The sequence below is a fragment of the Actinoplanes sp. SE50/110 genome, assembly GCF_900119315.1.
Classification (GTDB): domain Bacteria; phylum Actinomycetota; class Actinomycetes; order Mycobacteriales; family Micromonosporaceae; genus Actinoplanes.
Genome location: NZ_LT827010.1, coordinates 7,915,026 through 8,030,368, shown reverse-complemented (window position 1 = coordinate 8,030,368; position 115,343 = coordinate 7,915,026). Strand labels below are relative to the sequence as shown.

Here is a 115,343-nt window from a genome sequence, read left to right as displayed (position 1 = left end):
CAGCCGCAGCAGCCCCCGGCCGCCCCACGCGTTGATCTGCGTCTCCACCCCGAGCTTGTCGGCGATGTGCCCGCGCAACGCGTGCGCCTCGGGAAAGGTGGTGGCCACCCCGGCCGGCAGCGGCACGATCCGCATCGAGACCCCGGGTCCGCCCGGCTCCGGCAGATCCGCCGGCGCATGACCGAGGGCCGCACCGACCACCCGCTGGCCGTACGCCGCGAGCGCCGCATTGTGCTCCCGGACGACTTCCGGGCCCAGCGTGCGCATCGCGAAGATCCCGGCCGGCGCCGCCAGCCACGGGGTGTAGTCGATCGTCCCCTGGAACTCGACCGACAGCGGGAAACCCTGATCCTGCTCCCAGGAGACGACCAGCGGATCGATCCGCCGCCGCCAGTCCGGCGACACCGCCAGCAGCGACGTGCCGCGCGGCGCCCAACCCCACTTGTGCAGATTCCCCACCCAGAAATCGGCGCCGATCTCCTCCACCCGCACCGGCAGCATGCCCGGCACGTGCGCGCCGTCGACCATCACCGGGATGCCCTGCGCCCGGGCCGCGGCGACGACCTCCCGCACCGGCATCAGCGTGGCCGTCGCCGAGGTCACCTGGTCGATGATCAGCAGCCGGGTGCGTCCCGGCCGCAGCGCCGCCCGCACCCGGGACAGGACCTCCGGCCCGCTCGCGCCGAACGGCACCGCGATCGTCCGGGTCGTCGCCCCGGTCCGCCGGCACTCCCGGCGCACCGCCATCGTCACCGCACCGTAGGCGTGGTCGGTGAGCAGCACCTCGTCCGATTCCTTCAACCGGACCGACTGCAGCACCAGGCTGACCGCGGTGGTGGTGTTCGAGGTGAGCGCGCTGCCCTCCGGGTCGGCGCCGAGGAAAGCGGCCAGATGCCGTCGGGTGTGGATGATCCGGTCCAGCAGGCCCGGGCCGAAGAATCGCATCGGGTTCAGATCCATCTCGTCCCGCAGGCGCTGCTGGGCGCGCTGCACGGTGATCGGCAACGCGCCGAACGACCCGTGGTTGAGATAGGACACCGCCGGATCCAGCGAGAACAGCAACCGCGCCCCGGCAATGGGCTGCGGTGGATCTTCGGCGCTCATGCCTGCGATCGTACGGCTTGGTTACATCCGCCTCCTCAGGACAGTGGCCTGCGGTCGTCCCTCGCGTGGGTCTGGTTTTCGTCGGCCTGGCTCGCGTGCGTGCTGCCGACGGTGGGTTGCCGGTCTCAGGCGCGGGGGTGTGCCTGGTTGAACGCGGCGCGCAGACGTTCGGTGGAGACGTGGGTGTAGATCTGCGTGCTCGCCAGCGAACTGTGCCCGAGCAGTTCCTGCACGGCCCGTAGATCGGCGCCACCGTCCAACAGGTGGGTGGCGGCGGAATGACGCAGATCGTGTGGCTTGGTGTGCGGCAGTCCGGCACGCCGCGCCGCCCCGGCGACGATCCGCCGGACGACGGTGGGCTGCAGACGGCCACCCTTCAAGCCGAGGAACAGCGCGTCGGCGGCGAGCGACCTCCCGGCACGGCGGCCGGTTCGGGCGGGGTTCCGGGCGGGACCGCGTACCGCAAGCCGATGATCACCTGCACCGGCGGCGGCCTGGCCGTCGCCCACCGCCGCAAGCACCGGCCGGCCTAGACGCAACCACGCGGCGAGGGCGTCGCGAGCGGGATGACCGTAGGGGACCGCCCGCTCCTTGCCGCCCTTGCCGAAGACCCGGACGACCTGGCGGTTGTGATCGATGTCGGTCTGATCGAGGTCGCAGAGTTCGCTCACCCGGATCCCGGTGGCATAGAGCAGCTCCAGCACCGCCCGATCCCGGATCGCGACGACATCGCCACCCGCTCTGTCCGCCTCCGTCTCGCCTCTGTCCGCCTCCGTCTCGCCCGCCTCCTGCCCGCTCCCGTCCGGCCCGGTGGCGTCCGCCGCGCTCGCACCTGCCGTATTCGGTTCTCGGCCGGTGCCGGAACCGGGTGGGAGACTGGGCGCGGTGACGAGGGCCACGGCCTGGTCGGCGCGGAGCACGTGCGGCAGGTCGCGGTGGGTGCGAGGACTGGCCAGGCCCGAGCCGGCGTCGGCCGGCGCCAGCCCGATGCGATGCGCCCAGCCGGTGAAGGTGCGGACCGCAGCGGCCCGGCGCGCCTGTGAAGTACGCGCCGCGCCCTCGTCCAACCGCGCCGCCAGCCAGCCGCGCAGCACCGCGATGCCCAGGTCGCCGACCGCCGAACACCCCTGCTCGGCCGCGTGGGCGAGCAACGAGACGACATCCCCGAGATAGGCCCGCACCGTGTGCGCCGACCGGTCCTCGACGACCGCCAGATGATGCCCGAACCGATCCACCGCCTCCCGCAGCGCCGGCGGCAACGCTTCGTGCATCTCGGTCACCCGTTTGGCCCGAGGCCGTCGTCGATAGGCGTCCACGGCGTCCAGTGTGCCGTGTTTTCTTGTCATACCCCGCCCTTAGCTTCAGTCCATGGCGCTTCCAAGGGCGACGACGAACGGGGCGGTGGTGCGGTGCGCGGCATCGTCGGCGGTCGAGATGAGCGGGTTCGCGCTGGTGGTCGGCTGCGGGGCGCGTTCGAGGGCGGCGGCGAGCGGACCGGGGTGGGCGGTTCGGTTCGTGGTGGGCAGGGGTGAGGGGGATGGATCAGGACCGGGTCAGTTGGACGCGGTCGGCGGGATGCACTGTCTCGGTGCCGTCCGCGCTTGTCACGACCAGGACCGGGACGCCTTCGCCCAAGCGGTGTTTGCGTCGCTCGGCGTCGGTCGGCATCCGCGCCCCGGCGCGCTCGCCCCGGGCCAGCGTGACCAGTTGGACCGGCTCGGGCACCCGGACGAACGTCCCCCGCGGCCGATCCACCGTGACGAGCCCCTCGGTCCGCAGCTGCCCGATCGCCTGGCGCACCGTCGTCCGGCTGATCCCGTAATCCTGAGCAAGGCGCAGCTCACTGGGCAGCGGCTCCCCGGGGCCCAGCTCCCCGGACGTGATCCGATCCCGCAGCAGGTCAGCAAGCTGCCGAAACACCGCACGGTCCGCCGAATGATCGATCATGGCAATTATTTTACGTGACCACGATGCTCCATCCCGTTGTACCTACAGAACAATATAACTATGATGGTGATGTCGCACCGGAAAGGCCAGTCCGAACCGGTCGGCAGAGCGGGCGGCGGTTTTGCCAGGCCGGCCTCACGGGGCTGCTGGGCGCGACCCCGCCCGCTCGCCCATCGACCCTGCCGCCTCAAATTCGGTCCCGATCCGCGACCCAGCTCCAGCTCCAGCTCCAGCTCCAGCTCCAGCTCCAGCTCCAGCTCCAGCTGCCGAGCTGCCCCTGCCCCTGCCCCTGCCCCTGCCCCTGCCCCTGCCCCTGCCCCTGCCGGGCTATGGGCTGCAGCGGACTACCGGCGTCAGTAGGCGGTCAGCGGGCTGCGGTCTAGCAGGTGACAGTGGGCTGCGGCGCTGTGGGCGGGCTGCGGCTGCCGGTGGGCTGTGGGCGGGCAATGGGCTGCGGCGTTGCGGGTGGCCAGTGGTCGACAGTGGGCTGCGGCGCTATGGGCGGACGGGGAGCAGTGGGCGGCCGGTGCGTTGTGGGTGGCGCTGCGGGCAACTGCTCTTTGTTTCCAGAACCGGGCCTGCGGGCGCGCTGGGGCAGGGTATTCCTGGCGGGCGCCCGGGACCCTGGCCGGCAGTGACCAGGAGCCCCGGGCGGTCTGGCGTCACGGTGCGGGCGGGTCTGTCCATGCCCAGCCGAGGAAGCGCTGGTACAGGTTCAGCGGCGGCGCGCCGTCGATGATCATGTCTTCCAGCGCGTCGTACATCTGGGCGGACAGGTATATCCGTAGCAGTGACGGAAACGCGCGGTATTCGTGCAGCAGCGTTCCCCGGGCGGTCGAGCAGGGCCATGGCCGCCCGCAGGCCCGGCAGTTCCATTCAGGCCGTTCGCTCACATGGTCGATGTCCTGCGCGGTCGTCAACAGCGTCCCCCGATTTCTGCCCGACCTGCTATGCGGCACGCAGCGCGCCTGGTGGCAGTGCCTCTCATCTCCGATGTTCGGGTTCAGAAGTGAATGCTCAGCGGCCACCTCGCCGGCGATGCATGTGGTTCTTGAACGGGTCGTTGCACACCGTGCGGTACCGCTGCCCGGGCGTCAGGTTTCCGGCGCGGCCCACGTTCGCCTCCGGGTGCCGTGGGCGCGGTTGTGGCACCGCCGCGCGTCCGACCGCGACCGACGGCTGCCCCTCGTCAATGTCGGTTTGTCGGTCGTCGGTGCGGACTTGCTGGTCGGCGGCGTGCACCCGGTCGTCCGGATGGCGTTGCCAGACCTCGGGAGCGACGACGTCGGGAAAACGCGCACGAACGGCGTCGCTGTGGAAGCAGGCGCGGCGACGAGTGGGGCCTTCGGCCAGGTGATGGCCGCCGGAGCCGCCTGTCAGGTGGTGCGAGCCGGAACCGTCGGCCAGGTGATGTCCGCCGGAGCCGTCTGTCGGATGGTGCCCGCCGGGGCCGCCGGATGCGGTGGGAGTAGCCGGGTGGTCGGGACGGCGGGGGATGGATGGGCTGCTCCGGCTTGCGTGGCCGTCCGCGGGAGCGGGATGGCCGGTCAGCGGGCTGCTCCGGCTCGCGTGATCATCTGCCGGAGCAGGGTGGTGGGTCACCGGGCGGCGAAGCTCGTCGCAGGGCCGACGCTGCCGGGGCGCCGCCGCAAGGTGGGGCTTTTGTCGGTCGGGTGGGACATTGTCGAATTTTGCAGGCTCGGGGCGGCTCGGGGTGGAGGTCCGTAACGGGAAGGGTGGGACCGGGGGCGGCACCAGGCGATCGATGCACGGTGCGGGTAGGCCGCAGCGGCACCGACGCCACATGGTGCGCCAGTCACGGCGATGACGTGGGGAAACGGGAACCTGTCCACTTGTCGTGCGACGTCTAGTCATGGCGACGATCGTACTGGCTTGACGACTACCTGTCTCCGGACAAGATGCTGAACGCCTAATTGTCCCGCGCCTACGGTCGATCATGTGGGAGTGAAGCCGATCCGCCTCATGGGCGCACACGAGATTCGCATCCGCCTGGGTGGCGTGAGCCGTCAGCGGGCGTACCAGATCACCAGCCGTGCGGACTTTCCGAAGGCGGTCGCGGATCTGGCTCAGGGCAAAGTCTGGCTGACCGAGGATGTCGAGGCGTGGATGAAGGTTCATCGCCGTGACCTGGATGAATCCGAAGACTGATCGTCTCCGCGCCGTCCGGATCGAGGCGGTCGCCGGGGCGCCCGCCGATCCGGATCGGCGGACACCGGCTGCCTCGCCGGACCGCCGACCTGCCCGGATCTTTTGCGGGTAAGTGGTGGTGGGAGGCGGGATCGGAGCCGCCGAAGTCCACCGTGGACGGCGGTGCCCGCGCGGAGGAAACCGGCATAACGTCCGCCGGAACCGGTGTGCATTCCGTCGATCGAGTGGGTGAGTCCACGTGACTACCCGCCCCTCGTCGCCAGCGTGATGCCCGCCTCGGTCCGGACCACCAGGCCGGCGGCTTCGAGCAGGGACAGGCGTCGCAGCACGGTGCGTACATCCAGCCGGGCCTCCGCCGAGATCTCCTCCGGGGTCGCCGCCCGGCGGCGTGGCAGCGCCTCCAGGATGAGCGCCGACTCCTCGTCCAGCCGGTCCCGGACGCGTTCCCGGCCGCGTGGCGCGGGCTCCAGGAACTCGCCGATCCGGCCGACCTCTTCCAGCACATCGGCGGCGCAGGTGACCAACCGTGCCTGCGGGTTGCCGCGCAACAGTTCGTGGCAGCCGACCGACATGGTCGAGGTCACCGGGCCGGGAACGACCATCGCCGGCCGGTCCAGCGCGATCACCCGGCTCATCGTCTGTGTCGCGCCGCTGCGGGCCGCGGCCTCGACCACCACGGTCCCGGCGGTGGCCGCGGCGATGACCCGGTTCCGGATCAGGAACCGGTGACGCAGCGGATCGGAACCCGGCGGCCACTCACTGACCAGCAGCCCGTGCGCGGCGATCCGGGTGAACGTCGTCGTGTTGGACAGCGGGTAGGGCCGATCCACCCCGCAGGCCAGCACCGCCACGGTGACGCCCCCGGCGGCGAGCGTGCCCTGATGGGCGGCCAGGTCGATGCCGACCGCACCGCCGGACACCACGGTCCACCCCTGTTCGGCGAGACCGTACGCCAGGTCGGCGGCCACATGGACGCCGTAACCCGTCGAAGCCCGCGCCCCGACGACGGCGACCGAGCGTTCCAGCGTCGCGCCGAGCGGTGGCGCCCCGCGCACCCAGAAGCAGAGCGGCGGCCGGGTGTCCCGATTGATCCGGCCCCGAGACTCCATCTCCAGCGTCGCCAGCGCGTCGACCCGGGCCGGCCACTCCGGATCGGCCGGCACGACCAGCCGCGCACCGATCCGCGCGGCCGCTTCGACATTCTCCTCCGCGATCTGCCGGGCGTCACCGGCCCCGCACCGCGCGGCAACCGCCGACCGCAGCGACGTGTCGGGAATGTCCCCAGCCAGCAGCCGCTCCAGCACGACCGGCGCCCCGGCCTGCTGAACCATCTCCCAGACCACCCGGTTCCCCGGCTCCGCCAGCCAGGTCAGCGCCGCCCGCGCCACCCGGTCCGACTCACTCCCCGGCCCGCTCATGCCGACTGCTCCCGGATTGCGAGGTTCTCCCCGGTCCGCAGTTGCAAGGCCTCGGACACGTCATCGGTTGACGGCCGACCGCGCCCGTCGAGATCGGCAACTGTCCAGGCCAAACGAAGGACTCGATCAAAGCCGCGCGCCGAAACTGTGCCGCGGTCAAGCGCCTTTCTCAACACGGCGGTGTCCCGTGCCGGCAACAGCCATGGCTGTCGCCGGAGGGCCGGTCCTGGTACTTCGGCGTTCACTGTCCAGCCGTCGCCCGCCCACCGTTCTGCCGCCGCATTCCGGGCGCGAAGGACTCGTTCCGCGATGGTCTCCGACGACTCGACCGGGGATTCCTGGGTGACCAACTGCGCTGCCCGCATCGGTAGGAGGTCAACTTTGATGTCCACCCGGTCCAGCAGTGGTCCGGAAAGTCGCCCTAGATAGCGACGCCGGATCTGTGGGCTACAGGTACAGCGCTGGTCGGTGGTGGCGCACGGGCAGGGGTTGGCGGCGAGGACCAGCTGGACCTGGGCCGGGTATTCGGTGGTGCCGCGGGCCCGGGCCAGGATCACCCGGCCGCTCTCCAGCGGCTGGCGCAGCGCCTGCAGGGTGGCCCGGGCTATCTCCGGGGCCTCGTCGAGGAAGAGCACGCCGCGGTGGGCCAGGGACAGCGCGCCGGGGCGGGCCAGGCCGCTGCCGCCGCCGATCAGGGACGCCATGCTGGAGCTGTGGTGCGGGGACTGGTAGGGCGGGCGGCGGATCAGGCCGCTGTCCGGGGGGAGCACGCCGGCGATCGACTGCAGGGCGGTGACCTCCAGGGCGGCCTCGTCGCCGAGGGCGGGCAGCAGGGACGGCAGGCGTTCGGCGAGCATCGTCTTGCCGGCGCCGGGTGGGCCGAACAGGGCCAGGTGGTGGCCACCGGCGGCGGCGATCTCCAGGGCGTAGCGGCCGAGCTGCTGGCCCGCGACATCGGCCAGGTCGGGGCCGGTGCGGGCCGGGGGCGGGGACTCCGGGGGTGGTTCGAGCAGGCGGCCGGTGCCGCGGACGAAGTCGACCAGGCGGCGCAGCGAGTCGACGGCGCGGACGGTGACGCCGGGCACCACGGTGGCCTCGCGGGCGTTGCCGAGCGGCACGATCACCTTGGTGATGCCGGCCTGGGCGGCGGCCGCGACCATCGGCAGCACGCCCCGGACCGGGCGGACCGCGCCGTCGAGGCCGAGTTCGCCGAGCAGCACCACCCGGTCCAGCGGGCCGGGTGGCAGCTCGCCGGCACCGGCCAGCAGGGCGGCGGCGATGGCCAGATCGAAGCCGCTGCCGTGTTTGGGCAGGGCGGCCGGCAGCAGGTTGACGGTGATCCGGCGGTTGGGCCACTCGCAGCCGCTGTTCACCACGGCGGCGCGAACCCGGTCGCGGGCCTCGTGCAGCGCGGTGTCGGGCAGGCCGGTCAGGACGACGGCGGGCAGGCCGAGGGAGAGGTCGGCCTCGACCTCGACGAGGCGGCCGGCGACGCCGATCAGGCCGACGCAGAGCACCCGGGCGTAGCTCATCAGAACGCCGCCCTCAGGTGGGTGACGCGGGTGGCGCCGCGCCGCTGCGGGCACACCTCCACCACGTCGAAGCGGATCTGCCGGGCGTGCTCGCCGGACTCGGCCAGCCAGCGCCCGGCGAGCTGGCGCAGTTTGCGTACCTTGCGCGGGTGGACCGCGGCGGCGGGTGGCCCGAAGGTGGCGGTGCGGCGGGTCTTCACCTCGCAGAACACCAGGGTGTCGCCGTCCCGCAGGATCAGGTCGACCTCGCCGTCGGCGCACCGCCAGTTGCGGAAGAGCACCTCCAGCCCGTGTTTCTGCAGATACCGGGCGGCGAGCCGTTCGCCGTACGCCCCGATCGCCTGTCGCTGAGTCGTCATGCCGCGGACGGTGACAGAGTTCGCGGTACCGTCGCGGACGGCCTGTGGACGGCGGGGAAGTGTGGATTACGGCACGCTCACCGCCGCGGTGTGATAAGCACCGCCGTCCGCGGCCCGGCTGGCGGTGGCCTGAGAAAAATCGGCTTGGCGTATGCTGGTCCCCGGCGACCGCCCACGCGGTCGACCTCGCGCGCCCTCCGGCGGTTCCGAGCGCTGTTCCTAGCGCCGGCCGGCGGCGGCGGCCCTCCCTGGTCCCGATGATCTTCGGGTCACCACTGCGGCCACCGACCGGGCGCCAGGACACCCACCGCCGGTGGGTGTGACAACCAGGGAAGATCAGGGAGCACCACCATGGCCGTAGTGACCATGCGTCAGCTGCTGGAGAGCGGTGTCCACTTCGGGCACCAGACCCGGCGCTGGAACCCGAAGATGAAGCGCTTCATCTTCACCGAGCGCAACGGTATCTACATCATCGACCTGCGCCAGACCCTCGACTACATCGAGAAGGCCTACGCGTACGTGCGGGACACCGTCGCGGAGGGTGGCCACATCCTCTTCGTCGGCACCAAGAAGCAGGCGCAGGAGGCCATCGCCGAGCAGGCGACGCGGGTCGGCCAGCCGTACGTGAACCACCGTTGGCTCGGCGGCATGCTGACCAACTTCCAGACCGTGTACAAGCGCCTTCAGCGGATGAAGGAGCTCGAGGCCCTGGGTGACCTGAGCGGCACCGCCGCCGGCTACACCAAGAAGGAGACCCTCCAGCTCTCCCGCGAGAAGGAGAAGCTCACCAAGACCCTCGGTGGTCTGCGTGACATGACCAAGGTGCCGTCGGCGATCTGGGTCGTGGACACCAAGAAGGAGCACATCGCGGTCGACGAGGCCCGGAAGCTCAACATCCCGGTCATCGCGGTGCTGGACACCAACTGTGACCCGGACGAGGTCGACTTCCCGATCCCGGGCAACGACGACGCGATCCGCTCGGCCGAGCTGCTGACCAAGGTCATCGCCGCGGCGGTCGCCGACGGTCTGATCGCCCGGTCCGGCCGCCACCGCGGTGACGCCGACACCAAGCCGGAGGCCGGCACCGTCGCGGCCGGCGAGCCGCTGCCGGAGTGGGAGCGGGACCTGTACGAGGGTGGCGACAAGAAGGCCGCCGAGGCCGCCACCGAGCCGGCCGCTGCTGAGCCGGCCGCCGCCGAGCCGGCCGCTGCCGAGCCGGTTGTCGCCGCCGTCCCCGCCGAGTAAGTCAACCGACACGCTTCCGGCCGCCGCCGTTCGCGCGGCGGCGGCCGATTTCCCGACTGACATCGAGAGAAGAGTCATGGCTAACTACACCGCCGCGGACGTGAAGAAGCTCCGCGAACTCACCGGTGCCGGCATGATGGACTGCAAGAAGGCGCTCGAGGAGTCCGAGGGCGACTTCGACAAGGCCGTCGAGTTCCTGCGCATCAAGGGCGCGAAGGACGTCGGCAAGCGGGCCAGCCGCACCGCGGCGAACGGCATCGTCAGCCACGCGGGCAAGGCTCTGCTCGAGCTGAACTGCGAGACCGACTTCGTCGCCAAGACCCCGGACTTCGTCGCGCTGGGTCAGCGTCTGGTCGAGTTCGGCGAGCAGAACAAGGTGGCGGACGCCGCCGCGCTGCTGGCCGCCACGATCGAGGACGGCAAGACCGTCGCCGATCTGATTCAGGACTACGCCGCGAAGATCGGTGAGAAGATCGTCCTGAACCGCTTCGTGATCCTCGACGGCACCGTCGCGGTCTACCTGCACCGCAAGGCGCAGGACCTGCCGCCGCAGGTCGGCGTCCTCGTGCAGTACACCGGCAAGGACGACGAGGCGGCCGATTCGGACGCCCGCGGCATCGGCATGCAGATCACCGCGATGCGGCCGAAGTACCTGACCCGCGAGGAGGTCCCGGCCGAGGTCGTCGAGTCGGAGCGCCGGATCGCCGAGCAGACCGCTCGCGAGGAGGGCAAGCCGGAGCAGGCGATCTCCAAGATCGTCGACGGCCGGGTGAACTCCTTCTTCAAGGACTTCGTCCTGCTGGAGCAGGCTTCGGTCGTCGACAACAAGAAGACGGTCAAGCAGATCGCCACCGAGGCCGGTATCGAGCTCACCCGGTTCGTCCGGTACGAGGTCGGCCAGGAGTAAGGCTCCGTAACGTCATGGCACGGGAGGTCGGGTACGCGATTGAGCGTCCGGCCTCCCGGTCGCATAAGGTCTCCTGCAGAAAGTGAAGGGAAGGCGGGTCTCATGACGATGGTGACCGAGCAGTCCGCCACGGTCGACGAGAACCCGCCGGCCATGCGGCCGCGCCGGGTCGTTTTGAAGCTGTCCGGTGAGGTGTTCGGCGGCGGCGCGGTCGGCGTCGACCCCGACGTCGTGCAGGCGCTGGCCAAGCAGATCGCCACGGTGAACCGGCGCGGCATCCAGGTGGCCGTGGTGGTCGGCGGTGGCAATTTCTTCCGCGGCGCCGAGCTGCAGAAGCGCGGCATGGACCGCAACCGCGCCGACTACATGGGCATGCTGGGCACGGTGATGAACTGCCTGGCCCTCCAGGACTTCCTGGAGAAGGAGGGCATCGAGACCCGGGTCCAGACGGCCATCCACATGGCCCAGGTCGCCGAGCCGTACATCCCGCTGCGCGCCATCCGGCACCTGGAGAAGGGCCGTGTCGTGATCTTCGGCGCCGGCGCCGGCATGCCGTACTTCTCCACCGACACGGTGACCGCCCAGCGCGCGCTGGAGATCCACGCCGACATGGTGCTGATGAGCAAGAACGGCGTCGACGGGGTGTACACCGCCGATCCCCGGATCGATCCGGACGCCCGCAAGCTGGAGAACATCACCTTCCAGGAGATCCTGCAGCGCGGGCTGCGGGTGGCCGACCAGGCCGCGTTCAGCCTGTGCGAGGAGAACAAACTTCCGATGCTGGTCTTCGGCGCCGACGGCGACGACACCATCGTGCGCGCGTGCGCCGGCGAGAAGATCGGCACGCTGATCACCGCCTGAGGCGCGCGAAGCACCCTGTGAACCAGCGGCCGACCCCGACATCCCGCACCACCGAAGACAGCAAGGAGGCGTGAAGAGCCGGTGATCGAGGAAATCCTCTTCGAGGCAGAAGAGAAGATGGACAGCGCGGTCGAGCACGCCAAGGAGGAGTTCGCCGCCATCCGGACCGGCCGGGCCACCCCGGCGATGTTCTCGAAGATCCTGGTGGACTACTACGGCGCGCCCACGCCGGTGACCCAGATGGCCTCGGTCGGCGTCCCGGAGCCGCGGATGGTCATCGTCAAGCCGTACGACAACACGCAGCTCGGCCCGATCGAGCGCGCCATCCGTGACTCGGACCTCGGGGTCAACCCCAACAACGAGGGCACCCAGCTGCGCATCCACCTGCCGCAGATGACCGAGGAGCGCCGCCGCGACATGATCAAGGTGGCCCGCGGCAAGGCCGAGGAGGGCCGGGTGGCGATCCGCAACGTGCGCCGCAAGGCCAAGGAGCAGATCGACAAGCTGGTCAAGGACGGCGAGACCGGCGAGGATGAGGGCCGTCGCGCCGAGAAGGAGCTCGACGACACCACGCACCGGTACGTCTCGGTCGTCGACGAACTGGTCAAACACAAGGAAGCCGAGCTGCTCGAAGTCTGATGTCCTACCTCGATCCGCGTGCCGGGCAGAATTCCGGCGACACCTACGCCGAGCCGGCGTACCAGAATCCCGCCTGGCACGCGGACGAGCGGGCGCCCGACCCGATGAACCACGCGGACGAGAAGGCGCCCGACCCGATGAACAGTGACGACGAGTCCCGGCGCGGGCCCGGCAAGCGCCGGGCCGGCCGGGGGCGCAAGCCGGAGGGCAAGAGCCGCGCCGGTCGCAATCTGCCGGCCGCGATCGCGGTCGGCCTGAGCCTGGGCCTGGTCGTCCTGGCCTCGTTGCTGGTCTGGTCGCCGGCCCTGCTCGGCGTGGTGGTCCTGGCCGCCGGCGTCGGGGTCTGGGAGACCAGCCGCGCCCTGTCGGTGACCGGTGCCCGGCCGCCGGTGATCCCGCTGATCGCCGGCACCGCCGTGATGACCGGCCTGGCGTGGTACGAGGGCGCCGACGCGCTCACCGTGGGACTGGTCGTCACGATCGGCGCCGCGGTGCTGTGGCGCCTGGCCGACGGTGTCGCGGCTGTCCGGCGGGACTTCACCTCGATCGTCCTGATCGCCGTCTACGTGCCGTTCCTGCTGAGCTTCGCGGCGATGCTGGTCCGCCCGGAGGACGACGGCCAGTGGCGGGTGCTGGCCACCGTGGTCGCCGTGGTGCTCTCCGACACGGGTGGTTACGCCGCCGGCGTCTTCCTCGGCAAGCACCCGATGGCCCCGAAGATCAGCCCGAAGAAGTCCTGGGAGGGCTTCGCCGGTTCGATCACCGCGTCGGCGATCGGCAGCGGCGCCCTGCTGTTCTTCCTGATGCACGTCCCGGTGTACTACGGCCTGCTGTTCGGCGCGGTGCTGTCGGTGGTGGCGGTGCTGGGCGACCTGGCCGAGTCGATGCTCAAGCGTGACCTCGGCATTAAGGACATGAGCAACCTGCTGCCCGGCCATGGCGGACTGATGGACCGGCTGGACTCCATCCTCTTCGCGGTGCCCACGGCCTACCTGCTCTTCGCGATCATCGCGCCGAACTAGCCATGGGCGACCTACCCGTGACGCGTGGGAGACTGGAGACGCCATGACGATTCTTCCGGTCATCCCGATCAGCCCCGACCAGCCTGACGCGGTCACCACCCGCCGCCGCCCCAGCATGCCGCCGCGCCATCTCGCCGACCTCGACCTCGCCGCCCGCAAGAGCGCGATGGCCGACCTCGGCGAGCCGGCCTTCCGGGCCAAGCAGCTCTCCACCCACTACTTCGGCCGCCTGGTGCGTGACGCCGCCGCGATGACCGACCTGCCGTCGGCCACCCGGGACAAGCTCACCGCCAGCCTGCTGCCCACGCTGCTGCACCCGGTCCGCGAGCAGGCCTGCGACGACGGCGCCACCCGCAAGACGCTGTGGCGCCTGCACGACGGTTCGCTGGTGGAGAGCGTGCTGATGGGTTATCCCGACCGGGTCACCGCCTGCGTGTCGAGCCAGGCCGGCTGTGGCATGGCCTGCCCGTTCTGCGCCACCGGCCAGCAGGGTCTGACCCGCAACCTGTCGGTGGCCGAGATCGTCGACCAGGTGGTCTATCTTGCCGGGGTGGCCGCCTCGGGCGCGGTGACCGGCTCGCCGCCCCGGCTGTCCCGGGTTGTTTTCATGGGGATGGGTGAGCCGTTGGCCAACTATCCCCGGGTGATCGAGGCGGTCCGCCGCCTGACGGCCCCCGCTCCGGAGGGGCTCGGGCTCTCACAACGGCACATCACCGTGTCGACGGTGGGTTTGGTGCCCGCAATGCGCCGGTTGATCGCCGAACAGCTCTCCGTGACTCTTGCGCTGTCACTGCATGCCCCCGATGATGATCTGCGCGATGAGCTTGTGCCCGTCAACCAGCGTTGGAAGGTGGCCGAGGTGCTCGATGCCGCGTTTGATTACGCGGCGCAGACCGGTCGCCGGGTCTCCATCGAGTACGCCCTGATCCGGGACGTAAACGATCAACCCTGGCGTGCCGACCTGCTTGGCCGCCTACTGCACGGCAAGCTGGCCCATGTGAATCTCATCCCGCTCAACCCCACCCCGGGCAGCAAGTGGGATGCCAGCCCGAAACCGGTCGAACGGGAGTTCGTCCGGCGGCTGCGGGAGGCCGGCGTGGCGGCCACGGTGCGCGACACCCGGGGCCGCGAGATCGACGGCGCCTGTGGTCAGCTGGCCGCCGGGGAGTTGACGCAGGCGGGCGCAGTGGGCGTCGCAGCCGACGCGGAGGTGGCACAGTGACTGGGCGGACGTCCCAGCGAGCGGAGTGGGAGACGTTGTGACGAGTCAGGGACAGCGTTTCCGGCGGCGCGCACTGCGCCGGGGCTACAAGGTCGACGAGGTCGACGCCTTCCTGGACCGGGTCGAGGCGACCCTCGCCGGTGAGCAGGTCGGCCCGCCGGTCGGCGCCCAGGAGGTGCACGACGTCGTCTTCCGGGTGCGCTTCGGCGGCTACGACGAGTGGCAGGTGGACCTGCACCTCGACCGGGTGGAGCGGCAGCTCGCCGAGTTCGAGGAGCGGGGCGGCCGCCCGGTCGACCCGATGCGTGACTCGATGCGCAGTGGCCTGACCGCCGACCGCACCGGCGGCTTCGACCGCGGTGAGATGGACCGCACCGGCGGTTTCGACCGGACCGGTGGCTTCGACCGGGCCGGCGCGGCCGGTCAGCCTTCGGGTCCGCCGGCGATGTCCGGTCCCCCGTCCCGCAACGGTGGCATGGCCGGTGCGGGCATGGGCGGGCCGGGGCCGAACGGTCCGCAGTTCGGTGGTCCCGGTGGCCCGGGTGGCCCCGGTATGGGCCAGCAGCAGTACGGCAACCCCGGGATGAACGCCGGCATGGCGCAGACCGAGCGGCTGCCCGCCCCGATCCGCGACGACCGGATGATGCCGCCGCCGATGGGTGGCCAGCAGCTGCCGCAGCGCCCGCAGATGCAGCAACCCGACCCGTATGGCGGCCGTTACGACGAGCCGACCTCCTACGGCGGTCAGCCGCAGCTGCCGCAGCGCGGCGCCCCGCAGGGCTATGACCAGGGCGGCTACGACGAGCCGACCTCGTATGCCGGTTTCGAGCCGGGCCGGCACGGCCGCACCGACATGACCGCCGAGATCCGGATGCCGGACCGGGACCCGCGGGGTGGCTACGGCGGCCCGCCGATGCCGCCCGGCCCGCCGATGGGTGGCGGCCCGATGCAGCAGCCTCCGGCCGGGATGCCGGGTTCGCCGATGTCGGGTGCCCCGATGAGCGGCCCACCCGGCGGGTACGGACAGCCGCAGCAGCCGCAGCTCGGCCCGCCGATCGGCGAGCCGGGTGGCGAGCTGTACCGCGTCGACCAGTTGCGCCGCACGTTCCAGCCGCGACGGTTCGGCAGCGGTTACGACCCGATGCAGGTGGACCGGCTGTTCGAGGGCATCCTGCAGGCGATGACCGGGCGGGGCCCGATGCCGGTGAACGTGGGCGAGCTGGACATGCTGCAGTTCGGCCTGGTACCCAACGGCTACTTCGAGGCCGAGGTCGACGCCGCACTGCGCGAGGTCAAGGACATCCTGACCCGGCACCGGTGAAAGAACCGCCCGGCGCCGGTGAAAGAACGGCCCGGCGCCGGTGAAAGAACGGCCTGGCACCGGCGAGAGCACGAGCCGGCACAGTAAAAGCAGGTAAAAGAAGGCGATAACGAGCGAGGGCCCTGACAAAGGGCCCTCGCGCCGTTCACGGAACGTCAGTCGTTGGCGCGCAGACCGGTCTTGCGCAGCACCGCGTCGCCGATCACGGCGAGGATGAGCAGCACCGCGATCACGACGAGCCACACCTTCTCGGTGTTGCCCTCCTGGTTGCCCCAGAAGTACATCAGCAGCACCACGGCCGAGATGATCGCGCCCCGCTGGGCGCGCCGGCGGTTGGTCGGCTTCAGCTGGTCCGGAGCGTAGACGTCCTCGTGTTCTTCCAACGCCGACACGTCGGTCCTCCTCGTCGATGACTGAGCTCGATGATCTGAGCGTCGCCCACAGTCTGTCACGGGGTCGCCGGGCGGAACCCGGCAACCCGGCTGTACTTTCGATGCGGTCACACACCCGCCGAGCAGAGGAGCGACAAGTGCGGATCACGGGCACCGGCCATGCGAGCATGCGGATCGACACGGCCGCGGGCAGCATTCTGTGCGATCCGTGGGTGAATCCGGCGTACTTCGCCTCTTGGTTCCCGTTTCCGGACAACTCGCAGCTGGACTGGGAGACGCTGGGCGACTGCGACTACCTGTACATCTCGCACCTGCACCGGGACCATTTCGACGCCGAGCACCTGAAGCGGTTCGTCAGCAAGAAGGCGACCGTCCTGCTCCCGGAGTACCCGACCAGCCAGCTCGAGGACGAGCTGCGGGCGCTCGGGTTCACCAGCTTCCTGCGGACGAAGTCGGACGAGGTGCACGAGCTCGACGGCGGCCTCAAGGTGATGATCCAGGCGCTGATCAGCCCGACCGACGGCCCGATCGGCGACTCCTCGCTCTGGGTGGAGTACGACGGCGTCCGGGTGTTGAACCAGAACGACGCCCGCCCCACCGACCTGGTCCGGTTCACCGAGCTGGGCCACGTGCACGCGCACATGCTGCAGTTCTCCGGCGCGATCTGGTATCCGATGGTCTACGAGCTGCCGGAGAACGCGAAGACCGCGTTCGGCAAGCAGAAGCGGGAGCGCCAGTTCGACCGGACCTGGCGCTACATCGACGACCTGAAGGCCGATCACGTCTTCCCGATCGCCGGCCCGCCGTGCTTCCTCGACGACACGCTGTGGCAGTTCAACGACATCCACGGCGACGAGGGCAACATCTTCCCCGACCAGGCGGTCTTCCTGGAGGAGTACGCGAAGGTCGGCGGCACCAACGGCATCGTCCTGCTGCCCGGCAGCGTCAGCGAGATCACCGCGACCGGCACGGCGACCACCGAGCACCCGGTTCCGGTCGACGAGTTCTTCGCGAACAAGACCGCCCACCTGGAGGAGATGCGGGCCCGCAAGGCCCCGATCATCGAGGCGGAGAAGGCGTCCTGGCGGCACCCGGAGATCGACGTCCTGGGCGCGATGAAGAAGCGGATCGAGCCGCTGCTCGAGGAGTCGCTCTACATGGCGAACGGGGTCGGCGGCCCGGTCCGGTTCGACCTGACCGACTCGTTCGGCCCGGACGGCGAGGTGGTCGAGTCGATCGTCGTCGACTTCCCCGGCAAGCAGGTCCGGCAGTACGCCGACGAGAAGGTCCGGTATCGCTTCAAGACCGGCCGCGCGCTCATCGAGCACCTGATCCACATCGACGAGGGCGACTGGGTCAACTCGCTGTTCCTGTCCTGCCGCTTCTCCGCGGCCCGGATCGGGCAGTACAACGAATTCGTCTACGCGTTCTTCAAGTGCCTCTCCGAGGAGCGCCTGCAGTACGCCGAGGGCTGGTACGACGAGCACGAGAAGGCGGTCGACGCCGAGGACATCCAGTTCGGCGACTGGACCGTGCAGCGCCGCTGCCCGCATCTCAAGGCCGACCTGTCCCGCTTCGGCATCGTCGAGGGTGACGTGCTCACCTGCCAGCTGCACGGCTGGAAGTTCGACCTGCCCAGCGGCCGCTGCCTGACCGGCGTCGGCCACAAGATCCGGGCGCACAAAACCCAGGATCAATAACAGGATCGGCGGTACGACGTGGGCTCCGCCGCCACGGCAACGGTGCTCACGTCGTACCCCCGCAATCGGCTATTGAAGGTCTTGGAGCAGACGCACAGCGGCGTTGTGGCCGGCGGCGCCGATCACACTGCCCGCCGGGTGGGTGCCGGCCGAGCCGGCGTAAAGGCCGTCGACGCCGGTGAAATACGGCATGCGCCGGTCGAAGGCGACAGTGTTGTCGAGGTGGTGGATGTGCCCGCCGGTGATCCCGAAGTGCTGCTCGATGCCCGGTGGGGTGAGCGGGAACACGTCGGCGACCAGGTCGGACGTGCCCGGCGCGTACCGGTCGCAGATCGCCAGCAGGCGATCGATGTAGCCGGGCAGCTCGGCCTCCCAGGACGATCCGGCCGGCTGGAACGGCACCGACTGGACGAAAAGCGCGGACGAATGGTGTCCCGCCTCGTCCCGCAGCGACGGGTCGACCGTGGTGTGCACGTACCACTCGATGGTCGGCTCGTCGGGCAGGCGACCGGCCTGCACCTGCGCCCACATGTCCCGCAGCGCGGCCATCGGCGAGTCGCCGGCGCCGGGCAGCAGGTGGATCGTGGAGCCGAACGGCGACGGCGCGCCCTCCGGCAGGCAGCTGAACCGCGGCAGGTCCCGCAGCGCGAGGTTGACCTTGAGCGTGGTGCCCGGCCGGCGCACCGACTCCAGGTGCTCGACCAGCGGGGCCGGTAGCGTGCCGGCCGGGACCAGCGACATCAGCCGGTACGGGTCGCAGCTGCCGAGGACGGCCCGGGCGCGGACCTCGCGCCCGTCGGCGAGGACCACCCCGCTGGCCGCACCGCCGTCGATCGTCACCGAGGTCACCGCGGCGTCGGTGAACAGCCGGGCGCCGGCCGCCCGGGCCGCGTCGGCGAAGACCCGGGCGACGGTGCCCATGCCCCCCTCGGCGATCATCCAGGTGCTGTCCGCGCCCGGGAGCCGGCACATGTTGTGCACCAGGAAGTTGTGCCCGGTCCCGGGGTCGTCCGGGCCGGCGGTGAGACCGGACAGGCCGTCGGTCACCGCGTACATGCTGGTCAGCAATTCGCTCTTGAAGCCGAATCGGGCCAGGTAGTCGGCGACCGAGCCGCGGACCAGGTCGAGGAAGGTGCTCTGCAGCTGCGGGCGGATGTGCCGGTCGGCGATCTGCTCGACGCTGCCCGGCTCCTCCAGCCAGGACGGCGCCAGGTCGGCGCGCAGCGCGGCGATCTCCACCGCCATCGCCTCGTCGGCGGCCGCGTCGCGGGGCGAGAAGAACGTCTCCAGCTGCTGCCGGGTGGCGTCCCGGTCGCGGCCGAACAGCAGGTGCGGCGAGCCGGCCGGGCCCGGGGTGGGCAGGAAGTAGTGCGGGTCGCGGCGCAGCATCGGGATGTCGACGTCGAGCTTGCGCAGCAGCTCGGGCGGCATCAGGCCGAGAAGGTACGAACCGGTGGACTGGCCGAGGCCGGGCACGCGGGGGAACGGGTGCTCGGTGCGGGTCGCGCCGCCGAGCACCCCGGCCGCCTCGAGCACGACGACGTCGAGCCCGGCGCGGGCCAGCAGGATCGCCGAGACCAGGCCGTTGTGACCGGATCCGATGATCACCACGTCGGCGCGGTCGGGAATGGGGGTCATGCCGAGCGACGGTACCTCGCTCAGGTGACGTCCGCCCTCGGTGATTCGTCCGTTAAATGTGGCTTGACGGCGTGCGTTGCCGCGAATCCGACAAGAACGATCGTGTGGAACACGTAGAGCCACAGGCCGACCGCGACCGTCCCGCCGATCGCGTCGAACCCTCCGAACGGCGTGCCCAGATTCAGCGGCAGCGAGCAGAACAGCACGAACCCGTGCAGGAACCCGGACAGGTTCGCGGCCGTGAACGAGCCGATCAGGACGGTCGGCAGCCACGGCGGGCGGCCCGGCGCGACGTACCGGAAGACCCAGACCACCACCGGCGTCAACAGCAGCCAGACGGCGAGGAAGGAGAGCACCACGCCGAGCACCGACCACCAGCCCCCGCGCACCCACAACGCGCTGGTGATCGGCAGCGCCAGGAAGAGTCCCAGCAGCAGCGCCGGCGTGGCGGCCAGCAGGGGCAGCCAGAGCAGGCGGCCGCGCCAGCCGACCAGCGACTCACCGGTGTGCCGGTAGATCGAGACGAACGCGCGGCGCAGGCCCTCGCCGTACAGGGTGGCCGGCAGCAGGCTGGCCAGTGCCAGCATCGGGGTCAGGTGCAGCCCGGCGTCGATCAGGGCGGCCAACGCCCGCGGCGCGCCGATCTCGCCGGGCAGGGCGGCGATGGTCCGGCCGGTCAGCCGCCGGATCCGGTCGGCGCCGGCGATCAGGCTGGTCAGCCAGATCCCGAGCAGCGCGATCGGGACCACCGCGATGCCGCTGTAGAAGGTGACCGCGGCGGCGTGCAGCGCGAGGTCGCGCCCCCGCAGCAGCCGGAAGGAAGGCACCTTGATCCGCACACCAAGCCAACTACCCAGCCGCGCCCCCGAATCCACCGTCCGGGGTTGTCCACAGGCGGGTGGACGAGGCACGCGACGGTAGGCTGAGCCCGGCAGAATGCCTCCCGGAGGTGGATCCATGGCCATGCCCGCGCCTGAGCAGTCATTCGACATCCTCGGCAAGCTGAACCAGCCCTGGACCGCCCAGATGGCCGTTGACCTGCTGCCCGAGGCCAACGGTCCCAAGGTCGAAGTCTTTCGCGGGAGCGTGGTGGTGACCCCTCATGCCCGATATGACCACCAGGATGTCCAGCTCGAGCTGGCCTACCGGATGAAACAGGCCGCTCGGAAAGCCGGATTGTGGGTCTACGCCGAGGTCAACATCGTCTCCGGAGACGACCTGTTCATCCCGGACCTGGTGGTACTGCGCCGATCCGGGGGTGGGAAGACCACCATGCCGATCGCGGAGGCGGTTCTCCTCGGCGAGATCGTGTCGACCGGGAACCGGCGAAAAGACGTGGTCGACCGCCCGCGGGAGTACGCGGCCGCCGGGGTGCCCTACTTTTTGCGCATCGACTTCCGGAATCGGGTGCCGGCACTGGTCCTGCACGAGCTGGCCGACGGGGAGTATCAACCGGTGGCGGCGGCCGCCGCGGGCGGCACCTTCGAGATGCGCGAGCCGTTCCCGTTCGCCGTCGATCCGGAGGAGTTGCTCGGCGAGCAGGACTGAGTGCAGGTGCCGGGCAGCCATCCGGGAAGATGGCGGCATGCGTGAGCTTGTGCTGCTGGGGTCGACCGGGTCCATCGGCACCCAGGCCATCGATATCGTCCGGCGCAACCCGGAGCTGTTCCGGGTGGTCGCGATCGGGGCCGGGGGTGGCAACGTCGCGTTGCTCGCGGCGCAGGCGCTGGAGCTGGGCGTCGAGGTGGTCGGGGTGGCCCGGGCCTCGGTCGTGCAGGATCTGCAGCTGGCCTTCTACGCCGAGGCGCAGAAGCGTGGCTGGTCGTCCGGCGACTTCAAACTGCCGAAGATCGTGGCCGGGCCGGACGCGATGACCGAGCTGGCCCGCTGGCCGTGTGACGTCGTTCTCAACGGGGTGGTCGGCAGCCTCGGCCTGGCGCCGACCCTGGCCGCTCTGGAGTCCGGGCGGATCCTTGCGCTGGCCAACAAGGAGTCGCTGGTCGCCGGCGGCCCGCTGGTCCGGCGGATCGCCAAGGACGGGCAGATCGTCCCGGTCGACTCGGAGCATTCGGCGCTGGCCCAGTGCCTGCGCGGCGGGCGGGCCGCGGAGGTGCGCCGGCTGGTGCTGACCGCCAGCGGGGGAGCCTTCCGCGGGCGGCGGCGCGCGGAGCTGACGAACGTCACCCCCGAGGAGGCGCTCAAGCACCCGACCTGGGACATGGGGCCGGTCGTCACGATCAACTCGGCGACCATGGTGAACAAGGCGCTGGAAGTGATCGAGGCGCACGAGCTGTTCGGCGTGCCGTACGACGACATCGCGGTGATGGTGCACCCGCAGTCGGTGCTGCATTCGCTGGTCGAGTTCACCGACGGCTCGACGCTGGCCCAGGCCAGCCCGCCGGACATGCGGCTGCCGATCGCGCTGGCGCTGGCCTGGCCGGACCGGGTGCCGGGGGCGGCCGCCGCGGTGGACTGGACGCTGGCGCACAACTGGGAGCTGCGACCGCTGGACGACGAGGCGTTCCCGGCGGTCGAGCTGGCCAAGGCGGCCGGCCGGTACGGTCGCTGCCGTCCGGCGATCTTCAACGCCGCCAACGAGGAGTGTGTGGCCGCTTTCGCCGCCGGTCGGCTACCTTTCTTGGGCATCGTCGACACCCTGGAACGGGTGCTCGCGGCGGCCCCGGATTTCGCGGAGCCGAGTACCGTCGATGACGTGCTGGCCGCAGAATCCTGGGCGCGTGCCCAGGCACAGCGGACGATCGCGACTGTGGCTGAAGGAGCCTGATGCTGTTCTGGCTGGGTTGTGCGGCCTTCGCGCTGACCATCCTGATCTCGGTGAGCCTGCACGAGCTGGGTCACATGATCACCGGGAAGCGCTTCGGCATGAAGGTGACTCAGTATTTCGTCGGGTTCGGGCCGACGATCTTCTCGTTCAAGGTCGGTGAGACGGAGTACGGCCTGAAGGCCATCCCGCTCGGCGGCTTCTGCAAGATCGTCGGGATGACCCCGCAGGACGACGACGTCGCGCCGGAGGACCAGCACCGCGCGATGTGGCGGTTCCCGGTCTGGAAGCGGACGATCGTGATGTCCGCCGGCTCGATTACCCACTTCCTGCTGGCCCTGGCCGGCGCCTGGTTCATGGCCTTCTTCGTCGGCCTGCCCAACATCCACCTCCCGCAGACCCGTGCCGAGCAGCGCTCCTGGCCGGCCTACATCCAGGTCGGCGACTGCCTGCCGGTGCAGACCGAGCTCAAGAAGCTGGACGCCGCGGCGCAGAAGGCGGCGGCGAGCGCCAAGTGCGAGCCGGGCGTCAACGGCGCGATCGTCGCACCGGCCAAGGCCGCCGGCCTGCAGGACCTGGACCGGATCACCAAGGTCGGCAACACTCCGGTGGCCAACTACGGCCAGCTCACCGACGCGATCCGGGCCTCCACGGCCGGCCCGACCGTCTTCGAGTACGTGCGGGACGGCAAGCCGGCCAGCACCAAGGTCAACCTGATCAGCGACGAGCGCGCGCCGATCGAGGATCCGAAGGGCAAGGTCACCCTGGTCTCGGTCGCCGGCCTGGACTGGGACACCGACCAGCCGTTGGTCAACCACTACACCGCGGCCGGCGCGTTCCGCGGCTCCGGTGAGTACTCGTGGTATCTGGTCGAGGGCTCGTTCAAGGCGATGGCCAAGATCCCGCAGAAGATTCCGGCGCTGTGGCACTCGATCACCGGCGACGAGCGTGACCCGGACACCCCGATCAGCGTGATCGGCGCCAGCCGCCTCGGCGGCGAGGCGATCGAGAAGGGGGTGCCCGAGGTCTTCTGGCAGATCTTCATCTCGCTGAACGTCTTCATCGGTCTGTTCAACCTGCTGCCCCTGCTCCCGCTGGACGGTGGTCACATCGCCATCGCGTGGTACGAACGGGTGCGCTCCTGGCTCTACCAGCGACTCCGGCGACCCGATCCGGGGCGTGTCGACTACTACAAGCTGATGCCGCTGACCTATGCGGTCATCCTGATCGGTGGCGCGTTCACGCTGCTGACCGCGACCGCCGACATCATCAACCCGATTACGATCTTCAAGTGAGTGAGTCTCCAGTGACCGCGATCAGTCTCGGAATGCCGGCCGTCCCCCCGCCGCCGCTGGCCCCGCGCCGCCAGAGCCGGCAGATCAACGTCGGAGGAGTCCTGGTCGGCGGGGGCGCCCCGGTCAGCGTCCAGTCGATGACCACCACCCTCACCTCCGACGTCAACGCGACCCTGCAGCAGATCGCCGAGCTGACCGCGGCCGGCTGCCAGATCGTCCGGGTCGCCGTGCCGTCCCAGGACGACGTCGAGGCGCTGCCGGCGATCGCCAAGAAGTCGCAGATCCCGGTGATCGCCGACATCCACTTCCAGCCCAAGTACGTGTTCGCCGCGATCGACGCGGGCTGCGCGGCGGTCCGGGTCAATCCGGGCAACATCCGCCAGTTCGACGACAAGGTCAAGGAGATCGCCCGGGCCGCGTCCGACGCCGGCGTGCCGATCCGGATCGGGGTCAACGCCGGCTCGCTCGACAAGCGGCTTCTCGAGAAATACGGCAAGGCCACCGCCGAGGCGCTGGTGGAGTCGGCGCTCTGGGAGTGCTCGCTGTTCGAGGAGCACGGTTTCCGGGACATCAAGATCTCGGTCAAACACAACGATCCGGTCGTGATGATCCGCGCCTACCGTCAGCTCGCCGAGCAGTGCGACTACCCGCTGCACCTGGGCGTGACCGAGGCCGGGCCGGCCTTCCAGGGCACGATCAAGTCGGCGGTGGCGTTCGGCGCGCTGCTCGCCGAGGGGATCGGCGACACCATCCGGGTCTCGCTGTCCGCGCCGCCGGTCGAGGAGATCAAGGTCGGGCAGCAGATCCTGGAGTCGCTCGGCCTGCGCGAACGCGGCCTGGAGATCGTCTCCTGCCCGTCCTGCGGGCGGGCCCAGGTCGACGTCTACACGCTGGCCGAGCAGGTGACCGCGGCGCTCGACGGGTTCCCGGTGCCGCTGCGAGTGGCCGTGATGGGCTGCGTCGTGAACGGGCCCGGGGAGGCTCGCGAGGCCGACCTCGGGGTCGCCTCCGGCAACGGCAAGGGGCAGATCTTCGTCAAGGGCAAGGTGATCAAGACGGTGCCGGAGGCGGTGATCGTCGAGACGCTGGTCGAGGAGGCGCTGCGGCTCGCCGACGAGATGGGCGCGGAGCTGCCCGACGAGCTGCGCGAGCTGCTGCCCGGTCCCACGGTCACCGTGCACTAGTCGTACACGCTGGAAAGCCCGGGTTTCTCACGAAGCCCGGGCTTTCGGCTGTCTCAGAACAACACGGTGGCGAAGGCGCCGGCCGAGGTGAAGCCGCAGCGGTGGTAGACCTGACGGGCGGCGGTGTTGTAGTCGTTCACATACAGGCTGACCGTGGGCGCGACCCGGCGCAGCGCGTCGTCGACCACCGCGGCCATCGCCGCGGTCGCGATCCCGCGCCCCCGATACTCCGGATGCACCCAGACACCCTGCACCTGCGTGGTGCGCCGGGTGATGATGGCCAGCTCGGCCTTGAAGATCACCTGGTCGCCGATGAACCGGGCGTAGGCCCGCCGGCCCTTGACCAGCTCGGCGATCCGCCGCCGGTAGCCCCGGCCGCCGTCGTCCTGCAGCGGTGAGACCCCGACCTCCTCCGTGTACATCGCCACGGCGGCCGGGAACAGCTGATCCACCTCGCCCGGCCGGACCAGACGCACCTCCGGGTCGGCCGGCACCTCCGGCGCGCGGTCGGTGACCAGGAGCGGCTGGTGGGGCCGCACGTCCCGGGCCCGCCCCCAGTGCACGCTCAGCCGATCCCACAGGTCGAGGACCGCCTCGGCCCGCCCGATGATCGACGAGCAGATCCGCGGCTCGGTGCTGAGCAGGTCGGCGAACGCCGCCACGGCCGGCGCGGTCGCGCCCACCGGCACCAGGTGCGCGCCCGACCAGATGATCGACTCGACGCGATGGGCCGGCTCATAGCCGTAGATGCGCCCGTCGGACCGCCACCAGTTCAGCCCGTGTGTGGCGACCCGCTCGGCGATCTGGGCACCCGCATAGGGGTCGGCGTCCAGAATCCGCTCGACCGACACGCGCTCGGGCTCACCGAGCTGGCGAATGGGCACCGTCAACACAGCTACCACATTGCCAGATCCACACACCTTGACACGCATGGCAACCCCATGAGTTCGGAAACCCTTGCGGCCGACACGTTGCCGATATATCGTCTAACTATCGACAACAGAACGGAGAAGGTCATGAGGTTCATGCACGAGGGACACGAGCGGCACCACGGACACGGGCGTCGCATGCGCGGCTTCGGCTTCCCGCCCGGATTCCCCTTCGGCCCCGGCGGTCCCGGCGGCTTCGGTCCGGGCGGCCCCTTCGGCCCCGGCGGCCCGGGCGGCGACTTCGGTGGCCGCGGCGGCCGGCGCGGTGGCCGCGGCCGGGTCAACGTCCGCCCCGCCGTCCTGGCGCTGCTCCTCGAGCGGCCCATGCACGGCTACGAGATGATCCAGGAGCTGGACGCCCGCACCAACGGTCTGTGGCGGCCCAGCCCCGGCAGCATCTACCCCACCCTGCAGCTGCTCGAGGACGAGGGCCTGATCGAGGCCACCGCCGACGGCGGCCGCAAGAGCTACCGGCTCACCGAGGACGGCCGGCCCGAGGCCGAGACCGCGGCACAGAACCCGCCGTGGGCCCGCTTCGGCGACGACACCCTCAACCAGGTCCAGGACTTCCGCGACGCGGCGGTCGGGATCTTCGGGGCGCTGAAGCAGGTGGGCTTCTCGGGGACGCCGGAGCAGCGGCAGAAGGCGCTCGAGGTGCTCAACGAGACGCGCCGCAAGCTGTACGCCATCCTCGCCGACAGCGAGTGAACGGGCACCCGCATCAGTGGCGGGTCGTCGACGGCCGGACGGTGGCTGGTCCGGATCCGCCGTGATGGAGCGCATCCCTCGGGGTGCGCTCCTTTGCTTGGGTACGCGGATCGCACCGTTGCCGCGCCGTGCCGTTGCCGTGCCGTGGGGTGATGGCGGCTGGTGCTTCGTGCGTATGGGTGCCCTGGTCGCTCAGGCCGGTCGGCCGCGCATTGCCTGCCCCGTCGGCCGCGCATGGCCGGCTCGCCGCGTCTGGTCCGCCCGCCGGCCCCGCAAGGCGTGCTCGCCGCGCATGGCCCGCCCGCCGGCCGCGCATGACCGGTCCGCCGTGCATGACCCACCCACCCAGGGGGCCTCCGTCCCGGACCATTATCGTCCGAAACCGTCAGCCTCGCCTGAGGCCTGTGGATAACGTCAGTCGAATTCGGTCACGCCCAGCAGCCGGCCGAGTGCTGACCTGCCGGTCGGTGTGACGCGGACCGCTCGCCCGGACCCGATGCGGGTGAGCCAGCCGTGGGCCAGGAAGGTTCGGCAGATCCGGGCGCCGGCCAGACCGCCGAGGTGGGGGCGGCGTTCGGTCCAGTCGAGGCAGGCGCGGGCCAGCGGGCGGCGGTTGGCCAACAGGTCGGCGGGAGTCAGATCCGCGTTCGCGCGGAGCCAGGTCAGCCCGCTGTCGGTGATCGCGAACCCGGTGTCCTGGTCGAGCAGGCCGGCGCTGGTCAGGGCGTCGGTGAGGGTGACGCCGAGGCGCCCGGCGAGGTGGTCGTAGCACGTGCGGCCCCGGCGCAGGGCGGCGTCGGCGGTGGCGGCCCGCAGGGTGCGGACCGGCGGAGGGCCGGGCTGGAGGCGGGCGGTGAGATCTTCCAGCAGGACGGCCACTGCGGGGTCGGCGAGCCGGACGTAGCGGTGGCGACCCTGGCGGGCCTCGGTGAGCAGGCCACCGGCGATCAGGCGGTCCAGGTGCTCGGTGGCGGTGGAGCGGGCCACACCGGCGTGGGTGGCCAATTCGCCGGCGGTCCAGGCGCGGCCGTCGAGCAGGGCCAGGCACATCGCCGCCCGGGTGCGGTCGGCCAGCAGCGCGGCGAACGCGGCCAGATCCGAGGCGTCAATCATGCGCCCATTGTCGGACCGCGTCACTTCGGCACCTGCCGAACCGTCACCGCCGACGGCCCGCACCCGGATCGTCGGCGCGGGGGCACGCCCGGCTGGTCGGCGGCGGCTCGCACCCGGCTGGTCGGCGCTGGCGGCCGCGACCGGACCGTTGGCGCTGGCGACCGGACCGTTGGCGCCGGGGGTCCCCACCGGAATCGTCGGCGGCGGCCCGCACCCGGATCGTCAGGACTAACGGCCCAGTGCCGCGATCAACTCGGTCAGGGCCGGGAAACCGCCGCGCTCCAGCTCCGGCGTCGGCAGCAGCGCCATCACCGGGACGGTGATGCCGGCCTCCGCATATGCCTGGACCCGGGCCCGCACCTCGTCCGGCGCCCCGTGCACGATCAGCTCGTCGACCAGCGCATCCGGGATCGCGGCCAGTGCGCCCTTGCGGTCACCGGCCGCCCACGCCTGCCACATCGGCTCCAGGATTTCGGCGCGGCCCAGCCAGCGGTGGAAAGCGGCATAGGCCGGGACGGTCAGATACGACGTGATCAGGCGGCGGCCGAGGGTGCGCGCGTAGCCGGCGTCGGTGGTCGGCACCACGAAGATCCGGGCGGCGACCGCGAAGTCGGGCCCGGCCTCTTTCGTCTCGGCCAGGGCGGTGTGCACGTCGGCGGCCGACAGCCAGTTGAGGATCACCCCGTCGGCCTCGGCGGCGGCCAGGTGCAGCATCTGCGGGCGCAGGGCGGCCAGCAGGATCTGCGGCGGGACGGCCGGCGGGCGTTCCAGCCGGAAGCGCTTGACGGTGAAGGTGGGGTAGGCCTCGTCGACCAGGTCACCGGTCAGGGCGGCGCGCAGGAAACGGAGGGTGTCGCGGCTGCGGGCGAACGGCTGGACGAAGTCGGCGGCGTTCCAGTCGCCGGCGACGACCGGGGAGGACGCGCCGATGCCGAGCTGGAAGCGGCCGGGGGCGGTCTCGGCGAGGGCGGCCGCGGTCATCGCGAGCAGGCCGGGGCCGCGGGTGTAGACCGGGGCGATGGCGGTGCCCAGGCGCAGCCGCGGCTCCCAGGCGGCGGCAAGGGTGAGCGGGGTGAACGCATCGGTGCCGGCGACCTCGGAGGACCAGGCGTCGGTGAATCCGGCGTCGGCCAGTGCCGTGAAAACGGCGGCGTGGTCGGGCAGCGGAACGCCGCCGAGCGGAACGGTCATGCCCCATCGCATCGACATGCCCTCGATCCTGCCGTCCGGACCGTCGTGATGTCCACCACCTGTGGATATCCCACAGCCGGGACGGGGGTATGTTTTTGAACTGACCAGTCAGTTTAATTGAGGAGTCGTCATGGCGGTGCTCAGCGCGGCCGGCGCCGGGATCCGGCACCATCGGCGCTGGCTCGTGCGCGACCTGGACCTGGTGGTCGAGCCGGGCGAGACGGTCGCGGTCGTCGGCCCGCCCGGCAGCGGACGGACCAGCACGCTGCTGGCGCTCGCCGGTCGGTTGCGGTTGTCGGCGGGCACGGTCTCTTTGGGCGGTACGTCGTCAGTCGGCCATGTGCCCGGTGTCAACGAACCCGAACCCGCTCTCACGGTCCTGGAGCACGTGCACGAGCGGCTGGCCCTGCTCGGCCGCAGACGGCGCGAGGCCACGGCGGTGAACCTGCACGGACTGGAGCCGGATCGGCGCGGGCGGGAGCTCACGCCGTACCAGAGGCAGGTTCTGGGGTTGGTTCTGGCCCTGATGGCGAAGCCCGCGGTGATCGCTCTCGACGACATCGAGAGCGGGCTGGACGCGGGGGAGCGGGCGCGGCTGTGGGAGCTGATCGGCTCGCTGACGGCCGCGGGGATCGCGATCGTCTTCACCGCGCGTGAGGTCGACCCCGCCGCGGTCTCCCAAGTGGTGCGGGTGGGGCACCCGGAATCGCCTCAGGAACCGGAAGCGCCGAAGGAACCGAAGGAACCGGAAGCGCCGAAGGAACCGGAAGCGCCGAAGGAACCGGAAGCGCCGAAGGAACCGGAAGCGCCGAAGGAACCGGAAGCGCCGAAGGAACCGAAGGGACCGGAAGCGCCGGAAGCACCGAAGGAACCGGAAGTGCCGAAGAAGCCGGAAACACCGAAGGAACCGGAAGAGCCGGAATCACCGGAAGAACCGGATGAACCAGTGAAGGCCGAAGAACCGGAGACGCCGGAAACAGCAGGAAAGCCGGAAGAGGCGGAGAGGAAAGCGAAATGATCTCGCTGGCCGGAATGGAGTTCCGCCGTTTCACCCGCAGCAAGCTGACCGCCGCCGCCCTCGCTGTCCTCGCCGTCGTCCCCCTGCTCTACGGCGCCCTCTACCTCTACGCCTTCTGGGACCCGTACGGCCACCTCAGCCACATCCCCGCCGCCCTGGTCGTCGAGGACCAGCCGGCCCAGGACCAGAAGGGCAACCCGGTCCACGTCGGTCAGGACCTGGCCCAGAAGCTGATCAACCGCAAGGTCTTCGACTGGCACGTGGTCGACGCCGCCACCGCCGACGCCGGGCTCAAATCCGGTAAGTACCAGATCGAGCTCCGCATCCCCGCCGACTTCTCCGGCACCCTCGCGGACGCGCCGAATGCGAAGACCGACCCGGAGAACGCGCGGCTCAGCGCGGTCAGCGACGATTCCACCAACTACCTTTCCGGCGTTTTCGCCCGCACCGCCTTCGATGAGGTCCGGGCGGCCGTCAGCGCCGGCGCCTCGGCGAAGTACTACGACCAGATGCTGATCGGTTTCACCGATCTGAAGGAGCAGACCGAGAAGGCCGCCGACGGTGCCGACAAGATCACCGACGGGGCCGGTCAGCTGCACGGCGGCGCCGCGAAGGAGGCGGCCGGCGTCGACAAGGCGCATGCCGGCGCCGGGCAGATCGCCGGCAAGCTGACCACCGCGGGCCAGGGCGCCGACCAGCTCGCCGACGGCCTGCGCCAGCTGGAGGCGGGTGCCGGCCAGCTGGCGTCGGGCACCGCGCAGGCGGCCGGTGGCGGCCGCCGGTTGGCCAACGCGGTGGACGGCGTCGCGGACCGGGCGGAGCCGATCCTGCGCGCGAACGCGGGAAGCATCGAGCACGCCGCGACGCTGGTCGCGAACGGCGCCGATCTGCTCGCCGCGAATGTCGGCGCGATCGACACCGCGGCCGACCGGGCCGTGCGCGACGCCAAGGAGCTGCGCGCCTACCTGGACACGGTCCCGTCCAGCGCGTACGCGAAACACCTGGCCGATCGCCTGGTCGCGGACGCCCGGCGGATTCAGCGCAAGGTGCACGCCGCCGACCTCGCCGGGCTGCGCGCCCAGCTGCGGGAGGTCGCGAAGACCGCCCGCGCGGTCGCCGCCGCCGCGCCGCACCTGGCCGACGACGTGGCCAAGGCCCGCTCCCAGGTGGATCAGCTGGCCAACGGTCTGGACCGGCTGGCCACCGGTGCCAAGCAGCTCAAGTCCGGCACCGCGCAGGCCGCCGACGGCGCCACCCGGCTCCGGAACGGCGTGTACCGCCTGGCCAGCGGGGCCCGCCAGCTCGACACCGGTCTGGCCAAGCTGTCCGACGGCGGGCACAAGATCGCCGACGGGCTCGCCGACCTGCAGAACGGCGCCGGTGAGCTGGCCGGCAAGCTCGCCGACGGGGCGGGGCAGATCCCGTCGTACGACGATGCCGCGAAGCGGTCGGGCATTCTGGCCGATCCGGTGTCGCTGGACCGGGCGGTGCGCAACCCGGCCGGCACCTACGGCGTCGGTTTCGCGCCGTACTTCCTGGCCCTGGCCCTCTGGGTGGGCGCGATGATCAACTACATGCTGCTGCGGCCGCTGAACCGCCGTTATCTGGTCTCCGGCGCGCCCGCACCCCGGGTGGCGCTGGCCGGACTGCTGCCCGGCGTGCTGATGGGCATCATTCAAACGATCATCCTGTACGTCGTCGTGCACTTCCGTCTCGGGCTGTCCCCGGTCCACCCGTGGCTGACCCTGGGCCTGCTGGCCGGCACCGCGACCGTCTTCGCCGCCCTGATGCAGCTGATCGGCGCCGCCCTCGGCGCCCCCGGCCGGATCATCGCGCTGGCCCTGCTGATGCTGCAGCTCACGTCGTCCGGCGGCACCTACCCGGTGCAGACCTCGCCCGGCTTCTTCCAGGGCATCCACCCGCTGCTGCCGATGACGTACGTGGTGGACGCGGTGCGGCACGCCGTCGACGGCGGCGAGACCGGCCCGATCGTGCACGGCTCGCTGGTCCTCGCCGGGTTCGGCGTGGTGGCGTACCTGCTCACCGTGCTGGTCGCGACCCGCAAACGCCGGATGCGCGTCGCCGACCTGCACCCCGAGCTGGTCCTCTAACCTGATGCCGTGGCGATGGACGGACGCAGTCGCCGGCGTGGGGACACCCGGCAGAAGCTGTACGAGGCCGCGGTGGAGCTGATCGCCGAGAAGGGTTTCTCGGAGACCACCGTGGACGACATCGCGCTGCGGGCGAACGTCGCCAAGGGCACCGTCTACTACAACTTCAAGTCCAAGACCGACCTGTTCGAGGAGCTGCTGCGGCACGGCGTCGGGCTGCTCACCGACGAGTTCCGCGCGGCGGTCGTGGGCCTGCCACCCCGGGAGGCGGTGCGGGCCCTGGTCCGGGCCCAACTGGCGTACATCAAGAAGTATCGCGCCTTCGCCCAGCTCCTCGTCTCCGAGATGTGGCGGACCAACCGTGAGTGGCAGCAGACCCTGATCCTGCTGCGGGAGCAGGCGATCGGCGTGATCGCCGAGTCGGTGCAGGCCGGCGTCGACGCCGGCGACCTCCCGGCCGACCTGGACGTCCGGGTCGCCTCGGCCGCCCTGTTCGGCGTCGGCCTGGTGGTCGCGGTCGACTGGCTGGTCTTCCAGCCGGAGCGCCCGATCGAGGACGTCGAGGCGTCGATGCTGGCGATCGTCCGCCGCGTCGCCTGACCCCGGGCCGCTGCATCCGGCGGGCGTCCGGTTTTCGTAGGACTGTCAGGGCCAGGACACGGCCGGCTCGCTGCCGCAGACTTGGCGACGTGCAAGCGTGGGAGTTCGGCCGGATGCTGCGCCGCTGGCGTGACCGCGTCACCCCGGAGGTCGCCGGGGTGCCCGCCGGCCGCCGCCGGCGCGCCGCGGGTCTGCGCCGTGAGGAGCTGGCCACCCTGGCCGGCATCTCCACCGACTACCTGACCCGCCTGGAGCAGGGCCGCGCCACCGCCCCGTCCGCCCAGGTCGTCGAGTCCCTGGCCCGGGCCCTGCGGCTACCCACCCCGGAACGCGACCTGCTGCACCAGCTGGCCGGCCACGCCGCCCCCGGCCACGACGTCGTCCCCACCCGGATCACCGCCAGCGTCCAGCGCCTCCTCGACCGCCTGGCGCACACCCCGGTCGCCGTCCACGACGCCACCTGGACCCTGCTGGTGGCCAACGCCCCCTACAACGCCCTGATGGGCGACACCACCACCTGGCACGGCCGGCACCGCAACGCCGTGTGGCGCAGCCTCGCCGGCACCCCCACCCGGGTCGTGTACTCCCCGCGCGAGAGAGCCGACCACGAGGCCCGCATGGTCGCCGAACTGAGTCTGACCGCCTCCCGCTACCCCGCCGACCACACCCTGCGCCGCCTGCTCCACGACCTGGCCACGGAGTTTCCGCGCTTCACCGAGCTGTGGGAGTCCACCACCGCGCCGCCACCCAGCGACCCGGCCAAACGCAAGATCGTCGACCACCCGGCGGCCGGCCGCATCACCCTGGACTGCGACACCCTGCTGGTCGCCACCGATGACCTGCGCATCACCGTCTACACCGCCGAGCCCGCGACCGACGACGCCGACCGCCTCGCGCTCGCCATCGTCCTCGGCATCCAGCCGTTCACCCCCTGACGGGTCGCTGCCGGAGTGACGCTTTCGGCGGGTCGCCGGCCGGGTGAAACAACGCCTCAGGGATTGACGGGGCTTGCGTTGCCGCAGGTCAGTCTGACGTTTGGCTAAAAAATCTACAGCGGCGACTCTAGAAATCCGGCGGCGACGGGCTTATCTTTGATCCGTCGGCCACGGTCGGCAACGCAACTGGCACAGACGCTGAGTTGGCTAAGGAGGACGAGATACCGCAGCAACGCGTCATCACCACGTCCCCGACCCGACAAGAGGTGATCGCAGCCGATGCCCATCACTCCGGTCGACTGCTAGCGGCACGCAGCCGGTCGACCACATTCGCCGGACGAGAGAGCCGGCACCAGAATTGAAAAGCCAGGGCCCCGGTTACCCGCCGGGGCCCTGGACTCTGTGCATGAGGGGACCATGCCCAGCAGGATTTCGGATGACGCCGACCTCCCGGCGTACACGATGGGCCGGGCCGCCGAACTGATCGGCGTGACGCAGGCCTTCCTCCGCAGTCTCGACGGCACCGGCTTGATCGAACCGGAACGGTCGGCCGGCGGCCACCGCCGTTACTCCCGTCACCAGCTCGCCCTGGCCGGCCGGGTCCGGATCCTGCTGGACGAGGGTCTCCCGCTGACCGCCGCGGTCCGGATCGTCACCCTGGAGGATCGCCTGGACGCCGCCCATCAGCGGATCCGGGACCTGGGCGGCACGCTCACCGCGGGCGAGGACGCCTCGATCCCGATGCAGACCCGGGGCGCCGGCCCGAGCCGTGCCGACGAGGGCGGGGCGGGGGCCGGGGAGATGCGAGCGCGACAGGACGTGTAATCGTCTCTGCATGCCATCGTGGAACGTCGAGGAGTGGCGGCGGCCCGGACCGACCGCGCAGCAGCGCCGCAACGACCTGCTGACCGGGCTGGGGGCCACCGGGCTCGCCGTGATCAGCCTGTTCCTGCTGCGCAGCACCGGCTACTTCGAGAGTGACCGGGCGCCGGCGATCCCCGAGGAGGTCTTCTGGGCGGTGGCCACGACGGTGCCGCTGGTCTGGCGGCGGCGGTTCCCGGACGCGGTGGCGGTCGTCATCTCGGTGTTCTTCATCGCCGGGCAGATCCGGTTCTCGCAGGAGCAGATGATCGTCAACTACGCGCTGTTCGCGGCGATCTACACGCTCGGTGCCTGGGGGCGCAACCGGCAGCGTGCCCGGATGATCCGGCTCGGGATCGTGGCGGTGATGTTCGCCTGGCTGACCCTGTCGTTCGTGCTGTACCACGACGCCGTGTCCGCGACGATGACCGACAAGGGCTCGGGTGAGCTGTCGAAACTCTGGTCGGCGATCTTCATCAGCTACCTGCAGAACATCGTCTACTTCGGGTTCACCTACCTGATGGGCAACGCCGCCTGGCGCTCCGTCTGGCGTCAGCACCAGCTGGCCGAGCAGGCCGAGGAGTTGCGCGCGGCGCAGGCGGCGGCGGCCGGGCGGGCGGTGCTGGACGAGCGGGTGCGGATCGCCCGGGAGCTGCACGACGTGGTCGCGCACCACGTGTCGGTGATGGGCATCCAGGCGTCGGCCTGCCGCCGGGCGCTGGACCGGGATCCGGCCCGGGCGGTCACCGCGCTGACCGCGGTCGAGGACGGCGCGCGGACCGCGGTCGACGAGCTGCGCCGGATGCTCGGCGCGCTGCGCGCCACCGGCCCGGCGACACGGGAGTCGCCGGGCGCCGGGCTCGACCGGGTCGAGGAGATCGTCGAGCGCGCACGGGAGGCGGGCCTCCAGGTCGATTTCGGGATCTTCGGTACACCGGTGCCACTGCCCGATTCCCTGTCGCAGGCCGCCTACCGGATCGTGCAGGAGTCGGTGACCAATACGCTCAAGCACGCGGGGGCGTCCGGGCTGGACATCCGGATCCGGTATCTGGCCGGGGAGTTGGAGCTGGACGTGGCCGACGACGGGCACGGCGGCGGGGGACGGGCCGGCAGCGGGATGGGACTGATCGGGATGCGGGAACGGGTCGCGGTGCACGACGGCACCCTGGAGTGCGGCCGGCGTACCGGCGGCGGCTACCGGGTCCGCGCCCGGCTGCCGTACGCCCCGGCGGCCGTGGAGAGTGCCGCGTGAGCATCCGGGTCCTCCTCGCGGACGACCATCGGCTGGTCCGCTCCGGCTTCCGGGTCATCCTCGAGATGGAGGACGACATCACCGTGGTCGGTGAGGCCGCCGACGGGGCCACGGCGGTGGAGCTGGCACTGCGGCTGCGTCCCGACGTCGTCCTGATGGATGTGGAGATGCCGGTGATGGACGGCCTGGAGGCGACCCGGCGGATCGCGGCGCAGAGCGGCCCGTCGGTGTTGATCCTCACCACGTTCGACTCCGACGACTACCTGTTCGCCGCACTGCAGGCCGGGGCCAGCGGATTCCTGCTGAAGAACGGCACCCCGGAGGCGCTGACCGAGGCGGTGCGGGTGCTCGCCGCCGGTGACGCGCTGCTCGCCCCGGCGGTGACCCGGCGGGTGATCGCCGAGTTCAGCGCGCCCCGGCAGCGGTCCCCCGAGCCGGGGGTACGCCTCGGCGAGCTGACGCCGCGCGAGCACGAGGTGCTGGTCGAGCTGGCCGGTGGGGCCACCAACGCGGAGATCGCCGCCGCCCTGCACCTCGGGGAGACCACCGTGAAGACCCATGTCAGCCGGGTTCTGATGAAACTGGGCGCGCGCGATCGTACGCAGGCTGTGGTCATGGCGTACGAGATGGGCGTGGTGCGTCCGTCGCGAGAATGACCCGCGGCGGTCCTTCCCGGGCCGGACGCCGCAGGCGGCCGGAAAGCCTAGCGTCTCTCGCATGAACCCCGAACTGAGCGTCGACGCGGTCGACCGGTCGTTCGGTGAGCGGCAGGTCCTCAAGGATGTGACGTTCACCGTGGCGGCCGGGCGGCTCACCGGATTCGTCGGTGCCAACGGCGCCGGCAAGACCACCACCATGCGGATCATCCTCGGCGTTCTGGCCGCCGACGCGGGCACGGTGAGCTGGCGCGGCGAGCCGGTCGGCCGGGAGATCCGCCAGCGGTTCGGGTACATGCCGGAGGAGCGCGGCCTCTACCCGAAGATGAGCGTCCTGGAACAGGTCGTCTACCTGGGCCGGCTGCACGGGCTGGGCGCGGCCGAGGCCCGCCGCCGCACGCTCGCTCTACTGGAACGCCTGGAGCTGGCCGAACGGGCCGACGACCACGTGCAGAAACTGTCGCTGGGCAACCAGCAGCGGGCGCAGATCGCCGCCGCCCTGGTGCACGATCCGGAACTGCTGGTGCTCGACGAGCCGTTCTCCGGCCTCGACCCGATCGCCGTCGACACCGTGGTCGGGGTGCTGCGGGAACGGGCCGCCGCCGGCGCCGCGGTGCTGTTCTCCAGCCACCAGCTCGACGTCGTCGAGCGCCTCTGCGACGACCTGGTGATCATCGCGGACGGCACGATCCGCGCCACCGGCGACCGGACCGGCCTGCGCGAGCAGTACGCACTGCCGCGGTACCGCATCGAGGTGGCCGGCGACGCCGGCTGGCTGCGCGACCAGTCCGGCGTCACCCTGATCGACCTGGACGGCCGGCACGCCACCTTCGACCTGGCGGTCGGGCTCGACGACCAGGTGGTGCTGCGCGCCGCCCTGGACCGCGGTCCGGTGCACGCGTTCGGTCCGGTCCGCCCCACCCTCGCCGAGATCTTCCGAGAGGTCATCCAGTGACGACATTCGAGGCCGCCAAACTCGTCGCCGCCCGCGAGGTCCGGGTCAAGCTGCGCGACAAGGCCTTCCTCTTCAGCACCGTGCTGTTCCTGCTCATCGTGGTCGCCTCGATCGTGCTGCCGACCCTGCTCGACGGGGGCGCCACCAAGGTCGCCGTGACCGACACCGCGACCGTGGCGACCCTGCAGAAGAGCGGTTTCGAGGTACGGGTCGTCGCCGACACGCCCGCCGCGGAAGCCCTGATCCGCTCCGGTGACGTCGACGCGGCCGTGCTGCCCGGCCCGGTGGTGGTCGCCGAGCAGGACCGTCCGGACGACGTGATCGCGGCGCTGAGCACCGAGCCGCAGACCCGCTACCTGGAGCACAGCGACATCGCCCCGGCCCTGAAGATCCTGGTGCCGATCGCGTTCGCGATGCTGTTCTTCTTCACCTCGTTCACCTTCGGCATGCAGATCGCGCAGAGCGTCGTCGAGGAGAAACAGACCCGCATCGTCGAGATCCTGGTGTCCAGCGTCCCCACCCGCGCCCTGCTTGCCGGCAAGGTCTTCGCCCTGACCGTGCTCGCCTTCGCCCAGGTCGGCCTGCTGGCCCTGGTCGCGATGATCGGGATGACCGCCACGGACGCCGCCCCCGGCCTGCTCAACGCCATGATCCCGGCGATCGGTTGGTTCCTGCCGTTCTTCGTGCTCGGCTTCGTCATGCTGGCCGCGCTCTGGGCCGGGGTCGGCGCCCTCGCCTCCCGGCAGGAGGAGCTGGCCAGCACCACGGTGCCGGTGCAGATGCTGGTGCTGATCCCGTTCTTCCTGGCCCTCAGCGTCCCGCACGACGGCATCCTGATGAAGATCCTGTCGTACGTGCCGTTCTCCGCCCCGATCGCGATGCCGATCCGCCTGTTCGACGGCACGGCCGCCGGGTGGGAGCCGATCGTCGCCGTCGTCCTGCTGGCCGCGACCGCGCTGGGTCTGCTCGGGGTGGGTGCGCGGGTGTACTCCCGCTCGCTGCTGCGCACCCAGGTCCGCACCCCGCTGATGGCCGCCCTGCGCCGGTCCTGACGGCGTCCGGAACCGGGGGCGGACGCCGGGGATGTGCCGCGGATAGGCTGCCCGGGCAGGTGAAGATCCAACGGGGGAAATATGGAAATGTGGCTTGCCCGCAACGGCAGGAGGTCGCTGCTGCTCAGTGCCGTCCTGGTGGCCTGCGCCGTGGCGGCCGCCCCGGCCGCTCCGGCCGCGGCGACTCCGGCGGCCGTGCCGAGCGGCGTGCTGTTCGACGACTTCCACTACCGGGATGCCGGGGATCCGGCGCTGGCCGTCCACGGCTGGGATGTCCGGACCGGGGCCGGCGGGCCCGGTGTCGCCGGGACCTGGTCGGCGGACGCGGTGAGTTTCCCGGCGGATGACTCGGCACGCGGCGGGCAGGCGATGCGGCTGCGGGCCGGCACCGACGGCACCGTCGGGGGAACGACGCAGGCGCAGGTGAACACGGTGCGGAGCAAGTTCTACTCGGGGACCTTCGCCGCGCGGGTCTTCCTGACCGACGCGCCGGTCTCGGGTGCCGATGTCGATCGGCCGGTGCAGGCTTTCTACGCCATCTCACCGGCGGCGGATGCGCACTACAGCGAGCTCGATCACGAATATCTGCCGAACGGAGGCTGGGGAACCACCGGGCCGCGGCACTTCACCACCGCGTGGCACGATCCCGATCCGGCGGTCGAGGACCGGGTCTCCACCAACCAGGCGGGGTCGCTGGCCGGCGCCTGGCATACGCTCGTGATGACCGTCGAGAACGGCACGGCAGACTTCTTCGTGGACGACCGGAAGCTGCTCAGCACCGGGTCGCCGTACTCGCCGCGCGAGCCGATGATGATCAACTTCAACGAGTGGTTCGCCGAGTCGGTGGCCGGTGCCGGGGCGACCCGCTCCTGGGACATGAAGGTCAACTGGGTCTACTACAACAGGGCCGGAGCGCAGAGCCCGGCGCAGGTGGCGGCGGCCGTCGACGGCTACTACGCGAGCGGCACCGACTTCGTCGACACCGTCGCGGCCGGGACCGTGGCGCACGACTACAACGGTGACGGGATCAGCGACATTTCGCTGCTCTACGACTACGGGGCCACCCAGGCGGCCGGCTGCCCGGTCAGCCCGTCGCGGGACACCGCGATGTTCGACCTGTCCGGCCGGGCTGACCGCAGCGGCGGGCTGACCGGCCTGGCCACCCAGTGGCGGGGCCCGTGCCAACCGGTCCTGCCGCGGTTCACCACGTCCGGTGACTTCACCGGAGACGGCAGGAGCGACGTGGCGGCGTTCTACGACTACGGCAGCGCGGGCACGTCCTGCCCGGGTGTCGACCGGGTGGCGGTGCTGGTGTGGCCGGCCGACCCGGCGGGCACCGGCGCGCTGCTGGAGCCGGTCACCGCGTGGGCGAGTTCCTGCTTCGGGTCCCGGACCGCGTTCTTCGAACCCGGTGACTTCAACGGGGACGGCAAGAGCGATCTGGCATTGCTGTACGACCACGGCGCCGGCAACCTGCGGATGCTGACGCTCAGCGCCAAGGCCGACGGGAGCGGCACCTTCGACGGCGCGGTGGTCCGGTGGGAGGCGACCGACTGGGGGACCGGGGTCAAGTTCGTCACCGCCGGTGACCTCAACGGGGACGGCAAGAGCGACCTCGCCCTGTTCTACGACTACGGCACGGCGGGGGCCACCTGTGGCGGGAACTCGCACCAGGCGGTCTTCGTCATGACCGCGGACGGCGCGGGTTCCGGCGCGCTGAGCACGCCGATGAAGGGCTGGGAGAGCACCTGCTTCGGTGGCGGCACGTCGTCGGTGAAGGCCGGCGACTTCAACGGGGACGGACGCAGCGACCTCGGCCTGCTGTACGACTACGGTGCCGGCCACGTCAAGCTGCTCACCATCGCCTCGGGCCCGGGCGGGCTGCAGGGTCTGGCCGCCCGGTGGGAGAGCACCCGCTGGGGCACCGGCACGAAATTCGTGACCACCGGCGACTACAACGGGGACGGCAAGAGTGACGTCGCCTTGCTCTACGACTGCGGGACGGCCGGGGCGACCTGCACCGGTGCCGCCCACCAGATCGTCTACGTGCTGACCGCGGACGGGTACGGCACCGGCGGTTTCCCGGAGGTGGCGAAGCGGTGGGAGAGCACCAGTTTCGGGGCGGGCACCCGATTCGTCAGCTGAGCACCGCGTACCCGGGCAGTCGACGACGCTGACCACGGCGGAGCGGGAGTGGGGCGGCGGTGCGGGGCGGGCGCTGCGCGGCCGGAAGGCCGCGTGCGGGTGAGAGAGGTGACCGCGCCCCGCACCGCCGCAGGGAGGTTGTCGAACAACCCGGGCGAAACGGTCCCTGCCGAGGGGTCCGGTTGCTGCCCTGTCGCCGTCAAGGTTCGCACCGCAACATGGCGCGCGGCAACGCAATTAACGCTGATCATTGACGGCCGTAACACAGCGGAGCGATCATCACCGAAACCCGTGGCTCAGGTCACACCTTTTCGGCGTAGGGAGCTCGCGCAATGAGCACTGAACCGGCCGTTAGCAGCAGCGACGAGGAACGACTCGCGCAACTCGGATACAAGCAGGAACTTCATCGCCGGTTGTCCGGCTTCTCCAACTTCGCGGTCTCCTTCTCGATCATCTCCATCCTGGCCGGTGCGATCACGTCCTATGTGATCGCGATGAACGCCGGCGGACCGTTCGCGATCACCATCGGCTGGCTGCTCGTCGGCGGGATGGTCACCCTGGTGGCGATGGCGATGGCCGAGGTCTGCTCGGCGTATCCGACGGCCGGCGCGCTGTACTGGTGGGCGGCGGCGCTGGCCAAGCGGAACAAGGCCGCGTGGGCCTGGTTCATCGGGTGGTTCAACTTCCTCGGCGAGGTCGCGGTGACCGCGGCGATCGACTTCGGGGCGGCGATCACCACGGCGGCGTTCCTGAGCCTGACCTTCGACATGGCGGTGACGCCCGGGCGGACCTTCCTGATCTTCCTGGTCATCATCGTGGCGCACGGTCTGCTCAACACGTTCGGGGTGAACCTGGTGCGGGTGCTCTCCGATGTGAGCGCCTGGTGGCACCTGATCGGCGTGGCGGTGATCGTGGTGCTGCTGGCCGTGCTGCCGGATCACCACAAGCCGGTCTCCGAGGTGTTCTTCGAGGTGAAGAACGCGACCGGGTTCGGCTTCGGCGCAGCGACGGTGTACGCCGTCCTGATCGGACTGTTGATGGCGCAGTACACCTACACGGGGTACGACGCGTCCGCGCACGTGGCCGAGGAGACGCACGACGCGGCCAACGCGGCGCCGCGCGGGATCGTGATGTCGGTGGTGGTCTCGGTGATCGCCGGGTTCGTGCTGCTGTTCGCGATCACCTGGTCGATCCAGGACTACGACGCCGAGGCGGCGACCTCGCTCCAGTTGCCGCCGGCGCAGATCTTCATCGACGCGGCCGGCCACAACGTCGGCACCTTCCTGCTGTTCATCTGCATGGTGGCGCAGTGGTTCTGCGGGATGGCGTCGGTGACCGCCAACTCCCGGATGTCGTACGCGTTCGCCCGCGACGGCGCGCTGCCCGGCTCGCGGCTGTGGAAGCAGGTCAACCCGCGCACCGGCACGCCGACCAACTCGATCTGGCTGTGCGTGACCATCTCGACGATCCTGGTGCTGCCGTCGCTGTGGAACACCACGGCGTACGCGGCGGCCACCTCGATCGCGGTGATCGGCCTGTACATCGCGTACGTCGGCCCGGTCTTCCTGCGCCGCCGCAACCCGGACTTCCGGGCCGGCCCGTGGCACCTGGGGAAGTGGAGCTCCCTGGTCGGCTGGATCTCGATCGTCTGGGTGGCGATCATCTGCGTGCTGTTCGTGCTGCCGACCGCCGGCCCGATCACGGCGAAGAACTTCAACTACACGATCGTCGCGGTGGCGATCGTCGTCGGCGGCGCGACCGTCTGGTGGTTCGCGAGCGCCCGGCACTGGTTCACCGGTCCGCGCTCCAACCTGCTGGAGGCGGCGGCGCACGGCGAGCAGACCATGCCGACGGCCAACGACTGATAGGACTGATCCATGGATCTCGAGGACCTGGACGTAGCGGTCGGCAACGGTTCGATCGACACCGTCCTGCTGGCGCTCACCGACATGCAGGGGCGACTGCAGGGCAAGCGGTTGCACGGGCGGTACTTCATCGACGAGGTGGCCGGCGCGGGTAGTGAGGGCTGCAACTATCTGCTCGCGGTGGACGTCGACATGAACACCGTCGACGGCTATGAGATGTCCTCCTGGTCCACCGGCTACGGCGATTTCGTGATGCGGCCGGACTTCGGCACGCTGCGCAGGGTGCCGTGGCAGCCGGGCACCGCACTGGTGCTGGCCGACCTGTTCGACACCGCGGGACAGCCGGTGGCACCGTCCCCGCGGCAGATCCTGCGCCGCCAGCTGGACCGGCTGGCGGCGCACGGGCTCACCGCGTACGCCGGGACGGAGCTGGAGTTCGTCCTCTACCGGGACAGCTATGAGCAGGCGTTCGACAGGCACTACCGGAACCTGACCCCGGCCAACCAGTACAATGTGGACTACTCGTTGCTGGGTACCGCGCGGGTGGAACCGCTGCTCCGCAGGATTCGCAACGAGATGTACGGCGCGGGCCTGCTCCCGGAGAGCGCCAAGGGCGAGTGCAACTTCGGGCAGCACGAGATCGCATTCCGGTACGCCGACGCGCTGACCGCCGCGGACAACCACGTCGTCTACAAGAACGGGGCCAAGGAGATCGCCGCCCAGGAGGGGATGGCGCTGACCTTCATGGCCAAGCCGAACGAGCGGGAGGGCAACTCCTGCCACATCCACTTCTCGCTGCGCGGCCGGGACGACCGGTCGGCGATGCTGGGCGACGGGCCGGCGCACCTGAGCGTGACCGGGCAGCGGGCGCTGGCCGGGCTGCTCGCCACGATGCGCGAGTTCAGCCTGCTGTTCGCGCCGAACATCAACTCGTACAAGCGCTATCAGCCGGGCTCGTTCGCGCCGACCGCGCTGCGCTGGGGCGTGGACAACCGGACGTGCGCGCTGCGGATCGCCGGCCACGGTCAGGGCATGCGGGTGGAGAACCGGGTGCCGGGCGGCGACGTGAACCCGTACCTCGCGATCGCCGCGCTGGTGGCCGGCGCGGTGCACGGCATCGAGAACGAGCTGCCGCTGGAGGACGAGTTCGCCGGCAACGCCTACCGGGACGACACCGCCGGGCGGGTGCCGGGCACGCTGCGCGAGGCCACCGAGCTCTGGGCGGGCAGCGCGGTGGCGGAAAGCGCGTTCGGGGCGGATGTGGTCGCCCACTACGCCAACATGGGCCGGGTGGAGCTGGCCGCTTTCGACGCCGCGGTGACCGACTGGGAACTGCGTCGTGGATTCGAACGCCTCTAAGTGTGAGGATCTTGACGTGGGCACAACTGACGTGATCAACCCGGCGGACGGGCGGGTCTTCACGACCGTACCGTCGCTGGACCTGACCGGGACCGACGCGGCGATCGAGCGGGCCCGCAAGGCCTTCGGGAGCTGGCGCGCGGTCGCGCCCGGGGACCGGGCGCGGCTGCTGCGCCGCTTCGCGACGGTGGTCGACGACCACCTCGAAGAGCTGGCGCAACTGGAGGTGCGCAACGCCGGCCACACCATCGGCAACGCCCGCTGGGAGGCCGGCAACGTCCGCGACGTGCTGCACTACTACGCCGGGGCCCCGGAGCGACTCGCCGGGCGGCAGATCCCGGTCGCCGGCGGGGTGGACGTGACCTTCCACGAGCCGCTCGGCGTGGTCGGCATCATCGTGCCTTGGAACTTCCCGATGCCGATCGCCGGCTGGGGCTTCGCGCCCGCGCTGGCGGCCGGCAACACGGTGGTGCTCAAACCGGCCGAGCTGACCCCGCTGACCGCGATCCGGCTCGGCGAGCTGGCCCTCGAAGCCGGCCTGCCGGAAGGGGTCTTCCAGGTGCTGCCCGGCAAGGGCAGCGTGGTGGGGCAGCGGTTCGTCACCCACCCGGCGGTCCGCAAGGTCTGCTTCACCGGGTCCACCGCGGTCGGCAAATCGATCATGGCGGGCTGTGCCGAACAGGTGAAACGGGTGACGCTGGAGCTGGGCGGCAAGAGTGCCAACGTGATCTTCGCGGATGCGGATCTGGACAAGGCGGCCGCGGCCGCACCCGGGGCGGTCTTCGACAACGCGGGGCAGGATTGCTGCGCCCGGTCGCGGTTGCTGGTCGAGGCTTCGGTGTACGACCGGTTCCTCGCCCTGCTGGAGCCGGCCGTCCAGAAATTCCGGGTGTTGGACCCTGCTGACGAGAAGTCGGAGATGGGCCCGTTGATCTCGTCCGGCCAGCGGGACGTGGTCGCGTCCTATGTCGACGGCGCGGAGGTGGCGTTCCGCGGCAGCGCCGCATTCACCGACGGCTGGTGGTTCCCGCCGACCGTGCTGCTCGCCTCCTCCGCGGCGGACCGGCACTGGCGGGAGGAGATCTTCGGCCCGGTGGTCAGCGTGCTGCCGTTCCGGGACGAGGCCGAGGCGATCCGTCTGGCCAACGACACCGAGTACGGCCTGTCCGGCTCGATCTGGACCCGCGACGTCGGCCGCGCGCTGCGGGTCTCCCGCGCCGTCGAGACCGGCGCGCTCAGCGTCAACAGCAACTCGTCGGTGCGGTACTGGACGCCGTTCGGCGGGATGAAGCAGTCCGGTCTGGGCCGCGAGCTGGGCCCGGACGCGCTGCTGTCGTTCACCGATGTCAAAAACGTGTTCCTGGCTACGGGAGATTAAGTGGAGCGTTTGCAGGACCGGGTCGCCGTGATCACCGGCGCCGGCAGTGGAATCGGTCTGGCCACCGCGCGGCGCTTCGCCGCCGAGGGCGCCAAGGTCGTCGCGGTGGACATCTCGCAGGAGGCCGGCAAGGCGGTCGCGCAGGAGGTCGGCGGCGAGTTCGTGGCCTGCGACGTCAGTGATGAGGGGCAGGTCAGGGCACTCTTCGACGGGGTGGCCGAGCGGCACGGGCGGGTCGACATCGCCTTCAACAACGCCGGCATCTCGCCGCCCGACGACGACTCGATCCTGGTCACCGGGCTCGACGCGTGGGAGCGGGTGCTCAAGGTCAACACGACCAGCGTGTTCTTCTGCTGCAAGTACGCGATCCCGTACATGCAGCGGCAGGGCAAGGGCTCGATCATCAACACCGCGTCCTTCGTGGCGCTGCTCGGGGCGGCGACCTCGCAGATCGCGTACACCGCCAGCAAGGGCGGTGTGCTGGCGATGACCCGGGAATTGGGCGTGCAGTTCGCCCGGGAGGGCATCCGGATCAACGCGCTCTGCCCCGGCCCGGTGGCCACCCCGCTGCTCATGGAGTTGTTCGCCAAGGATCCGGAGCGGGCCGCCCGCCGCCTGGTGCACGTGCCGATGGGCCGGTTCGCCGAGCCGGCCGAGATCGCCGCCGCGGTGGCCTTCCTGGCCAGTGACGACGCCTCGTTCATGACCGCGTCGCAGTTCGTCGTCGACGGCGGCATCACCGGTGCGTATGTAACCCCGCTGTGAACGTTTAGTCACCCCCGAGGCCGGGAAGGGATCTCTTCACAGGGGTCGAATCCCTGCTCAGGCGGGTCTTGGTCCCCGTCTGGGATAGGACAGAGGGGCCCGTGGCGCGGCACCGTTGATTTCGGTGCCGCGCCCCCTGTCCAGGCGACCGGACCGGCGGGCGGTGGCTACGGTGGTGCGATGCGTCCGATCATCGGCATAACGACGTACGTGATGCCCGCCTCCTGGGGTGTCTGGCGTGACCTCCCCACCGCTCTGGTTCCCTACGACTACGCCGCCGCGGTCACCCAGGCCGGCGGCCGGGCGGTGCTGCTGCCCCCGGACGACATGGACGCCGAGGTGCTGCGGGTGCTGGACGGTCTGCTGCTGGCCGGCGGCCCGGACATCGACCCCGCGCTGTACGGCGAGCGGCCCGGCCCGCACACCGTCACCCATCCCGACCGGGACGCCGGCGAGCTGACCCTGCTGCGCGCCGCGCTCGAGGCCGACCTGCCGGTGCTCGGCGTCTGCCGCGGCATGCAGCTGCTGGTCGCCGCGCACGGCGGCAGCCTGCACCAGCACCTGCCGGACGTGCTCGGCCACGAGCGGCACCGGGTGGCCCCCGGCGAGTACAGCGAGCACGACGCGGTCTTCGTCCCCGGCAGCCGGATCGCCGGGTTGATGGGCGAGGACGTGACCATCAACTGCTTCCACCATCAGGGCGTCGCCGACGCCGGGAAGCTCACCGTCACCGGACGGGCCGAGGACGGCCTGCCCGAGGCGGTCGAGGACCCGGAGCGGCGATTCCTGCTCGGCGTGCAGTGGCACCCCGAGGTGAGCCGGGACCGCCGGCTCTTCGGCGCGCTGGTGACGGCCGCCGCCGAACGGAGTTGAGGAGGGCACCATCCCCATGCGCAGACCGCTGATCGGCCTCACCGCATACGCCCAGCACGTGCAGTACGGCCGGAACGAGCTGATGGCCGGCATGCTCCCGATGACGTACGTGCGGGCCGTGCACGCCACCGGCGGGCGGGCGGTGCTGATCACTCCCGACGACCCCGGCACCGACGTGCTGGAATCGCTCGACGGCATCGTCTTCACCGGCGGCGCCGACGTGGACCCGGCGCACTACGGCGCCGCGCCACACCCGGAGACCGAGGTGGACGCGGTCCGGGACGCCGCCGAGATCATGCTGATGCGTGCGGTGCTCGACGCCGACCTGCCGGTGCTCGGCGTCTGCCGGGGCCACCAGGTGATGGCGGTCGCCACCGGCGGCTCGCTGCACCAGCACCTCCCCGATCTGATCGGGCACGACCGGCACCGCGGCGCGGTCGGCACCGACCCGCTGGCCGCCGGGGCCGGCGACTACGGCCGGCACGACGTGGTCACCGCGGACGGGTCCCGCGCCCACGACCTGTTCGGCCGGCAGACCACCGTGAACTCGTTCCACCACCAGGCGGTGGCCGACCCCGGCGAGTTCGTGGCGACCGGCTGGTGCCCGGACGACCGGGTGGTGGAGATCCTGGAACATCCCGGGCGCAGCTTCGCGATGGGCGTGCAGTGGCACCCCGAGCGCACCACCGACCTGCGGGTCTTCGCGGCGCTCACCCGGGCCGCGCTGATCAGCCGGGAGATCGCCGCGGCCTCGGTGTAGCGGCGGTCACGTCCCCACCCGGCCGCCCGCCGGGTCCGGCTGCCGGCCCGGTGTTAACGTGCCAGCGGGCCGGCTTTCCCCGGCGACCCCACCTCACGGGAGGCATCGATGGGCGTCCTGCCCGCCCGGCTGCGCGTCGCCTTCGAGCGCGGCGGCGAGATGGGCCGGCGGATGGCCGAGCTGGACTGGTCCGCCTCCCCGGCCGGGGATCCCGCGAGGTGGCCGGACGAGCTGGTCGGCGCGGTGGTGACGATGCTCGCCTCGCGCACCCAGATCCTGATCGCCTGGGGCCCGCAGCACACCGTCCTCTACAACGACGCGTACGCCGCCATCGCCGGTGGCAAGCATCCGGCGTACCTGGGCCGGCCGGGCCGGGACATGTGGGCCGAGACGTGGGACACGGTGCAGCGGCTGATCCGCCGGGTGCATGAGAGCGACGAGGCGTTCTACGCCGACGACCACCCGTTCCTGATCGAGCGGCACGGCTTCCTGGAGCAGACCTACTTCGACGTGTCGTTCGACCCGATCCGGTCCGCCGACGGCTCGGTCGGCGGAATCATGTGCATCGTCGCCGAGACCACCGGCCGGGTGCTCGGCGAGCGCCGGGTGCGGATCCTCGGCGCGCTCGGCCGCCGGCTGGCCGACCTGGCCGTGCCGGCCGCGCTGGCCGCCGAGGCGGTGGCCGCGCTCCGGGTCGGCTCGCTCGACGTGCCCTACGCCGAGGTGGTGCTCGACGCGGCCGGCGCGCACCCGGCGATCCGGGACGTGATCACCACCGGCCGGCCCGGCCGGGTGCCGCTGGCCGAGCTGGCCGACGTCGCGCCCGACGCCGCCGACGAGGCCCTGGTGCTGCCGATCGGGGTGGGCGCCGACACGGTCGGGGCGCTGGTCGCCGGGGTCAACCGGCACCTGCGCCTGGACGACGGCTACCGGGACTTCCTGACCCTGGCCGCTGCGGCGATCGCCCGGGCGGTGGCCGGCGCGCGGGCCGTCTACGCGGCCGCGGACACCGACGACGTGCTGGCCGCGCCGTTCGCCACCGGGCAGGTGACCGACCGGGTGCGGGCCGGCCTGGAGTTCGGCCGGGTGCGCCGGGCGACGGTCAACGGGCTGCGCGGGCTGGTCGACGCCGCGGTCGCGCTGAGCTCGGTGACCGGTATCGCCGAGGTGCTCGACGTGGCGGCCCGGCACGTGCAGGCGATGACCGCGGCCGGCCGGGTGGTGGTCTGCGTCCCGGACGCCCGGGCCGAGCGGGACGGCGGTGCCGAGGCGGACGCCGAGCCGGACGTGCTGGTGCCGCTGCCGGACACCGCGGGGGTGCAGCTCGGCGAGCTGCGGGTCTGGTCCGGCGCGGACGGGCCGGTGCCGCCGGTCGTGTTGACCCAGCTGGCCCGCCTGATCGGTCTGCGGCTGGCCAACGCCCGGCTGTACGAGACCGAGCACCGGATCGCCCGCACCCTGCAGCACAGCCTGCTGCCGCAGTCGCTGCCCCGGGTGCCGGGCGCGGTGGTGGCCAGCCGGTACGTGGCGGGCAGCAGCGAGGCCCGGGTCGGCGGCGACTGGTACGACGTGATCGCCGACCCGGACGGCGGGCTGTGCCTGGTGATCGGCGACGTGGTCGGCAAGGGCGTGCAGGCCGCGGCCGCGATGGGCCAGCTGCGGAACGCGCTGCGGGCGTACCTGCTGGAGGGTTTCGACTGCGGCGCCGCACTGAGCCGGCTCAACCGGCTGGTGGACACGCTCGGCCGGCGGCAGTTCGCCACGGTGTTCTGCCTGCGCTTCGACCCGATCACCCGGGTGGCCCGGTATTCCGCGGCCGGTCATCCGTCGCCGATCCGGGTGACCGGCGGCGAACTCGGCTCGTTCCTGTACCGCACCGCGCTCGGCCCGCCGATCGGAGCGCTGCGCGAGGTCGCCTACCCGGCGCACGAGGTGCGGCTGGCGCTCGGCGACCGGCTGCTGCTCTACACCGACGGGCTGGTCGAGGACCGGCGGCAGGGCATCGACGCCGGCCTGGCCGAGCTGACCGCGGATGTGGCCAGGCCGGCCGAGCACATCGAGGACCTGCTGGACACGCTGCTGGCCAAGGCCGCCCGGCAGGTCCGCCGGGACGACATCGCGCTGATCGCGCTGCAGGTCACCGAGCCGACCGAGTTCGTGATGCGGCTGCCGGCCGACCCGACCCGGCTCAGTGTGCTGCGCCAGCGCCTGGAGGACTTCCTGACCGCGCACGCGGTGCCGGACGCCGACCAGTTCGACCTGACCGTGGCGGTCTCCGAGGCGGCGGCGAACGCGATCGAGCACCCGGTCGAGCCGGCCGAGCCGGTGATCACCGTGGAGGCCTCGATGCAGCCGGACGCGATCGTGGTGATCGTGCGGGACACCGGTCAGTGGCGGCCGGCCACCGACGCGGGTTTCCGCGGGCGTGGGCTGGCCCTGATCGGCGCCCTGACCGAGCTGTCCGTGCACCGGTCGCCGGCCGGGACCGCGGTGACCCTGCGGCGGCCGCTGACCGCGGCCTGACGGTCAGTGCGACCTGAGCCAGGGCTGGCCGCCCAGGCCGGAGATGTCGAGCACCCGGCGCACCCGCTCGGAGGGGATCACCTCGAGCGTTTCCGGATACCGCTCGGCGAGCCGGATCAGGGTGTGGATGGCGGCCGAGTCGAAGAAGGTGACCGCCCGCAGGTCGATGGTGGCGCCGGTGATCCGCTCCGGGGTGGCGGTCTCGAACAGGGCGCCCGCGGTGGACATGTCGACCTCGCCGGTCACGGTGACGACCACCCGATCACCGTCGACCGCGCCGGTCGCCGTGAAAGTCGGGTCCTGCCCCTCTTGATCCACCGATACACGATTTCACAGCGGGTCGCCGAGCGGCAAGGACGGGACCGATGGTGGCTCCGAACGGCGGATAGGCTGTGATTCATGACCGTACGTGCACCGCTCGTGCCGGGCAAGCAGTCGCGTGAGCGATCGGTCCCGGCCACCATCGTCCGCCCCGAATACGTCGGCAAGAAACGGCCCGCGCCGTGGCACGGCTCGCACGTGCAGACCCCGGAGACCATCGAGAGGATGCGGGTCGCCGGCCGGATCGCCGCGCAGGCCACCCAGCTCGCCGGCGAGCACTGCAAGCCGGGGGTGACCACCGACGAGATCGACCGGGTGGTGCACGAGTTCATCCTCGACCACGGGGCGTACCCGTCCACCCTGGGCTACAAGGGTTTCCCCAAGTCCTGCTGCACCTCGCTGAACGAGGTGATCTGCCACGGCATCCCGGACTCCACCGTGCTGGAGGACGGCGACATCATCAACGTCGACGTCACGGCGTACCTGAACGGCGTGCACGGCGACACCGACGCCACGTTCTGCGTCGGAGAGGTCGATGAGGAGGCCCGGCTGCTGGTCGAGCGCACCCACGAGGCGATGATGCGGGGGATCAGGGCGGTCGCGCCGGGACGGCAGATCAACGCGATCGGGCGGGTGATCGAGGCGTACGCGCGCCGGTTCGGCTACGGCGTGGTGCGCGACTTCACCGGTCACGGGATCGGCGAGACGTTCCACTCCGGGCTGTACGTGCCGCACTACGACAAGCCCGACCTGACCGTCGTGATGGAGCCGGGGATGACCTTCACCATCGAGCCGATGATCACCCTCGGCACCCATGAGTACGAGATCTGGGCGGACGGCTGGACGGTCGTCACCAAGGACCGCAGGTGGACCGCGCAGTTCGAGCACACGCTGGTGGTGACCGAGGACGGCGTCGAGATCCTCACCCTGCCGTGACCCCGGTGATCGAGCACCACCACGCCGACGTCTCCGGCGGCTGGCTGCGGGCCGCGACCTTCGGCGCGATGGACGGCCTGGTGACCAACATCGCGCTGATCGCCGGGGTCGGCGGTGCCCAGGTGAGCCGGCACGCGCTGATCCTCACCGGGGTGGCCGGTCTGGTCGCCGGCGCGATCTCGATGGGCATCGGGGAGTACACGAGCGTCCGCACCCAGAACGAGCAGATCGCCGCCGAGCTCGGCAAGGAGCTGCACGAGCTGCGGGTCAACCCGGACGGCGAGGCCGACGAGCTGGTCGCGATGTGGGTGGCCCGCGGTCTGCCGGCCGGCCTGGCCCGGCAGGTCGCCGACGTGCTCAAGCGGAACCCGGACCAGGCGTTGCGGGTGCATGCCCAGGAGGAGCTGGGCGTGGTGCCGGACGAGCTGCCCAGCCCGTGGACGGCGGCCGGCTCGTCGTTCGTCTGTTTCTCGGTGGGCGCGGTGATCCCGCTCCTCACGCTGCTGATGGGGTACGACAACCTGTGGGCCGCCCTGGCCGTCGGCGGGCTCGGCCTGTTCGCGGCGGGCGCGGTGGTGTCCCGGCTGACCCTGCGGGCCTGGTGGCTCGGCGGCCTGCGGCAGCTCGTGCTGGGCGCGGTGGCGGCCGGACTGACGTACCTCATCGGGTCGTTGATCGGGGTCTAGCGGGCACCGCTAGTCGAAGAGCGCGCCCAGGGTGCCGTCCACCGGGCGGCCCCGGGCGGCCAGCTCCTCGGCCTGGTATTTGAGGATCGCCCCGAGCTCCTGCATGTCGGCGGCGGCCACCCCGGTGCGCCGCACCGCGTCCGCGGCGTTGCGGAACCAGGTGTGGGTGAGGAAGCCGGCGACCAGCGCGGCGTTCACCCGGGCCTGGGCGATCAGCACCAACGCGGCGTCGGTGTCGTACCACTGGGTGAGCCGGACCGCCCGCTGCCGTGCCCCGTTCGCGATCGCCCAGTTGTGCCGGGCCAGCTGGGCGTACTCCGCCGGGCGGGCCTCGGCAAGCAGGTTCTGGTGCGCCTCGCGCAGCTCCCGGAAACACCCGCGCGGGTCGTGCAGCGGCATCGTGGTCAGGTACCGGTCGGCCAGCAGCGGCCAGCGCGGGGTCAGCTGCCGGGCCTGGGCGATCGCCTCGTCGGCGGCGAGCACCGCCAGGTCGACCGGCACGCCGTCGACCTTGCGCAGCGCCGGCCGCGGCCCGGTCCGCGGGCGATAGGTCACCACGATCAGGTTGACGTCGCTGGTCTCGGTGTCGTCCGCGTGGGCCACCGAGCCGCGCACGCCGATCGCCAGCACCTCGGCCGGCCAACGACGTTGGATCGCGTCGCAGAGCCGGAGGGCGAGCGAACCGCGGGGCGAGGTGGTGTCGATCTCGTCGAGCACCACCCCATTCTGGTCGTTCAGGCGCCCGGGCGACCCGGAAAGATCAGGGTCAGCGGGGTGACCTGGGCGAACTTGCGCCACCGGGTGGCACGGATCGCCGAGGCGGTCAAAGCGGACAGCGCGGTGGTGCGCTGGGTGTTCTCGGTCACCGGCAGTACCGGGCGCCAGGCCTGGGCGACCCCGTCCTCGATCTGGACGGCCAGTTTCAGCGCGGCGGCCCGGTCGGTGACCGGGAACGGCAGCTGATAGCCCGCCGGGGTCGGCGCGGCGCCGGCCTGCAACCCGGCCAGCTGCTCGACCAGGTCGTCGCGGCGCACCCGGTGCTCCTGCTCGGCGGCCCGGGCCTGGTCCTGCTCGGCGCCGGGCGGCAGGTGCACGCCGATCACCCCGTACGCCCAGATCGCCGCCTGCTCGGCGGCGAGCGCGGCGGCCAGTTCATCTTTCACGTTCGAGAAACTAGCGCAGAGCCTCGGCGTGGGTGGCTCGCGCGGCGGCGATCGAGCCGATCAGCGCCGCCCGGCCGGCCGGGGCGCTCTGGCACGCGGCGACCGCGGTCTTCTGCGCGGCGAGTTCCGCCCTGCGCAGGCCGGCCACGGTGCCGTCGACGATGGACGCGCCCGGGGCGGCGCCGGGCGCGGTGACCCCGATCACCCGGGCCAGCTCGGCGGCGTGCGCCCGGTGCGCCTGGGCGATCGGGGTGAGCGTGGCGCTCAGCGACTGCTGGGCCAGGATCACCCGGTCGTACGTCGCGGCCAGGGTGACCGCCTCGTCCAGCACCGGCTGCAGCGGGTCCGGCCCCTTCGGCGGCTCGGGGTCGTCACCGAACAGACCGCAACCGCTGAGCGTGACCGTCCCGGCCAGAACGCCGCCCGCGGCGAGCACCCGCCGCCGGGTGGGATCCGCATCACCTATCCGCACCGGATCAGTCAACACCATCGCCTTCGCGGGTGAAGTCCCGGGCCGCTGACCTGCGGTTCACGTGTTTCCGGTGCGGCGCTGCGCCGCCCGCGCGCCGGGCGCGTTAGGCTCTGCGTCAGCCGCGGGGCCACCGACTGCCCGGCGGCATATAGTCGTTGCAGCGTAAATTCGCGCTGATGCAGCGTGAACGCGAGTGAGAGGTCGAGCCCGATGACGCAGCGTGGTCGCGCCGGGGCCCGGCCCGGCGGCCGCCCGAGCAGCCGCTCGGATTCCCGGAGTGCCCCCGCCCTGCCGCGCGTCGACCTGACCGCGGCTCGCGCCCGGCTGCGCGAGGTGGTCGAGCCGGTGGTCGCCAAGGCGGGCTACGACCTGGAGGACCTGACCGTGTCCCGGGCCGGGCGCCGGTTCGTGGTCCGGGTGCTGATCGACGCCGACGGCGGGATCGGCCTGGACGATGTGGCGGTCGTCTCCCGGGAGATCTCCGAGGCCCTGGATGCCGCGGATGAGCGGGGCGGCGAGGTCCTGGCGGGGGAGTATCAACTGGAGGTCGGCTCGCCCGGGGTGGACCGGCCGCTGACCGAGCCCCGGCACTGGCGGCGCAACGCCGGCCGGCTGGTCGCCGTCAACGGGCTGACCGGCCGGGTGCTGAGCACCGACGACGACGGCGTGACCCTCGACGTGGACGGCGCCGAGCGCAGGGTGGCCTGGGCCGACCTGGGTGCGGGCAAGGTCCAGATCGAGTTCAAGCGCCTGGACGAGGCCGAGTTCGGCGACGAGGACGACGCCGACGACGAAGATGAAGACGAAGGGGAGGGCGAGGAGTGAACATCGACCTCGCGGCGCTGCGCGCCCTGGAGCGCGAGCGGGAGATCCCGTTCGAGACGATCCTCGCGGCGATCGAGACCGCGCTGCTGACCGCGTACCGGCACACCGAGGGCGCGGAGAGCCACGCCCGGGTGGAGATCGACCGCAGGTCCGGCGTCGCCTCGGTGCTGGCGCAGGAGACCGACGCGGACGGCACGGTGGTCCGGGAGTGGGACGACACCCCGCACGACTTCGGCCGGATCGCCGCGATGACCGCCAAGCAGGTGATCCTGCAGCGGCTCCGGGAGGCCACCGACGAGCAGCACTTCGGTGAGTACGCGGGGCGCGACGGCGACCTGGTCACCGGCGTGGTGCAGGCCGACGCGGCGCGTGCCGAGAAGGGCATCGTGATCGTCGATCTGGGCAAGCTGGAGGCGGTGCTGCCGCAGTCCGAGCAGGTCCCCGGCGAGTCCTACGAGCACGGATCCCGGATCCGCTGCATCGTGGTGCACGTGGCCAAGGGCTTCCGCGGCCCGCAGATCACCCTGTCCCGCTCGCACCCCGCCCTGGTGAAGAAGTTGTTCGCCCTCGAGGTGCCGGAGATCGCGGACGGGACCGTGGAGATCGCCGCGATCGCGCGTGAGTCCGGTCACCGTACGAAGATCGCGGTCCGGTCCACCGTCCAGGGTGTGAACGCCAAGGGCGCCTGCATCGGTCCGATGGGCCAGCGGGTCCGCGCGGTGATGAGCGAGCTGCACGGTGAGAAGATCGACATCATCGACTGGTCCGACGACCCGGCGCAGTTCGTCGGGAACGCGCTGTCGCCGGCCAAGGCGCTGCGCGTCGAGGTGGTCGACGCGGCCACCCGGACGGCCAGGGTGACCGTGCCCGATTTCCAGTTGTCCCTGGCGATCGGCCGGGAGGGACAGAACGCTCGGCTCGCCGCCCGGCTCACCGGGTGGCGCATCGACATCCGTCCGGACAACGAACCCGCCACAGTCGCGGACCGTGATGCGGCCGAGGCGGGGAACTGACCGGATACGCGGTCGCCGCGATCGAGGGGTAGACTTGTCCTCGGTCGGCCCGACGCGAACCTGCGTCGGTTGCCGTAAACGCGCGCCGGCCGCTTCATTGCTGCGGTTCGTCGCGGTCGGATCCGGGGAAGACCTCCGGCTTCTGCCCGATCCAAGCCGCCGACTGCCGGGCCGGGGAGCGCACCTGCATCCCGATCCGGCCTGCTTCGAGCAGGCGGAGCGACGTCGAGCCTTCGGGCGGGCGTTGCGACTCACCGGTGTTGCTGATGCCGGATTGCTTGCCGAGCACATCCGCACGGTCTCCGTGCCGTGCGGAACCACCGATGACGAGGCGTTCTCGCCCCGTCACGACCCAGCAAGGTAGGACGACCCAGATGAGCACTCGATGAAGTCCCTGAAATGACCAGGCTTCTAGTGCACGAGTGAGGTCGTTGCGGGTACTGCTCGCACGACCTCGAGATGAGGAGTGCAGTGCCAGGCAAGGCCCGCGTTCACGAGCTCGCCAAAGAGCTCGGGGTCGACAGCAAGACCGTTCTCGCCACCCTGAAGGACATGGGCGAGTTCGTTAAGTCCGCATCGAGCACCGTCGAGGCCCCGGTGGCCCGGCGGCTCCGTGGCGCCCTCGAGGCGGGCGGCGCGCTCCCGGCGGCTCCGGCCGCCCCGGCCGCGTCCACCCCCGCCCCGTCCGGTGGCGCCCCCAGCCCGTCCGCGTCGCCGCGTCCCGGCCCGCCGGCGGTCCGTCCGCAGCCTCCGCGCCGTCCCGGGCCCACGCCCGGCCCCGGCTCGTCGGCTGCCCCGACTTCACCGGCCCCGTCGCCCGGGCAGTTCGCCCGGCCGAAGCCGGTGCCCGGCCGTCCCGGGCCCACGCCCGGTCCGGTCAGCAAGCCGGCCAGCGCGCACGACATCGAGGTGGCGGCCGCTGAGGCACGCGCCCAGGCGCTGAAGGCCGAGCAGGAGGCCGCCGTCAAGGCGGCGCAGGCCGCTCAGGCGGCACGCAGCCGGGATGCCGAGCGCCGCGAGACCGAGCGTCGCAACAACCCGCAGGCTCCGGCGGCTCCGGCCGAGGGTGGCCCGCGTGGTCCGCGTCCCGGCCCCGGCGGCATGGCTCCGCGTCCGGGTTCCCCGGCCGCCGGCCGTGCCGGTGGCAACCAGGGTGCTCCCGGCGGTCCCCGTCCGGGTCCGGCCGGTGGCGCTCCGCGCCCGCCGGCGCGTGGTCCCGGTAACAACCCGTTCGGCGTCTCCGGCAACACGGGCGGTCCCCGTCCGTCGCCGGCCTCGATGCCGCGTCCCAACCAGCCCGGCATGCCGCCGCGGCCGAGCCCGGCGTCGATGCCGCCGCGGCCCAGCCCCGCGTCCATGCCGTCGCAGCGTCCCGCCGGTCCCGGCGGCGGCCGTGGCGGTCCGGGTGGCGGCGCCGGTCGTCCCGGTGGTCCGGGTGCCGGTCGTGGCGGTCCCGGTGGCGGTGGCGGCGGTTTCCGTCCCGGTGGCGGCGGCGGTGGCGGTGGCTTCCGCGGCGGTCCCGGTGGCGGCGGCGGTGGCGGTTTCCGTCCCGGTGGTGGCGGCGGCGCCGGTGGCGGTTTCCGTCCCGGTGGCGGTGGCCCCGGTGGCGGTGGCGGCGGCCCGGTCGGCGCGGGTGCTCCGGGTCGTCCCGGTGGCGCCGGTGGCCGTGGTCGTGGCGGTGGCGCGGCGGGTGCCTTCGGGCGTCCCGGCGGCCGGCCGACGCGTGGCCGGAAGTCGAAGAAGCAGCGGCGTCAGGAGTTCGACAACCTGTCGGCTCCGCAGATGAGCTCGGGTGCTCCGCGCGGTCAGGGTCAGGAGATCCGGCTGTCGCGTGGCGCCTCGCTGTCCGACTTCGCCGACAAGATCAACGCGAACCCGGGCTCGCTCGTCCAGGAGATGTTCAACCTGGGCGAGATGGTCACGGCGACGCAGTCGGTCTCCGACGACACGCTGCTGCTGCTCGGTGAGCACCTCGGCTTCGACGTCAAGATCGTCAGCCCCGAGGACGAGGACCGTGAGCTGCTCGCGCAGTTCAACATCAACCTCGACGCCGAGGTGGCGGAGGACCGTCTGGTCACCCGTCCCCCGGTGGTGACGGTGATGGGTCACGTCGACCACGGTAAGACGAAGCTGCTCGACGCGATCCGCAAGACCAACGTGGTCGCCGGCGAGGCGGGTGGCATCACCCAGCACATCGGCGCCTACCAGGTCGTCGTCCCCCACCAGGGGGAGGAGCGGGCGATCACCTTCATCGACACCCCGGGTCACGAGGCGTTCACCGCCATGCGTGCCCGTGGTGCCCAGGTCACCGACATCGTCATCCTCGTGGTGGCGGCGGACGACGGCGTGATGCCGCAGACGGTCGAGGCGCTCAACCACGCCAAGGCCGCCGAGGTGCCGATCGTGGTCGCGGTGAACAAGGTCGACAAGCCGGACGCCAACCCGGACAAGGTCCGGCAGCAGCTGACCGACTACGGCCTGCTCGCCGAGGAGTACGGCGGCGACACGATGTTCGTCAACGTCGCGGCCAAGCCCGGCATCGGCATCGACGACCTGCTCGAGGCGATCCTGCTGACCGCCGACGCGTCGCTGGAGCTGACCGCTCCGATCGACGGGCCGGCGCAGGGTGTCGCGGTCGAGGCGCACCTGGACAAGGGCCGCGGCGCCGTCGCGACCGTCCTGGTGCAGAAGGGCACGCTGCGGGCCGGCGACTCGATCGTGGCGGGTGGCGCGCACGGCCGCGTCCGCGCCATGCTCGACGAGAACGGTCAGCAGGTCGCCGAGGCCGGTCCGGCCCGTCCGGTGCTGGTCCTGGGTCTGACGTCGGTGCCCAGCGCCGGCGACACGTTCCTGGCCGCCGAGGACGACCGCACGGTCCGGCAGATCGCCGAGCAGCGGCAGGCTCGCCGCCGCGCGGCCGCCTTCGCCAACTCCGGCGCCAAGGCCACGCTCGAGACGCTCATGGCTCAGCTCAAGGAGGGCGAGAAGACCTCGCTCACGCTGGTCATCAAGGGCGACAGCTCGGGCTCGGTCGAGGCTCTCGAGGACGCGCTGTTCAAGATCGAGATTCCGGACGAGATTCAGCTCAAGGTCATCCACCGCGGCGTCGGTGCGATCACCGAGAGCGACGTCAACCTGGCGTCGGCCTCGTCGGAGCAGACCGCGACGATCATCGGCTTCAATGTCCGGGCCTCCAACAAGGTCAAGGAGATGGCCGACCGCGCCGGCGTGGAGATCCGCTACTACAGCGTGATCTACCAGGCCATCGAGGAGATCGAGGCGGCGCTCAAGGGCCTGCTCAAACCGGAGTACGAAGAGGTCGAGCTGGGCACGGCGGAGATCCGCGAGGTCTTCCGTTCGTCCAAGATCGGTCTGATCGCCGGCTGTCTGGTCCGGTCCGGGCTCCTCCGCCGCAACGCCAAGGCGCGTATCCTGCGCGACGGCACCGTGGTGGGCGAGAACGTCACGATCAGCTCGCTCAAGCGGTTCAAGGACGACGCGACCGAGGTCCGCGAGGGCTTCGAGTGTGGTCTGACCCTGCAGGGCTTCGGCACGCCGCAGATCGGCGACGTGATCGAGACCTACGAGATGCGGGAGAAGCCGCGGGCCTGATCCCCGGCTGAGGTTTCCCCGACGGTCCCGGTGCGCTGCGCACCGGGACCGTCGCTTTGCCGGTACGCCGAGGGCCGCCCCTTGTCCTCCGGCGCCACCCGGGCTGGGAGAATCGGGGCATGTCCCGTTACGCCATGCTGCTCGCCCCGTCCGCCAACCGCGTCTACGCCGACCAGGCGTCCCGCATGTCCCAGGCGGAGCTGGCCGCGTTCACCCCGGTGCTGTCCAGTGCGCCGGCGGAGATCGGGGTGACCGGCATCGGCGGGGTGGAGTACGTGACGTTCACCGCCGAGCTGACCCCGCGGGACGTCGCCCACCTGTCCAACCTCTCCTCGGCGTACGCGCTGTTCGAGCTGGTCGGCGACGACCTGCTGCGGCCGGTCACGCTGACCCCGCTGGCCCGGTACGACAGCGACCTGATCACCATCCCGAAATACGCCGGGAAGACCAACGAGCAGTTCACCAAGCTGGTGCTGAACCTCACGCTGCTCGCCTCCGCCTCCGCGACCAAGATGCTGGACGGGCACCTCACCGTGCTGGACCCGCTGTGCGGCCGCGGCACCACGCTCAACCAGGCGCTGATGTACGGATACGACGCGATCGGCGTGGAGATCGACGGCAAGGACGTCGAGGCGTACAAGCTGTTCCTGCAGACCTGGCTCAAGCGCAAGCGGCTCAAGCACACCGCCGACCTGGTGCCGATGCGCCGGCAGGGCCGCCGGGCCGCGCGCCGGCTGGAGGTCACGATGGCGGCCAGCAGGGACGACCACAAGGCCGGCGCGGTGCAGAAACTGACCGTGCTGCACGCCGACACCACCGCGCTGGACGGGCTGATCCGGGGCAACGTGGCCGACGTGCTGGTGGCCGACCTGCCCTACGGGGTGGCGCACGGGTCGTACGACGACGCCGGCGGCATCTCCCGCCGCCCGCTGGACCTGCTGGAGCGCGCCGTGCCGGAGTGGCTGCCGCTGCTGCGTGCCGGTGGCGCGGTCGGCCTGTCCTGGAACACCAAGGTGGCCAAGCGGGAGCTCGCCGAGGACATCCTGACCGCCGCCGGGCTGGAGATCGTCGAGCACGCTGATCTGGCGCACCGGGTCGATCAGGGCATCGAGCGCGACGTGCTGATCGCCCGCCGGCGCTGACCGGGGAAAAGGGGCTGACCAGCAGCGCGATGGGGCGTAGCCTGGCTCGCTGATGTATACCGAGACCGCAGTCTTCGACATGCTCCTGCCCGGTGACGCGCAATCGCTGAAGCAGAAGCGCAGCTACGTCCGCCCGATCATCGCGATGCTCAAGAAATTCGAGGTCAGCGTCGCCGAGGTGGGCTTCCACGACCTGCACGGCCGGGCCCAGATCGGGGTGGCCGTGGTCGCCCCCGACCCGGCGCAGGCGCGCGCCGTCATCGACACCTGCGAGCACCAGGTGGCCGGCCGGCCGGAGATCGAGCTCCTATCGGTCAAACGTCGCCTCTACGGTGACGACGACTGAAAACCGCATGGTGGGCGGGCGGCCCCACCTGGGTACGCTTCAGCAGTTGGGCGGGGGCAACGGTGACCCGCGGTGTTACACAGTCGGAGGTGGGCGAGATGTCGGATCCGGCCAAGACGCGGCGGCACGCGGAGCGTGTTCGTGAGCTGGTGGCCTCACTGGTGCGGGAGATCAAGGATCCCCGTCTCGGCATGGTGACGGTCACGGACGCCCGGATCACCGGTGACCTCCGGGAGGCGACCGTTTTCTACACCGTGCTCGGCGACGTCACCGAGCAGGCCGCCACGGCGGCCGCGCTGGAGAGTGCCAAGGGCATGCTGCGCAGCCGGGTCGGGCATGCGCTGGGGCTGCGGCACTCGCCGAGCCTGGCGTTCAAGCTCGACAACGTGCAGGACAACGTGAAGGAGATCGACGACCTGCTGGCCGCGGCCCGGCACCGCGACGAGGAGGTGCAGCGGCTGGCGGCCGGCAAGAAGTATGCCGGCGACCCCGACCCGTACAAGGCCGACGAGCCGGCCGAGGACGACGAGGACGAGACCGAGCGGGTGGGTGCCCGCGAGGACCTCGGGTGACGCTGCCGTCAGGGCCCGCCGCCGAGCAGTGGGAGGCCGCGGTCGCCGCGGTCCGTGCGCTCGGCGGCGACGCGGCGATCCAGTTGATCTGCCACGTGAGCCCGGACGGGGACGCGCTCGGCAGCATGCTCGGGTTCGCGCTGGCGCTGCGCCGGCTCGGGCACACCCGGGTCCGGGCCACCTTCCCGGGCGAGTTCCGGGTGCCCACGCCGTACACCCGGTTGCCGGGCATCGAGATGCTGGTGCCGGAGCCGGAGGCCTACCATGACCCGGAGCTCTTCCTGGTCTTCGACGTGGCCGCCGAGTCGCGGCTGGGCGGCCTGGCCGCCCGGGTCGCGGCGGCGCCGGTCAGCGTGGTCCTCGACCACCACGCGTCGAACCCGGGATTCGGCACGATCCGCCTGATCGACCCGTGCGCGGCGGCCACCTCGGTGCTCGCCGAGGAGCTGGTCACCCGGCTCGGGGTGCCGCTGGACGCGGAGATCGCCGAGTGCTTCTACGTGGCGCTGGCCACCGACACCGGGTCGTTCAGGTTCGAGGCGACCACGGTGGCGGTGCACGAGCTGGCCGCCCGGCTGATCGCGACCGGCCTGCGCCCCGGCGAGATCTCCCGGCGGATCTTCGACACCCGGCCGTTCGGTGCCGTGAAACTGGCCGGTGAGGTGCTCGGACGGGCGGTGCTGGAACCGTCCGCGGCCGGCGGGCGGGGGCTCGTCTGGACCTACGCCACGCTGGCCGACCTGGACCGGCACGAACAACCGCCATACGTGCTCGACACGTTGATCGACCCGGTCCGGTCGGTGGCCGAGGCCGACGTGACGCTGCTGGTGAAACAGGTGGCGGAGAATGAGTGGGCGGTGTCGCTGCGCAGCAAGGGCGCGGTCGACGTGAGCCGTCTGGCGATCTCCCAGGGTGGCGGCGGTCACCGCCTGGCCGCCGGTTTCACCGGTTATGGGGGGCCTGGTGACGTGGTGGACACCGTGCGTCGGCTACTTGACGAATTTCTGGATTGACGCTGTTCGTCCAGCTCATAGGGGGTCACCCGAAGGGGTGGCCCCTTTCTTTTCGTCTCGGATCCCGGGATCCCGCCGTGGTGTGGCTGACTGAACGTTAGTTTGAGTGCTGAACGGTGATTTGGTTTTGCGCGGCTGACACCTCCGCCTCCCGCGAGACCGCGAGCCGCCCGTGGCCACCGCCCCGGGTCGCGTCACCCCGCCAGGAGTCCGGCGACCCCGGACCGGCCCATGTGACGCCCCGCTCGACCGCTTCCGGGCGCACGTCGTGCGCCCCCACCACGCCGTGGAAGGAAACACTCCGATGGCTGCCAAGCCCAAGCCCCAGCCCTCCGAAGACGCCCGTGAGCAGGCCCGCAGGGCCCTGCAGACCTCGCTCGACACGCGCCAGTAGGGGTTCGTCGGGCCACTAGGGGTAAGGTTCAATACCCTGTTGTAGGCCTTACCGCCGGGCGGGCATCATGGGTAACCATGAGCCCGCCTGCCCAGCACCGCACCGGTTCCCGCCAGATCGCCAGCCTCGCCCTGCCGGCGCTCGTGGTGCTGGCCGCCGAACCGCTGTACGTGCTGGTCGACACGGCCGTCGTCGGCCACCTGGGACGCGCGCCGCTCAGCGCCGTCGCCGTCGGCGGCACCGTGATGTCGGTCGCCGTCTGGTTCGGCACCCTGATGGCGTACGGGACGACCGGCCGCGCCGCCCGCCGCTTCGGCGCCGGCGACCGCCCCGCCGCCGTCGCCGAAGGGGTCCAGGCCTCCTGGATGGCCCTCGGCTTCGGCCTCGTGCTCAGCATCCTCGGGGTGACCCTGGCCGGGCCGGTCACCCACGCCCTGGCCGGCAATCCGGCCACCGCCGACGCTGCGGCCGGCTGGCTGCGGATCGCCGCCCTCGGCGTTCCCGGGCTGCTGCTCGCCGCCGCCGGCAACGGATGGATGCGCGGCGTCCAGGACACCCGACGGCCACTGATCATCGTGCTCGGGGCGAACGTGCTCTCCGCCGTCCTCTGTCCACTGCTGGTGTTCCCGCTCGGCCTCGGCCTGACCGGATCGGCGATCGCCAACGTCACCGCGCAGTCGGTCGGGGGTGGACTGTTCCTGCTCGCCCTGATCCGCGAGACCCGGCACCTGCGGCCCATCCCGGCGGTGATCATCAAGCAGGTGGTGCTCGGGCGGGACCTGCTCATCCGCGGAGCCGCCTTCCAGGCCTGCTTCCTGTCCGCGACCGCGGTCGCCTCCCGATTCGGGGTCGCCGCGGTCGGGGCGCACCAGATCGCGTTGCAACTCTGGTTCTTCGCCGCCCTCGCCCTGGACGCGGTCGCCATCGCCGCGCAGTCACTGGTCGGGGCGGCACTCGGCGCCGGCGACGCGGACCAGGCCCGGGACATCGCGCGGCGGGTCACCATCGCCGGAGGCATCGCGGCCGTCGGGTTCGCCGTCCTGGCGGGCGCCGGATCGTCGGTGATCCCCGGATGGTTCACCCGGGACCCGTCGGTGCTCTCCCAGGCCGCAATCGTGTGGCCCTGGTTCGTGGCGCTGCTGCCGTTCGCCGGCATCGTGTACGCGTTGGACGGCGTGCTGATCGGCGCCGGGGATGTGGCCTACCTGCGGCTGACGACGATGCTGGCGGCGCTGCTGGGCTTCCTGCCGATGATCTGGCTGGCGTATGCGTTCGACCTCGGGCTCGGGGGAGTGTGGGCGGGGCTCGGGCTGTTCATCGTGGCCCGGCTGATCGCCACGGTTTCGCGGTGGCGGTCGTCGCGCTGGGCGGTCATCGGCGCGACCCGCTGATCTGCGGCGGCGCGCATCCGGTGGCGCCCCGATGTGGTCGCTCGCCGGGCGGCGGGGTCTTCGCTCGCTGTCGCGGCCGCCGCTCGGAGCTCCCGGAGAATAGACGAATCCGCTGGTTGTGGCCTTGGTTCAGGGAGTCGCTAAAGTGTTCCGGTGGATGGATTGATCGTGGTGGACAAGCCCTCGGGGATGACGTCGCATGACGTGGTGGCGCGGATTCGGCGGCTGGCCAAGACCCGACGGGTCGGGCATGGGGGCACGCTCGATCCGATGGCGACCGGTGTGCTGATCATCGGGGTGAATCGGGCGACCCGCCTGCTGACCTATGTGATCGGTGCGGAGAAGAGCTACGCCGCGACGATCCGGCTGGGGGAGGCGACGGTCACCGATGACGCCGAGGGCGAGGTGACCGCGACCGTCCCGGTGGCCGGCGTGGCGGATGCGGCGATCCGCGCCGGGCTGGCCGCGCAGGTCGGGGAGATCGATCAGGTGCCGAGTGCGGTCAGCGCTATCAAGATCAATGGCGAGCGGGCCTACAAGCGGGTGCGGGACGGCGAGACCGTGGCGATTCCGGCTCGCCGGGTGACCGTGTTCCGGCTCGACGTGCTGGACATCCGGCGGCCGGCCGATCGGGACGTGATCGACGTGGACGTCGACGTGACCTGCTCGTCGGGGACGTACATCCGGGCGATCGCGCGGGACCTCGGGACGGCGCTCGGGGTGGGCGGGCATCTGACGGCGCTGCGGCGGACCGCGGTGGGCGCGATGACGCTGGCGGCCGCTTCGACGCTGGAGGAGCTGGCGGAGCGGGCGCCGGACGTGGTGGGGCTGCCGATGGCGGAGGCGGCGCGGCGGGCGTTCCCGCAGCGGGTCGCCGACGAGGAGGAGACCCGGACGCTGCGGCACGGTGGGCCGCTGGCGGCGGTGGGGATCGAGGGGCCGTACGCGGTGTTCGACGCCGACGGCGAGGTGCTGGCGATCGTGAGTGAGCGGGGCGGGCGGGCGCGGGCCGAGATCGTGCTCTCCCCGGCCTAGAGCCGGAGATTCCGGGCGACGGTGGCGACCAGGTCGGCGGCGGCGTAGGGCTTGTCGAGGAAGTCGTCGCAGCCGGCGTCCAGGGCGGCCTTCTGGTCCTGGGGCAGGACGCTGGCGGTGACCGCGACCACCACCGGCTTGGGGCGGTCCGCGGGCGGTGCGCTCTTCAGCTCGCGGGCCAGGGTCAGGCCGTTGCCGTCGGGCAGGTTCAGGTCCAGCAGGATCAGGTCCAGCTCGGTGTCGTGGACCCGGGCGCGGGCCTCGGTGAGGGTGGTGGCGTCGACCAGTTCAGCGTCGCGGACCGCGTCCACGCCGGCCCGGGAGAGGACCGCTTTGACCAGCATCCGGTTCAACTCCTCGTCCTCGACCAACAGGATGCGGTGACTCATCGCCGGTCCTTCCCTGATGACGGTACGGCGCTGCGCAGCGGGACCGCGCCGGCCGGTGGGTGGGCGCCGCCGGCGGTGCGGCGAGCCGCCGGGTGGGCCGGGACCGCCGGGTGGATCGAGGCCGGGTGGTGCGGGATCGCCGGGTGTGCGGTGCCCGGGTGGTGGCCGAGCAGCGGGGCCAGGCTGTCCCAGCCGGCGCCGCCGGCCATCGCCTCGGCGACCACCCCGCCGGCCATCGCGGTGGCGATCAGCGGGGCGGTGTCGCCGGGGGCCCGCTCGGCCAGGGCGGCCGCGCTCAGACCGAGGACCGGGGTGTGCCGGCCGGACGGGTCCTGCTCGATCGCGGCGAGCAGGCTGAAGCCGTCCGCGGACGGGGACTGCATGTCGCAGACGATCAGGTCGAAGTTCTCGGCGCGGCTGCGGGCCAGCCCGTCCCGGCCGTCGGCGCAGGAGACCACGTCGGCGCCGCCGGCCCGCAGACCGTCCTCGATCGCCTGGCGGACCGCGTCGTCGTGGTCGACGACCAGCACCCGTGGGGCCGGGCGGGCGGCGATCGCGTTGGCCAGCGCGTTGAGCAGGGCCGGCTGGTCGACCGGCTTGATGAAGTAGTCGTGCGCGCCGAGGGCCAGGCCGGCCGCGGCCTCGTCCAGGATGCTGGCGAAGAAGACCGGCACGACGGCGAGCGCGGCGTCCGCCTTCAGCCGGCGGATCACCTCCCAGCCGGAGATGCCGGGCAGTTCGACGTCGAGCACGATCGCGTCCGGCTTGTGGGCGCGGGCGACGGCCAGGCCGCTCTCCCCGGTGCCGGCCACCTCCACCCGGTAGCCGGCGTTGCTCAGCTGGGTCTGCATCAGCTCGGCCGAGTGCGGGTCGTCCTCGATGAGCAGCACACACGGGGCGTTCGCCGCACCGGTGGCGCTGGGCCGGGTGACCGGGGCGGCGGGCAGCCGCACCGTGAACGAGCTGCCCTGCCCGGGCGTCGAGCTGAGGGTGATCTCGCCACGCTGCGCCTCGACCAGCCGGCGGGTCAGTGCCAGACCCAGGCCGGTCCCGGCCTGCCGCCGCTCCGGGTCGCCGACCTGCTGGAACTCCTCGAAGACGCGTTCCGCGTCGGTGTCCGCGATGCCCACCCCGGTGTCCGCCACGGTGATCGTGACCTGTTCCCCGGACTCCCCCGTGGTGATCGTCACCATTCCCTCGGCCGGGGTGAACTTGATCGCGTTGGAGAAGAGGTTCTCCAGGATCTGCCGCAGCCGCAGCCGGTCGGCCAGCGCGGTCACCGGGGCGAGCTCGGTCATCACGGTCAGGCGTTTGTCGGCGAACAGCGGGGACAGGCCGGTGAGCAGCTCCTCGATCGCGGTGTCCACCCGGACCGGGGCGACCCGCAGGTCCATCCGGCCGGCCTCCACCTTGGCCAGGTCGAGGATGTCGTTGATCAGGCCGAGCAGGTGCCGGCCGCTGCCGTGGATGTGGTCGACCCAGTCGGCCGGCACCCGGCGGCGGTCACCCTCCGGCTCCTCCAGCCGCATCAGGTCGCTGAAGCCGATGATCGCGTTCAGCGGGGTCCGCAGCTCGTGGCTCATGTTCGCCAGGAAGTTGCTCTTCGCCTCGTTGGCCCGGGTCAGGGCCTCCACCGAGTTGGTCAGCTCGGCGGTCAGCCGGCGTTCCCGCACGGTCACCGCGGACCGTTCGGCGAGCAGCCCGGCGTGCCCGCCGAGCTCGGCGAGCAGGCCCAGGTCGTCGTCGTTGAACAGCCCGCGGTACCGGTTGAACAGCAGCACCCAGCCCTCGATGTCGGGCGGCACCGGCATCCGCAGCGCGGTGACGAAGTCGTCGGCCAGGCCGGCACCGAAATGTCGGAGCAGGGCCGGGTCGCCGTCGCGCAGCGGGCCCGGCCGGCCCAGGGCGGCGCGGATCGGCTCGTCGGGGACGTCCAGCGGCGGACCGGCGTAGCCGATCTGCCACAGCTGACCGTCCGGCCGGGGCAGCAGCACGGCGACCGCGTCGGCCCCGGTCTGCACCCGCATGATCTCGGCGTAGGTCTGCCAGACCGCCTCCGGGGACTCGGCCGGGGCGCGCAGCAGCCGCTCGGTGACCGAGTGCGCGGCCGCGGCCGCGAACAGCCCGCGCAGCCACGCGGGCGGGGCGAAGGCGATCAGGTAGCCCAGTCCGCTGATCAGGGCCAGCACGTGGCTGGCGGTGCGGACGCCGGACACGTGGCCGCCGGAGGCGCCGAGCAGCATGATCATCACGCCGAAGGCGGTGGTGGCGGCCGCGGCGATGGTCAGCCGGGCCCGGTTGGCGCCGGTCCGGCAGCGGGCCGTGTCGTACAGCAGGGCGGCCGCGATGAACTCGACGGACAAAAAATAGGTCGACGCCGCCACCTTGAGCGGGACCGGGACCGGGCGGTGGGCGACCGCCAGCGGTCCGGCCAGCGCCAGGAAGCCGAGCAGGGCCGCGGTGGTCAGTGCCGGCGGCACCCGGCGCAGCCGTCCGGCCAGCCGCAGGGTGAGCACCGGCTGGGCCATCAGGGCGACCGCCGTGAACCCGCCGGCCAGGGCCGGCCGGGTGGCCAGGCTCTGGCGCAGCAGGTCGGCGCAGAAGGCCAGGGTGCACGGCGCGAAGACGAGAGCCACGTCGCGGCGCAGCGGGTCGCGGTGGCGCAGGTATCCGCCGAGCGCGCGCAGGAAGAGGACCGCGAAGGTGAGCTCCGCGGCGAGCAGGACAAGACGGCTCCACTCGACGCTCATATCGGTGCTAATCGTACCGATCCGGGCGCGTCGCAGGGTGGATTAGCGATCGATACGCTATGGCTGACGACGAGGCGGAGGAGCTTTCTCGATGCAGCGGTGGCGGGGATTGGAGTCGGTGCCCGGTGGCTGGGGCCGATCGGTCGTGACCATCGGCGTCTTCGACGGTGTGCACCGTGGCCACCAGGCGATCATCGGGCACGCGGTGAAGCGCGCCCGCGACATGGGTCTGCAGTCGGTGGTGATGACCTTCGACCCGCACCCGTCCGAGGTGGTCCGCCCCGGCTCGCACCCGGCGGTGCTGACCGAGTCGGTGCGCAAGGCCGAGCTGATCGAGCGGCTCGGCGTGGACGCGCTCTGCGTGGTCCCGTTCACCCGGGAGTTCTCCCAGCTGGGTCCGGACGCGTTCGTGCACGACGTGCTGGTCGGGGCGCTGCACGCGGCGGACGTGGTGGTCGGCGACAACTTCCGCTTCGGGCACCGGGCCGCCGGGGACGTGGCGCTGCTGGAGAGCCTGGGGCGCACCTTCGGCTTCACCGTCGAGGAGGCGCCGCTGGTCTCGGCGGACGGCGTGGTGTTCTCGTCGACGTACATCCGCAGTTGTGTCGACGCAGGTGACGTGCGCGCCGCGGCGGCGGCGCTGGGCCGGCCGCACCGCCTGGCCGGCGTGGTCGTCCGGGGCGACCAGCGAGGGCGGGAGCTCGGCTTCCCCACGGCGAACCTGATGACGCACCGCTATGCGGCGGTGCCGGCCGACGGGGTCTACGCCGCGTGGCTGACCCGGGCCGGGGAGAATGCCGGCCGATGGCCCGCCAGTGTTTCGATCGGCACCAATCCCACCTTCGAGGGGCGGGAACGCCGGGTGGAGGCGTATGCGCTCGGTTTCTCGGGTGATCTGTACGGCGAAAGGGTCAGCCTCGATTTCGTCGAGCACTTGCGTGAGCAGCGGAAATACGACGCCATCGAACCATTGGTCGCGCAGATCCGGGCCGACGTGGAAGAGACCCGGGTGTTGCTGCGTTAACCCCCTGGTAGGGTTTGAGTGTCGTCTGAATTATTCGACACCGGTCCCGCTGTGCTCTTGAAGAGCAGGCCTGCCCGACGCCGCGGGCTGCGGGGACACCGTGAATCGGCAACACAGAAGTACGGAGATCATGGCGCTCGATCAAGACACCAAGAACAAGATCATGACGGAGTACGCGACCAAGGAGGGCGACACCGGTTCGCCCGAGGTTCAGGTCGCCATGCTCACCAAGCGGATCGCCGACCTGACCGAGCACCTCAAGCTGCACAAGCACGACCACCACAGCCGTCGTGGTCTGCTGCTGCTCGTCGGCCAGCGCCGCCGCCTGCTGAACTACGTTCAGAAGAAGGACATCGCCCGCTACCGGACGCTCATCGAGCGCCTCGGCCTGCGTCGATAAGTTTCCCTCAGGGAGCGGCCCCGGCCGCTCCCTGACGTAACACCACCCCACGGACCCGCGCGGCTCACACCGGCAGCACCGGTCTCCGGTAGTGGTTCCCAGGCTCACTCCTGGGTACTTCGATCGAAGACCGGCCTCGTTGAAACGCGCTGTAGACCGCCGGGTCCTCGACGAAGAGGAGTACCTCACTTGACAGAGCAGACCGCTCTCGGCACTGAATCTCGCACGGCAGTCATCGACAACGGGTCGTTCGGCACCCGCGAGATCGTCTTCTCCACCGGCCGGCTGGCCAAGCAGGCCGCCGGCTCGGTGATCGTCCAGCTGGGCGACACCACCGTTCTCTCCGCGACCACCGCGAGCAAGGCGCCGAAGGAGCACTTCGACTTCTTCCCGCTGACCGTCGACGTCGAGGAGCGGATGTACGCCGCGGGCCGGATCCCCGGCTCGTTCTTCCGGCGCGAGGGTCGTCCCAGCGAGGACGCCATCCTCACCTGCCGGCTGATCGACCGGCCGCTGCGCCCGTCGTTCACCAAGGGCCTGCGCAACGAGGTTCAGGTCGTCGAGACCATCCTCGCGCTCGACCCGTCCCACCCGTACGACGTGGTCGCGATGAACGCCGCGTCGATGTCCACCAAGCTCTCCGGCCTGCCGTTCAGCGGCCCGGTCGGCTCCACCCGGGTCGCGCACATCGACGGCCAGTGGGTCGCCTTCCCGACCATCGAGGAGCTGGAGCGCGCCACCTTCGACATGGTGGTCGCCGGTCGTGTGACCGCCGAGGGTGACGTCGCGATCATGATGGTCGAGGCCGAGGCCACCCCGCAGGCGGTCAAGCTGATCGCCGCCGGCGCCACCGCGCCGACCGAGGAGGTCGTGGCCAGCGGTCTGGAGGCCGCCAAGCCCGCGATCCGCGAGCTGTGCCGCGCGCAGAGCGAGCTGGCCGACGTCGCCGCCAAGCCGGTCGCCGAGTTCCCGGTCTTCCTGGACTACCAGGATGATGTGTACGCCGCGGTCAGCGACGCGGTGCGCGGCGAGACCGCCGAGGCCCTGAAGATCGCCGCGAAGCAGGAGCGCGAGGAAGCCCTCGACCTGGTCAAGGCGAAGGCGCACGAGCTGCTCGACGAGCGGTTCGAGGGCCGGGAGAAGGAGATCAGCGCGGCGTTCCGCTCGGTCACCAAGGCCGAGGTGCGGCAGCGGGTGCTGCGCGAGCAGGTCCGCATCGACGGCCGTGGCCCGCGTGACATCCGTCCGCTGACCGCGCAGATCGGTGTGCTGCCCCGGGTGCACGGCTCGGCGCTGTTCGAGCGCGGCGAGACCCAGATCCTGGGTGTCACCACGCTGAACATGCTGCGCATGGAGCAGGCGCTGGACACTCTCGCCCCCGAGAAGACCAAGCGCTACATGCACAACTACAACTTCCCGCCGTACTCGACCGGTGAGACCGGCCGGGTCGGCTCGCCGAAGCGCCGCGAGATCGGTCACGGCGCGCTGGCCGAGCGGGCGCTGGTCCCGGTCCTGCCGTCGCGCGAGGAGTTCCCCTACGCGATCCGTCAGGTGTCCGAGGCGCTCGGCTCCAACGGTTCCACCTCGATGGGCTCGGTCTGCGCCTCGACGCTGGCCCTGCTCGCCGCCGGTGTGCCGCTGAAGGCGCCGGTCGCCGGCATCGCGATGGGCCTGATCTCCGACGAGGTCGACGGCAAGACCCAGTACATCGCGCTGACCGACATCCTCGGCGCCGAGGACGCGTTCGGCGACATGGACTTCAAGGTCGCCGGCACCAGCGAGTTCGTCACCGCCCTGCAGCTGGACACCAAGCTCGACGGCATCCCGTCGGACGTGCTGGCCGGCGCGCTGCAGCAGGCGCACGAGGCGCGGGCCACGATTCTCGGCGTGATGAACGCCGCGATCGAGTCCCCGGCCGCGATGAGCGAGCACGCCCCGCGGGTCACCACCGTGAAGATCCCGGTCGACAAGATCGGCATGGTGATCGGCCCGAAGGGTCAGACCATCAACGCGATCCAGGACGAGACCGGCGCCGACATCTCCATCGAGGACGACGGCACGATCTACGTCGGTGCGACCAACGGCCCGGCCGCCGAGGCCGCCGTCGAGCGGATCAACGCGATCGCCAACCCGACCCTGCCGAAGATGGGCGACAAGTTCCTGGGCACGGTGGTGAAGACGGCCGCGTTCGGCGCGTTCATCTCGCTGCTGCCCGGCCGCGACGGCCTGCTGCACATCTCGAAGGTGGGCGACGGCAAGCGGGTCGACAAGGTCGAGGACTTCCTCAACGTCGGCGACCGGGTCGAGGTCCAGATCGCGGACATCGACGCCCGGGGCAAGATCTACCTGGACAAGGTGCGCCCGGAGGGCGAGGAGGCCCCGGCTGCGGCTGCGGCTGCGGCTGCGGACGCCCCGTCGTCCGAGGGTCGCCCGGAGCGGGCCCCGCGGGAGAACCGCGAGGGTGGCGGCGAGCCCCGCCGTCGCCGCTCCCGGCCGGCCGGCGAGCGCCGCGACTAAGCAGTGACGTCCAGCGACCGCGGGCCGGCCGGCAGGCCGGCCCGCGTTTCTACCAGGACCCTGCAGGACGGCGTGAAGAAGACCGTCCTGCCGAGCGGCCTGCGCGTGATCACCGAGGCGATCCCGACCACCCGCAGCGCCGCCCTCGGCGTCTGGGTCGGGATCGGCTCCCGGGACGAGACGCCGGCCATGTCCGGCGCCTCGCACTTCCTGGAGCACCTGCTCTTCAAGGGCACCCACAAGCGCACCGCGCTGCAGATCTCCGCGGAGATCGAGGCGGTGGGCGGCGAGACCAACGCGTTCACCACCAAGGAGTACACCTGCTATTACGCGCGGGTGCTCGACACCGACCTGCCGCTCGCGGTGGACGTGCTGGTGGACGCGGTGGCCGACTCGATCCTCGACCCGGCCGACGTGGAGACCGAACGTGGCGTGATCCTCGAGGAGATCGCCATGCACGAGGACGAGCCCGGTGATGAGGTGCACGACGTCTTCACCGAGGCGATCTACGGCACCCACCCGCTGGGCCGGTTGATCTCCGGCACCCCGGAGTCGGTCACCCCGATGACCCGGAACCAGATCAACAGCTTCTACCGCAAGCGGTACCGGGCGCCGGAGATCGTGGTCGCGGCGGCCGGCAACCTCGACCACGCCACCGTGGTCCGGCTGGTGCGCAAGGCGCTGGCCGGCAGCCCGCTGGACACCGGCCCGGCCGAGCCGGCCCCGCCCCGCCCCGACGGCACCCGGGTCCGCGTGCAGAAACCGCACACCGTGGTGGTGCACCGGGACACCGAGCAGGCGCACATCGTGCTCGGCGCGCCCGGCCTGAGCCGGTACGACGACCGCCGCTTCGCCCTGGGCGTGCTCAACAACGTGCTGGGCGGCGGCATGTCGAGCCGGCTGTTCCAGGAGATCCGGGAGAAGCGTGGCCTGGCCTACTCGGTGTATTCCTACGCCAGCCAGTACGCCGACACCGGTGTCTTCGGCGTCTACGCCGGCTGCGCGCCCGGCAAGGCCCCCGAAGTCCTCGACCTGATCCGCACCGAGCTCGCCCGGGTGGCGGCCGGCGGGATCACCGCCGAGGAACTCGTGCGCGGCAAGGGCATGGTGAAGGGCTCGTACGTGCTGGGCTTGGAGGACACCGGCTCCCGGATGAGCCGGCTCGCCAAGTCCGAGCTGCTGCACGGCGACCTGATGGGCGTCGACGACCTGCTCGCGCGGGTCGACGGGGTGAGCATCGCCGACGTCGGCGAGGTGGCCGGGGCCCTGCTGTCCCGGGAACACTCGCTGGCCGTGGTGGGCCCGTTCGACGAGGGCGACTTCCCGCCCGGCTGACCGGCCTGCCGGTACGTTAGGTTGACGCTGTGACTGACGTGCTCGAACCCATCCGTGTCGGTGTTCTCGGCGCCCGGGGCCGCATGGGCCTCGAGGTGTGCAAGGCCGTCGACGGCGCCCCCGACCTCGACCTGGTGGCGCTCGTCGACCACGACGACACGCTGCAGGCGGCCGCCGAGGCCGGCGCTCAGGTGCTGGTCGACTTCACCAACCCGGGCGTCGTCATGGACAACCTGCGCTGGGCCGTCGAGCAGGGCATCCACGTCGTGGTCGGCACCTCCGGCTTCACCGAGGAGCGGCTCGCGCAGGTCCGCGGCTGGCTCGCCGGCAGGCCGGAGGTGGGCGTCGTGATCGCCCCCAACTTCGGCATCGGCGCGATCCTGATGATGCAGTTCGCGGCCCGCGCCGCCCGCTACTTCGACTCGGTGGAGATCATCGAGCAGCACCACCCGCGCAAGCTCGACGCGCCCAGCGGCACCGCGACACACACCGCCCGGCTGATCGCCGAGGCGCGCAAGGCGGCGAACTGCCCGCCGATGCCGGACGCGACCGAGGACGAGGTGGACGGCGCGCGCGGGGCGGACATCGACGGGGTGCGGATCCACTCGGTGCGGGCGGCCGGGCTGGTGGCGCATCAGGAGGTGCTCTTCGGGCAGGCCGGGGAGACGCTGACCATCCGGCACGATTCGTTGGACCGCTCGTCGTTCATGCCGGGGGTGCTGCTCGCGGTCCGCGCGGTCGTCGACCGGCCGGGCCTGACGCTGGGTCTCGACGAGCTGGTTTCCTGATTCTGCCGATCACGATCATCATGTCGCACGCCGCGACCGACAACTGATCGCTGCCCCGCCGCTTCCGGTCACGGCGCTTCGGGGCGCGTGAAACGCCGCCGGTGACGAGGCGACCGATCTCCTGACGCCCGCGGGGTTTGCCGGTGGCGGGAAAATGGGTCGCCTCGGCACCGGCTACCAGGCGTTTTGCCGCGGAGCGAAGCGGGCCAGCCAGTTCAGCGCCCCGGGACGGAATCGCCGCACCGTACTGCCGGTGGGCGGTCACCGCAGGCGGGACCACCCCTGGCGAGGACGACACGTGCAGCCCACCGCGACGCGGGTGGGCGGGCGGCAACCGGTCACAAAATCTGGTCTTTGGAGACTAGACATTCTCGCGGAGGCCGGTTATTGTTTCTCTCGTTGGTAACGAAGATCGGTTGAAGACGCCGACGTGACAGGCCGAGCGTCGAAGCAGGGCCCGGAGTTCTCGTGGCTCGCTCGGTAACTGCGGTGGAGTCACATCACCGCATGCAAGAGGGCACGTGCAGGACAAGACCTTGACGTAATTCCAGGTCACGGCAACCGCAGGCGGGGCCGGTGCAAGGTTCAGGGCTCAGCCTGATGCAGCAGGGATCCACCGCACATGTCCGGGGCCATGAAGTCGCGTGGGGCTCCGGCATCGGAGGACAGCACTGTAGATGTTGGTAAGTAGAGGAAAGGGAGGGTTTGACGCCGTTGGATCGCCCGCCATCAGGACGTGTTTTCCGTTCTGGGGTGGACACCGTGGTCACTTTGAACGTGAGGTGGTCTCAGGTCACGCTTATGCGATCCTCGCACCGCCTGCTGATAGCGGCGGGGTGCGGAAAAGAGAACCCGATGAACCTGTCGGTGGATGGTGTATTGAACCCGTAACCCTGGGCCCCGGCGCGTTCTGCGCCGGGGCCCTCATTCATGAAGAAGGAATGTATGGCCCAACCCGACGACATGCTCAACGACGACGATTACCCCGCCTACACCATGGGCCGCGCCGCCGACATCGTCGGCGCCTCGCAGGACTTCCTGCGCCGCCTCGACGAAGCGAAACTGATCATCCCGTTCCGCTCCGCCGGCGGGCACCGCCGCTACTCCCGCCATCAGCTGCGCCTGGCCGCGCGGGCCCGGGAGATGGTCGACCGGGGCACCGCTCTGGAAGCCGCCTGCCGGATCATCATCCTCGAAGACCAGCTCAAGGAAGCCCTTCAGCATCGCCGTGACCACGAGCGCCGCCAGCAGGCCGGCGCCGCCTGATCCCACGTCGTACGGTCCTTCGCCACCCCGGGAAGGACCGTCTGCTGCCCCGGAATCCGCGGATGCCGCGCCCTCGCGGCGTCCGCAGTGCAGGAGCTCACGTGGGCCGGCCCGGGCCTCCCGCCCGTTCTGTGCTATGGTCTGGGTGTTGCAGTTTTGATTTCCGTAAGACGTTTCCAGCGCCTGATGGGTTATCTGAAACCCGTCCAGGCGCTTTTTCGTTGTTGTCGTGTCGATGCGGCGCGGGCGATCAACGCGGCGGCGTACGGGGTCCGCACACCGCGGTCTCCTCTCAGCCTGCGAAGGAGCAGACATGGCTACCGGCATCGTGAAGTGGTTCAACGCCGACAAGGGCTTCGGCTTCATCACCCCGGACGGCGGCGGCGCCGACGTCTTCGCCCACTTCTCGGCGATCGCGACGAGCGGCTTCCGCAGCCTCGACGAGAACCAGAAGGTGGAGTTCGACATCACCCAGGGCCAGAAGGGCCCGCAGGCGGAGAACATCCGCCCGCTCTGATCCACAGCTTTTCACCGAACGGCGGCCCGACTGGTTCAGCGGGCCGCCGTTCGGCGTTTCCGCGAGCGGTGGTCATGCCCGTTTCCCGGAGCGGCTACCGCCATCGGTGGCCGGCGCAGCGGCCGGCGCTCGGTCGGCTTGCTAGGTCAGCGCGACGTGGAGGCGGAGCTGGGGGACCAGCATGTCGTCGACGTCCAGGGCTCGGCCGGCGCCGTCGGGGGCCCAGCCGGCGGAGTCCAGGAACTTGCGCATGGCCGTGTCGGAGTCGTAGACCCAGGCGACGGCCGAGCTGAAGGCGTCCTCGCGCCACAGGTCGACGGCCGCCGCGAGCAGGCGGCTGCCGTGGCCACGCCGGCCCCAGCGGGGCTCGACCAGCAGGTCGGTGACCGCGGCGACGGTGTCCGGCAGCGGCGGCTCCTCCGGGGCGAGGGCCTGCTCGTCGGCCGGCCCGGCCGCCGCGAACCCCACCACGTGATCGTGCTCGCCCTGCTCGACCGCGATCAGCACCCGGTGCCGGCCGGTCGGCGGCGTGGTGATCGCCTCGGTCCAGACGCCGGCCAGCACCGCCTCGTCGAGCTGGGCGAGCACGTGCGCCGGGAACATCCGGCGGTAGGCGCTGCGCCACGTGACGAGCTGGATGCGCGCGATCTCACCGGCGTCCTCGGGACGCGCGGGACGGACGAAGCCGAGAGCCATGGCGGCAGCCTACAGAGGACCGCGGTAGCGCAGCTTCGGCAGTTCGATCCCGGCCGCGGCCCGGTGTGTCGCGGGCACCCCGTCGGTGGTCATCCCGGCTCGCTCGTAGAAGCGCCGGGCCCGCTCGTTGGCGGCCAGTACCCAGAGCCGCACCTCCGGGTAGCCGGCCTCGGCCAGGACCCGGCGGCTCTCGTCGAACAGTCGCCACCCGGCGTCGGTGCCCCAGGAGTCCGGGTCGGCATAGATGGCATACAGCTCGGCGAGCGCCGGATCCTCCCGGTCCGGCCCGAAACTGGAGAACCCCACGATCCGACCGTCCCGCTCGGCGACCAGGGTGTGCACCTCCGGCTTCGCCGCCATCGCCCGCCGGCGCTGGGCGAAGACCGCCGGGTCCAGCGCGGCCAGATGCTCGGCGGGCAGGAGCCCGGCATAACTGGCCCGGGTGCTCCGCACGTGCACCGCGGCCGCCGCCTCGATGTCGGCATCGGTCTGCGGCCGGACCGACGTCACGGTGCTGCCGGCCGGAGTCGCGGGGTTCGTCGATGGCGTCACCCGACGAACTTTGTCACACCCCTGGCCTAGGGTGCTTCTCGATGACCAGTCTCGAGACGATCTCCGTCGCCCAGGCCCGCCGCATCACGCTGGCCGCGCAGGGGTTCACCGACCCCAAGCCGGGTGGCGCCACCGATCTGCGCCACCTGCGCCGGGTGCTGCGCCGCCTGCACCTGATCCAGATGGACTCGGTGAACGTGTTGCAGCGCGCCCACTTCATGCCGCTCTACAGCCGTCTCGGGCCCTATCCGGCCGATCTGCTGGAGCGCGCGGCCTATCAGCGGCCCCGGGAGCTGTTCGAGTTCTGGGGGCACGAGGCCTCGCTGATCCGGGCCGACCTGCAGCCGCTGTTCCGCTGGCGGATGGCGCGCGCCGGGGAGAGTGCGTGGGGCACCATGCGCCGGATCGTCGCCGAGCAGCCCGACCTGGTCGCCTGGGTGCTCGACGAGGTCCGCCGCCGCGGCCCGATCACGGCGAACGAGATCGAGCACGACGCGCCGCGCCGCAAGGACCACTGGGGATGGAACTGGTCGGTGGTCAAGCAGGCGCTGGAGTGGCTGTTCTGGAGCGGCCAGGTCACCGCGGCCGAGCGCACCACGTCGTTCGCCCGGCGCTACGACCTGCCCGAGCGGGTGCTGCCGGGGGCCGTGCTGGCCGCGCCCACCCCGGAGCCGGCCGAGGCGTTCCGCGCCCTGGTCGAGCTCTCCGCCCGGGCGCTGGGCGTCGCCGCCGAGCCCGAGCTGCGCGACTACTTCCGGCTGCCCACCGCGGCGGCTCGCACCGCGCTCGCCGAGCTGGTCGAGGCGGGGGTGCTGCGCCCGGTCACGGTCCGCGGCTGGAAACCGGTGGCCTATCTGCACCGGGACGCGAAACTCCCGCGCCGGGTCGACGTGGCCACCCTGGTCAGCCCGTTCGACCCGCTGATCTGGCAGCGGGACCGGACCGAGCGGCTGTTCGACATGACGTACCGGATCGAGATCTATGTCCCGAAACCGCAGCGTCGCTACGGCTACTACGTGCTGCCGTTCCTGTCCGGCGACCGGTTCGCGGCCCGTGTCGATCTGAAGGCGAACCGGCAGGCCGGCGTCCTGGAGGTGCCGGCCGCCTGGCTGGAGCCGTCCGCCGACCGGGACGCGACCGCCGGGGCGCTGGCCGCCGAGCTGCGCCGCCTGGCCCTGTGGCTGGGCCTGGACGCGGTCGCGGCCCCGGTCGCGGGCGACTTCGCCGACCCGCTGACCGCGGCGCTGAAGGAGCTGTGACCAGCCGCGGCGGTGAATCCGGCGCGGTGCGCGGTGTAGCGTGGCGCTCATGAGCACCGTCCTCCCGCCGTGGCTGGAGGCCCAGCCGCTGCAGGGTCCGCCGGTCCCGCCCGGCTGGCCGGCATATCGCCATGACGCCGGCCCGCCGCCCGACCGGATCACCCGCTTCTTCGACCGGCTGGCCGCCCGCTCCCCGATGTGGCTGGCCCCGCTCGTGGTGCTGGCCTGCATGGGCGGCGCGGTCGGCTACACGCTGCTCACCGACCCGGTGCATGCCGAGGCCGGCGCGGAGCCCACGTGTCTGCTGAAATACACGACCGGCTTCGTCTGCCCGGGTTGCGGCGGGACCCGCGCCGCGTGGTATCTGCTGCACGGGAACCTGCCGGCCGCGGCCCGGCACCACGCGATCTTCGTGTTCGCGGTGCCCTTCCTGCTGTACATGTATGTGGCCTGGGCCGGGCAGCGGCTGTTCCGCTGGCGGATTCGGCAACTCACGGTCAGTCCGGCCGTGATGATCACGTTCATGGCGGTCTGGGTGGTCTGGAGCGTGCTGCGCAACCTTCCCTGGGCGCCGTTCACCGCTTTCTACGTGTGACCGGGCCGTCCGATAGGTTGTCAGGTATGACGCACGACCCGCGGCCGTTCGGACGGCTGCTGACCGCCATGGTGACCCCGTTCACCCCGGACGGCTCGCTGGATCTGGAGGGTGCGGCCCGCCTGGCCGTTCACCTCGTCGACGAGCAGCGCAACGACGCGCTCGTGGTCAGCGGCACCACCGGTGAGTCCCCGACCACGACCGACGCGGAGAAGGACGCGCTGCTGCGTGCCGTGGTCGAGGCGGTCGGTGACCGGGCCCGGGTCGTGGCCGGGGTGGGTACCAACAACACCGCCCACACGATCGAGCTGGCGCACGCCGCGGAGAAAGCCGGCGCGCACGGCCTGCTCGTGGTCACTCCGTACTACAACAAGCCCCCGCAGGCCGGGGTGCTGCGGCATTTCACCGCGGTGGCGGACGCGGCCGGGCTGCCGATCATGGCCTACGACATCCCGCACCGGGCCGGCACGGCGATCGCCACCGAGACCCTGGTGCGGATGGCCGAGCACGAGCGGATCGTCGCGGTCAAGGACGCCAAGGGTGACCTGATCGCCAGCTCCTGGGTGCTGAGCCGGACCGATCTGGCCTTCTATTCGGGCGACGACGCGGCCACCCTGCCGCTGCTCTCGATCGGCGGGGTGGGCCTGGTCGGCACCTCCTCGCACTTCACCGGCGTGCTGGCGAAAGAGATGATCGAGGCGTACGAGAAGGGTGACACCGCCACCGCGCTGGCCCGGCACCGCGCGGCTCTCCCCCTGTTCACCGGCATTTTCCGGTCCCCGGGGACGATCCTGGTGAAGGCCGGGCTGAACGCGTCCGGCCTGCCCGCGGGCCCGGTCCGCTCGCCGCTGGTGGACGCGAGTGACGAGGAATTGATCCAACTGCGCCAGGACGCCGCCGCGGCCGGCATCGTGCTCTGACAGGAAGAGGCGAATGAGTCACGCTCACGTGGAGCTGGGTCCGCCGCCGCCGCTGCCGGAGGGCGCCCTGCGCGTCATTCCGCTCGGCGGTCTCGGCGCCATCGGCCGCAACATGACGGTGCTGGAGTTCGACGGCAAACTGCTGGTGATCGACTGCGGGGTGCTCTTCCCCGACGTCGAGCAGCCGGGTGTCGATCTGATCCTGCCCGACTTCGGCCCGATCCTGGACCGGCTCGAGGACATTCAGGCGATCGTGCTGACCCACGGTCACGAGGACCACATCGGTGCGGTCCCCTACCTGCTGGCCCACAAGCCGGACATCCCGCTGGTCGGCTCGGAGTTCACGCTGGCCCTGGTCGAGGCGAAACTGGCCGAGCGCCGGCTGGACCCGTACACGTTGACCGTGCGGGAGGGCGGCATCGAGCGGCTCGGCCCGTTCGAGTGCGAGTTCTTCGCGGTCAACCACTCCATCCCGGACGCGCTGGCGGTGGCCGTGCGCACCCCCGCCGGCCTGCTGCTGCACACCGGCGATTTCAAGATGGACCAGGTGCCGCTGGACGGCCGGATCACCGACCTGGCCGGGTTCGCCCGGCTCGGCGGCGAGGGCATCGACCTGCTGCTCTCCGACTCGACGAACGCCGAGGTGCCCGGTTTCGTGGCGCCGGAGCGGGACATCGGCCCGGTGCTGAGCCGGATCTTCGGCAAGGCCAAGGGCCGGATCATCGTGGCCAGCTTCGCCTCCCACGTGCACCGCGTCCAGCAGGTGATGGACGCGGCCTGGGAGTACGACCGCAAGGTCGCGCTGATCGGCCGCTCGATGGTCCGCAACATGGGCATCGCCCGGGACCTGGGCCTGCTGCGCATCCCGGACGGCCTGCTGGTCGGTCTGGACGAGGCCACCCACCTGCCGCCCGACGAGATCGTCTTCATGTCGACCGGGTCGCAGGGCGAGCCGATGAGCGCCCTGGGCCGGATGTCCACCGGCGACCACCGGCACATCACGATCACCTCGGGCGACACCGTGGTGCTGGCCAGTTCGCTGGTGCCCGGCAACGAGACCTCGGTCTACCGGGTGATCAACCAGTTGTCCCGGGCCGGCGCGACCGTGGTGCACAAGGAGACGGCGAAGGTGCACGTCTCCGGGCACGCCCCGGCCGGCGAGCTGCTCTACCTGCTGAACGTGACCCGCCCCAGCAACCTGATGCCGGTGCACGGCGAGTGGCGGCATCTGCGCGCCCACGCCCAGCTGGGCATCGAGTCCGGAGTGGCCGCCGACCGGGTGGTGCTCTGCGAGGACGGCGACGTGGTCGACCTGGTCGAGGGCCACGCCCGGGTGGTCGGTCGGGTCCGCAGCCGCTACGTCTACGTGGACGGCCTGGCGGTCGGTGACGTGAGCGAGTCGCTGCTGACCGAGCGGCGGATCCTGGGCGACGGCGGATTCATCGCGGCCACCGTGGTGATCGACTCGGTGACCGGCAAGGTGGTCGGCGAACCGAGCATCTCGGCGAAGGGCTTCTCCGAGGACCCGGACGCGTTCAATCCGGTGATTCCGCTGCTCACCGCGGCCCTGCACCGGTCGGCGGAGGACGGCATCACCGACACCCACCAGCTGCAGCAGGTGGTGCGGCGCACGGTCGGCCGCTGGGTGAACGACGCGTATCGGCGCCGTCCGATGATCGTCCCGACGGTCGTCGAGGTTTAAAGGTGTCTTAAGGCTTCATCCGTTTTCGCACGAGCTGCGTACTCCCTGGCACGGTGCCGCCCCCACGGCACCCGTGGCGGAGGGAGTTCTCCAGATGCAGCGCAGATCGATCGCCGTAGCTGCGGCGGTGGTGGCGGCGACCGCGGCGGCGGTCGCCTTCACCCTGCCGTCGCTGGCCGGCACGACGCCGACCGGCGGCAGTGGCGCGACGAAGGCGAGCGGGGGTGTTTCCCCGGAACTGCTCGCCGCGATGAAGCGTGACCTGGGGCTCGACGCGAACCAGGCGGCCACCCGGCTGAAGCGGTCGAAGTGGGCCGGCGGGGTGACCGCGACCCTGGCCGCGACCACCGGCGACAGCTACGGCGGGGCGTGGCTCGCGTCCGACGGCACCACGCTGAAGGTGGCGGTGACCGACGCGGCCGCGGCCCGGAAGGTGAAGGCCGCGGGCGCCGTGCCGGTGCTGGTCAAGCGCAGCGAGGCACAGCTGGACGCGGCCAAGGGCCGGCTGGACGCGCAGGTGAAGTCGGCCGCCGGTCTGACCGGGTGGTATGTCGACGCACCCACCAACAAGCTGGTCGTCGTGGCACGGCCGGGTCAGAAGGCGGCCGCGCAGGCGCTGGCGAAGCGGGCCGGGGTGGCTACCGACGCGGTCACCGTGCAGGTCAGCAACCGGCTGCCGAAGCCGCTGTTCGACGTGCGCGGCGCCGACCCGTACTTCATCTCGCTGGACGGCGGCACCGCCCGCTGCTCGATCGGGTTCTCGGTGGAGGGCGGCTTCGTGACCGCCGGACACTGCGGCACCCCGGGCACCAAAACCAGCGGCTTCAACAACCAGGCGCAGGGCGTGGTGAAGGCTTCCGTCTTCCCGGGCAACGCCGACATGGGCTTCGTCGAGGTCAACGGCCAGTGGACGCCGCGTCCGGTGGTCAACGACTTCAAGGGCAACGAGCTTCCGGTGGGCGGCAGCACCGAGGCCCCGATCGGCGCGGCGATCTGCCGGTCCGGGTCGACCACCGGCACGCACTGCGGCACGATCCTGGCGAAGAACCAGACGGTGCGCTATCCGGAGGGTTCGGTGACCGGCCTGACCCGCACCGATGTCTGCGCCGAGGGTGGCGACTCGGGCGGTCCGTGGCTCTCCGGCGACCAGGCCCAGGGGGTCACCTCGGGTGGGTCCGGTGACTGCACGGCCGGCGGCGAGACGTTCTTCCAGCCGGTCAACGAGATCCTGGCGGCCAACAACCTGAAGCTGCTGACCACCGGCGGCGGCGACGGGGGCGGGGCGACCGCCGCGCCGAGCGACAGCGCGACCGCCGCGCCCAGCGAGGCCCCGTCCGAGGCCCCGGGCGGCAACGGTGACGGCACCGCGAACGCCTGCGCCGGCCTGGCCGTGCAGCGCCAGGGCTCGCTCAGCAAGGCCGGTACCGCGCAGGCCCAGCCGGACGGCGGCGCCTTCCGGGCCCGGGCCGGCCGGCACGTCGCCTGCCTGAGCGCGCCGGCCGGGTCGACCTTCGACCTGGTGCTGCAGCGGCTGCAGAACGGCCGGTTCAAGACGGTGGCCAAGGCGGCCGCGGACGGCACGCTGAGCGTCAGTGAGCGCTCGGGCACCTTCCGGTACGTCGTGGTGGCCACCTCCGGCACCGGCGACTACACGCTGGGCTTCAACGTGCAGTAGGCGCCCGCGTACCGCCGCCATCAGAACCGGGGGAGGCCGGGGCCGTGACCGGCCCCGGCCTCCCTGTCGGTCAGCTCTGTCCGTTGCGCCATTCGCCCAGGGCGTCGCCGAGCCGGCACCCGGTGGCGATGCCGCAGAGCAGCACCTGGTCGAGTTGTTCCGGGGTGACGCCGCGTTCCCAGTCGGTCGACACCTCGCCCACCACGACGGCCGCGCCGTCGTCGGTGACCTGCACGTATGCCTTGGGCCAGAGCTGGTCGCGGTTCCACGTGTTGCAGAACTCGTAGAGCCTGGGCACGTCCTCGACGGTGAAGACATGCTGCATCATCGCGCGGATCTGCAGCATCTCCTTGTTCGCGCCGAGCCGGAAGAAATAGATCAGGTTTCCCTGGAAGTTGCCGGCGATGTCGCCGTCCGCGTCCACGAAGTACGCGAACCCGCGCGCGTCCAGAGCGGCCTTGATCATCTCGTTGTCGAGTGATTGCACTTGGTGATCTTAATCGCCGAAAAGCGAGGAAGGGTCACGGTGTGCCTTCTCGATGGATGTGGCGGGTCGGGCTACCGTGTCACCCATGGCGGGCCGTACTCCTCCGGCGAGCCGGGGCCGCGCCGCGTCAACGCCGCGCGGTGCCGCTACCTCGCGTGCCCGGCAACCGGCTCGTCAGCCGGCCAAGAAGGCCGCGGCCCCGCGCAAGCGGACGGCGGCCACGGCGAAACGGGCGGCGCCCCCGCCGATGGTCGGCCCGGCGGTCGGCCGGGGGATCAGCGCGGTCTGGATGGGCCTGGCGACGAGTGTCGGCTGGGTCGCCCGGGGCGCCGGCCGCAACGCCCGCAACATCGGCCCGGAGCACCGCCGCGACGGCGCCGGTCTGCTGCTGCTCGGCTTCTCGATCCTGACCGCGGTCGCGGTCTGGGGCCGGGGCGCCGGCCCCGTCGGCCAGCGGCTGGCCGACGCGGTGCACCTGTTCTTCGGCGGCCTCGGGGTCCTGCTGCCACTGCTGTTCTTCTACGGCGCGATCCGGCTGATGCGTCAGCCGGCCGACCCGGAGCACCGCGGTCGCAACCCGGTCGGCTGGTCGGCGATCATCATCGCCATCGCGAGCCTGCTCTACATCTCCGGGCCCAAGGGCGACGACGTCGCGCTGACCGGCAACGGCGGCCTGCTCGGCTACGGGGTCGGCTCGGTGCTGGAGCGGGCGGTCAGCGTCTGGGTGGCGGTGCCGCTGCTGATCCTGCTGTTCGTCTTCGGCCTGCTGGTGATCACGGCGACCCCGATCAACCGGATCCCGGAGCGGTTCGTGCTGCTCGGCGAGCTGGTGACCGGGCGCAACCGGCCGGTCCTCGAGGACGACGTCGAGGACGACCCGGTGGCGGAGGACGAGGAGGCGCGGCCGGCGAGGGCGCGCCGGCGCAAGCCGTCCCCGGTGGTCCCGCTCGACGAGATGCTGGAGCCCGAGGAGCCCGACGAGGACCTCATCCTGCACGACACGGTCGTCCTGCCCAAGGTGCCGGCCACCCGCCGCAAGCCGCCACCGCCCGACCACTCGCCGGCCCCGGTCAAGGTCGAGCAGCTGGAGATCTCCGCGGTGGACAGCGGCGACTACCAGCGGCCGCCGGTCAGCCTGCTCGCCGAGGGCGCCCCGGCGAAGGCCCGCAGCCGCGCCAACGACGAGATCATGGCGGCGCTCACCGGCGTCTTCGAACAGTTCAACGTGGACGCGGTGGTCACCGGCTTCACCCGTGGGCCGACCGTCACCCGCTACGAGGTGGAGATCGGCCCGGGCACCAAGGTGGAGCGGATCACCCAGCTGTCGCGCAACATCGCGTACGCGGTGAAATCGCCCGACGTGCGGATCCTCTCGCCGATCCCGGGCAAGAGCGCGGTCGGTGTGGAGATCCCGAACACCGACCCGGAGAACGTGTCGCTCGGCGACGTGCTGCGCTCCCCGCTGGCCCAGCGCGACCACCACCCGATGGTGGTCGCCCTCGGCAAGGACATCGAGGGCGGCTTCGTCACCGCGAACCTGGCCAAGATGCCGCACATCCTGATCGCCGGCGCGACCGGTGCCGGCAAGTCCAGCTGCCTCAACTCGCTGCTGGTGTCGCTGCTCACCCGGGCCACCCCGGATCAGGTGCGGCTGCTGCTGGTCGACCCGAAACGGGTGGAGATGACGGCGTACGAGGGGATCCCGCACCTCGTCACGCCGATCGTCACCAACCCGAAGAAGGCCGCGGACGCCCTGGAGTGGGTGGTCCGCGAGATGGACATGCGCTACGACGACCTGGCCGCCAACGGGGTCCGGCACATCGACGACTTCAACCGCAAGGTCCGCAACGGCGAGATCACCGCGCCGCCCGGCAGCGAGCGGGTGATCAAGCCGTACCCGTACCTCCTGGTGATCGTCGACGAGCTGGCCGACCTGATGATGGTCGCCCCGCGCGACGTCGAGGACTCGGTCGTCCGGATCACCCAGCTGGCCCGGGCCGCCGGCATCCACCTGGTGCTGGCCACCCAGCGGCCGTCGGTCGACGTGGTCACCGGCCTGATCAAGGCGAATGTGCCGTCCCGGCTGGCCTTCGCCACCTCGTCGCTGGCCGACTCCCGGGTCATCCTGGACCAGCCTGGCGCGGAGAAACTGCTGGGTCGCGGCGACGGCCTGTTCCTGCCGATGGGCGCCTCCAAACCGACTCGCATCCAGGGCGCCTGGGTGGACGAGAAGGAGATCGCGGCGGTCGTCAAGTTCTGCAAGGACCAGCGCGAGCCGGAGTTCCAGGAGGGTGTCACCGACGCGCCGCCGACGAAGAAGCGGGAGATCGACGAGGAGATCGGCGACGACCTCCAGCTGTTGATCCAGGCGATCGAGCTGGTGGTGACCAGCCAGTTCGGGTCGACGTCGATGCTGCAGCGCAAGCTGCGGGTGGGGTTCGCCAAGGCCGGCCGACTGATGGACCTGATGGAGACCCGGGGAATCGTGGGCCCGTCGGAGGGCTCCAAGGCCCGGGATGTACTCATCAAACCGGACGAGCTGGAAGAATCGCTTGCCGCCCTCAAGGTGGACTGACGGCAGAGTCAACTTCGGCAGATCCATGTCGCACGCTGCGGCCGATAACTGATCGCCGCTCCCGCCGCTCCCGGTTGCGGCGATTTTGGCCGCTGGCGCGTCCAGGACAAATCGCCGCAACCTACCGTCCGTGGGTGGTCTCTGAAAGAACTGGGGCCGGGAACGGGGCACGGAAGGTGAAGGCCTCCGGGGTGGAGCCGTCGGCGCGGAGGCGGTCGAGGCGGTCGAGGCCCTGCTGCAGGGTGGGGAGATCGCCGGCCGGGAGCCACCAGAGGACCAGGGCGGCGTCCGGGCCGTGGGGGTGGAACCACTCGCGGCGGCGGCGCAGATAGTCCAGGTGGTCGCTCTGGTAGGCGTATGCCCGCAGATGCGCGGGGGTCTCCCAGACCGACATGGTGTAGATCCGGCCGGGGTCGGCGTCGGTGGCGATGGTGCCGTCGCCGTCGTCGCCGATCAGGCGCCAGACGAAGCCGGGGGAGCGGTCGGCCAGCTCGTTCATCAGGGTCAGGCCGGCGACGAACTCGGCCATCGACGGGTCGGCCAGCGGGGCGCGCAGCCGCGCGGTGTTGATCTGGGCCAGGTGGAAGGCGCTCATGAGTCCCAGCTCACCAGCCCGCCGTTCTAAAGTCAATCAGTTTGCTTTTTACACAGAGCGACACAGCAGCGGCCGGGGGCGGCGTCCATCCGGGCCTGCCACCCGGCGTCCAGGCCGGCGCCGGTCAGCAGGCCGTCGACCATGGCCAGGTTCATCCCGCAGATCACCGGGGGGAACTGCTCGGCCAGCCGGTGGAACGGGCAGTTCCGCAGCTCGATCCGCTCCGGGCCGTCCGCCACCGGGCCGTAGCCGTGCCCGGCCAGCACCTCGAACACGTCCCCCTCGGCCGCCGCGGCCCGCTCGCCGTGACGGCGGGCCACCCGGTTCAGCGTCTCCTCGGCGCCGGTCTCCTCCAGTGCCTCGGCCAGCAGCTCGGCCGCCGTGCGGTAGGCACGCGGCGGCACGCTGACCACGTGCTCGGCGGTGGCCACCCGGTACAGCTTCGCCGGCCGTCCGGCGCCCGGCCCGGTACGGCCCGACCGGCGCGCGTACGACGTCTCCAGCAGCCCGGCGGCCACCAGCTTGTCCAGGTGGAACGCGGCCAGCGTGCGCCCGACCCCGAGCGCCTCGGCCACCTCGTCGCGTCCGACCGGGGCGCGGGACGCGGCCACCGTCCGGTACGCCTGCCGCCGCACGCCGTCGGCGAGGCTGGTCACCGCGTCGAGATCGCCGAGGTCCTCCGAAGTCGTCACCCGACCATCGTATTGTCAATGTGACTTGGTGCTAGAGCTTGGCTGTCCGGGGGACGGCCATCCCCCGGCGGCCCGGTAACCTTGGCGGGTGTCTGTAACTCCTCCTCCTTCTCGCCGTGTCGCCCTCCTCACCCTGGGCTGTGCCCGTAACGAGGTCGACTCGGAAGAGCTCGCCGCCCGCCTCGACGCCGAGGGCTGGGAGGTCGGCACCGACGCGGCGAAAGCCGACGTGGTGCTCGTCAACACCTGCGGCTTCGTGGAGAAGGCGAAACAGGACTCGATCGACACCCTGCTCGCCGCGGCCGACACCGGCGCCAAGGTGGTCGCCGCCGGCTGCATGGCCGAGCGGTACGGCCGGGAGCTCGCGGAGAACCTGCCCGAGGCCGACGCGGTGCTCGGCTTCGACGACTACACCGACATCGCCACCCGGCTGAACGGGGTGCTGGCCGGCGAGAAATTCGACGCGCACACCCCGCGGGACCGCCGCGAGCTGCTGCCGATCACCCCGGTGCAGCGGCACGCGGCCAAGGTGGTCGTCCCCGGCCACGCGACCGTCGACGAGCACACCCCGGCCCACCTGCGCAAGGTGCTGCGCCGCCGGCTCGACAACAGCCCGGTCGCCTCGCTCAAACTGGCCAGCGGCTGCGACCGGCGCTGCGCGTTCTGCGCGATCCCGGCGTTCCGTGGCGCGTTCGTCTCCCGCGACCCGCAGGAGCTGCTCGCCGAGGCCGAGTGGCTGGCCCGGACCGGCGTTCGCGAGCTCGTCCTGGTGAGCGAGAACTCCACGTCGTACGGCAAGGATCTGGGCGACCCGCGCCTGCTGGAGAAACTGCTCCCGCAGCTGGCCGCGGTCGACGGCATCGTCCGGGTCCGGGCGAGCTATCTGCAGCCCGCCGAGACCCGCCCCGGCCTGGTCGAGGCGATCGCCGGCACGCCCGGCGTCGCGGCCTACTACGACCTGTCCTTCCAGCACTCCAGCGAGCCGGTGCTGCGCCGGATGCGCCGGTTCGGCTCCACCGAGCGCTTCCTGGAGCTGCTCGACTCGGCGCGCCGGCTGGCCCCGGAGGCCGGTGCCCGGAGCAACTTCATCGTCGGCTTCCCCGGCGAGACCCGGCAGGACGTGGACGAGCTGGTCCGCTTCCTGACCGAGGCGCGCCTCGACGCGATCGGCATCTTCGACTACAGCGACGAGGACGGCACCGAGGCCGCCGGCCTGCCCGGCAAGGTCCGCCCGGAGACCGTCAAGCGGCGGTACGACCGGGTGGTGGCGCTCGCCGAGGAGCTCTGCGCCCAGCGCGCCGAGGACCGGCTCGGCAGCATCGTCGAGGTGCTCGTCGACACGATCGACGACGGCGAGATCGAGGGCCGGGCCGAGCACCAGGCCCCCGAGGTGGACGGCTCCACCACGCTGGTCGCCGGCGACCAGGGGGTCGACCTGGCCGCGCTGCGCCCCGGCGACCTGGTGCGTGCCCGGGTCACCGGCACCGAGGGGGTCGACCTGATCGCCGTGCCCACCGAGATGATCTCCGCCGCGCAGGCCGACCGGTGACCGACGAGCCGGTTCCGGTGGCCGCACCCCGCGTGGTGTCGCTCTACAACGCGGCGAACGCGCTGACCGTGGTCCGGCTCATCCTCGTTCCGGTCTTCCTGGCCCTGGTGGTCGCCTCCCGGATGACCGACCACGACTGGCGGGTCGGCGCGTGCCTGGCCTTCTGCGTGGCCTCGGCGACCGACTTCGTGGACGGGTGGATCGCCCGCCGGTGGCACCTGGTCACCTCGTTCGGCAAGATCGCCGACCCGATCGCGGACAAGGCGCTGACCGGCACCGCGCTGGTCCTGCTCTCCGCGTACGACGTGCTGCCCTGGTGGATCACGGTGCTGATCCTGGCCCGGGAGTGGGGGGTGACGGCGCTGCGGTTCTGGGTCATCCGGTACGGGGTGATTCCCGCGTCGCGGGGCGGCAAACTCAAGACCGGGCTGCAGACGCTGGCGATCGTCTGGTACCTGTGGCCGGTCCCGGCGCCGTTCGACGTGGTGGGCCCCTGGGTGATGTACGCGGCGCTGCTGGTCACCGTGGCCACCGGGTTCGACTACGTGGTGCAGGCGCTGCGCCTGCGACGTACCGCCGGCGTCTGATGGTTTAAACGCGGCCGATCTGCCCATATCGGGATCAGTTGCGTCTGAGGGGGTTCCATGGAGATGCCGGTGGCCGCCGCGGCGGCCGTGCACATGCTGGTCGAGCGGCGGCAGACCCTGGCGACCGCGGAGTCGCTGACCGGTGGCCTGGTCGCCGCGACGATCGTCGAGATACCCGGGGTGAGCGCGGTCTACCGGGGTGGTCTGGTGGTCTATGCCACCGAGCTGAAGGGCACGCTCGCCGGGGTGCCGGCGGCCCTGTTGGCCGAACGCGGCCCGGTCGACCCGGATGTGGCCGGCCGGCTCGCCGAGGGCGCCCGGGACCGCTGCGGCGCCGACTGGGGCCTCGCGACGACCGGCGTCGCCGGCCCCGAGCCGCAGGACGGCAAGCCGGTCGGACTGGTCTATGTGGCCGTCGCCGGGCCGCCCGGCACCCGGGTGCGTGAGCTGAACCTGACCGGGAACCGGGCGGCGGTCCGCACCGAAAGTGTGACGGCCGTCCTGCAATTGCTCACCGACGTGCTGCGTGCCGCGCCGGCTTCAGTCTGAGCAGGGAATATCTCCGCTGATGCGCCGGTTGTCCGGTTGTGCCGCGCGGGGCGGGCCCCGAGGAATTCGGCGGGGCGGGATGTCGCCGTCGCTCGCGGCAGGTACGGTTGCGGGAAGCCTCCGGCGTGTTGCCGGCGGCCCCGCCCGCAGGAGGAGGTGCCATGGTCCTGCTACGCCGGGTTATCGGCGACGCACTTCGTGCGCGCCGGCAGGGACAGCACCGCACGCTGCGCGAGGTGTCGACCGCCGCGAACGTCAGCCTGGGTTATCTGTCCGAGATCGAGCGTGGTCAGAAAGAGGCCTCCAGCGAGCTGCTCGCGGCCATCTGCGACGCGCTCGGCGCCCGCCTGTCCGAGTTGCTCAGCGAGGTCAGCAGCACGCTGTCGCTCGCGGAGAACATGGAGGGCGTGCTGGTGCCGGTCGACGACAAGCCGGGCGAGCCGGCCCGTCAGGTGGCGACCGACGGCAGCGTGTCGGTCTCGGTGCGCCAGGAGTCGCCCCTGAAGGCGACGCTGCACGCCACCCGCAACAAGAAGCGGGACGTGGTCTACGCGGCTTAGCGACGCTTCCGGCGTCGTCTCCGTGACATGGGGATCCCGCTTGCGCCGGCCGGTGGCCGTGGCCGCGGGATTCTGTCGTTCCCCCGTCGCCGGCTCCCGCGATCCGGACTGTTCGCTCTCCGCCGAATCCGGGCATCCGTGCCCGCGACTGTGGTGCTGCTCACCCACGGTGGGTGGGTTGCCCGGCCACGGGTGGGGTTCACGACGTACCGGCGCGTCGGTGTGAGCGGGACCGGAGGGACCACATCGCGCCCGAAGGATGATTTCGGCGCCGCCGCCGGTGGCGGCGGGCGGTTCTAGGGGGCTTCCGAATCTCGCTCGGGAGACCCGAGGGGCGTAGCCTCGTTCTCAGGCTCGAAGCCAGGGGAGACCCTGAGATCCCCCGTAGGTCGCGTGACGTCACTGGCATCGGGCTGACACGATGGTTTCGCGTCGGCTTCCGGGCCGCGACGCGACCGACCGAGCGACATTGAGGGGATACCGCGAGATGGCGAACCCGTTCGTCAAGGGCTGGCATTACATGATGGCGCTCTTCGGCGCGAAAATTGACGAGTACGCCGACCCGAAGGTGCAGATCCAGCAGGCCATCGAGGATGCGCAGCGGCAGCACCAGGCCCTTGTCCAGCAGGCCGCGGCCGTCATCGGCAACCAGCGGCAGCTCGAGATGAAGCTGTCCCGCCAGATGTCCGAGGTCGAGAAACTGCAGGGCATGGCGCGGCAGGCGCTCGTGCTGGCCGACCGGGCCCGGGCCGCCGGCGACGAGGCCGAGGCGCAGAAGTACGAGCAGACGGCGCAGACCCTGGCCACCCAGCTGGTCTCCGGCGAGCAGTCGATGGAAGATCTGAAGACGCTGCACGACCAGGCCCTCGGCGCCGCCGGTCAGGCCCGCAAGGCCGTCGAGAACAACGCGATGGTGCTGCAGCAGCGCATCGCCGAGCGGTCCCGCCTGCTCAGCCAGCTGGAGCAGGCCAAGATGCAGGAAACCGTGGCCAAGTCGCTGGAGTCGATGTCGCAGCTGGCCGCGCCGGGCAACACGCCGTCGCTGGACCAGGTGCGCGACAAGATCGAGCAGCGGTACGCGAGCGCGATGGGCCGCGCCGAGCTGGCGTCCAACTCGGTCGAGGGCCGCATGCTCGAGGTGCAGAAGTCCAGCCTGGACCTGGCCGGCTCGTCCCGCCTGGAGCAGATCCGGGCCAGCATGGCCGGCGACAAGCTGGGCGGCGCGGCCGCCCAGCCGGCGGTCGGCGGTCAGCAGAACGCCACGCCGGCCGACGCGGCGGGGGTGGCGCGGCTCGACGAGATCCGCGCCAGCATGAACCAGAAGCGCGGCGACACCACGGCCGCCGGCTGACCGACACCGGCGCTCGAAGGGGCATGAGGTGGACGAGCGGAGCAGATACTTCCGCCGGCTCAAGAAACTGCGTGGGTCGGCGCGACGGTGGAGTGTGCTCGGCGGCGGCCTGACCGCGGCGGCCATGGTGCTGGTCCCCTACGCGGGGATCGGCATCGCGGACGCCGCGTGGGCCGCCGGGGCCGGTGCCTCGGTGGTGCTGGCCCGCTGGCGGTGGCGTGACTACCGCGAGCTGTCCGCCCAGCCCGCCCCCGAGCCGGCCCTGCCCGGCCCCCGGTTCACCGCCGCCCTGGAACGCACCCAGGTCGGCCGCACCGTCCTGCACGAGGTGCGCCGGCAGAAGAACCGGTATGCGATGCGTGGCTCCGCGATCGCCGACGCGTGGGACCGGCTCGACCGGGCCTCGACCACCATGGTCGGGCTGGCGGGCCGGCTCACCGGCCCCGGCGAGACCGCCGCGCTGGAAGCCGCCACCGCCGAACACTGGCTGCGAGACCTCGGCCAGCGGGTGGCCAGCGTCGAACGCGCCATCCCGCTCGGGCAGCCGGCTCAGCGAGCCGCGCTGGAGCAGTCGCACGCCGCCCTGGCCGAGCAGTTCGTCGAGGGCGTCACCGCCTTCGAGGAGCTCGTGGCGGCGGCGGCGAGCTATGTGGCCGAGGACGGGCATCCGGTCGCGGACACCCGGCACCCGGCGTATTTCGGGCTGGTCGACGCGGCGGAACGCCTGCGCGGCATCGCCGAGGGACTCGCCGAACTGCGGGACCGGACGGCCCGGTTCAGTTCGCCCGGGCCGGCTCCGGCTGGCAGCGGGGGCACCAGTATGTGATGCGGTCCTCCAGCTCCGCCTTCGTGCCGATCCGGCCGCTGGTGATCCTTATCGGGGAGCTTTCGGCTCGCTGAGTTCCTGCCTGCTGGAGGGGCCGTCCGCTCTCTACCTTCTGGACGGGCCGTCCGCTTTCCAGCTTCTGGACGGGCCGTCCGCTTTCCAGCTTCTGGATGGCTGCTCCGCATCGGCGGCACGGCTGGGCCCGGCGCCCGTACACGTAGCTCGTCTCCCCGCGCCGCAGCGAGCCGGTGGTGGTCTGCGTCCAACGCCCCCGGTTCGAGGCGACCAGCCGCTGCGCCAGCACCACCGTGCCGGTCAGGTCGGCGACATCCGCCACCCGGGTCCACGGCCAGAGGCCGCGCAGGAACAACGTCTCCGCCTTGTACAGATTGCCCACCCCGGCCAGATTCCGCTGATCCAGCAGCGCCTCGGCGATCGGCACCTCCGGGCGGGCGGCGATCCGACGGGACGCCTCCGCCGGGTCCCAGTCGGCACCCAGCAGATCCGGCCCCAGATGGCCGACCAGGCTGTCCTCGTCGGCGGTCCGGATCAGGCTCAGATCGTGCAGGTGATAGCCGACGGCGACCGAGCGGGCAGTTCGCAACACCACCCGGATCAGGTGCGCGGGGCGGCCGGTCCAGCGTTCCCCCGGCGCATACGTCCGCCAGGCGCCCTCCATCCGCAGATGCGAATGCAGGGTGTGCGGGTCGTGACCCTCCCGGGTCAGGCGGAGCAGCAGATGCTTGCCGCGGCTCGCCGACTCGGCCACCGTCCACCCGGTGAGGTCGGTGGCGGCCAGGCGCGGCACCCGGAAGTCACAGCCGGTCAGCACTTCACCGGTGAGGGCGCGTTCCACGACCCGGGCGGTGTTCCAGACGGTGTCTCCTTCCGGCATACCTCCAATTTATGCCGTTCCGGGCCGATCGCACTTCGGCACCTCGTCGGGGCGTCCGCCGATCTTGTGTCCGTTGCCGGTTCGGCGGTGTCCGGTCACCGGTCTGGTTTACGGCGCCGGTTCGGCGGTGTCCGGTCACCGGTTCGGTTTCCGGCGCCCGTTTCAGCGGTGTCGGTCCTCGGTCTGGTTTACGGCGCCGGTTCGGCGGTGTCCGGCCACCGATCCTGTTGCCGCGGTTGGCTTCAGCGGCGTTCGGCGATGCGCACCATGTCGCCGGGGACGACCGAGAGGACCACGACGGCGCGGCCGTTGTTCACCGCGATCGCCACCTGGTCGGCCGAATCGGTGTACACCAGCAATTCGCCGGCCCCGACATCGGCGAACGTCGCCCCGCGCCGGGCCCGGACCGTGCCGTTCACGGTGAGCTCGGTGCCGAGCCCGCTGAGCAGCGCCCCCTCGGCGGCCAGCTGGACGTTGCCGAACCGGTCGACGGTCAGCACCTCCGCCTCGATCCAGCCGTCGCCGACGCTGGCGACCGGATCGGGCAGACGGACCAGCGAAGCCGGGTCGAGCGCCGGACCGGCCTCGGACGGCGCGGCGCCGCCGGCGAGCCGCGCCGCCGCCGGAGCGAACACGTCCCGGCCGTGGAAGGTCCGCGAGACGTCGCCCAGCGTCCACTCCTTGTTGCCCAGCTCGTGGGCCGCGGTGATCCCGCCGAGCGACTCGGCGGCCCAGATCAGCAGGCCGTTGTCCGGGCCGACGAGCAACCCGCCCGGGGTGGCCAGCACCACCCCGCGGCGCGCCGTGCCGACCCCCGGGTCGACCACCGCGAGATGCACCGACGGCGGCAGATGCGGCGCGGTCTGGGCGAGCACGGCGGCACCTCGGGTCACGTCGGCCGGCGGCACGTGATGCGTGACGTCGATCACCCGGACATCCGGGGCGACCCGGGCGATCGAGCCGTGGCAGGCCGCCACGAACCCGTCGAACGTGCCGTAATCCGTGGTGAAGCTGATCCATCCGTAACCGGCCATGGTGGCCAAGTTACTGCCAGTCGCCACCCGATGCGCCCGGGCACGCCGCGCGGATCTGGCAGGGTTGACGTCATGCGTCTCGTGATCTTCACCGAACCCCAGCAGGGTGCCAGCCACGACGACCTGCTCCGGGTCGCCAAAGCCGCCGAGGACGGTGGCTTCGACGGATTCTTCCGCTCCGATCACTACGTCAAGATGGGGGACGTGTCCGGCGCCCCCGGGCCGTCCGACGCCTGGATCACGCTGGCCGCGCTGGCCGTGCAGACGTCCCGGATCCGGCTGGGCACGCTGGTCAGCTCCGCGACGTTCCGGCTTCCCGGCCCGCTGGCGATCGCGGTCGCCCAGGTCGACGCGATGAGCGGCGGCCGGATCGAGTTCGGGCTCGGCGGCGGCTGGTTCGACACCGAGCACCAGGCGTACGGCATCCCGTTCCCGCCGCTGGGTGAACGCTTCGACCGCCTCGACGAACAACTGCAGGTCATCACCGGTCTGTGGGGCACCCCGGCCGGTGAGACGTTCAGCTTCGACGGCAAGCACTACCGGCTCACCGACTCGCCGGCGCTGCCGAAACCGGTGCAGTCGCCGCTCCCGGTGATCGTCGGCGGGCATGGCAAGAAGCGCACCCCGGATCTGGCCGCCCGGTTCGCCGCCGAGTTCAACGTCCCCTTCTCCAAGATCGACGAGCTGCCCGCGCATTTCGACCGGGTACGTGCGGCCAGCGCCGCCATCGGCCGCGCCGAACCCCCGGCTTTCAGCGCCGCCGCCGTCCTCTGCGCCGGCCGTGACGACACCGAACTGCGCCGCCGCGCCGCCGCCATCGGCCGTGAGGTCGAGGAGATGCGGGAGAGCGGCGGCGTGGTCGGCACGCCCGGCGAGGTGGTCGAGACCATCAAGCGGTATGCCGAGGCGGGCGCATCCCGGCTGTTCCTGCAGGTACTGGACCTGTCCGACATCGAGCACATCGAGCTGGTGGCCTCGGAGGTGCTGCCGCACATCTGATCGGCTGATGGTGGCCGCTTCCCCACCCCGGGCAGAAGCGGTCACCACCCGCGCGGTGTAGCCCCGGGCCCGGCCGCGCGCAGCGGCGCCGCTCACCCGCCGCCGCTCACCCTCGTAGCCGCAACCCGCGCGGCGTAGCCCGGAACCCGGCGGCGGTCAGCGCCTCCCGCAGCGCCGCCGCTCACCCGCCGCCGCTCACCCTCGTAGCCGCAACCCGCGCGGCGTAGCCCGGAACCCGGCGGCGGTCAGCGCCTCCCGCAGCGGCGACGCATGCACCGATTCTCCGTCCGCCCGTTCCACCGACATCGCCCCGAGCGCCCCGGACCGCACCGAGGCGGCCAGCGCCTGCCCGGCCGCGGTCAGCGCCTCCGGATCGTCCGCGAACGACAGCAGCGTCCGCCCGCCGCGTTCCACGTAGAGCACGAGCTCGCCGCCGACCAGCACGACGAGCGCCCCCGCCTTGCGTCCGGCCCGGTGCCCGGCTTTGGCGACCGGCTCACCGTCCCCGCTGTCGACGATCCGTTCCGGCCAGGGCAGCGCCGCCCCGTACGGGTTGGCGGGATCCGACGCGGCCAGCACCAGCCCGCCCGCCCCGGTGCGTTTGGCGAGTTCCGCCGGCTCGGCCAGGGCCCGCAGCCGGTCCACCGCGCCGGGCACCGCGAACTGCGCGGCCCCGAGCCCCTCGACGAAGTAGCCGCGGCGGGCCGCCCCGCGTTCCTCCAGCGCGCTCAGCACCGGGTAGACCGCCGCGAACCCACCGGTCACCCCTTCGGCCATCACCGCGCCCCGGGTCACCACCCCGTGGCGTTCCAGGAGCAGGTCGGCGAGGGCGGCGGCCCGCCGGGTCGGGTCGGGGTCCCGGTCGGGCAGCCGGGACCAGCGGCCGGCCATGTTCAGCGGCCCGGTCCGGGACGGCAGGTGCGGCCGCCCGGGCCGCCGGTAGCGGCTTCGGGCCGGCGCGGCTTTCGCCCGGTGCGCGCCGCTGCCGCCGAGCAACGCGCGCAGTGGGGCGAACGTGTCGTTGGTCAGATGCCCGGCCCACACCAGATCCCAGACGACGGCGGCCAGGTCGGTGTCGTCGGTCGAGCCGGCCCGGTCGGACAGCGACCGGAAGAACAGCGCCTGCCCGTCGCCGAGCGCGTCCAGCACCGCCTGGTGGGCCGGGGTGAGCGCGAACTCCTCGTCCGGCGGGGGGAGCAGCAGCGGCGCGGAGTCCGCGTAGGCCAGGGTCACCCACCCGTCGCCACCCGCGATCGACCCGGACCCGGCCCACAGCACCTCGCCGCTGCCGCACAACTCGTCGAGTTGCGGCGGGGCGTAGTCGGCGATCCGGGCCGGCAGGACCAGCCGCTCCCACGCGGACGCCGGCACGGCCAGCCCCTGCACCTGTTCGATGACGGCGGCCAGCGCGTCGACACCGCGCGCGTTGCCGCCCACCTGGTGCCAGCGGGGCAGGAACGCGGCCAGCACCTTCGGCGGGACCGGTTCGATCTCCCGGCGCAGCGCGGCCAGCGACCGCCGCCGCAGCATGCGCAGCACCTCGGCGTCGCACCATTCGGTGCCGGCGCCGTCCGGGGAGAATTCGCCGGAGGTCACCCGGCCGGTCGCGGACAGCCGTTTGAGGGCCTGCTCCACCACGAAGACGCCGAGCCCGAACCGGGCCGCGCAGGTCGCCGCGAGGAACGGTCCGTGCGTGCGGGCGTAGCGGGCGACCAGGTCACCGAGCGGGTCGGCGACCGGCTCCAGGTACGCCTCGGCCAGCCCGACCGGCAGGGCCACCCCGAGGGCGTCCCGATACCGCCCCGCGTCGTCGACGCCGATCCAGCGTTCCTCGCCGGCCACCCGCACCCGGATCGCCCGGCGGGCCGACTCGAGCGACACCACCCAGTCCTCCGGCACGCCGCGTTCGGCCAGCTCGGCCGGGGAGAGGTCGCCGAGGAGCCGGAGCAGCTCGGCCGCGTCCTCGGCGTCGCGCGGGCTGCGCTGGGTGGTCCGCCATTGCAGCTGGGCCTCGGTCTCGGTGACCACTCCCGGGTCGAGCAGCTCGCGCAGGTCGACCCGGCCGAGCAGCTCGCCGAGCAGCGTCGCGTCCAGGGCGAGCGCGGCGGCGCGCCGCTCGGCCAGGGGGGCGTCCCCCTCGTACAGGAAAGCGCCGACGTAGCCGAAGAGCAGCGATCGCGCGAACGGCGACGGCCGCGGGGTTTCGGTCTCGACGAGGCGGACCTTGCGGCCGGCGATCTCGCGCATCAGGCCGGTCAGGCCGGGGACGTCGAAGACGTCCTGCAGGCACTCGCGGGCCGCTTCCAGCGTCACCGGGAAGTCGGCGAACTCGCGCGCCACGTCGAGCAGTTGCGCCGACCGCTGCCGCTGCTGCCAGAGCGGCTGCCGGCGGCGCGGGTCCCGACGGGGCAGCAGCAGCGACCGCGCCGCGCACTCGCGGAACCGGGAGGCGAACAGCGCGGACGTGCCCACCGACTCCTCGACGATCTGGAGGATCTCCTCCGGGTCGAAGGCGACCAGGTCGGCGCCGGGCGGCTCCTCGGCGGTGTCCGGCAACCGGATCACGATGCCGTCGTCGGAGGGCATCACCTGCCCGTCGACGCCGAACCGTTCACCGAGCCGCCGGCCGATCGCCAGGGCCCACGGCGCGTTCACCCGGGCGCCCAGCACGCAGTGCACGGTCATCCGCCAGTCGCCCAGCTCGTCGCGGAAACGTTCGACGACGATCGTCCGGTCGTCGGGCAGGTGCCGGGTCGACTCGCGCTGCTCGCGCAGGTAGTTCACCAGGTTGCCGGCGGCCCACTCGTCCAGCCCGGACTCGCGCAGCGCGGTGGTGGCGCGCTCGTCACCGGCCTTGACCAGCGCCCGCAGCCGCGCACCGATCGCCCGGCCCAGCTCGATCGGCCGGCCGGGGGAGTCCCCTTTCCAGAACGGCATCCGGGCCGGGGCGCCGGGCGCCGGGGAGACCAGCACCCGGTCCGGGGTGATGTCCTCGATCCGCCACGAGGTGGAACCGAGCAGGAAGACGTCGCCGACCCGGGACTCGTACACCATCTCCTCGTCGAGCTCGCCGACCCGGGAGGCTTTCTCCGAGCCGGCCAGGAAGACGCCGAACATGCCCCGGTCCGGGATGGTGCCTCCGCTGGTCACGGCGAGCCGCTGCGCACCGGGGCGACCGGTGAGCAGGTCGGTGCCCCGGTCCCAGACGAGCCGCGGGCGCAATTCGGCGAAGGCGGTCGACGGGTACCGCCCGGACAGCATGTCGAGGACCGCGTGCAGCGCCGACTCGGGCAGCTCGGCGAACGGCGCGGCCCGCCGGATCAGTGCGGCCAGCTCGTCCACCGGCCAGGCATCGAGCGCCACCATGGCGACGATCTGCTGGGCGAGCACGTCGAGCGGATTGCGCGGATAGCGCAGCTCCTCGATCGCCCCCTCACTCATCCGTTCCGCCACCACGGCGCAGGACAGCAGGTCACCGCGATGCTTGGGAAAGACCACCCCGCGCGAGACGGCCCCGACCTGGTGCCCGGCCCGGCCGATGCGCTGCAGCCCGGCCGCGACGGTCGGCGGCGCCTCGATCTGCACCACCAGGTCGACCGCGCCCATGTCGATGCCCAGCTCCAGGCTGGAGGTGGCGACGACGGCGGGGAGCCGCCCGGATTTCAGCGCCTCCTCGATCTGCTTGCGTTCCTCCCGCGAAACGCTGCCGTGATGCGCCCGGGCGACGACGGGTGCCGCCCCGAGGGTCGCTCCGGCCTGCGCCATCACCGCTGCGGGCATCCCGGCGGCGCCGTTGCCCCGGAAACCGGCGGGCTTTCCGCCCGGCCTTCCCCCCGGCGCCGGGCCGTTGCCGGTCCCGCTTGTTGCTTTCCCGGTACGCCGGAACCTCCCCCCGCCGCGCCCCATCGGCATCCCCGAGCCCAGCGAGTCCGCCGACGGCCCCGCCCCGAGTTCGTCGAGTCCTGCCGGTAGTCCTGTCCCGAGTTCGTCGAGTCCTGCCGGTAGTCCCGTCCCGAGTTCGTCGAGTCCTGCCGGTAGTCCCGTCCCGAGTTCGTCGAGTCCCGCCGGCGGGCCTGCCCCGAGTTCGTCGAGCCCAGCCTTCGCCCCCGCCGTGGGTCCGTCGAGCCGTGCCTGCGGCGCTGCTCCCGGCGGCCCCACGGGGTCTCCGGACCCGCCGCGCCACGGGACCTCACCGTGCTCGGCCGCCTGCTCGCCGAGCCGCGCCAGCTCCACCCGCTCCGCCGAGAGCTCGTTGAGCCGCGCGCACAACCGCTCCGCCCCGCGCCGGGAGTTGGTGAAGACGATCGTCGACCGGTGCCCCTCGATCAGGTCGAGCACCCGCTCCTCGACCGCCGGCCAGATCGACGGCGTGTGCCGCCCGCCGTCGAGGTCGTCGCCCGCGGGTGACTCGTCCAGCCGGGTCATGTCCTCGACCGGCACCTGGACGGTGACGTCGATGGTCTTGGTGCTGGGCGGCCGGACGATCTCCACGTGCTGCGGGCCGCCGAGGAACCGCGCGGTCTCCTCGATCGGGCGCACCGTCGCGGACAGCCCGATCCGCTGCGCGGGCCGGTCCAGCAGCGCGTCGAGCCGTTCCAGGGAGAGGGCCAGGTGCGCCCCGCGCTTGGTGGCCGCGACCGCGTGCACCTCGTCGATGATCACCGTTTCGACGCCGCGCAGGGACTCCCGGGCGGCCGAGGTGAGCAGCAGGAACAGCGACTCGGGTGTGGTGATCAGGATGTCCGGTGGCGTACGGGCGAAGCCGCGCCGCTCGTCGGCGGGCGTGTCCCCGGTCCGCATCCCGACGGTGATCTCCGGCGGGGGCAGCCCGAGCCGGCCGGCCGCCTGCCGGATGCCGGTGAGCGGCGCCCGCAGGTTGCGCTCGACGTCGACCGCCAGCGCCTTGAGCGGGCTGACGTAGAGCACCCGGCAGCGACGCCGCACCTGCTCGGGCACCGGCTCCCGGGCCAGCCGGTCGAGTGACCAGAGGAACGCGGCCAGCGTCTTGCCGGAGCCGGTGGGCGCGACCACGAGCGCGTGCCGCCCGGCGCCGATCGCCCGCCACGCGCCGTCCTGGGCAGCGGTGGGCGCGGCGAACGCGGCCGTGAACCACGCCCTGGTGGCCGGACCGAAATTCTCAAGCACCTCTCGCACGCCCACCATCCTCCCCCGGGGGTACGACAAAAACCCGCCGCCGAGACCCACGCGGGGCCCGGGTGATCGGCGTTCCTTGGGCGGTCTGTGCCTGATTATCCTGATAGCCGACGTGATGGGTGGGTGCCGATGGCGGTCAGGCAGATGCTCGTCGCAGGCCGGTACCGATTGCTGGAACCGGTCGGCGCAGGTGGGATGGGACGGGTCTGGCTGGCCCGCGATCAGATGTTGGACCGGGACGTCGCGATCAAGGAGATCGTCCCGCCGGACTGGATGAGCGAGGCGGAGAAGGACCGTCTGCACAGCCGCACGCTGCGGGAGGCGCGCAGCGCGGCCCGGCTGACGCATCCGCACGTGGTGCGGGTGTACGACGTGCTGCACGACGACGGGGTGTCGTGGATCGTCATGGAGTACGTGGCGTCCCGGTCGCTCTACCAGGTGTTGATCACCCAGGGGCCGTACTCTCCGGTCGAGGCGGCCCGGATCGGCCTGGCCGTGCTCGATGCGCTGAACGCCGCGCACCGCGCCGGGGTGCTGCACCGCGACGTGAAGCCGCACAATGTCCTGATCGGGTTGGACGGTCGTGTGCTGCTGACCGATTTCGGTCTGGCCACCTTCGTCGACGACGGCATGGTGACCACACCGGGCCTGATCGTCGGCTCACCGCAGTACGTCTCCCCGGAACGGGCGCGGGACGGCGCCTCCACGGTGGCGGCGGACATGTGGTCGTTCGGGGCGACGCTGTACGCCACGGTCGAGGGTCAGTCCCCGTACGCCCGGGACAGCGCCATGGCGACGCTTGCCGCGCTGGCGACCGAACCACCGAATCCGCCGCTGCGGGCGGGTCCGATCGGCCCGATCCTGGAGGGGCTGCTCCGGTACGCGCCGGAGGACCGGCTGTCCGCGGACGAGACCGAGCGACGGCTGCGCGCGGTGCTCGGGGAGACCGGGCCGGCCGCCGCGGCGAGGCCCGCGACCGTGGTCGCGCCGGTGACCAGGATGGTCGCCGAGGACTCGCCGACGGTGGCGGCCGTTGCACCGCCATCCGAGGCAAAGACCGATTCGGATCGTACGGAGGTGGTCCCGGTCGCTACCGGCGAACTGGTTCGCACCGCGGATCTGGCGGGGACCGGGCTGGTCCTGGAAGGGGAGTCGGGTCCCGCCGAATTTCCCGAGGAGGACGAGGCGGATCACGACGATGACGCCGAGGACTCGGACGGCTGGTGGCAGTCCGGGCGCGGCTACATCGACGGCACGTTCACCGTCACCGACGATCTCGATGCCGGCTCCGTCCCGGCGGCCGCCGGCCACTCGCACTACGGTGCCGGCCGGTGGACCGACGGGGGGAACCGGGCCCCGAGCAGTTCCGGCGTGCCGCGCGCCCACCACAATCGGCAACCCTCCGCGGCCGGGCGGCCGGCGGCCACCCGGTTGCTGCGCCGTGGGAACCAGGCGACGGTACGCGGTATCCCCTCGCCACGCAGCCCGGTCTCCGGCCCGTTGCCGGACACCGGGGTGCCGCCCGGACGCTGGGCACTGCATCCGCTGCCGGCGAAACGGATCTCCACCCGCGCGGTGCTCGCCGGTCTGCTGGCCGTCGCTCTGATCAGCGGCAGCCTGCTCAGCGTCCATCTGATGCAGCGGGACGACTCCGCCCCGCAGATGGTGCATTCGCCCATGCCGGCCCCGTCGGGCATGTCGTCCTCCGGGATGTCCCCATCGGACATGTCCCCATCGGACATGTCCCCGTCGGGCATGTCGTCGTCCGGCATGCCCGCGTCCGGGATGTCACCGTCGAGCCGGGCCTCGGCGCCCGAGGCGGGCGCGTCACAGCCGCGGGCATCGCCGACCGGGTCCGTCTCGCCGGTGACCGCCGGTTTCTCGCCGATCGTCTGCGACGCGCCGGCGCCGCACCATGCCCCGGTGGCGCCGCAGGCCGGTGCCGGCCGCGGCGTCGACGGCTGGCGCCTGCAGGCCGGCTGGTCGTACTTCACCGACGGGACCGGATTCCACCTTCCGGTCCCGGACGGCTGGACCTATCAGCGGATCGGCAGCACGTACTGCTTCCGGGAGCCGCGCGGAGGCCGGGTGCTGAGCCTGGACGTGGGCCGGCCGGCCGCGACCGCCCCGCTCCAGGGATGCCGTGCCGAGGACCGGCGGCTGCGGGCGAGCCGGCAGGTCCGCGACTACCGGGCGATGTCGCTGGCCCCGGTCGTCCTGCTGCACGCGGCGGTCGACTGGGAGTTCCGTTACCGCACCTCCGGCGGTGTGCTGCGGCGCGCCAGGACCCGCTGGCTGTCGATGGGTGGCCGGGCCTACGCCCTCGGCTGGGCCACCCCGGAGGCCGCCTGGGCCGCCGAACTGGGCAAGCTCGAAATGGTGTGGAGCACCTTCTACACCGACGGCGGCACCCCGGCCAGCGCCAGCCGCGGCTGACGAGCGGTCCGGCGTGAGCATGCGGCTGACCAGCGGTCGGGCGTGAGCATGCGGCTGACCAGCGGTCGGGCGTGAACATGCGGCTGCTCGGGCGGGTCAGCCGTGCGCCCGCGGCTGCTCGGCTGGGCCGGGCGTGAACATGCGGCTGACCCGTGCGGTCAGTCGAGCGGGCCGGACCCGCTCCGTCAGCTCAGGCTGGCGGTGGCCAGCTTGATGCTGAACCCGACGAACAACGCGCCGACCCCGGTCGCGGCCCCGGCCGCCAGCCGCCGGCGCCGCTGGAACTGCCCGACCAGGAAGCGGCCCCCGAAGATCAGCGCCGTCAGGTACAGCGCGCTGAAGAACTGCACCACCGCACCCAGCACCAGGAACGACAGGGCGGGGTGCGGGTAGCCCGGCTGGACGAACTGGATGAAGAACGAGACGAAGAACAGGATCGCCTTCGGGTTGAGCAGACTGATCACGGCAGCCCGCCGGAACGGCCGCTGCATCTCGGCCGGCTCCTCCGTCGCCTCGGTGGCGGACACCTCGCCCCGGCCACGCCAGCGGGCCCGGGCGCCGCGCAGGATGCCGGCCCCGACCCAGGCCAGGTAGCCGGCGCCGGCGTATTTCAGCACCAGGAACAGCGGCGGGTAAGCCCCCAGCAGCGAGGAGACCCCGGTCGCGGAGAGGACCATGAGCACCGTGTCGCCGAGGAAGACCCCGCACGCCGCCTGATATCCGGCCCGCACGCCACGACGGGCGCCGACCGACAGCACGAAGATCGAGTTCGGCCCGGGCAGCAGGATGATGGCGACCACACCCAGCACGTACGTCCAGAAATCGGTGATGCCCAGCATCAGTCGCGCCTCCCCAGGCCGATCAGCCGGCAGCCAAGCGGTCCCGCAGGCGCCGCGCCGCGGCCGGCCACTCGTCCGCCGTCATCGCGAAGACTACGGTGTCGCGCCAGGTGCCGTCAGGTCGCAGACGCTGCCGCCGGAGCAGCCCGTCCCGACCGGCTCCGAGCCGGGCGATCGCCTGCTGGGAGCGCTCGTTGCGAATATCGGTGTACCAGAACACCTTGGCCGCGCCGAGCACGTCGAAAGCCCGCTCCAGCAGCAGGAGTTTGGCCTCGGTGTTCACCCCGGTGCGCCACCACCTGCGGCCCAGCATGGTGTGACCGATCCCGACCGAACGGCGGTCCGGGTCGACGTCGTGGTAGGTCGTCATGCCCATCACCACGCCGGTGACCGGGTCGACCTGGGCCCAGCCGGCCCGGTCACCGCGCCACTGGCCCCGGATCACCTCGGCGACGTCCTCGGCCATGTCCGCCACGCTGCTCGCCCGCTGTTGGGGGATGTGGCGCCAGACCTCCTCGTCGTCGAGTGCCTCGAACAGGCCCGCGGCGTGTGCCGGCGACAGCGGCTCCAGCCGGACCAGCCGGCCCTGCATCAGAGCCGGGGTCTGCCACTCGGTCGCCGGGTTGCCGGGCAGGTAGGCGGGCGGCGGCACGGCGACGCCCGCGTCGCTCTCCGGTGGGCCGGCGACCCGGCGGATCGGCAGCACCCCGGCCCAGTGCGGCAGGTCCAGATCGGCCGGCTCGTCGACCACGCCGCCCTCCCTGACCCGGGCCGACACCTCGGCGAGCGGCAGCGCGAGCACGCTGGTCTGCGCCATCTCCCGGTCGGTCGGCGGCCGGCTGCCCGCGGCCCGGCCGGCGCCCACCTTCTCCACCAGGGCGTGCATGGCCGCCGCCTTCTCCGCCGGGTCGGCGACCGGACGGGCGACGCCATGCGCGATCACCGAACGGTAGTTGGCGCTGTGGTGGAAATGCGAGCGCCCGTAGACCAGCCCGTCCAGCAGGGTCACGCTGACGCAGACCGGGACGCCGTCACCGCGGGCGCCGAGGGCCAGCCGGGCGCCGGTGGACCCGTGCAGATAGAGCGTCTCGCCGACGCGGACGTGCAGGGTCGGCAGCACGCGTGGCTCGCCGTCGGCCACGAAGGCCACCGAACAGTCATACGCCTCGTCCAGAATGGCGTGTGCCCGGTCGCGCTCGTAGTGCATGCGCTGGCGGGTCCGGGTCGCGGTGGTGCGGTCGGTAGTCGCGTAGACCTCGGTCATCAGGACCTCCCGGGAGGGCGAAACCGCTTGCTTTCGCCTTTGTACTAGTACAGAATCGTCTGTGTGGCAGAACAGTATCAGGTCAGTGGTGGGACCGCCGCCGAGATTTCGGCCAGCATCGAGACCGGCGTCGTGCGCGGCGACTGGCAGTTCGGCGCCGCCCTCCCGCCGGTGCGGGTGCTCGCCACCGCGCTGCACGTGAGTCCCGCCACGGTCGCCAAGGCCTATCAGGAGCTGCGGCAACGCGGCGTCGTCGAGACCGAGGGCCGGCGGGGCACCCGGGTCCGGTCCCGTCCGCCGGTGGCGCTCTCCCGGTCCGCCCTGCGGCCCCCGGTGCCGGCCGGCCTGCTCAATCTCTCCTCCGGCGAGCCTGACCTGAGCCTCCTGCCGCCCCTCGGGCCGGCCCTGCGGGTGATCGCCGACCAGGTCGGCCCGCCGCAGGGCTACACCTCGGCGGCGACCATGCCGGAGCTGATCGAGGCGGCCCGGCCCCGCCTGCTGGCCGAGGGCGTGCCGGTCGCCGAGGCCGCGATCGCCGTCACCGCCGGCGCGCTGGACTCGATCGAGCGGCTGCTCACCGCCCACCTGCGACCGGGTGACGCGGTCGCCGTCGAGGATCCGGGCTGGGCCAACCTGATGGACCTGATCGCGGCTCTGGGCATGCGGCCGCTGCCGGTCGCGGTCGACCCGGACGGCCCCGAGCCCGGCTCGCTCGACGCCGCCCTGCGCGCCGGCGCCCGAGCCGTAGTGATCACCGTCCGCGCGCAGAACCCCACCGGCGCCGCGGTCAGCGCCATCCGCGCCGCCGAGCTGCGCGACCTGCTCAGCGACCATCCGGACACGCTGCTGATCGAGGATGATCACGCTGCCGAGCTGGCCGAGGCGCCCCCGCACTGCGTCGGCCCGGTGACCCGGTGGTGGGCGTTCGTCCGTTCCGCCTCCAAACCGTTCGGCCCCGACCTGCGGATCGCCGTGCTGGCCGGCGACGAGACGTCGATCGCCCGCGTCGCCGGCCGGATGCGGATCGGCATGGGCTGGGTCTCCACCGTTGCGCAGCGGCTCCTCCTGCAGCTCTGGCGCGACCCGGAGGTCACTGAGCTGGTCGCCGCCGCGGCCCGGTCCTACGGGTCGCGCCGCCGCCGGCTGCGCCATCTGCTCCAGGCCCGGGGCGTCCGATCATCCGGCGACACCGGCATCAACGTCTGGGTGCCGGTCCCCGACGAGACCCACGCGATCGCCGGCCTGCGCGACGCCGGCTACGCCGTGGCGCCGGGCGCGCTGTTCCGGATCGCCTCACCGCCCGGCATCCGGATCACCGTCAGCCCTCTCGCCGAGTCCGACATCGAGGCCTTGGCCGACGCGGTGTCGACCGTCGTCCACCCGGCCGCCACGGGGCTGCCGATGAGATGACCTCCCTGGAGACCCCGTCAATTCTCCCGACCGACCGCGGGCGGTCCAGATCCGCGCCGGCTCCCGCTTCCTTGCGGGACAGGCCGTTGGCGGGTCCGTGGGTTCGTGCGCCGGTTCGGGCTTGCTGCCGGCGGGCGGCGGCGGGTTCCGTAGGTTCGTGCGCCGGTTCCGGCTGCTGCCGTCGGATCGTGGCTGGTCGAGGTTTCGCGCGCCGGTTCCGGCTTGTTACCCGGCGGGCCGTGGCCGGTCCAGGTCCGTGCGCCGGTTCCGGTTCGCTGGGGGCGGGCCGTGGCCGGTCCAGGTCCGCGCGTCGGTTCCGGTTCGCTGGGGCGGGCCGTGGGCGGTTCGGGCTGCGGGCTTCGGCCCTGGCCGTCCGATTGTTGCGGTACGCCCATTGGCGGCGGCCGTCCTCCGGGAGAGTGGCCCGGTCGGCGTGATCGGTCCCGGGCCGGGTAGAACGTACGCATGTCACGGACCGGAGGTCCGGTCGGCGCACAGCAATGGGTGCCACCGCGGCCGCACAGCATCGACGAACTCAAGCAGGCCGCAGCCGGGTGTCACGGCTGTGAGCTCTACGAGAACGCCACCCAGACGGTCTTCGGCCGGGGCGCCCCGAACGCGAAGATCGTCTTCGTAGGTGAGCAGCCCGGTGACATCGAGGACCAGAAGGGCCTGCCGTTCGTCGGCCCGGCCGGCCGGCTGCTCCGCGACGCCGTGGACGATGCCGGCATCGACCCCGCCGACCTCTACATCACCAACTCGGTCAAGCATTTCCGGTTCGAGCTGCGCGGTGCCCGGCGCATCCACCAGAGTCCCGGGCCGGCCCACATCACCGCCTGCCGTCCCTGGCTGGTGAGCGAGTTCGCCCTGCTGAAGCCGCAGCTCGTGGTCCTGCTCGGAGCAACCGCGGGCAAGGCGCTGCTGGGCCCGTCGTTCCGGGTGAACCGGTCCCGCGGCCAGCTGATGCCCTGGCCGGCCTCCGCCGAGCATCCCGAGGACTTTCCGGTGGCCGAGATCAGGGCGCTGGCCACGATCCACCCCTCGGCGGTTCTCCGAGCGGACAACCGGGACATCGCCTATCAGGGCCTGGTCGACGACCTGAAGATCGCCGCCGCCGCGATCACCGCCTGATCCGTTCAGCCGCTCGACCGCCACCCACTCATCCGCCCGGAGGTACCTGCCTGAGCCGACAGGTCCACGAACTCGGCCGGCAAGAGCCGTCGTAGGAGGCATCTGCACGGCCTGAGCGGGCCGGCCTGGTGTGTTCGCGGGCCGGTCGTCGCGGAACAGGCGGCGGATGCCGGGTTCACGGGCGGCCGGGCTGAATCCCCGACTGGCCGAGCGGGCGGATGCGTCCGTCTTCCGGCTGACTCTGCCGGCTCCACGTGCCGTCCAGTCGTGGGGATCGTTCGCGCCGCATCGGGTGAACGGGTCGTCCGGGTCAGAAACGTCGGCCGGGTTCGTTCGTGAACCGACGTCCGCCGGGACCTCGGGCCGTGAGGTACCGAGTTCTTTCACCGCCCTCGTGCTGCAGGGTGCCAGAGCTCACAATGAGCGGCCGCGATTCGCTGAACGGGCTGTCGGCGGACCGGATGGGTAGGCTCGAACGGTGCGACTGACGGACTTCTGGGGACGCCTTGAACAGGCGTTCGGCGCGGCCTACGCCCGCAGCATCGCGGCCGATCACGCCTTCGCGGAGCTGGACGGCCGCACCATTGAGCAGGCGATTGCGCAGGGTGTCGACACGGCTACCATCTGGCGCGCCGTGGTGGCCTCGTACCCCGATCGGGTGCCTTCCAGGCTGCACTGAGTCATTCTTCGTACGCTTGTTCTGGCGTGTCGCTCGATGTAGTACATGTGTTCGGCTATTGTCCACAGCGGCTCGGCCATCCACAGCCCTCGGTAGGGCGGAGGATTTTTGTCATACCCACCGCATACCGTGTCGGCCGTGGCGAAGAACGCGAAGTCCAATACAGGGGTGACAGCAATGGTGGCAGCACCGGACCGGGAAAAGGCGCTCGAACTGGCGCTGGCACAGATCGACAAGCAGTTCGGCAAGGGCTCGGTGATGCGGCTCGGTGAGCGGCCGGTCGTGCAGACCGCCGTGATCCCGACCAGCTCGATCGCGCTCGACGTGGCGCTCGGCGTCGGCGGCCTGCCGCGTGGCCGGGTCATCGAGGTGTACGGGCCGGAGTCCAGCGGTAAGACCACCGTCGCACTGCACGCGGTGGCCAACGCGCAGAAGGCCGGCGGCACCGCGGCGTTCATCGACGCGGAGCACGCGCTCGACCCGGACTACGCGCGGGCTCTCGGCGTCGACACCGACGCCCTGCTGGTGTCCCAGCCGGACACCGGCGAGCAGGCGCTGGAGATCGCGGACATGCTGATCCGCTCCGGTGCGCTCGACATCATCGTCATCGACTCGGTCGCCGCCCTGGTGCCGCGCGCCGAGATCGAGGGCGAGATGGGTGACAGCCATGTCGGTCTGCAGGCCCGGCTGATGAGCCAGGCGCTCCGCAAGATCACCGGCGTGCTCAACAACACCGGCACCACGGCGATCTTCATCAACCAGCTCCGCGAGAAGATCGGCGTGATGTTCGGCTCGCCGGAGACGACGACCGGTGGTCGCGCGCTGAAGTTCTACGCCTCGGTCCGGCTCGACGTGCGCCGCATCGAGAGCCTGAAGGACGGCACCGACGTGGTCGGTAACCGCACCCGGGTCAAGGTCGTGAAGAACAAGGTCGCGGCCCCGTTCAAGCAGGCCGAGTTCGACATCATGTACGGCAAGGGCATCTCCCGCGAGGGCTCGCTCATCGACGTGGGTGTCGAGCAGAGCATCATCCGCAAGTCCGGCGCCTGGTACACGTATGACGGCGACCAGCTCGGCCAGGGCAAGGAGAAGGCGCGGGAGTTCCTCAAGGAGAACCCGGACGTCGCCGCCGAGATCGAGAAGAAGATCCTGGAGAAGCTCGGCGTCGGGCAGACCTCCGGGGACGCTGCCGGTGGCCCCGAGCTGCCGCCGGTCGACTTCTGATCCGGTAATCCGACATGGCCGGACGACGTGGTGCCCGGTCCGGGCGCGGCTGGGATGCCCTCCCGCCCCGGTCCGGCGCCGATGCGCCGGACGACGAAACCCCGGGCCGCGGCCCGGGCCAAGACCGTCGCGATTCCGGTCGGCGTGGCTCTGCGGCCCGTCGCCGGCCGGACGCTGACGACCCCAGCCTCTGGCAGACCTTCGGTTCCTCCAGTGAGGCCTCCGATGACACCGACCTGTCCGAAGCACCCGGCGATGACCCCGCCTCCAGCGACGCCGGGTCTGCCGGCCGCTTCGGCGGGCGCCCACGCGACCGCTCCGGCGGTCCGGCCGTTCAAGGCCTGCCCTGGAGCGGCCAGGCGGCTTCCAGCGATCAGCCCGTCGGGAGATCGGGCCGTTCGGGCGGCGGAGCTTCCGACGGTCAGCCCGGCGGGAGATGGGGCCGTTCGGGCGGCGGAGCTTCCGACGATCTGCCCGGCGGGAGATGGGGTCGTTCGGGCGGCGGAGCTTCCGACGGTCAGCCCGGCGGGAGATCGGGCCGTCCGGGTGCCGGGGGTTCCGGCGGTCAGTTCGGCCTAGAGATCGGCGGCCCGGAGGGCGAGGGGTCGGACGGTCGGTTCGCCCTGCGAGCGGGCGCTCGGGGCGGCGGGGGTGCCGGTGAGCGGAAACCGGCGGGACCTGCGCAGAGTGAGTCGGAGCGGGCGCGGGAGATCTGCCTGCGCCAGCTTGCGGTGCGGCCGCGGACACGTGCCGAATTGGCCAAGGTGCTGGCCCGGAAGGAGATCTCCGAGGAGGTGATCGCCGAGGTCCTCGATCGGTATGACGAGGTCGGCATCATCAACGACGCGGCGTTCGCGCGGGCCTGGGTGTCCAGCCGGCACCACGGTCGTGGCCTGGCGCGCCGGGCTCTCGCCAACGAACTGCGGCAGCGCGGTGTGGACGCCGAGGTGGCTGGAGAGGCGCTGGAGAGCGTCGACGACGAGTCCGAGGCAGAGACCGCCCGGGCGCTCGTCGACCGGAAGCTGCGGACCGCCAGCGGCACGCCGGAGGCGGTGTTCCGACGCCTGGTCGCCATGCTGGCCCGCAAGGGTTATCCGGTGGGCATCGCCATCCGGGCGGTCAAGGAGGCCCTTGCCGCCCGCGACGCGGAAGCCGCTGAGTTCGCTGACGCCGTGGACGCCGATGCCCTCGCCGACCAGGCCGAAGACCCGCACTCCTGACCCCGCCGGAACAGGAGGCCGCACTCTGCCGAAACAGTGCGTCCGACTTTGACCGGGCATGGCGTGGCGCTTCGTCGGGACGGTGCGTCTGACCTTGCCGGGTATGGCGTGGCGCTCTGTGGGGACCGTGCGTCTGACCTTGCCGGGTATGGCGTGGCGCTCTGTGGGGACGGTGCGTCTGACTTTGCCGGGTATGGCGTGGCGCTTCGTCGGGACGGTGCGTCTGACCTTGCCGCGGAGGGGTGCCCCCGGGTCGCAGGCGGCCGGCGATGGTTCAGGTCAGGGCTCCTGGTGTGCGGGCCGCTGTAGGCGACTGTTCTGCGAACGCGGGGATGCCGGCGGCTGGGCTCTGTCGGCTCGGCGGTGAGTAGGGCGGTTCGGTTGCGCTTGGTGACGTCTGGTCATGAGCGGAGAGAAGTTGTCGAGGGTCTTCGCGGAGGGCTGCGGAGACGCTTCGCGGGTGCCGGCAACCTGTCCGCCGGCAGGCTGAGAATGTGGTCAGACACTGAGCGGACGTACGTAGCGGCGGGCGCCCGTTCCCGGAAGGCGGGATGCTTGGACGGGCGAGCCGGGGCATTCGTGAGGTATAGGCGGTCCAGGGCGATATAGTCCGGATGTGAAAACTCTGCCTGTTCGGGGAGAAGCTCCGGATCGGTGGGTGTCGGCCTGCTGTCGTCACGCTCGGTGTGGTGTGAGGGCGGTTGCCGGCGGGCGGAATAATGGCTGAGGGGCTTTTCCAGTGTGCTGGCCAGCGGGTGTGGGCCGGTCCTGGAAGTACTCGATGTGGTGGCACGTCGGAAATATCCGGGCGATATCGTGAGCTGGGCGTAAGCGGGTCTGTGCCCTACGTCCTATCCGCTGCCGAATCATGAGTCCTTGACCGAAGCGGCACTTGCGACCTAGCCTCGCGTTACACAAGGTTTGCTCGACCATCGCAAGCAACACACACAACATAGATCTCATTACATTACGGCATCACTTGACGGGCCTGGTCCGTCGAAGGCGTCGCCTCCCGCTGACCGCGCGGGGGTGGTGAGATATTCAGCGGTCGACCTACAACTCCACACACACTCTGATCCCGAGTCACCATCCAGCGACCCGGACGCGGAGGCCGACGGCACTCGCCGGCGGGGTCCGACAGAGCTTCGACGGGAGGAAACCGCGCGAGGCATTGTCACACTCCGTTGACGATCGCCGGCCGGGTTCGGCGACGGAACGAGGCGTGACGGGGCGGCGTGGCGCTCGCGAGCCGGTTGGCGCAGCGGGCGGCAGGTCGGACGGATTCCGTCCCGGGCAACCGGGCGGCAGGCCGGACGACTCCGCGCCGGGCATGCGGGCAGGTCGGACGGCTCCCGTCCCGGACTCCGGGCGGGCAGGTCGCCCGGCAGGCGATGCTGCCCGGCGACGGCGCGCTCGGGACGGATCCGACGGTCCGGCTGAAACGTGCCAGACGCCGAACCGTCGCATGCCGCACCGACCCCGCACGACGCACCGACGCCGACGACGACCGAGCCATTGGTCGCTCCAAGGCAGCCGCTCAGGGGGCTGCTTGCTCAGGGCGCCGGCATCTGAAGCCGCCGGTCGCTGAGAGGGCTGGTTGCTGAAGCGGGCTGGTCATCGAGGCGCCGACCGCGGAAGCGCCGGCATCCGAAGCCGCCGGTTGCGGAAGGGGCCGGCCGCGGAAGGGGCCGCCGACCTCACCGGCTCGGGATCAGGGAACCGACGAACCGGGCCGGAGCAGGTGTGAGCCGCCCCGATTCCGGTCAGGTAGCCGGAACAGGCGGCAGCCAGTCAACCCGAGAGGCGAAGCTGGTAGTCGTACGGCGGAGCGTGTGAGCCGGTCATCTGCCTTGGTCGGGCATCCCGCAGAGAGCCCGCGCGCGTGCACACCGCGCCGGCGGCGAAGGGAGACGCGGCGAGATGGCCCCCCAATACTGGGTGCTGGTAGTAGCGATCGTCGTGCTCGCCGTGTCGGTGATCGTCGGCTTGACCCTGGGCGCCCGTGCGCTGGGTCAGCTGCGGACCGAACGGCAGGACGCCCACGACCGGCAGGAGCAGGAGGTCGGTGTCGCGCAGGCGAAGGTCGCCGACGCCAATGCCAAGGCCGCTTCGGTGCGTGCCGAGGCCGCCGCCGCGAAAGCCGAGGCCGCCGCCGCCCGGGCCGAGGCCCGCCGGGTGCTGGAGAACGCGCACAGCGAAGCCGACACCATCCTGGAGCACGCCCACCGCCAGGCCGAGGCGGATGTGGAGCAGCTGCGCACCGCGGCCCGGCGGTCCGGGGAGCGGGAGATCGCGCTGCTCAACGCCACGGTGAAGGAGCAGGCCGCGGAGGTGGAGCGGCGGGCTGCCCGGATCGACGAGCGGGAGCGGCTGCACGGCGAGGAGGTGGAGCGCCTGGTGGAGCGGGAGCGCCGGCTCGTCGCCCTGGAGTCGGAGCTGGCGAAGCGGGAGGCGACCTTGAAGGCCCGGGAGACGGAGGTCGAGGCGGCGGAGAACACCAAGCGCCGCGAGCTGGAGCGGATCGCCGGGCTGACCACGGAGACCGCGAAGGGCGAGCTGATCGACGCGATCGAGGGTCAGGCGAAGCGGGAGGCCGCCATCCTGATCCGGGACATCGAGCAGGATGCGCGGAGCACCGCGGACACCCGGGCCCGGCACATCGTGGTCGACGCGATCCAGCGGATCGCCAGCGAGCAGACCGCGGAGAGCGTGGTCAGCGTGCTGCACCTGCCGAGTGACGAGATGAAGGGCCGGATCATCGGCCGCGAGGGCCGCAACATCCGGGCCTTCGAGTCGACCACCGGGGTCAACCTGATCATCGACGACACCCCGGAGGCGGTGCTGCTCTCCTGTTTCGACCCGGTGCGCCGCGAGGTGGGCCGGTTGACGCTGGAGAAGTTGGTGCTGGACGGCCGGATCCACCCGCACCGGATCGAGGAGGTCTTCGACAGCGCCAAGAACGAGGTGGAGCGGCTCTGCGACCGGGCCGCCGAGGAGGCGCTGGTCGACGTCGGGATCACCAACATCCACCCGGAGCTGGTGAAGCTGCTGGGCCGGCTGCGATACCGGACGAGTTACGGCCAGAATGTGCTCAAGCACCTGGTGGAGACCGCGCACATCGCCGGGATCATGGCGGCCGAGCTGGGTCTGGACGTGCCGATCATGAAGCGGGCGGCGTTCCTGCACGACATCGGCAAGGCACTCACCCACGAGGTGGAGGGCAGTCACGCGCTGATCGGCGCGGATGTGGCCCGCAAGTACGGCGAGCACGAGGAGATCGTCCACGCCATCGAGGCTCATCACAACGAGGTGCCGCCGCAGACCATCGAGGCGGTGCTCACCCAGGCTTCGGACGCCTGTTCCGGCGGCCGGCCGGGAGCGCGGCGGGAGAGCTTGGAGGCGTACGTCAAGCGCCTGGAGCGGATCGAGGAGATCGCCGGCGGCAAGCTGGGCGTCGAGAAGGTGTTCGCGATGCAGGCCGGCCGGGAGATCCGGGTGATGGTCCGCCCCGACGACATCGACGACATCGGTGCGGCGGTCCTGGCCCGCGACGTCGCCAAGCAGATCGAGGAGGAACTCACCTACCCCGGTCAGATCCGCGTCACCGTCGTCCGCGAGTCCCGGGTCACCGAGTTGGCTCGCTGATCTCCCGCGGTTCCTGACCGTGCGAGCGCGGTCGATGGCGGCGGGGAGGGGCCTTTGTGCGGCCCCGACGACCGTCGGTCAGGCGGTTCCGCCGGCGCCTTCGGCTTGGGCGATCAGCGCTGCCGTCGGCGGCTGCCGGCGCGGCATGCCGGCGGTCTTGCGACCGCGGGAAAGGCGCCGCTGGACGTATTGAGCCAGCTTGGAGAGGGAGTAGTTGACCAGGATGAAGAGCGTCCCGATCACGGCGTACACCTGGATGGGGTTGCTCAGCACGCCGATGATCTGCTTACCGATGTTCAGGGTCTCCTCGTAGCTGATGATGAACCCGAGGGAGGTGTCCTTGAGCACCACGACAAGCTGGCTGATCAGGGCGGGCAGCATGATCCGGAAAGCCTGCGGGAGCAGCACGATCATGGTGGTCTGCGGCGAGGAGAGGCCGATCGCGGCGGCCGCCTCCCGCTGTCCGGGTGGCAGGCCGGTCATGCCGGAGCGCAGGATCTCGCCGATGACCACCGAGTTGTAGATCGTCAGGCCGATCACGAGATACCAG

General features: G+C 71.6%; 98 protein-coding genes and 3 pseudogenes (2 of these 101 cut by a window edge). 70 read left to right on the top strand and 31 right to left on the bottom strand.

Annotated elements, in window-relative coordinates:
• The 4 genes from ACSP50_RS35790 to ACSP50_RS35775 all read right to left on the bottom strand — a co-directional run.
• Positions 1-1,104 carry the 5' portion of an aminotransferase class V-fold PLP-dependent enzyme gene (locus tag ACSP50_RS35790; protein ID WP_014694214.1) on the bottom strand. Its footprint begins 84 nt before the window's first position, so the window shows 1,104 of its 1,188 coding nt (coding positions 1-1,104); its start codon is at positions 1,102-1,104; the stop codon falls past the left edge of the window.
• A gap of 125 nt (positions 1,105-1,229) precedes the next feature.
• Entirely contained in the window at positions 1,230-2,450 is a 1,221-nt protein-coding gene (locus tag ACSP50_RS35785) for a tyrosine recombinase XerC (protein ID WP_014694213.1), read from the bottom strand.
• Positions 2,451-2,646: 196 nt separating this feature from the next.
• Positions 2,647-3,051: a winged helix-turn-helix domain-containing protein gene (locus ACSP50_RS35780; protein ID WP_014694212.1), complete on the bottom strand. Its 405-nt coding sequence runs from the start codon at positions 3,049-3,051 to the stop codon at positions 2,647-2,649.
• 662 nt (positions 3,052-3,713) lie between these two features.
• Complete coding sequence (locus tag ACSP50_RS35775) at positions 3,714-3,971, bottom strand: hypothetical protein (protein WP_231956785.1); 258 nt, start codon at positions 3,969-3,971, stop codon at positions 3,714-3,716.
• 1,063 nt (positions 3,972-5,034) lie between these two features.
• On the opposite strand from ACSP50_RS35775, the gene ACSP50_RS35765 reads away from it, so the two are divergent.
• Positions 5,035-5,220: a hypothetical protein gene (locus tag ACSP50_RS35765; protein ID WP_014694209.1), complete on the top strand. Its 186-nt coding sequence runs from the start codon at positions 5,035-5,037 to the stop codon at positions 5,218-5,220.
• Positions 5,221-5,462: 242 nt separating this feature from the next.
• Here the strand turns inward: ACSP50_RS35765 and ACSP50_RS35760 are convergent, their stop codons facing one another.
• From ACSP50_RS35760 to ACSP50_RS35750, 3 genes are read right to left on the bottom strand one after another with little or no spacing between them, the layout of a single operon-like run.
• Positions 5,463-6,638 (bottom strand): DNA-processing protein DprA, encoded by a 1,176-nt coding sequence (locus ACSP50_RS35760; protein WP_014694208.1) that lies wholly within the window; start codon positions 6,636-6,638, stop codon positions 5,463-5,465.
• Positions 6,635-8,170 (bottom strand): YifB family Mg chelatase-like AAA ATPase, encoded by a 1,536-nt coding sequence (locus ACSP50_RS35755; protein WP_014694207.1) that lies wholly within the window; start codon positions 8,168-8,170, stop codon positions 6,635-6,637. The genes ACSP50_RS35760 and ACSP50_RS35755 overlap by 4 nt, the downstream gene beginning before the upstream one ends.
• On the bottom strand, positions 8,170-8,529 hold the full coding sequence (locus tag ACSP50_RS35750; protein WP_014694206.1) for a YraN family protein: 360 nt from the start codon (positions 8,527-8,529) through the stop codon (positions 8,170-8,172). Before ACSP50_RS35750 ends, ACSP50_RS35755 begins: the two co-directional genes overlap by 1 nt.
• Positions 8,530-8,880: 351 nt before the next feature.
• Between ACSP50_RS35750 and rpsB the strand changes: the two genes are divergently transcribed.
• The 7 genes from rpsB to ACSP50_RS35715 all read left to right on the top strand — a co-directional run bounded on the left by rpsB (position 8,881) and on the right by ACSP50_RS35715 (position 15,746).
• On the top strand, positions 8,881-9,774 hold the full coding sequence (gene rpsB, locus ACSP50_RS35745) for a 30S ribosomal protein S2 (protein WP_014694205.1): 894 nt from the start codon (positions 8,881-8,883) through the stop codon (positions 9,772-9,774).
• A gap of 76 nt (positions 9,775-9,850) precedes the next feature.
• A complete protein-coding gene (tsf, locus tag ACSP50_RS35740) occupies positions 9,851-10,681 on the top strand; it encodes a translation elongation factor Ts (RefSeq protein ID WP_014694204.1) in 831 nt (276 codons plus the stop codon).
• A gap of 108 nt (positions 10,682-10,789) precedes the next feature.
• The gene (pyrH, locus tag ACSP50_RS35735; RefSeq protein WP_172898922.1) at positions 10,790-11,542 is read left to right on the top strand and encodes a UMP kinase; all 753 of its coding nucleotides are present in this window, start codon (positions 10,790-10,792) and stop codon (positions 11,540-11,542) included.
• 81 nt (positions 11,543-11,623) lie between these two features.
• Positions 11,624-12,181 (top strand): ribosome recycling factor, encoded by a 558-nt coding sequence (gene frr / locus ACSP50_RS35730; protein WP_014694202.1) that lies wholly within the window; start codon positions 11,624-11,626, stop codon positions 12,179-12,181.
• On the top strand, positions 12,181-13,203 hold the full coding sequence (locus ACSP50_RS35725) for a phosphatidate cytidylyltransferase (RefSeq protein WP_014694201.1): 1,023 nt from the start codon (positions 12,181-12,183) through the stop codon (positions 13,201-13,203). Before frr ends, ACSP50_RS35725 begins: the two co-directional genes overlap by 1 nt.
• A 43-nt stretch (positions 13,204-13,246) precedes the next feature.
• Positions 13,247-14,425 carry a 23S rRNA (adenine(2503)-C(2))-methyltransferase RlmN gene (gene rlmN / locus ACSP50_RS35720; protein WP_014694200.1) on the top strand — a complete coding sequence of 393 codons (1,179 nt, stop codon included), beginning with the start codon at positions 13,247-13,249 and terminating at the stop codon, positions 14,423-14,425.
• A gap of 37 nt (positions 14,426-14,462) precedes the next feature.
• Complete coding sequence (locus ACSP50_RS35715) at positions 14,463-15,746, top strand: DivIVA domain-containing protein (RefSeq protein ID WP_014694199.1); 1,284 nt, start codon at positions 14,463-14,465, stop codon at positions 15,744-15,746.
• A gap of 155 nt (positions 15,747-15,901) precedes the next feature.
• Here ACSP50_RS35715 and ACSP50_RS35710 read toward each other — a convergent pair whose 3' ends face one another.
• On the bottom strand, positions 15,902-16,138 hold the full coding sequence (locus ACSP50_RS35710) for a DUF2631 domain-containing protein (protein WP_014694198.1): 237 nt from the start codon (positions 16,136-16,138) through the stop codon (positions 15,902-15,904).
• Between the two features lie 137 nt (positions 16,139-16,275).
• Here ACSP50_RS35710 and ACSP50_RS35705 point away from each other — a divergent pair, with 137 nt between their 5' ends.
• Positions 16,276-17,838 (top strand): Rieske 2Fe-2S domain-containing protein, encoded by a 1,563-nt coding sequence (locus tag ACSP50_RS35705; protein WP_014694197.1) that lies wholly within the window; start codon positions 16,276-16,278, stop codon positions 17,836-17,838.
• 69 nt (positions 17,839-17,907) lie between these two features.
• On the opposite strand, the gene ACSP50_RS35700 is transcribed toward ACSP50_RS35705, so the two are convergent.
• Positions 17,908-19,476, bottom strand: coding sequence for an NAD(P)/FAD-dependent oxidoreductase (locus ACSP50_RS35700; RefSeq protein ID WP_014694196.1), 1,569 nt, complete (start codon positions 19,474-19,476; stop codon positions 17,908-17,910).
• Between the two features lie 20 nt (positions 19,477-19,496).
• Positions 19,497-20,435, bottom strand: a complete 939-nt coding sequence (locus tag ACSP50_RS35695; protein ID WP_080128130.1) for a YhjD/YihY/BrkB family envelope integrity protein — start codon at positions 20,433-20,435, stop codon at positions 19,497-19,499.
• Between ACSP50_RS35695 and ACSP50_RS35690 the strand changes: the two genes are divergently transcribed.
• The 4 genes from ACSP50_RS35690 to ispG are packed head-to-tail and all read left to right on the top strand — an operon-like array spanning position 20,434 to position 24,737.
• The gene (locus tag ACSP50_RS35690; protein WP_014694194.1) at positions 20,434-21,024 is read left to right on the top strand and encodes a Uma2 family endonuclease; all 591 of its coding nucleotides are present in this window, start codon (positions 20,434-20,436) and stop codon (positions 21,022-21,024) included. The genes ACSP50_RS35695 and ACSP50_RS35690 overlap by 2 nt on opposite strands.
• A 37-nt stretch (positions 21,025-21,061) precedes the next feature.
• Positions 21,062-22,261: a 1-deoxy-D-xylulose-5-phosphate reductoisomerase gene (gene dxr, locus ACSP50_RS35685; RefSeq protein WP_014694193.1), complete on the top strand. Its 1,200-nt coding sequence runs from the start codon at positions 21,062-21,064 to the stop codon at positions 22,259-22,261.
• On the top strand, positions 22,261-23,553 hold the full coding sequence (locus tag ACSP50_RS35680) for an RIP metalloprotease (protein WP_014694192.1): 1,293 nt from the start codon (positions 22,261-22,263) through the stop codon (positions 23,551-23,553). Before dxr ends, ACSP50_RS35680 begins: the two co-directional genes overlap by 1 nt.
• 11 nt (positions 23,554-23,564) lie before the next feature.
• Positions 23,565-24,737: a flavodoxin-dependent (E)-4-hydroxy-3-methylbut-2-enyl-diphosphate synthase gene (gene ispG / locus ACSP50_RS35675; RefSeq protein ID WP_014694191.1), complete on the top strand. Its 1,173-nt coding sequence runs from the start codon at positions 23,565-23,567 to the stop codon at positions 24,735-24,737.
• Between the two features lie 53 nt (positions 24,738-24,790).
• On the opposite strand, the gene ACSP50_RS35670 is transcribed toward ispG, so the two are convergent.
• Positions 24,791-25,630 (bottom strand): DUF4081 domain-containing GNAT family N-acetyltransferase, encoded by an 840-nt coding sequence (locus ACSP50_RS35670; RefSeq protein WP_043512840.1) that lies wholly within the window; start codon positions 25,628-25,630, stop codon positions 24,791-24,793.
• 123 nt (positions 25,631-25,753) lie between these two features.
• On the opposite strand from ACSP50_RS35670, the gene ACSP50_RS35665 reads away from it, so the two are divergent.
• Positions 25,754-26,374, top strand: a complete 621-nt coding sequence (locus tag ACSP50_RS35665; protein WP_014694189.1) for a PadR family transcriptional regulator — start codon at positions 25,754-25,756, stop codon at positions 26,372-26,374.
• 414 nt (positions 26,375-26,788) lie between these two features.
• On the opposite strand, the gene ACSP50_RS35660 is transcribed toward ACSP50_RS35665, so the two are convergent.
• Both ACSP50_RS35660 and ACSP50_RS35655 read right to left on the bottom strand, forming a co-directional pair.
• Positions 26,789-27,487 carry a helix-turn-helix transcriptional regulator gene (locus ACSP50_RS35660; RefSeq protein WP_014694188.1) on the bottom strand — a complete coding sequence of 233 codons (699 nt, stop codon included), beginning with the start codon at positions 27,485-27,487 and terminating at the stop codon, positions 26,789-26,791.
• 228 nt (positions 27,488-27,715) lie between these two features.
• Entirely contained in the window at positions 27,716-28,696 is a 981-nt protein-coding gene (locus ACSP50_RS35655) for an LLM class F420-dependent oxidoreductase (RefSeq protein WP_014694187.1), read from the bottom strand.
• Between the two features lie 112 nt (positions 28,697-28,808).
• Here ACSP50_RS35655 and ACSP50_RS35650 point away from each other — a divergent pair, with 112 nt between their 5' ends.
• The 17 genes from ACSP50_RS35650 (at position 28,809) to ACSP50_RS35570 (ending at position 49,786) form a co-directional block, all read left to right on the top strand.
• Positions 28,809-29,696, top strand: coding sequence for an ATP-binding cassette domain-containing protein (locus tag ACSP50_RS35650; protein WP_014694186.1), 888 nt, complete (start codon positions 28,809-28,811; stop codon positions 29,694-29,696).
• The gene (locus ACSP50_RS35645; protein WP_014694185.1) at positions 29,693-31,807 is read left to right on the top strand and encodes a YhgE/Pip domain-containing protein; all 2,115 of its coding nucleotides are present in this window, start codon (positions 29,693-29,695) and stop codon (positions 31,805-31,807) included. The genes ACSP50_RS35650 and ACSP50_RS35645 overlap by 4 nt, the downstream gene beginning before the upstream one ends.
• A 15-nt stretch (positions 31,808-31,822) precedes the next feature.
• A complete protein-coding gene (locus tag ACSP50_RS35640; RefSeq protein ID WP_014694184.1) occupies positions 31,823-32,407 on the top strand; it encodes a TetR/AcrR family transcriptional regulator in 585 nt (194 codons plus the stop codon).
• 89 nt (positions 32,408-32,496) lie between these two features.
• Positions 32,497-33,342 carry a helix-turn-helix transcriptional regulator gene (locus ACSP50_RS35635; protein WP_043512837.1) on the top strand — a complete coding sequence of 282 codons (846 nt, stop codon included), beginning with the start codon at positions 32,497-32,499 and terminating at the stop codon, positions 33,340-33,342.
• 417 nt (positions 33,343-33,759) lie between these two features.
• The gene (locus ACSP50_RS35630; RefSeq protein ID WP_014694182.1) at positions 33,760-34,167 is read left to right on the top strand and encodes a helix-turn-helix domain-containing protein; all 408 of its coding nucleotides are present in this window, start codon (positions 33,760-33,762) and stop codon (positions 34,165-34,167) included.
• Positions 34,168-34,177: 10 nt separating this feature from the next.
• Entirely contained in the window at positions 34,178-35,455 is a 1,278-nt protein-coding gene (locus ACSP50_RS35625) for a sensor histidine kinase (RefSeq protein ID WP_014694181.1), read from the top strand.
• Positions 35,452-36,111: a response regulator transcription factor gene (locus ACSP50_RS35620; RefSeq protein WP_014694180.1), complete on the top strand. Its 660-nt coding sequence runs from the start codon at positions 35,452-35,454 to the stop codon at positions 36,109-36,111. Before ACSP50_RS35625 ends, ACSP50_RS35620 begins: the two co-directional genes overlap by 4 nt.
• A 61-nt stretch (positions 36,112-36,172) precedes the next feature.
• Positions 36,173-37,066, top strand: a complete 894-nt coding sequence (locus ACSP50_RS35615; RefSeq protein WP_014694179.1) for an ABC transporter ATP-binding protein — start codon at positions 36,173-36,175, stop codon at positions 37,064-37,066.
• Positions 37,063-38,118, top strand: coding sequence for an ABC transporter permease (locus tag ACSP50_RS35610; protein WP_014694178.1), 1,056 nt, complete (start codon positions 37,063-37,065; stop codon positions 38,116-38,118). The genes ACSP50_RS35615 and ACSP50_RS35610 overlap by 4 nt, the downstream gene beginning before the upstream one ends.
• An 81-nt stretch (positions 38,119-38,199) precedes the next feature.
• Positions 38,200-40,263, top strand: a complete 2,064-nt coding sequence (locus ACSP50_RS35605; protein WP_155123718.1) for an FG-GAP-like repeat-containing protein — start codon at positions 38,200-38,202, stop codon at positions 40,261-40,263.
• Between the two features lie 332 nt (positions 40,264-40,595).
• Positions 40,596-42,128 carry an amino acid permease gene (locus tag ACSP50_RS35600; protein WP_014694176.1) on the top strand — a complete coding sequence of 511 codons (1,533 nt, stop codon included), beginning with the start codon at positions 40,596-40,598 and terminating at the stop codon, positions 42,126-42,128.
• A 12-nt stretch (positions 42,129-42,140) separates the two neighbouring features.
• Complete coding sequence (locus tag ACSP50_RS35595) at positions 42,141-43,487, top strand: glutamine synthetase family protein (protein ID WP_014694175.1); 1,347 nt, start codon at positions 42,141-42,143, stop codon at positions 43,485-43,487.
• Positions 43,488-43,503: 16 nt separating this feature from the next.
• Positions 43,504-44,865, top strand: coding sequence for an aldehyde dehydrogenase (locus ACSP50_RS35590; protein ID WP_014694174.1), 1,362 nt, complete (start codon positions 43,504-43,506; stop codon positions 44,863-44,865).
• Positions 44,866-45,630: a 3-oxoacyl-ACP reductase gene (locus tag ACSP50_RS35585; protein WP_014694173.1), complete on the top strand. Its 765-nt coding sequence runs from the start codon at positions 44,866-44,868 to the stop codon at positions 45,628-45,630. It begins immediately after the preceding gene.
• A gap of 180 nt (positions 45,631-45,810) precedes the next feature.
• Positions 45,811-46,503: a gamma-glutamyl-gamma-aminobutyrate hydrolase family protein gene (locus ACSP50_RS35580; RefSeq protein WP_014694172.1), complete on the top strand. Its 693-nt coding sequence runs from the start codon at positions 45,811-45,813 to the stop codon at positions 46,501-46,503.
• A gap of 16 nt (positions 46,504-46,519) precedes the next feature.
• Positions 46,520-47,263, top strand: coding sequence for a gamma-glutamyl-gamma-aminobutyrate hydrolase family protein (locus ACSP50_RS35575; protein ID WP_014694171.1), 744 nt, complete (start codon positions 46,520-46,522; stop codon positions 47,261-47,263).
• A 108-nt stretch (positions 47,264-47,371) separates the two neighbouring features.
• Positions 47,372-49,786: a SpoIIE family protein phosphatase gene (locus ACSP50_RS35570; RefSeq protein WP_014694170.1), complete on the top strand. Its 2,415-nt coding sequence runs from the start codon at positions 47,372-47,374 to the stop codon at positions 49,784-49,786.
• Between the two features lie 3 nt (positions 49,787-49,789).
• Here the strand turns inward: ACSP50_RS35570 and ACSP50_RS35565 are convergent, their stop codons facing one another.
• Positions 49,790-50,104 (bottom strand): STAS domain-containing protein, encoded by a 315-nt coding sequence (locus tag ACSP50_RS35565; RefSeq protein WP_014694169.1) that lies wholly within the window; start codon positions 50,102-50,104, stop codon positions 49,790-49,792.
• A gap of 81 nt (positions 50,105-50,185) precedes the next feature.
• Here ACSP50_RS35565 and map point away from each other — a divergent pair, with 81 nt between their 5' ends.
• A complete protein-coding gene (map, locus tag ACSP50_RS35560) occupies positions 50,186-51,043 on the top strand; it encodes a type I methionyl aminopeptidase (protein WP_014694168.1) in 858 nt (285 codons plus the stop codon).
• A gap of 68 nt (positions 51,044-51,111) precedes the next feature.
• Complete coding sequence (locus tag ACSP50_RS35555) at positions 51,112-51,729, top strand: VIT1/CCC1 transporter family protein (RefSeq protein ID WP_231957075.1); 618 nt, start codon at positions 51,112-51,114, stop codon at positions 51,727-51,729.
• 9 nt (positions 51,730-51,738) lie between these two features.
• Here ACSP50_RS35555 and ACSP50_RS35550 read toward each other — a convergent pair whose 3' ends face one another.
• Genes ACSP50_RS35550 through ACSP50_RS35540 form a run of 3 tightly spaced genes read right to left on the bottom strand, consistent with a single transcriptional unit; the run spans position 51,739 to position 53,382 of the window.
• Positions 51,739-52,449: a nucleotidyltransferase domain-containing protein gene (locus ACSP50_RS35550; RefSeq protein ID WP_014694166.1), complete on the bottom strand. Its 711-nt coding sequence runs from the start codon at positions 52,447-52,449 to the stop codon at positions 51,739-51,741.
• A gap of 14 nt (positions 52,450-52,463) precedes the next feature.
• Entirely contained in the window at positions 52,464-52,892 is a 429-nt protein-coding gene (locus ACSP50_RS35545) for a ferritin-like domain-containing protein (RefSeq protein ID WP_014694165.1), read from the bottom strand.
• 10 nt (positions 52,893-52,902) lie between these two features.
• A complete protein-coding gene (locus ACSP50_RS35540; protein ID WP_014694164.1) occupies positions 52,903-53,382 on the bottom strand; it encodes a hypothetical protein in 480 nt (159 codons plus the stop codon).
• A 192-nt stretch (positions 53,383-53,574) separates the two neighbouring features.
• Here ACSP50_RS35540 and rimP point away from each other — a divergent pair, with 192 nt between their 5' ends.
• From rimP to truB, 10 genes are all read left to right on the top strand, one after another.
• Entirely contained in the window at positions 53,575-54,189 is a 615-nt protein-coding gene (rimP, locus tag ACSP50_RS35535) for a ribosome maturation factor RimP (protein WP_014694163.1), read from the top strand.
• Positions 54,186-55,202 carry a transcription termination factor NusA gene (nusA, locus tag ACSP50_RS35530; protein WP_014694162.1) on the top strand — a complete coding sequence of 339 codons (1,017 nt, stop codon included), beginning with the start codon at positions 54,186-54,188 and terminating at the stop codon, positions 55,200-55,202. Before rimP ends, nusA begins: the two co-directional genes overlap by 4 nt.
• Positions 55,180-55,566 carry a YlxR family protein gene (locus tag ACSP50_RS35525; RefSeq protein ID WP_080128128.1) on the top strand — a complete coding sequence of 129 codons (387 nt, stop codon included), beginning with the start codon at positions 55,180-55,182 and terminating at the stop codon, positions 55,564-55,566. The genes nusA and ACSP50_RS35525 overlap by 23 nt, the downstream gene beginning before the upstream one ends.
• A 107-nt stretch (positions 55,567-55,673) precedes the next feature.
• On the top strand, positions 55,674-58,814 hold the full coding sequence (gene infB / locus ACSP50_RS35520; RefSeq protein ID WP_080128127.1) for a translation initiation factor IF-2: 3,141 nt from the start codon (positions 55,674-55,676) through the stop codon (positions 58,812-58,814).
• Between the two features lie 119 nt (positions 58,815-58,933).
• Positions 58,934-59,956 carry a TRM11 family methyltransferase gene (locus ACSP50_RS35515; RefSeq protein ID WP_014694158.1) on the top strand — a complete coding sequence of 341 codons (1,023 nt, stop codon included), beginning with the start codon at positions 58,934-58,936 and terminating at the stop codon, positions 59,954-59,956.
• A 52-nt stretch (positions 59,957-60,008) separates the two neighbouring features.
• The gene (locus ACSP50_RS35510) at positions 60,009-60,302 is read left to right on the top strand and encodes a DUF503 domain-containing protein (protein WP_014694157.1); all 294 of its coding nucleotides are present in this window, start codon (positions 60,009-60,011) and stop codon (positions 60,300-60,302) included.
• 98 nt (positions 60,303-60,400) lie between these two features.
• Positions 60,401-60,874 (top strand): 30S ribosome-binding factor RbfA, encoded by a 474-nt coding sequence (rbfA, locus tag ACSP50_RS35505; RefSeq protein WP_014694156.1) that lies wholly within the window; start codon positions 60,401-60,403, stop codon positions 60,872-60,874.
• Positions 60,871-61,887 (top strand): bifunctional oligoribonuclease/PAP phosphatase NrnA, encoded by a 1,017-nt coding sequence (locus ACSP50_RS35500; RefSeq protein WP_014694155.1) that lies wholly within the window; start codon positions 60,871-60,873, stop codon positions 61,885-61,887. The genes rbfA and ACSP50_RS35500 overlap by 4 nt, the downstream gene beginning before the upstream one ends.
• A 471-nt stretch (positions 61,888-62,358) precedes the next feature.
• Positions 62,359-63,672, top strand: coding sequence for an MATE family efflux transporter (locus ACSP50_RS35495; RefSeq protein WP_014694154.1), 1,314 nt, complete (start codon positions 62,359-62,361; stop codon positions 63,670-63,672).
• A gap of 189 nt (positions 63,673-63,861) precedes the next feature.
• The gene (gene truB / locus ACSP50_RS35490) at positions 63,862-64,707 is read left to right on the top strand and encodes a tRNA pseudouridine(55) synthase TruB (protein ID WP_052311807.1); all 846 of its coding nucleotides are present in this window, start codon (positions 63,862-63,864) and stop codon (positions 64,705-64,707) included.
• On the opposite strand, the gene ACSP50_RS35485 is transcribed toward truB, so the two are convergent.
• Positions 64,704-65,096, bottom strand: coding sequence for a response regulator (locus tag ACSP50_RS35485; protein ID WP_014694152.1), 393 nt, complete (start codon positions 65,094-65,096; stop codon positions 64,704-64,706). The two genes, truB and ACSP50_RS35485, sit on opposite strands and share 4 nt — an antisense overlap.
• On the bottom strand, positions 65,093-67,846 hold the full coding sequence (locus tag ACSP50_RS35480) for a response regulator (protein ID WP_014694151.1): 2,754 nt from the start codon (positions 67,844-67,846) through the stop codon (positions 65,093-65,095). Before ACSP50_RS35480 ends, ACSP50_RS35485 begins: the two co-directional genes overlap by 4 nt.
• Positions 67,847-67,937: 91 nt before the next feature.
• Here ACSP50_RS35480 and ACSP50_RS35475 point away from each other — a divergent pair, with 91 nt between their 5' ends.
• The 7 genes from ACSP50_RS35475 to ACSP50_RS35445 all read left to right on the top strand — a co-directional run bounded on the left by ACSP50_RS35475 (position 67,938) and on the right by ACSP50_RS35445 (position 75,693).
• Positions 67,938-68,870, top strand: a complete 933-nt coding sequence (locus tag ACSP50_RS35475; protein ID WP_014694150.1) for a bifunctional riboflavin kinase/FAD synthetase — start codon at positions 67,938-67,940, stop codon at positions 68,868-68,870.
• A 130-nt stretch (positions 68,871-69,000) separates the two neighbouring features.
• Positions 69,001-69,270 (top strand): 30S ribosomal protein S15, encoded by a 270-nt coding sequence (gene rpsO, locus ACSP50_RS35470; protein WP_014694149.1) that lies wholly within the window; start codon positions 69,001-69,003, stop codon positions 69,268-69,270.
• A 189-nt stretch (positions 69,271-69,459) separates the two neighbouring features.
• Complete coding sequence (locus ACSP50_RS35465) at positions 69,460-71,787, top strand: polyribonucleotide nucleotidyltransferase (protein WP_014694148.1); 2,328 nt, start codon at positions 69,460-69,462, stop codon at positions 71,785-71,787.
• Between the two features lie 3 nt (positions 71,788-71,790).
• Complete coding sequence (locus ACSP50_RS35460) at positions 71,791-73,122, top strand: pitrilysin family protein (RefSeq protein ID WP_043512829.1); 1,332 nt, start codon at positions 71,791-71,793, stop codon at positions 73,120-73,122.
• A gap of 83 nt (positions 73,123-73,205) precedes the next feature.
• On the top strand, positions 73,206-73,910 hold the full coding sequence (gene dapB, locus ACSP50_RS35455; protein WP_014694146.1) for a 4-hydroxy-tetrahydrodipicolinate reductase: 705 nt from the start codon (positions 73,206-73,208) through the stop codon (positions 73,908-73,910).
• A 945-nt stretch (positions 73,911-74,855) separates the two neighbouring features.
• A complete protein-coding gene (locus tag ACSP50_RS35450) occupies positions 74,856-75,176 on the top strand; it encodes a MerR family transcriptional regulator (protein ID WP_014694145.1) in 321 nt (106 codons plus the stop codon).
• Positions 75,177-75,489: 313 nt separating this feature from the next.
• A complete protein-coding gene (locus ACSP50_RS35445; protein WP_014694144.1) occupies positions 75,490-75,693 on the top strand; it encodes a cold-shock protein in 204 nt (67 codons plus the stop codon).
• A gap of 141 nt (positions 75,694-75,834) precedes the next feature.
• On the opposite strand, the gene ACSP50_RS35440 is transcribed toward ACSP50_RS35445, so the two are convergent.
• Positions 75,835-76,389, bottom strand: coding sequence for a GNAT family N-acetyltransferase (locus tag ACSP50_RS35440; RefSeq protein ID WP_014694143.1), 555 nt, complete (start codon positions 76,387-76,389; stop codon positions 75,835-75,837).
• Positions 76,390-76,398: 9 nt separating this feature from the next.
• Positions 76,399-76,941, bottom strand: coding sequence for a GNAT family N-acetyltransferase (locus ACSP50_RS35435; RefSeq protein WP_052311806.1), 543 nt, complete (start codon positions 76,939-76,941; stop codon positions 76,399-76,401).
• A 41-nt stretch (positions 76,942-76,982) separates the two neighbouring features.
• On the opposite strand from ACSP50_RS35435, the gene ACSP50_RS35430 reads away from it, so the two are divergent.
• The 5 genes from ACSP50_RS35430 (at position 76,983) to ACSP50_RS35410 (ending at position 83,092) form a co-directional block, all read left to right on the top strand.
• Positions 76,983-78,200 (top strand): winged helix-turn-helix domain-containing protein, encoded by a 1,218-nt coding sequence (locus ACSP50_RS35430; protein ID WP_014694141.1) that lies wholly within the window; start codon positions 76,983-76,985, stop codon positions 78,198-78,200.
• A 49-nt stretch (positions 78,201-78,249) separates the two neighbouring features.
• Complete coding sequence (locus tag ACSP50_RS35425) at positions 78,250-78,795, top strand: DUF2752 domain-containing protein (protein WP_014694140.1); 546 nt, start codon at positions 78,250-78,252, stop codon at positions 78,793-78,795.
• Positions 78,796-78,821: 26 nt separating this feature from the next.
• Entirely contained in the window at positions 78,822-79,715 is an 894-nt protein-coding gene (dapA, locus tag ACSP50_RS35420; RefSeq protein WP_014694139.1) for a 4-hydroxy-tetrahydrodipicolinate synthase, read from the top strand.
• Between the two features lie 13 nt (positions 79,716-79,728).
• Positions 79,729-81,417, top strand: coding sequence for a ribonuclease J (locus tag ACSP50_RS35415; RefSeq protein WP_014694138.1), 1,689 nt, complete (start codon positions 79,729-79,731; stop codon positions 81,415-81,417).
• Between the two features lie 94 nt (positions 81,418-81,511).
• Entirely contained in the window at positions 81,512-83,092 is a 1,581-nt protein-coding gene (locus ACSP50_RS35410; protein ID WP_014694137.1) for a S1 family peptidase, read from the top strand.
• A 70-nt stretch (positions 83,093-83,162) separates the two neighbouring features.
• Here ACSP50_RS35410 and ACSP50_RS35405 read toward each other — a convergent pair whose 3' ends face one another.
• Complete coding sequence (locus ACSP50_RS35405; RefSeq protein WP_052311805.1) at positions 83,163-83,579, bottom strand: YbjN domain-containing protein; 417 nt, start codon at positions 83,577-83,579, stop codon at positions 83,163-83,165.
• Between the two features lie 85 nt (positions 83,580-83,664).
• Between ACSP50_RS35405 and ACSP50_RS35400 the strand changes: the two genes are divergently transcribed.
• Positions 83,665-86,154, top strand: coding sequence for a DNA translocase FtsK (locus ACSP50_RS35400; protein ID WP_043512821.1), 2,490 nt, complete (start codon positions 83,665-83,667; stop codon positions 86,152-86,154).
• Between the two features lie 121 nt (positions 86,155-86,275).
• Here ACSP50_RS35400 and ACSP50_RS35395 read toward each other — a convergent pair whose 3' ends face one another.
• Both ACSP50_RS35395 and ACSP50_RS35390 read right to left on the bottom strand, forming a co-directional pair.
• Positions 86,276-86,749, bottom strand: coding sequence for a DUF3291 domain-containing protein (locus tag ACSP50_RS35395; RefSeq protein ID WP_014694134.1), 474 nt, complete (start codon positions 86,747-86,749; stop codon positions 86,276-86,278).
• Positions 86,750-86,781: 32 nt separating this feature from the next.
• Positions 86,782-87,441: a metalloregulator ArsR/SmtB family transcription factor gene (locus ACSP50_RS35390; protein ID WP_014694133.1), complete on the bottom strand. Its 660-nt coding sequence runs from the start codon at positions 87,439-87,441 to the stop codon at positions 86,782-86,784.
• 88 nt (positions 87,442-87,529) lie between these two features.
• Here ACSP50_RS35390 and rimO point away from each other — a divergent pair, with 88 nt between their 5' ends.
• From rimO to ACSP50_RS35360, 6 genes are all read left to right on the top strand, one after another.
• A complete protein-coding gene (gene rimO / locus ACSP50_RS35385; protein ID WP_014694132.1) occupies positions 87,530-88,990 on the top strand; it encodes a 30S ribosomal protein S12 methylthiotransferase RimO in 1,461 nt (486 codons plus the stop codon).
• Entirely contained in the window at positions 88,987-89,577 is a 591-nt protein-coding gene (gene pgsA, locus ACSP50_RS35380) for a CDP-diacylglycerol--glycerol-3-phosphate 3-phosphatidyltransferase (protein WP_014694131.1), read from the top strand. The genes rimO and pgsA overlap by 4 nt, the downstream gene beginning before the upstream one ends.
• A 57-nt stretch (positions 89,578-89,634) precedes the next feature.
• Complete coding sequence (locus tag ACSP50_RS35375) at positions 89,635-90,126, top strand: CinA family protein (protein WP_014694130.1); 492 nt, start codon at positions 89,635-89,637, stop codon at positions 90,124-90,126.
• Positions 90,127-90,287: 161 nt separating this feature from the next.
• On the top strand, positions 90,288-90,686 hold the full coding sequence (locus ACSP50_RS35370; protein ID WP_014694129.1) for a helix-turn-helix domain-containing protein: 399 nt from the start codon (positions 90,288-90,290) through the stop codon (positions 90,684-90,686).
• Between the two features lie 487 nt (positions 90,687-91,173).
• The gene (locus ACSP50_RS35365) at positions 91,174-92,037 is read left to right on the top strand and encodes a PspA/IM30 family protein (RefSeq protein WP_014694128.1); all 864 of its coding nucleotides are present in this window, start codon (positions 91,174-91,176) and stop codon (positions 92,035-92,037) included.
• Positions 92,038-92,065: 28 nt separating this feature from the next.
• The gene (locus ACSP50_RS35360) at positions 92,066-92,863 is read left to right on the top strand and encodes a hypothetical protein (protein WP_014694127.1); all 798 of its coding nucleotides are present in this window, start codon (positions 92,066-92,068) and stop codon (positions 92,861-92,863) included.
• Positions 92,864-93,029: 166 nt separating this feature from the next.
• On the opposite strand, the pseudogene ACSP50_RS35355 reads toward ACSP50_RS35360, so the two are convergent.
• A pseudogene (locus tag ACSP50_RS35355) lies at positions 93,030-93,758 on the bottom strand (DNA-formamidopyrimidine glycosylase family protein); the annotation flags it as partial.
• A gap of 242 nt (positions 93,759-94,000) precedes the next feature.
• Positions 94,001-94,792, bottom strand: coding sequence for an S-adenosyl-l-methionine hydroxide adenosyltransferase family protein (locus ACSP50_RS35350; RefSeq protein ID WP_014694125.1), 792 nt, complete (start codon positions 94,790-94,792; stop codon positions 94,001-94,003).
• A gap of 72 nt (positions 94,793-94,864) precedes the next feature.
• Here ACSP50_RS35350 and ACSP50_RS35345 point away from each other — a divergent pair, with 72 nt between their 5' ends.
• Entirely contained in the window at positions 94,865-95,791 is a 927-nt protein-coding gene (locus tag ACSP50_RS35345) for an LLM class F420-dependent oxidoreductase (RefSeq protein WP_014694124.1), read from the top strand.
• Positions 95,792-95,986: 195 nt separating this feature from the next.
• Here ACSP50_RS35345 and ACSP50_RS35340 read toward each other — a convergent pair.
• Together ACSP50_RS35340 and ACSP50_RS45280 are read right to left on the bottom strand one after the other, a co-directional pair.
• Positions 95,987-99,643: pseudogene (locus ACSP50_RS35340) on the bottom strand (helicase-related protein); the annotation flags it as partial.
• A 243-nt stretch (positions 99,644-99,886) separates the two neighbouring features.
• Positions 99,887-100,954 (bottom strand): annotated as a pseudogene (locus ACSP50_RS45280) (DEAD/DEAH box helicase); the annotation flags it as partial.
• A 186-nt stretch (positions 100,955-101,140) separates the two neighbouring features.
• On the opposite strand from ACSP50_RS45280, the gene ACSP50_RS35335 reads away from it, so the two are divergent.
• Positions 101,141-103,381 (top strand): serine/threonine-protein kinase, encoded by a 2,241-nt coding sequence (locus ACSP50_RS35335; protein ID WP_231956783.1) that lies wholly within the window; start codon positions 101,141-101,143, stop codon positions 103,379-103,381.
• 185 nt (positions 103,382-103,566) lie between these two features.
• Here ACSP50_RS35335 and leuE read toward each other — a convergent pair whose 3' ends face one another.
• Positions 103,567-104,220 carry a leucine efflux protein LeuE gene (gene leuE / locus ACSP50_RS35330; protein ID WP_014694121.1) on the bottom strand — a complete coding sequence of 218 codons (654 nt, stop codon included), beginning with the start codon at positions 104,218-104,220 and terminating at the stop codon, positions 103,567-103,569.
• Between the two features lie 22 nt (positions 104,221-104,242).
• Positions 104,243-105,484, bottom strand: a complete 1,242-nt coding sequence (locus ACSP50_RS35325) for a bifunctional pyridoxamine 5'-phosphate oxidase family protein/GNAT family N-acetyltransferase (protein ID WP_014694120.1) — start codon at positions 105,482-105,484, stop codon at positions 104,243-104,245.
• Positions 105,485-105,547: 63 nt separating this feature from the next.
• Between ACSP50_RS35325 and ACSP50_RS35320 the strand changes: the two genes are divergently transcribed.
• The 6 genes from ACSP50_RS35320 (at position 105,548) to rny (ending at position 114,793) form a co-directional block, all read left to right on the top strand.
• On the top strand, positions 105,548-106,894 hold the full coding sequence (locus tag ACSP50_RS35320) for an aminotransferase class I/II-fold pyridoxal phosphate-dependent enzyme (RefSeq protein WP_014694119.1): 1,347 nt from the start codon (positions 105,548-105,550) through the stop codon (positions 106,892-106,894).
• Positions 106,895-107,359: 465 nt separating this feature from the next.
• Complete coding sequence (locus ACSP50_RS35315) at positions 107,360-108,025, top strand: UdgX family uracil-DNA binding protein (RefSeq protein ID WP_014694118.1); 666 nt, start codon at positions 107,360-107,362, stop codon at positions 108,023-108,025.
• 478 nt (positions 108,026-108,503) lie between these two features.
• Positions 108,504-108,704: a DUF3046 domain-containing protein gene (locus tag ACSP50_RS35310; RefSeq protein WP_014694117.1), complete on the top strand. Its 201-nt coding sequence runs from the start codon at positions 108,504-108,506 to the stop codon at positions 108,702-108,704.
• 177 nt (positions 108,705-108,881) lie between these two features.
• Complete coding sequence (recA, locus tag ACSP50_RS35305) at positions 108,882-109,928, top strand: recombinase RecA (RefSeq protein ID WP_043512814.1); 1,047 nt, start codon at positions 108,882-108,884, stop codon at positions 109,926-109,928.
• A 581-nt stretch (positions 109,929-110,509) separates the two neighbouring features.
• Positions 110,510-111,148 carry a regulatory protein RecX gene (locus tag ACSP50_RS35300; protein WP_080128271.1) on the top strand — a complete coding sequence of 213 codons (639 nt, stop codon included), beginning with the start codon at positions 110,510-110,512 and terminating at the stop codon, positions 111,146-111,148.
• Between the two features lie 1,920 nt (positions 111,149-113,068).
• A complete protein-coding gene (gene rny, locus ACSP50_RS35295; RefSeq protein WP_014694114.1) occupies positions 113,069-114,793 on the top strand; it encodes a ribonuclease Y in 1,725 nt (574 codons plus the stop codon).
• A gap of 78 nt (positions 114,794-114,871) precedes the next feature.
• Here rny and ACSP50_RS35290 read toward each other — a convergent pair whose 3' ends face one another.
• A protein-coding gene (locus ACSP50_RS35290) for an amino acid ABC transporter permease (RefSeq protein ID WP_014694113.1) crosses the window boundary here: on the bottom strand, positions 114,872-115,343 show its 3' end. It continues 497 nt past the right edge of the window; the window shows 472 of its 969 coding nt (coding positions 498-969); its start codon lies beyond the right edge, outside the window; it ends in the stop codon at positions 114,872-114,874.

Excerpts from the sequence above, each read along its gene's own strand:
- ACSP50_RS35430 (WP_014694141.1), top strand. The coding sequence starts at position 76,983 with ATGACCAGTCTCGAGACGATCTCCGTCGCCCAGGCCCGCCGCATCACG.
- rpsB (WP_014694205.1), top strand. The coding sequence starts at position 8,881 with ATGGCCGTAGTGACCATGCGTCAGCTGCTGGAGAGCGGTGTCCACTTC.
- ACSP50_RS35365 (WP_014694128.1), top strand. The coding sequence starts at position 91,174 with ATGGCGAACCCGTTCGTCAAGGGCTGGCATTACATGATGGCGCTCTTC.
- ACSP50_RS35625 (WP_014694181.1), top strand. The coding sequence starts at position 34,178 with ATGCCATCGTGGAACGTCGAGGAGTGGCGGCGGCCCGGACCGACCGCG.
- rlmN (WP_014694200.1), top strand. The coding sequence starts at position 13,247 with ATGACGATTCTTCCGGTCATCCCGATCAGCCCCGACCAGCCTGACGCG.
- ACSP50_RS35650 (WP_014694186.1), top strand. The coding sequence starts at position 28,809 with ATGGCGGTGCTCAGCGCGGCCGGCGCCGGGATCCGGCACCATCGGCGC.
- leuE (WP_014694121.1), bottom strand. The coding sequence starts at position 104,220 with ATGCTGGGCATCACCGATTTCTGGACGTACGTGCTGGGTGTGGTCGCC.
- ACSP50_RS35645 (WP_014694185.1), top strand. The coding sequence starts at position 29,693 with ATGATCTCGCTGGCCGGAATGGAGTTCCGCCGTTTCACCCGCAGCAAG.
- ACSP50_RS35510 (WP_014694157.1), top strand. The coding sequence starts at position 60,009 with ATGTATACCGAGACCGCAGTCTTCGACATGCTCCTGCCCGGTGACGCG.
- rbfA (WP_014694156.1), top strand. The coding sequence starts at position 60,401 with ATGTCGGATCCGGCCAAGACGCGGCGGCACGCGGAGCGTGTTCGTGAG.
- ACSP50_RS35350 (WP_014694125.1), bottom strand. The coding sequence starts at position 94,792 with ATGGCCGGTTACGGATGGATCAGCTTCACCACGGATTACGGCACGTTC.
- ACSP50_RS35395 (WP_014694134.1), bottom strand. The coding sequence starts at position 86,749 with ATGAGCGCCTTCCACCTGGCCCAGATCAACACCGCGCGGCTGCGCGCC.
- ACSP50_RS35515 (WP_014694158.1), top strand. The coding sequence starts at position 58,934 with ATGTCCCGTTACGCCATGCTGCTCGCCCCGTCCGCCAACCGCGTCTAC.
- ACSP50_RS35690 (WP_014694194.1), top strand. The coding sequence starts at position 20,434 with ATGGCCATGCCCGCGCCTGAGCAGTCATTCGACATCCTCGGCAAGCTG.
- ACSP50_RS35575 (WP_014694171.1), top strand. The coding sequence starts at position 46,520 with ATGCGCAGACCGCTGATCGGCCTCACCGCATACGCCCAGCACGTGCAG.
- ACSP50_RS35605 (WP_155123718.1), top strand. The coding sequence starts at position 38,200 with ATGGAAATGTGGCTTGCCCGCAACGGCAGGAGGTCGCTGCTGCTCAGT.
- ACSP50_RS35640 (WP_014694184.1), top strand. The coding sequence starts at position 31,823 with ATGGACGGACGCAGTCGCCGGCGTGGGGACACCCGGCAGAAGCTGTAC.
- ACSP50_RS35680 (WP_014694192.1), top strand. The coding sequence starts at position 22,261 with ATGCTGTTCTGGCTGGGTTGTGCGGCCTTCGCGCTGACCATCCTGATC.
- truB (WP_052311807.1), top strand. The coding sequence starts at position 63,862 with ATGACGTCGCATGACGTGGTGGCGCGGATTCGGCGGCTGGCCAAGACC.
- ACSP50_RS35475 (WP_014694150.1), top strand. The coding sequence starts at position 67,938 with ATGCAGCGGTGGCGGGGATTGGAGTCGGTGCCCGGTGGCTGGGGCCGA.
- ACSP50_RS35765 (WP_014694209.1), top strand. The coding sequence starts at position 5,035 with ATGGGCGCACACGAGATTCGCATCCGCCTGGGTGGCGTGAGCCGTCAG.
- ACSP50_RS35450 (WP_014694145.1), top strand. The coding sequence starts at position 74,856 with ATGGCCCAACCCGACGACATGCTCAACGACGACGATTACCCCGCCTAC.
- ACSP50_RS35580 (WP_014694172.1), top strand. The coding sequence starts at position 45,811 with ATGCGTCCGATCATCGGCATAACGACGTACGTGATGCCCGCCTCCTGG.
- dapA (WP_014694139.1), top strand. The coding sequence starts at position 78,822 with ATGACGCACGACCCGCGGCCGTTCGGACGGCTGCTGACCGCCATGGTG.
- ACSP50_RS35440 (WP_014694143.1), bottom strand. The coding sequence starts at position 76,389 with ATGGCTCTCGGCTTCGTCCGTCCCGCGCGTCCCGAGGACGCCGGTGAG.
- ACSP50_RS35725 (WP_014694201.1), top strand. The coding sequence starts at position 12,181 with ATGTCCTACCTCGATCCGCGTGCCGGGCAGAATTCCGGCGACACCTAC.
- ACSP50_RS35485 (WP_014694152.1), bottom strand. The coding sequence starts at position 65,096 with ATGAGTCACCGCATCCTGTTGGTCGAGGACGAGGAGTTGAACCGGATG.
- ACSP50_RS35335 (WP_231956783.1), top strand. The coding sequence starts at position 101,141 with ATGGGACGGGTCTGGCTGGCCCGCGATCAGATGTTGGACCGGGACGTC.
- tsf (WP_014694204.1), top strand. The coding sequence starts at position 9,851 with ATGGCTAACTACACCGCCGCGGACGTGAAGAAGCTCCGCGAACTCACC.
- ACSP50_RS35695 (WP_080128130.1), bottom strand. The coding sequence starts at position 20,435 with ATGGATCCACCTCCGGGAGGCATTCTGCCGGGCTCAGCCTACCGTCGC.
- pyrH (WP_172898922.1), top strand. The coding sequence starts at position 10,790 with ATGGTGACCGAGCAGTCCGCCACGGTCGACGAGAACCCGCCGGCCATG.
- ACSP50_RS35345 (WP_014694124.1), top strand. The coding sequence starts at position 94,865 with ATGCGTCTCGTGATCTTCACCGAACCCCAGCAGGGTGCCAGCCACGAC.
- ACSP50_RS35700 (WP_014694196.1), bottom strand. The coding sequence starts at position 19,476 with ATGACCCCCATTCCCGACCGCGCCGACGTGGTGATCATCGGATCCGGT.
- dapB (WP_014694146.1), top strand. The coding sequence starts at position 73,206 with ATGGGCCTCGAGGTGTGCAAGGCCGTCGACGGCGCCCCCGACCTCGAC.
- ACSP50_RS35370 (WP_014694129.1), top strand. The coding sequence starts at position 90,288 with ATGGTCCTGCTACGCCGGGTTATCGGCGACGCACTTCGTGCGCGCCGG.
- ACSP50_RS35600 (WP_014694176.1), top strand. The coding sequence starts at position 40,596 with ATGAGCACTGAACCGGCCGTTAGCAGCAGCGACGAGGAACGACTCGCG.
- ACSP50_RS35660 (WP_014694188.1), bottom strand. The coding sequence starts at position 27,487 with ATGATTGACGCCTCGGATCTGGCCGCGTTCGCCGCGCTGCTGGCCGAC.
- ACSP50_RS35400 (WP_043512821.1), top strand. The coding sequence starts at position 83,665 with ATGGCGGGCCGTACTCCTCCGGCGAGCCGGGGCCGCGCCGCGTCAACG.
- ACSP50_RS35315 (WP_014694118.1), top strand. The coding sequence starts at position 107,360 with ATGTCACGGACCGGAGGTCCGGTCGGCGCACAGCAATGGGTGCCACCG.
- ACSP50_RS35755 (WP_014694207.1), bottom strand. The coding sequence starts at position 8,170 with ATGAGCTACGCCCGGGTGCTCTGCGTCGGCCTGATCGGCGTCGCCGGC.
- ACSP50_RS35325 (WP_014694120.1), bottom strand. The coding sequence starts at position 105,484 with ATGACCGAGGTCTACGCGACTACCGACCGCACCACCGCGACCCGGACC.
- ACSP50_RS35375 (WP_014694130.1), top strand. The coding sequence starts at position 89,635 with ATGGAGATGCCGGTGGCCGCCGCGGCGGCCGTGCACATGCTGGTCGAG.
- ACSP50_RS35665 (WP_014694189.1), top strand. The coding sequence starts at position 25,754 with ATGAGGTTCATGCACGAGGGACACGAGCGGCACCACGGACACGGGCGT.
- rpsO (WP_014694149.1), top strand. The coding sequence starts at position 69,001 with ATGGCGCTCGATCAAGACACCAAGAACAAGATCATGACGGAGTACGCG.
- rimP (WP_014694163.1), top strand. The coding sequence starts at position 53,575 with ATGACGCAGCGTGGTCGCGCCGGGGCCCGGCCCGGCGGCCGCCCGAGC.
- dxr (WP_014694193.1), top strand. The coding sequence starts at position 21,062 with ATGCGTGAGCTTGTGCTGCTGGGGTCGACCGGGTCCATCGGCACCCAG.
- ACSP50_RS35540 (WP_014694164.1), bottom strand. The coding sequence starts at position 53,382 with ATGGTGTTGACTGATCCGGTGCGGATAGGTGATGCGGATCCCACCCGG.
- ACSP50_RS35495 (WP_014694154.1), top strand. The coding sequence starts at position 62,359 with ATGAGCCCGCCTGCCCAGCACCGCACCGGTTCCCGCCAGATCGCCAGC.
- ACSP50_RS35750 (WP_014694206.1), bottom strand. The coding sequence starts at position 8,529 with ATGACGACTCAGCGACAGGCGATCGGGGCGTACGGCGAACGGCTCGCC.
- ACSP50_RS35415 (WP_014694138.1), top strand. The coding sequence starts at position 79,729 with ATGAGTCACGCTCACGTGGAGCTGGGTCCGCCGCCGCCGCTGCCGGAG.
- ACSP50_RS35525 (WP_080128128.1), top strand. The coding sequence starts at position 55,180 with ATGCGGCCGAGGCGGGGAACTGACCGGATACGCGGTCGCCGCGATCGA.
- ACSP50_RS35410 (WP_014694137.1), top strand. The coding sequence starts at position 81,512 with ATGCAGCGCAGATCGATCGCCGTAGCTGCGGCGGTGGTGGCGGCGACC.
- ACSP50_RS35480 (WP_014694151.1), bottom strand. The coding sequence starts at position 67,846 with ATGAGCGTCGAGTGGAGCCGTCTTGTCCTGCTCGCCGCGGAGCTCACC.
- ACSP50_RS35655 (WP_014694187.1), bottom strand. The coding sequence starts at position 28,696 with ATGTCGATGCGATGGGGCATGACCGTTCCGCTCGGCGGCGTTCCGCTG.
- ACSP50_RS35615 (WP_014694179.1), top strand. The coding sequence starts at position 36,173 with ATGAACCCCGAACTGAGCGTCGACGCGGTCGACCGGTCGTTCGGTGAG.
- ACSP50_RS35785 (WP_014694213.1), bottom strand. The coding sequence starts at position 2,450 with ATGACAAGAAAACACGGCACACTGGACGCCGTGGACGCCTATCGACGA.
- ACSP50_RS35445 (WP_014694144.1), top strand. The coding sequence starts at position 75,490 with ATGGCTACCGGCATCGTGAAGTGGTTCAACGCCGACAAGGGCTTCGGC.
- ACSP50_RS35570 (WP_014694170.1), top strand. The coding sequence starts at position 47,372 with ATGGGCGTCCTGCCCGCCCGGCTGCGCGTCGCCTTCGAGCGCGGCGGC.
- ACSP50_RS35555 (WP_231957075.1), top strand. The coding sequence starts at position 51,112 with ATGGACGGCCTGGTGACCAACATCGCGCTGATCGCCGGGGTCGGCGGT.
- map (WP_014694168.1), top strand. The coding sequence starts at position 50,186 with ATGACCGTACGTGCACCGCTCGTGCCGGGCAAGCAGTCGCGTGAGCGA.
- ACSP50_RS35425 (WP_014694140.1), top strand. The coding sequence starts at position 78,250 with ATGAGCACCGTCCTCCCGCCGTGGCTGGAGGCCCAGCCGCTGCAGGGT.
- ACSP50_RS35595 (WP_014694175.1), top strand. The coding sequence starts at position 42,141 with ATGGATCTCGAGGACCTGGACGTAGCGGTCGGCAACGGTTCGATCGAC.
- ACSP50_RS35760 (WP_014694208.1), bottom strand. The coding sequence starts at position 6,638 with ATGAGCGGGCCGGGGAGTGAGTCGGACCGGGTGGCGCGGGCGGCGCTG.
- ACSP50_RS35630 (WP_014694182.1), top strand. The coding sequence starts at position 33,760 with ATGCCCAGCAGGATTTCGGATGACGCCGACCTCCCGGCGTACACGATG.
- recA (WP_043512814.1), top strand. The coding sequence starts at position 108,882 with ATGGTGGCAGCACCGGACCGGGAAAAGGCGCTCGAACTGGCGCTGGCA.
- rny (WP_014694114.1), top strand. The coding sequence starts at position 113,069 with ATGGCCCCCCAATACTGGGTGCTGGTAGTAGCGATCGTCGTGCTCGCC.
- ACSP50_RS35780 (WP_014694212.1), bottom strand. The coding sequence starts at position 3,051 with ATGATCGATCATTCGGCGGACCGTGCGGTGTTTCGGCAGCTTGCTGAC.